General features: G+C 41.7%; 90 protein-coding genes, 1 tRNA gene and 4 pseudogenes. 57 read left to right on the forward strand and 38 right to left on the reverse strand.

Annotated elements, in window-relative coordinates; genetic code table 11:
• Positions 1–150: 150 nt before the first annotated feature.
• On the forward strand, positions 151–1029 hold the full coding sequence (gene mazG / locus C7B70_RS10660) for a nucleoside triphosphate pyrophosphohydrolase (protein WP_233220888.1): 879 nt from the start codon (positions 151–153) through the stop codon (positions 1027–1029).
• 470 nt (positions 1030–1499) lie between these two features.
• On the opposite strand, the gene C7B70_RS10665 is transcribed toward mazG, so the two are convergent.
• Entirely contained in the window at positions 1500–1841 is a 342-nt protein-coding gene (locus tag C7B70_RS10665; protein ID WP_106369107.1) for a 2Fe-2S iron-sulfur cluster-binding protein, read from the reverse strand.
• 105 nt (positions 1842–1946) lie between these two features.
• Here C7B70_RS10665 and C7B70_RS10670 point away from each other — a divergent pair, with 105 nt between their 5' ends.
• The 3 genes from C7B70_RS10670 to C7B70_RS10680 all read left to right on the forward strand — a co-directional run bounded on the left by C7B70_RS10670 (position 1947) and on the right by C7B70_RS10680 (position 5228).
• Positions 1947–2594, forward strand: a complete 648-nt coding sequence (locus C7B70_RS10670) for a DUF3386 domain-containing protein (protein ID WP_106369031.1) — start codon at positions 1947–1949, stop codon at positions 2592–2594.
• Between the two features lie 54 nt (positions 2595–2648).
• On the forward strand, positions 2649–2879 hold the full coding sequence (locus C7B70_RS10675) for a NifU family protein (protein ID WP_009631463.1): 231 nt from the start codon (positions 2649–2651) through the stop codon (positions 2877–2879).
• A 102-nt stretch (positions 2880–2981) separates the two neighbouring features.
• Complete coding sequence (locus C7B70_RS10680; RefSeq protein WP_106369032.1) at positions 2982–5228, forward strand: glycoside hydrolase; 2247 nt, start codon at positions 2982–2984, stop codon at positions 5226–5228.
• 42 nt (positions 5229–5270) lie between these two features.
• Here the strand turns inward: C7B70_RS10680 and C7B70_RS10685 are convergent, their stop codons facing one another.
• Positions 5271–7238, reverse strand: a complete 1968-nt coding sequence (locus C7B70_RS10685; protein ID WP_106369033.1) for a serine/threonine-protein kinase — start codon at positions 7236–7238, stop codon at positions 5271–5273.
• A gap of 138 nt (positions 7239–7376) precedes the next feature.
• Between C7B70_RS10685 and C7B70_RS10690 the strand changes: the two genes are divergently transcribed.
• The 4 genes from C7B70_RS10690 (at position 7377) to C7B70_RS10705 (ending at position 13133) form a co-directional block, all read left to right on the forward strand.
• Positions 7377–8243: a Tab2/Atab2 family RNA-binding protein gene (locus tag C7B70_RS10690; protein WP_106369034.1), complete on the forward strand. Its 867-nt coding sequence runs from the start codon at positions 7377–7379 to the stop codon at positions 8241–8243.
• Positions 8244–8334: 91 nt separating this feature from the next.
• A complete protein-coding gene (locus tag C7B70_RS10695; protein ID WP_106369035.1) occupies positions 8335–9651 on the forward strand; it encodes a TldD/PmbA family protein in 1317 nt (438 codons plus the stop codon).
• A 127-nt stretch (positions 9652–9778) separates the two neighbouring features.
• On the forward strand, positions 9779–10351 hold the full coding sequence (locus tag C7B70_RS10700) for a GDSL-type esterase/lipase family protein (protein ID WP_233220889.1): 573 nt from the start codon (positions 9779–9781) through the stop codon (positions 10349–10351).
• A 103-nt stretch (positions 10352–10454) separates the two neighbouring features.
• Positions 10455–13133, forward strand: a complete 2679-nt coding sequence (locus C7B70_RS10705; RefSeq protein ID WP_106369037.1) for a chloride channel protein — start codon at positions 10455–10457, stop codon at positions 13131–13133.
• A gap of 52 nt (positions 13134–13185) precedes the next feature.
• Here C7B70_RS10705 and asnS read toward each other — a convergent pair whose 3' ends face one another.
• Both asnS and C7B70_RS10715 read right to left on the reverse strand, forming a co-directional pair.
• Positions 13186–14574, reverse strand: coding sequence for an asparagine--tRNA ligase (gene asnS / locus C7B70_RS10710; protein WP_106369038.1), 1389 nt, complete (start codon positions 14572–14574; stop codon positions 13186–13188).
• A gap of 19 nt (positions 14575–14593) precedes the next feature.
• Positions 14594–14956: a DUF2203 domain-containing protein gene (locus C7B70_RS10715; protein WP_106369039.1), complete on the reverse strand. Its 363-nt coding sequence runs from the start codon at positions 14954–14956 to the stop codon at positions 14594–14596.
• 33 nt (positions 14957–14989) lie between these two features.
• Between C7B70_RS10715 and C7B70_RS10720 the strand changes: the two genes are divergently transcribed.
• On the forward strand, positions 14990–15292 hold the full coding sequence (locus C7B70_RS10720) for a DUF6439 family protein (protein ID WP_233220890.1): 303 nt from the start codon (positions 14990–14992) through the stop codon (positions 15290–15292).
• On the opposite strand, the gene C7B70_RS10725 is transcribed toward C7B70_RS10720, so the two are convergent.
• On the reverse strand, positions 15281–15712 hold the full coding sequence (locus C7B70_RS10725; protein ID WP_106369040.1) for an anti-sigma regulatory factor: 432 nt from the start codon (positions 15710–15712) through the stop codon (positions 15281–15283). The genes C7B70_RS10720 and C7B70_RS10725 overlap by 12 nt on opposite strands.
• 387 nt (positions 15713–16099) lie before the next feature.
• Positions 16100–17461, reverse strand: coding sequence for a GTP-binding protein (locus C7B70_RS10730; RefSeq protein ID WP_233220891.1), 1362 nt, complete (start codon positions 17459–17461; stop codon positions 16100–16102).
• A gap of 556 nt (positions 17462–18017) precedes the next feature.
• On the opposite strand from C7B70_RS10730, the pseudogene C7B70_RS10735 reads away from it, so the two are divergent.
• A pseudogene (locus tag C7B70_RS10735) lies at positions 18018–19198 on the forward strand (RNA-guided endonuclease InsQ/TnpB family protein).
• 55 nt (positions 19199–19253) lie between these two features.
• Here C7B70_RS10735 and C7B70_RS10740 read toward each other — a convergent pair.
• The gene (locus tag C7B70_RS10740) at positions 19254–19862 is read right to left on the reverse strand and encodes an XRE family transcriptional regulator (RefSeq protein WP_106369110.1); all 609 of its coding nucleotides are present in this window, start codon (positions 19860–19862) and stop codon (positions 19254–19256) included.
• Positions 19863–19975: 113 nt separating this feature from the next.
• Here C7B70_RS10740 and C7B70_RS10745 point away from each other — a divergent pair, with 113 nt between their 5' ends.
• The 9 genes from C7B70_RS10745 to C7B70_RS10785 all read left to right on the forward strand — a co-directional run bounded on the left by C7B70_RS10745 (position 19976) and on the right by C7B70_RS10785 (position 30019).
• Entirely contained in the window at positions 19976–21217 is a 1242-nt protein-coding gene (locus tag C7B70_RS10745; RefSeq protein WP_106369041.1) for an FAD-dependent oxidoreductase, read from the forward strand.
• Positions 21218–21475 carry a sarcosine oxidase subunit delta gene (locus tag C7B70_RS10750; RefSeq protein ID WP_106369042.1) on the forward strand — a complete coding sequence of 86 codons (258 nt, stop codon included), beginning with the start codon at positions 21218–21220 and terminating at the stop codon, positions 21473–21475.
• Positions 21472–24330 (forward strand): 2Fe-2S iron-sulfur cluster-binding protein, encoded by a 2859-nt coding sequence (locus C7B70_RS10755; protein ID WP_106369043.1) that lies wholly within the window; start codon positions 21472–21474, stop codon positions 24328–24330. Before C7B70_RS10750 ends, C7B70_RS10755 begins: the two co-directional genes overlap by 4 nt.
• The gene (locus C7B70_RS10760; RefSeq protein WP_106369044.1) at positions 24327–24917 is read left to right on the forward strand and encodes a methylglutamate dehydrogenase; all 591 of its coding nucleotides are present in this window, start codon (positions 24327–24329) and stop codon (positions 24915–24917) included. The genes C7B70_RS10755 and C7B70_RS10760 overlap by 4 nt, the downstream gene beginning before the upstream one ends.
• A gap of 51 nt (positions 24918–24968) precedes the next feature.
• The gene (gene glnT, locus C7B70_RS10765) at positions 24969–26297 is read left to right on the forward strand and encodes a type III glutamate--ammonia ligase (RefSeq protein ID WP_106369045.1); all 1329 of its coding nucleotides are present in this window, start codon (positions 24969–24971) and stop codon (positions 26295–26297) included.
• A gap of 2 nt (positions 26298–26299) precedes the next feature.
• A complete protein-coding gene (locus C7B70_RS10770; protein WP_106369046.1) occupies positions 26300–27193 on the forward strand; it encodes a class II glutamine amidotransferase in 894 nt (297 codons plus the stop codon).
• Positions 27184–27867: a protein glxC gene (locus tag C7B70_RS10775; protein ID WP_106369047.1), complete on the forward strand. Its 684-nt coding sequence runs from the start codon at positions 27184–27186 to the stop codon at positions 27865–27867. Before C7B70_RS10770 ends, C7B70_RS10775 begins: the two co-directional genes overlap by 10 nt.
• A gap of 35 nt (positions 27868–27902) precedes the next feature.
• On the forward strand, positions 27903–29240 hold the full coding sequence (locus C7B70_RS10780) for an FMN-binding glutamate synthase family protein (RefSeq protein WP_106369048.1): 1338 nt from the start codon (positions 27903–27905) through the stop codon (positions 29238–29240).
• Positions 29241–29542: 302 nt separating this feature from the next.
• Positions 29543–30019, forward strand: a complete 477-nt coding sequence (locus C7B70_RS10785; RefSeq protein WP_106369049.1) for an N-acetyltransferase — start codon at positions 29543–29545, stop codon at positions 30017–30019.
• 338 nt (positions 30020–30357) lie between these two features.
• On the opposite strand, the gene C7B70_RS10790 is transcribed toward C7B70_RS10785, so the two are convergent.
• Entirely contained in the window at positions 30358–30771 is a 414-nt protein-coding gene (locus C7B70_RS10790; protein ID WP_106369050.1) for an HNH endonuclease, read from the reverse strand.
• A 6-nt stretch (positions 30772–30777) separates the two neighbouring features.
• On the reverse strand, positions 30778–30981 hold the full coding sequence (locus tag C7B70_RS10795; protein WP_106369051.1) for a hypothetical protein: 204 nt from the start codon (positions 30979–30981) through the stop codon (positions 30778–30780).
• A gap of 566 nt (positions 30982–31547) precedes the next feature.
• Between C7B70_RS10795 and C7B70_RS10800 the strand changes: the two genes are divergently transcribed.
• The 3 genes from C7B70_RS10800 (at position 31548) to C7B70_RS10810 (ending at position 34452) form a co-directional block, all read left to right on the forward strand.
• Positions 31548–32207 (forward strand): Npun_F0813 family protein, encoded by a 660-nt coding sequence (locus tag C7B70_RS10800; protein WP_106369052.1) that lies wholly within the window; start codon positions 31548–31550, stop codon positions 32205–32207.
• A 167-nt stretch (positions 32208–32374) separates the two neighbouring features.
• Entirely contained in the window at positions 32375–33262 is an 888-nt protein-coding gene (locus C7B70_RS10805) for a hypothetical protein (protein ID WP_106369053.1), read from the forward strand.
• A gap of 14 nt (positions 33263–33276) precedes the next feature.
• Positions 33277–34452, forward strand: coding sequence for a transposase (locus C7B70_RS10810; protein WP_106369054.1), 1176 nt, complete (start codon positions 33277–33279; stop codon positions 34450–34452).
• A gap of 87 nt (positions 34453–34539) precedes the next feature.
• On the opposite strand, the gene C7B70_RS10815 is transcribed toward C7B70_RS10810, so the two are convergent.
• Positions 34540–34752, reverse strand: coding sequence for a DUF2839 domain-containing protein (locus C7B70_RS10815; RefSeq protein WP_106369111.1), 213 nt, complete (start codon positions 34750–34752; stop codon positions 34540–34542).
• A gap of 136 nt (positions 34753–34888) precedes the next feature.
• A complete protein-coding gene (locus C7B70_RS26320) occupies positions 34889–35035 on the reverse strand; it encodes a hypothetical protein (RefSeq protein ID WP_158260482.1) in 147 nt (48 codons plus the stop codon).
• An 896-nt stretch (positions 35036–35931) separates the two neighbouring features.
• On the opposite strand from C7B70_RS26320, the pseudogene C7B70_RS10820 reads away from it, so the two are divergent.
• Positions 35932–36177: pseudogene (locus tag C7B70_RS10820) on the forward strand (PleD family two-component system response regulator); the annotation flags it as partial.
• A 5-nt stretch (positions 36178–36182) separates the two neighbouring features.
• On the opposite strand, the gene C7B70_RS10825 reads toward C7B70_RS10820, so the two are convergent.
• The 3 genes from C7B70_RS10825 to cofH form a co-directional block, all read right to left on the reverse strand.
• A complete protein-coding gene (locus C7B70_RS10825) occupies positions 36183–37688 on the reverse strand; it encodes a family 10 glycosylhydrolase (RefSeq protein ID WP_106369055.1) in 1506 nt (501 codons plus the stop codon).
• A 278-nt stretch (positions 37689–37966) separates the two neighbouring features.
• Positions 37967–38368, reverse strand: a complete 402-nt coding sequence (gene psb27 / locus C7B70_RS10830; RefSeq protein WP_106369056.1) for a photosystem II protein Psb27 — start codon at positions 38366–38368, stop codon at positions 37967–37969.
• A 38-nt stretch (positions 38369–38406) separates the two neighbouring features.
• Complete coding sequence (cofH, locus tag C7B70_RS10835; RefSeq protein ID WP_106369057.1) at positions 38407–39606, reverse strand: 7,8-didemethyl-8-hydroxy-5-deazariboflavin synthase subunit CofH; 1200 nt, start codon at positions 39604–39606, stop codon at positions 38407–38409.
• A 133-nt stretch (positions 39607–39739) separates the two neighbouring features.
• Between cofH and C7B70_RS10840 the strand changes: the two genes are divergently transcribed.
• The gene (locus tag C7B70_RS10840) at positions 39740–41392 is read left to right on the forward strand and encodes a glycosyltransferase family 39 protein (RefSeq protein WP_106369058.1); all 1653 of its coding nucleotides are present in this window, start codon (positions 39740–39742) and stop codon (positions 41390–41392) included.
• 61 nt (positions 41393–41453) lie between these two features.
• Here C7B70_RS10840 and C7B70_RS10845 read toward each other — a convergent pair whose 3' ends face one another.
• Positions 41454–42074, reverse strand: coding sequence for a DUF3318 domain-containing protein (locus tag C7B70_RS10845; RefSeq protein WP_106369059.1), 621 nt, complete (start codon positions 42072–42074; stop codon positions 41454–41456).
• Between the two features lie 63 nt (positions 42075–42137).
• The gene (locus tag C7B70_RS10850; protein ID WP_106369060.1) at positions 42138–42923 is read right to left on the reverse strand and encodes a GIY-YIG nuclease family protein; all 786 of its coding nucleotides are present in this window, start codon (positions 42921–42923) and stop codon (positions 42138–42140) included.
• A gap of 158 nt (positions 42924–43081) precedes the next feature.
• Between C7B70_RS10850 and C7B70_RS10855 the strand changes: the two genes are divergently transcribed.
• The 5 genes from C7B70_RS10855 (at position 43082) to C7B70_RS10875 (ending at position 46817) form a co-directional block, all read left to right on the forward strand.
• Positions 43082–43900: a hypothetical protein gene (locus C7B70_RS10855; RefSeq protein ID WP_106369061.1), complete on the forward strand. Its 819-nt coding sequence runs from the start codon at positions 43082–43084 to the stop codon at positions 43898–43900.
• A 4-nt stretch (positions 43901–43904) separates the two neighbouring features.
• Complete coding sequence (locus C7B70_RS10860) at positions 43905–45101, forward strand: BREX system ATP-binding domain-containing protein (RefSeq protein WP_106369062.1); 1197 nt, start codon at positions 43905–43907, stop codon at positions 45099–45101.
• A 3-nt stretch (positions 45102–45104) separates the two neighbouring features.
• Positions 45105–46352: a BREX system ATP-binding domain-containing protein gene (locus tag C7B70_RS10865; protein WP_106369063.1), complete on the forward strand. Its 1248-nt coding sequence runs from the start codon at positions 45105–45107 to the stop codon at positions 46350–46352.
• 90 nt (positions 46353–46442) lie between these two features.
• Complete coding sequence (locus tag C7B70_RS10870; RefSeq protein ID WP_106369064.1) at positions 46443–46694, forward strand: hypothetical protein; 252 nt, start codon at positions 46443–46445, stop codon at positions 46692–46694.
• A gap of 49 nt (positions 46695–46743) precedes the next feature.
• A tRNA-Met gene (locus C7B70_RS10875) sits at positions 46744–46817 on the forward strand.
• 701 nt (positions 46818–47518) lie between these two features.
• On the opposite strand, the gene C7B70_RS10880 is transcribed toward C7B70_RS10875, so the two are convergent.
• Complete coding sequence (locus C7B70_RS10880) at positions 47519–49603, reverse strand: VapE domain-containing protein (RefSeq protein ID WP_106369065.1); 2085 nt, start codon at positions 49601–49603, stop codon at positions 47519–47521.
• 60 nt (positions 49604–49663) lie between these two features.
• Entirely contained in the window at positions 49664–49849 is a 186-nt protein-coding gene (locus C7B70_RS25900) for a ribbon-helix-helix domain-containing protein (protein WP_146134029.1), read from the reverse strand.
• A gap of 54 nt (positions 49850–49903) precedes the next feature.
• Here C7B70_RS25900 and C7B70_RS10885 point away from each other — a divergent pair, with 54 nt between their 5' ends.
• The 5 genes from C7B70_RS10885 to C7B70_RS10905 all read left to right on the forward strand — a co-directional run bounded on the left by C7B70_RS10885 (position 49904) and on the right by C7B70_RS10905 (position 53309).
• A complete protein-coding gene (locus tag C7B70_RS10885; RefSeq protein WP_106369066.1) occupies positions 49904–50368 on the forward strand; it encodes a hypothetical protein in 465 nt (154 codons plus the stop codon).
• A 5-nt stretch (positions 50369–50373) separates the two neighbouring features.
• Positions 50374–50583, forward strand: coding sequence for a hypothetical protein (locus C7B70_RS10890; RefSeq protein WP_106369067.1), 210 nt, complete (start codon positions 50374–50376; stop codon positions 50581–50583).
• A 77-nt stretch (positions 50584–50660) separates the two neighbouring features.
• Positions 50661–51131 (forward strand): hypothetical protein, encoded by a 471-nt coding sequence (locus C7B70_RS10895; protein WP_106369068.1) that lies wholly within the window; start codon positions 50661–50663, stop codon positions 51129–51131.
• Positions 51132–51158: 27 nt separating this feature from the next.
• Positions 51159–52289: an integrase gene (locus C7B70_RS10900; protein ID WP_106369069.1), complete on the forward strand. Its 1131-nt coding sequence runs from the start codon at positions 51159–51161 to the stop codon at positions 52287–52289.
• Between the two features lie 333 nt (positions 52290–52622).
• Entirely contained in the window at positions 52623–53309 is a 687-nt protein-coding gene (locus tag C7B70_RS10905; RefSeq protein ID WP_106369070.1) for a hypothetical protein, read from the forward strand.
• A 368-nt stretch (positions 53310–53677) separates the two neighbouring features.
• Here the strand turns inward: C7B70_RS10905 and C7B70_RS10910 are convergent, their stop codons facing one another.
• Complete coding sequence (locus C7B70_RS10910) at positions 53678–54019, reverse strand: tetratricopeptide repeat protein (protein ID WP_106369071.1); 342 nt, start codon at positions 54017–54019, stop codon at positions 53678–53680.
• Between the two features lie 13 nt (positions 54020–54032).
• Entirely contained in the window at positions 54033–56000 is a 1968-nt protein-coding gene (locus C7B70_RS10915; RefSeq protein ID WP_106369072.1) for an amylo-alpha-1,6-glucosidase, read from the reverse strand.
• A gap of 139 nt (positions 56001–56139) precedes the next feature.
• Between C7B70_RS10915 and C7B70_RS10920 the strand changes: the two genes are divergently transcribed.
• From C7B70_RS10920 to C7B70_RS10935, 4 genes are all read left to right on the forward strand, one after another.
• Positions 56140–56751 (forward strand): peroxiredoxin, encoded by a 612-nt coding sequence (locus C7B70_RS10920; RefSeq protein ID WP_106369073.1) that lies wholly within the window; start codon positions 56140–56142, stop codon positions 56749–56751.
• Positions 56752–56852: 101 nt separating this feature from the next.
• A complete protein-coding gene (locus C7B70_RS10925) occupies positions 56853–57386 on the forward strand; it encodes a redoxin domain-containing protein (RefSeq protein WP_106369074.1) in 534 nt (177 codons plus the stop codon).
• A gap of 133 nt (positions 57387–57519) precedes the next feature.
• A complete protein-coding gene (locus C7B70_RS10930) occupies positions 57520–57699 on the forward strand; it encodes a hypothetical protein (RefSeq protein ID WP_106369075.1) in 180 nt (59 codons plus the stop codon).
• A complete protein-coding gene (locus tag C7B70_RS10935; RefSeq protein WP_106369076.1) occupies positions 57696–57932 on the forward strand; it encodes a hypothetical protein in 237 nt (78 codons plus the stop codon). Before C7B70_RS10930 ends, C7B70_RS10935 begins: the two co-directional genes overlap by 4 nt.
• Before the next feature lie 61 nt (positions 57933–57993).
• Here C7B70_RS10935 and C7B70_RS10940 read toward each other — a convergent pair whose 3' ends face one another.
• Positions 57994–58986, reverse strand: coding sequence for a DnaJ C-terminal domain-containing protein (locus C7B70_RS10940; RefSeq protein WP_106369077.1), 993 nt, complete (start codon positions 58984–58986; stop codon positions 57994–57996).
• A 203-nt stretch (positions 58987–59189) separates the two neighbouring features.
• On the opposite strand from C7B70_RS10940, the gene C7B70_RS10945 reads away from it, so the two are divergent.
• From C7B70_RS10945 to C7B70_RS10960, 4 genes and pseudogenes are all read left to right on the forward strand, one after another.
• Positions 59190–59708 carry a hypothetical protein gene (locus C7B70_RS10945; RefSeq protein ID WP_106369078.1) on the forward strand — a complete coding sequence of 173 codons (519 nt, stop codon included), beginning with the start codon at positions 59190–59192 and terminating at the stop codon, positions 59706–59708.
• A gap of 22 nt (positions 59709–59730) precedes the next feature.
• Positions 59731–61155 carry a DUF2079 domain-containing protein gene (locus C7B70_RS10950; protein ID WP_106369079.1) on the forward strand — a complete coding sequence of 475 codons (1425 nt, stop codon included), beginning with the start codon at positions 59731–59733 and terminating at the stop codon, positions 61153–61155.
• A complete protein-coding gene (locus C7B70_RS10955) occupies positions 61156–62376 on the forward strand; it encodes a mannosyltransferase family protein (protein WP_106369080.1) in 1221 nt (406 codons plus the stop codon).
• 308 nt (positions 62377–62684) lie between these two features.
• A pseudogene (locus tag C7B70_RS10960) lies at positions 62685–63134 on the forward strand (DUF2996 domain-containing protein); the annotation flags it as partial.
• Here C7B70_RS10960 and C7B70_RS10965 read toward each other — a convergent pair.
• Positions 63131–63640 carry an NINE protein gene (locus C7B70_RS10965; protein ID WP_106369113.1) on the reverse strand — a complete coding sequence of 170 codons (510 nt, stop codon included), beginning with the start codon at positions 63638–63640 and terminating at the stop codon, positions 63131–63133. The pseudogene C7B70_RS10960 and the gene C7B70_RS10965 sit on opposite strands and share 4 nt — an antisense overlap.
• A 244-nt stretch (positions 63641–63884) precedes the next feature.
• On the opposite strand from C7B70_RS10965, the gene acsF reads away from it, so the two are divergent.
• Together acsF and C7B70_RS28315 are read left to right on the forward strand one after the other, a co-directional pair.
• Complete coding sequence (acsF, locus tag C7B70_RS10970) at positions 63885–64961, forward strand: magnesium-protoporphyrin IX monomethyl ester (oxidative) cyclase (protein ID WP_106369081.1); 1077 nt, start codon at positions 63885–63887, stop codon at positions 64959–64961.
• Positions 64962–65239: 278 nt separating this feature from the next.
• Positions 65240–65371: a hypothetical protein gene (locus tag C7B70_RS28315; RefSeq protein ID WP_255409327.1), complete on the forward strand. Its 132-nt coding sequence runs from the start codon at positions 65240–65242 to the stop codon at positions 65369–65371.
• 77 nt (positions 65372–65448) lie between these two features.
• Here C7B70_RS28315 and C7B70_RS10975 read toward each other — a convergent pair whose 3' ends face one another.
• The 4 genes from C7B70_RS10975 to C7B70_RS10990 form a co-directional block, all read right to left on the reverse strand.
• Complete coding sequence (locus tag C7B70_RS10975) at positions 65449–66636, reverse strand: type I restriction endonuclease (protein ID WP_106369082.1); 1188 nt, start codon at positions 66634–66636, stop codon at positions 65449–65451.
• Positions 66637–66784: 148 nt separating this feature from the next.
• Positions 66785–68338: a circadian clock protein KaiC gene (gene kaiC, locus C7B70_RS10980; protein WP_106369083.1), complete on the reverse strand. Its 1554-nt coding sequence runs from the start codon at positions 68336–68338 to the stop codon at positions 66785–66787.
• Positions 68339–68398: 60 nt separating this feature from the next.
• Entirely contained in the window at positions 68399–68716 is a 318-nt protein-coding gene (gene kaiB, locus C7B70_RS10985; protein WP_106369114.1) for a circadian clock protein KaiB, read from the reverse strand.
• Between the two features lie 23 nt (positions 68717–68739).
• Complete coding sequence (locus C7B70_RS10990; protein ID WP_106369084.1) at positions 68740–69111, reverse strand: KaiA domain-containing protein; 372 nt, start codon at positions 69109–69111, stop codon at positions 68740–68742.
• Between the two features lie 416 nt (positions 69112–69527).
• Between C7B70_RS10990 and C7B70_RS10995 the strand changes: the two genes are divergently transcribed.
• Complete coding sequence (locus C7B70_RS10995; protein WP_233220893.1) at positions 69528–72530, forward strand: hybrid sensor histidine kinase/response regulator; 3003 nt, start codon at positions 69528–69530, stop codon at positions 72528–72530.
• A 103-nt stretch (positions 72531–72633) separates the two neighbouring features.
• Here C7B70_RS10995 and C7B70_RS11000 read toward each other — a convergent pair whose 3' ends face one another.
• Positions 72634–74406, reverse strand: a complete 1773-nt coding sequence (locus C7B70_RS11000; protein ID WP_106369086.1) for a glycosyltransferase family 39 protein — start codon at positions 74404–74406, stop codon at positions 72634–72636.
• A gap of 59 nt (positions 74407–74465) precedes the next feature.
• Entirely contained in the window at positions 74466–74957 is a 492-nt protein-coding gene (locus C7B70_RS11005) for a hypothetical protein (protein WP_106369087.1), read from the reverse strand.
• A 187-nt stretch (positions 74958–75144) separates the two neighbouring features.
• On the opposite strand from C7B70_RS11005, the gene C7B70_RS11010 reads away from it, so the two are divergent.
• From C7B70_RS11010 to C7B70_RS11025, 4 genes are all read left to right on the forward strand, one after another.
• A complete protein-coding gene (locus tag C7B70_RS11010) occupies positions 75145–75474 on the forward strand; it encodes a DUF565 domain-containing protein (RefSeq protein WP_106369088.1) in 330 nt (109 codons plus the stop codon).
• Positions 75475–75596: 122 nt separating this feature from the next.
• Positions 75597–76604, forward strand: a complete 1008-nt coding sequence (trpS, locus tag C7B70_RS11015; protein ID WP_106369089.1) for a tryptophan--tRNA ligase — start codon at positions 75597–75599, stop codon at positions 76602–76604.
• A gap of 99 nt (positions 76605–76703) precedes the next feature.
• Positions 76704–77597, forward strand: a complete 894-nt coding sequence (locus tag C7B70_RS11020) for a methylenetetrahydrofolate reductase (protein WP_106369090.1) — start codon at positions 76704–76706, stop codon at positions 77595–77597.
• A 22-nt stretch (positions 77598–77619) separates the two neighbouring features.
• Positions 77620–78546: a TIGR01777 family oxidoreductase gene (locus tag C7B70_RS11025; RefSeq protein WP_106369091.1), complete on the forward strand. Its 927-nt coding sequence runs from the start codon at positions 77620–77622 to the stop codon at positions 78544–78546.
• A 50-nt stretch (positions 78547–78596) separates the two neighbouring features.
• On the opposite strand, the gene C7B70_RS11030 is transcribed toward C7B70_RS11025, so the two are convergent.
• The 3 genes from C7B70_RS11030 to C7B70_RS11040 all read right to left on the reverse strand — a co-directional run bounded on the left by C7B70_RS11030 (position 78597) and on the right by C7B70_RS11040 (position 79725).
• Entirely contained in the window at positions 78597–78866 is a 270-nt protein-coding gene (locus C7B70_RS11030) for a hypothetical protein (protein ID WP_106369092.1), read from the reverse strand.
• A gap of 8 nt (positions 78867–78874) precedes the next feature.
• Positions 78875–79297, reverse strand: a complete 423-nt coding sequence (locus C7B70_RS11035) for a hypothetical protein (protein WP_106369093.1) — start codon at positions 79295–79297, stop codon at positions 78875–78877.
• Positions 79298–79365: 68 nt separating this feature from the next.
• Positions 79366–79725, reverse strand: coding sequence for an iron-sulfur cluster assembly accessory protein (locus C7B70_RS11040; RefSeq protein WP_106369094.1), 360 nt, complete (start codon positions 79723–79725; stop codon positions 79366–79368).
• Positions 79726–80082: 357 nt separating this feature from the next.
• Here C7B70_RS11040 and C7B70_RS11045 point away from each other — a divergent pair, with 357 nt between their 5' ends.
• Complete coding sequence (locus C7B70_RS11045; RefSeq protein ID WP_106369095.1) at positions 80083–81723, forward strand: hypothetical protein; 1641 nt, start codon at positions 80083–80085, stop codon at positions 81721–81723.
• Positions 81724–81733: 10 nt separating this feature from the next.
• Here the strand turns inward: C7B70_RS11045 and C7B70_RS11050 are convergent, their stop codons facing one another.
• Positions 81734–82282, reverse strand: coding sequence for a TetR/AcrR family transcriptional regulator (locus C7B70_RS11050; protein WP_106369096.1), 549 nt, complete (start codon positions 82280–82282; stop codon positions 81734–81736).
• Between the two features lie 89 nt (positions 82283–82371).
• On the opposite strand from C7B70_RS11050, the gene C7B70_RS11055 reads away from it, so the two are divergent.
• The 5 genes from C7B70_RS11055 to C7B70_RS11075 all read left to right on the forward strand — a co-directional run bounded on the left by C7B70_RS11055 (position 82372) and on the right by C7B70_RS11075 (position 86588).
• Positions 82372–82968: a glutathione S-transferase family protein gene (locus C7B70_RS11055; RefSeq protein WP_106369097.1), complete on the forward strand. Its 597-nt coding sequence runs from the start codon at positions 82372–82374 to the stop codon at positions 82966–82968.
• Between the two features lie 33 nt (positions 82969–83001).
• Positions 83002–83910, forward strand: coding sequence for a pyridoxamine 5'-phosphate oxidase family protein (locus tag C7B70_RS11060; RefSeq protein ID WP_106369098.1), 909 nt, complete (start codon positions 83002–83004; stop codon positions 83908–83910).
• 35 nt (positions 83911–83945) lie between these two features.
• Entirely contained in the window at positions 83946–85418 is a 1473-nt protein-coding gene (zds, locus tag C7B70_RS11065) for a 9,9'-di-cis-zeta-carotene desaturase (protein ID WP_106369099.1), read from the forward strand.
• Between the two features lie 21 nt (positions 85419–85439).
• The gene (locus C7B70_RS11070; RefSeq protein ID WP_106369100.1) at positions 85440–85904 is read left to right on the forward strand and encodes an SRPBCC family protein; all 465 of its coding nucleotides are present in this window, start codon (positions 85440–85442) and stop codon (positions 85902–85904) included.
• 120 nt (positions 85905–86024) lie between these two features.
• Positions 86025–86588 carry a Uma2 family endonuclease gene (locus C7B70_RS11075; protein WP_199192192.1) on the forward strand — a complete coding sequence of 188 codons (564 nt, stop codon included), beginning with the start codon at positions 86025–86027 and terminating at the stop codon, positions 86586–86588.
• Between the two features lie 93 nt (positions 86589–86681).
• Here C7B70_RS11075 and gloB read toward each other — a convergent pair whose 3' ends face one another.
• The 5 genes from gloB to C7B70_RS11100 form a co-directional block, all read right to left on the reverse strand.
• Entirely contained in the window at positions 86682–87452 is a 771-nt protein-coding gene (gloB, locus tag C7B70_RS11080; RefSeq protein WP_106369102.1) for a hydroxyacylglutathione hydrolase, read from the reverse strand.
• 6 nt (positions 87453–87458) lie between these two features.
• A complete protein-coding gene (locus C7B70_RS11085) occupies positions 87459–87830 on the reverse strand; it encodes a hypothetical protein (protein ID WP_106369103.1) in 372 nt (123 codons plus the stop codon).
• Between the two features lie 40 nt (positions 87831–87870).
• Entirely contained in the window at positions 87871–89580 is a 1710-nt protein-coding gene (locus C7B70_RS11090; RefSeq protein WP_106369104.1) for an AarF/ABC1/UbiB kinase family protein, read from the reverse strand.
• Positions 89581–89876: 296 nt separating this feature from the next.
• Positions 89877–92465 carry a M1 family metallopeptidase gene (locus C7B70_RS11095; protein ID WP_106369105.1) on the reverse strand — a complete coding sequence of 863 codons (2589 nt, stop codon included), beginning with the start codon at positions 92463–92465 and terminating at the stop codon, positions 89877–89879.
• An 80-nt stretch (positions 92466–92545) separates the two neighbouring features.
• The gene (locus C7B70_RS11100) at positions 92546–93895 is read right to left on the reverse strand and encodes an isopeptide-forming domain-containing fimbrial protein (RefSeq protein ID WP_339376696.1); all 1350 of its coding nucleotides are present in this window, start codon (positions 93893–93895) and stop codon (positions 92546–92548) included.
• Between the two features lie 39 nt (positions 93896–93934).
• Here C7B70_RS11100 and C7B70_RS11105 point away from each other — a divergent pair.
• Positions 93935–94663, forward strand: a pseudogene (locus C7B70_RS11105) (IS1 family transposase).
• 100 nt (positions 94664–94763) lie between these two features.
• On the forward strand, positions 94764–94913 hold the full coding sequence (locus C7B70_RS26955; protein WP_199192193.1) for a hypothetical protein: 150 nt from the start codon (positions 94764–94766) through the stop codon (positions 94911–94913).
• A gap of 90 nt (positions 94914–95003) precedes the next feature.
• On the opposite strand, the gene C7B70_RS11115 is transcribed toward C7B70_RS26955, so the two are convergent.
• Positions 95004–95378, reverse strand: a 375-nt coding sequence (locus C7B70_RS11115) for a transposase (RefSeq protein ID WP_199192194.1), incomplete at its 5' end; no start/stop codon positions are given.

A 95378-nucleotide genomic window follows, 5' to 3' on the forward strand; every position in this document is an offset into this window, starting at 1 on the left:
TAGCTAGACTTGGGAGTCTTGGCTAGAATGCTTATGTACGGACTGATTACCGTGATTCAGCATTCAACGAATCGCACCCTCCTTATTCATACCGCATTAGGAATTGTTCATTGAAATTATTACCAATTACCAATTACCAATTACCCATTCATGATGTCTAACCCAAATAACTCTAAAACCGCTCTTTCGGGAAACTTGGGGGGAGCGGTTTCCCTCCCCCAAGTTTCCGCTACTCTAGACGCATTGCAACAGCTAATTGATATCGTTGCGAAACTTAGATCCCCTGATGGTGGTTGTCCTTGGGACTTGGCGCAAACTCAACAGACGCTAACACCCTATGTAATTGAGGAAGCTTACGAAGTAGTAGAAGCAATTGCTAGTGGAAACCAAAAAGAAGTCGCTGAAGAATTGGGAGATTTATTACTACAAGTTATATTACAAGCGCAAATCGCCACTGAAGAAAATAAGTTTAGTTTAAAGGAAGTTGTAGAAGGGATTAGCCAAAAACTAATTCGCCGTCATCCTCATGTATTTAGCAATGTAGAAGCAACCAGCATTGAGCAAATAAAGCAAAATTGGGAACAAATTAAAGCGGAGGAAAAAGGGGAATCTACAGCGAAAGCTAGTCAATTGAGTAGCAAACTCAGCAGCTATACGCGCACATTCCCGCCGTTACTAGCGGGGATGAAGATTTCTCAAAAGGCTGCCTTAGCTGGCTTTGAGTGGGAGAATGTAGAGGGAGTATGGGCTAAGTTTGACGAAGAACTAGGCGAATTTAAACACGCGATCGCCAATGAATCCATAGAACGACAACAAGCAGAATTGGGGGACTTGTTATTTGTTTTAATTAATTTAGCGCGGTGGTACAAAATCGATCCCAGCGTTGCATTGCAAGGAACAAACCAACGATTTATTCAACGCCTATCCCACGTTGGAACCCTTGCAGGTCGTCCGCTTACAGATTATACCCTTGAGCAATTAGAAACTATGTGGCAGCAAGCGAAAGCAACCATTGATAAAGATATTTAATAAATAAAAATCGCCTCAGCTAAGTGTTGAGACGATTTTTTGATAAATAATAGTTCTGTATAAAGCGATCGCAATAATTAACGGTAGTTTGGCGATGTCCCTAGTTAAGCAAGATTTGGCTCAGTAGATAATATTTAAGTATAAAACGATCAAGAATAATTAGCGGAAATCTGGTTGGTAGCCTAAGACGGTAGCTAGTAGAGTTACCGCAATAGTATAAACAAAACTGAAGGCGAAAAAGGTGTCAAATGGCATAGGTTTAGTTTGGGGTTAGATACTCGCAAGCCTAATAAGGCTTGCGATGTAAATTAAATCAGGAGGATAAATCTGTTTAACTAAGTTGATTTAATCATTTATATCTAGATTGATATCCAGTAAAAATACTGTTTTTTTTGATTGAATTAAAGCTATCTCCGCATTTTCTTGGTTGTTCTTTGCGAAGATGCAAAAATACGTGGTTGTATTTTAGATTAATCAAGTTGCGCCTTTGGCGGTGATACATACAACGATGATGGGTACAAAACTTGTTCTTGATGGGTTTGCAAAGTGCAATCCGATAACGGGTAAGCTACACAAGTAACGGCGTACCCGGCAGCTAATTCAGAGGGACGGAGAAATTTTTGTTCGTTTTGATCTACTTCACCGCTTAATAACTTAGCCACACAAGCGGAACACTCGCCTTGACCACAGCCAGAAGGTAAGCGAAGACCTGCTTCAACGGCGATTTCTAAAATATAGCGATCGCCTGGTACGGTAATAGTACAATCTAAGGCGCTCGCGCTATTGATTAACCTAACTTGATAAACTGTCATAGCTGTGAGGTATGCAACAAAAGACATTTTCTCAGCTTATAATCCAATACGCAAATCTTTCGTCAACATAGTTAAACTGGAAAAAGTGTTAGTAAAAAAAGCTTTATGACTCAAACGACGGCTCGTGACTTATTCAAAGCAGCTTACGAAAATCGTTACACCTGGGATGCAAACTTTCCCGGTTATAGCGCTGACGTGCAAATTAACCAAGGCGATGAAGTTTACAACGGCAAAATTCGCATTAACCGCGACCTTAGTGTAGACGTTGAAGGTATAGAAGATGAAACCGTTACTGAAAGCGTTTATACCCAACTGCGAGATATAGTCACCCACCGCAAAAGATCCCAGTTTGAACAAGCTCATGGCAAAAATGAGTTTACATTAGGCGCAAGCGATGAAAGTGGCGCAACCGAAATTTTGGTGAAAGGTGACTCAATGGGGTCTAACTACAAAATTCGCGGTACAGAAATTTGTCAAGTTAGCCGCGTTATGGGCAGAATGGCGTTTGTAATTGATACCCAAGAAAGCCTAGATACAGGTAATGGGTATGTATCGTCGCGTTACGATGTGGTTTTTCGCAATCCTCAGACTCAGGAAATTACTCGCACAATGAAGTTTAAAGATACCTTCGAGCCAGTTGGCAGTTACCATATCATGACTAATGAAGCGATTGAAATCTACGAAAACGGTACACGCACGACGACAGGGTTTAGCTTTTCTAATGTAAAATTGCTAGAACCTGCAACAGTTTAATTGGATCTAACATAGATATATAGATGCTTTGCAAGTTAATAGAGGGCTGAAATAATGGAACTGACAATCGATAATGTAGAAACAGTTTTGGACGAAATGCGCCCTTACCTCATTTCTGATGGCGGTAATGTGGAATTAGTAGAACTAGATGGGCCCATTGTTAAGTTGCGCCTTCAGGGAGCTTGTGGCTCTTGTCCTAGTTCGACAATGACATTGAGAATGGGAATTGAACGCCGTTTGCGCGAGATGATTCCAGAAATTGCCGAAGTTGAACAGATAATTTAAGGCTACTCAGTATTAGTTTTAAAGGCAAAAGGAATAATCCCTTTTGCCTTTTGCTATTTTACTTTCAAAGCGCGATCGCATAACGTTACTAATTGATTTTTTATGTCTCATCCCCTGTATGTAGCTTTTATCTGGCATCAACATCAACCTTTGTACAAAGGTCTTGATAGCAGCAACTCTGGTTCTCAACAGTATCGTTTACCTTGGGTGCGGCTGCATGGGACTAAAGATTATTTGGATTTAGTTTTACTGTTAGAGCGCTATCCTAAACTGCATCAAACCGTAAACTTAGTTCCCTCATTGATATTGCAATTAGAAGATTACATTGCGGGAACTGCTTTCGATCCTTACTTAACAGCGTGTCTGACTCCCGACGAAAAGATAACTAGGGAACAACACGAGTTTATTATCGAACACTTTTTTGATGCCAACCACCACACTTTAATTGACCCTCATCCCCGGTACGCCGAACTTTACGGACAAAGGCAAGATAAGGGTAGAAGCTGGTGCTTGGATAATTGGGAGACTCAAGACTACAGCGATTTATTAGCTTGGCATAATTTAGCTTGGATCGATCCTTTGTTTTGGGATGACCCGGAAATAGCCGATTGGTTGAAACGAGGACGTAATTTTAATTTAAGTGATCGCCAGCGCATTTATTCTAAACAACGCCAAATTCTTAGCCGCATCGTCCCGCAACATCGGCAAATGCAGGAAAATGGCCAATTAGAAGTTACAACTACGCCCTACACGCACCCGATATTGCCGTTGCTCGCTGATACAAATTCGGGTAGAGTTGCCGTACCAGGTATGGAATTGCCCAAACGTCGCTTTCAGTGGGCGGAAGATATCCCTAGACACCTAAAAAAATCTTGGGATATGTACGAGGATAGATTCGGACAAGCACCGCGCGGTTTGTGGCCCTCAGAGCAGTCTGTAAGCCCGGAAATGCTGCCCTACGTAGCCAAACAAGGTTTTAAGTGGCTTTGCTCGGATGAAGCGGTATTAGGGTGGACGCTGAAGCACTTTTTTAACCGAGATGGAGCGGGAAATCTGTTACAGCCAGAGTTGCTATATCGTCCTTATCGGTTAGAGACGACCGAAGGGGAATTAGCAATAGTATTTAGAGATCACCGTTTATCAGACTTAATTGGGTTTAGTTATAGCTCAATGCCACCAAAACGCGCCGCCGCCGACTTGGTGGGACATTTAGAAGCGATCGCAAATTCCTTAAAACAGCAACAAACAAGCGGTAGCACAGCCTTAGAGCAGCCCCATTTAGTTACCATTGCCTTAGATGGCGAAAACTGTTGGGAATTTTACCCCGAAGATGGCAAGCCATTTTTAGAGAACTTATACCAAGCTTTGAGCGACAACGAGCAAATTAAACTTGTAACTGTATCAGAGTATTTAGACCAATTCCCGGCTACAGAAACTTTGCCGAGCGATCGCCTACATAGCGGCTCTTGGGTCGATGGCAGCTTTACAACTTGGATTGGTGATCGGGCTAAAAACCGCGCTTGGGACTTGCTGACTGAAGCGAGAACGGTCTTAGCTAACCATCCTGAAGCCACCGAAGAAACAAACCCCGCCGCCTGGGAAGCCCTGTATGCCGCCGAAGGTTCTGACTGGTTTTGGTGGTTTGGTGAAGGACATTCCTCAAACCAAGATGCTATTTTTGACCAGCTATTTAGAGAGCATTTGTACAACATCTACCAAGCCCTGGATGAGCCAATCCCGTCTAGTATTCGGCATCCGGTAGAAGCCCACGAAGCAAAGCTAGATTCTCGCCCAGCAGGATTTATTCACCCCTCTATTGACGGCAAAGGCGACGAGCAAGACTGGGATCGAGCGGGGAGGTTAGAAGTAGGCGGTGCGAGAGGCACAATGCACCGTAGCAGTGCAATTCAACGTTTATGGTATGGGGTGGATCACTCTAATTTTTACTTGCGCTTAGATTTCCAAGCAGGAATTAAACCAGGGCGCGATTGTCCGCCGCAGTTAAATTTGTTGTGGTTTTATCCTGACAAAACTATGCACAATAGCCCTGCTCCGGTGGGAGATTTGCCCGACGAAGCGCCGTTAAATTATTTATTTCACCATCAGTTAGAGATTAATTTACTTACTCAAACTGTGCATTTTCAAGAAGCGGGAGACAACTATCAATGGCATCCTCGGTTTAGTCGCGCTCAAATCGGTTTAGATAAGTGTTTGGAAGTGGCGATACCTTGGGCAGATTTGCAGATTCCCCCGGATTATCCGTTGCGAATGACGCTCGTATTGGCGGAGGAAGGGCGTTTTAAAGCGTATTTGCCAGAAAATGCTCTAATTCCGATTGATGTGCCGTAGTTGCCGCTCTTACCGACCTCTTGACTCGCTCAAGAGGTCGTATTACTTTGGTACAAGCCACTTTCTAATAGTTTTATCAGCACTCGCACTAACTAGAGTTTGTCCATCAGGGCTATAGTCTACGGCAAAAACTGCGCCTTGATGTCCTTTAAAAGTATAGATGGCTTCCCCCGTGCTTAAGTCCCAGATTTTCACAGTTTTGTCATCGCTACCTGTGGCAATATGCTGATTGTTGGGGCTAAAGTCTACCCCATTGATGTCTGCCAAATGTCCTGTCAGAGTGCGGATTTCGCGCCCAGTATTGAGATTCCATAGTTTAATTGTGCGATCGTCGCTGACACTAGCTAATTGCTGATTGTTAGAGCTAATGGCGATCGCATTTACATCACTGGTATGTCCAACTAAGATATTTTGCGCCTTTAATGTCTTCAGATTCCAAATTATTACAGTTCTGTCTACACTGCCACTAACAATTTTTTTGCCATCAGAACTAATCGCAACCGCTAAAACTTCTCGTGAATGACTTTTAAAAGTATCTACTTGCCCTGTGCTTAAATTCCAGAACTTAACAGTTTTGTCATAACTACCACTAACAATTTTTGTTGCGTCAGGACTAATAGCCACACTATTTACATAGCTAGTATGCCCGGTTAAAGTCCGGTGCTGCCCTGACAAGCGCCAAAGCTTGATAGTTTTATCTCTACTACCACTTACAATTTGACTATCGGCGCTGATGGCAATATCGTAAACCCAATCGGTATGTCCTTTTAAAGTGCGAAGCAACTTTTGACTATTTAGATCCCAAATTTTTATCGTCTGATCGTCGCTACCGCTAATAATAGTTTTACCATCAGGACTCACTACAACAGTATTAACTTCCCCCCTATGACCCATAAGTGTAGAAGGCTGCTGGCTAGTCCAATACTTGTACCCGACAAATCCTAAAACTAAAAAAATCGCACTTCCCAGTAATAATTTGTAGCGCCAAGCAAAATTTGCCCTAGGATTTAGCGTAGTAACGGCGGGAAGATTTTTTTGGAGAGATCGCGCTCTAGTTTTTTGATTTCCTGTCAAACTAGGTGTATGCGATGGTAATTGCGTGGTATCAACAGCTAGAAATGCCTCAATTGTCCGTAATTCTAAAAGAACCTGCTCGACATTTTGATAGCGCTGCTGCATATCTTTTTGCAATAACCTGTCCAAAACTGCCGTAAGTTCTTGGCTTAGTTGCAAATTTAAGTGCTGCTGCCATTGTTTTACCCAACTATAGCCGTACTCTGTCCATAAACGAGAAGGAGAAATTTGAGTCAGTAAATGAAAACAAGTTACACCCAAGCTATAAAGATCGCTGGCTGGATAAGCCTCCCCTTCATTCATTTGTTCGCTAGAAGCATAACCAAAAGAGCCGATAGTTGTACCGAGGGTGGCGATCGCGCTAGTTGTAAATTGTTTGGATACACCAAAATCAATCAAAATTAAACGACGATCGCTTTGGCGGCGCATAATATTGTCGGGCTTAATATCGCGGTGAATTACTTGGCGATTATGAATAAACTGCAATACAGGTAATAAATCAGCCAACAGTTCCCAGATTTGCTGCTCGTTAAAAGCTCCTTGCAAGTCCAACTGTTGGCGCAAACTTTCCCCAACAATTAGCTGTTGAACTAAATATAAATAGTCATCTTGTTTAAAGTAGGCGTACAAAGCTGGAATTTGTGGATGTTCGCCTAATTGTTGCAACCTTTTTGCTTCTTGCTCAAATAACTGTGTTGCTTTATTTTGGGCGCTAGTACCTTGCAACTGCGGGACTAATTGTTTGACTACACACAATTCGTTAAGTTTATCTTGATCTTCAGCTAGAAAAGTCCTGCCAAAACCGCCACCACCCAAAGGGCGAATAATGTAATAGCGATCGCGCAAGGGTAATAGGTTTTTGCCACAACTGCTACAGGAATTGCGATCGCCCAAGTTTTCAGGGTGTTGGCAAGCGGGGTTGAGACAATAGCTCATAAAATCTACAATAATTCTTTACCCGTGAACTGCTAAACCTATTTTGGCTTATTGATGAACCTAAAGTGGAATTGCCCGATCAAAGAGGACGCGATCGCCTGTACGATTTACAAAGTAGCCAATTTTTGACGGCAAGGCATGGGCAGTATTTGGGAAATTGATTTTTATTCGCGTCCAGTTTTAGACTCTAACAACAAAAAACTATGGGAAGTCTTAGTTTGTGAAAGTCCTTTAACCATAGACACAGAGCTTGATTCGCTGTTTAAGTATTCTGAGTATTGCTCCAGTAGTCAAGTAAATTCTGCTTGGCTAAAGGCGGCTTTAGAATCGGCCATTGAGCAAGCGGGGACGACTCCAGTAAAGTTCCGGTTTTTTCGTATTCCCATGAATAATATGATTACTAAAGCTTGCCAAGAGTTGGGGATTCCCGCCCAGCCTAGTCGCCGGACTTTGGCACTCAATCAATGGTTGCAACAACGAAACAAAGAAGTTTACCCCCAAGAAACCGGGTATCAAGCTGCTACAAATCCCTCGGTAAGAGTGCAGATTTCTGATCCGCAACGCTTACCCGATGCTTTAATTGGGCAAAAATGGATAGTTACTAGCCTAACCGCCTCTGACTTAGCCCAAATGTCCCAATGGGATATTAGTTTTGGTGAAGCCTTCCCATTAGCGTTAAGCAACCTAACTTTAGATACTATAGTTCCTGGGATCATAATTTACTCTCCTAGAGCTATACCTTTAGCTGGGTGGATGTCAGGCTTAGAAATTGCCGCGCTCAAAGTGGATACTCGTTTAACTCCCACTAGATTAGTTTTAGAAACTGGTGCAAGCGATAGTTGGCTTTTGGCTAATATAACTAACCCCCAAACCCTACAAACAGCCCAAGAATTTGAGCAGGCAAAACAAAACGCCAACCAAGTACATTTTATAGCTGTGCAATCAAGTCCTGAATCAGAAGTTTTTGCTGGCTTTTGGCTGTTGCAAGAAATTAATCTTCCTTAAAAATTACTTTGGGATCAGGTGAATTACCACCAGAAATACTAAAACTAGCTTTTGGTATCATTCATAAATTTTCACAAGTGCAGCAAAGCGCATGGGTTCGGAAATACCACACTCGACACTTCTAGCAGAACAATTGCTAGAAATAGCAATTAAGTCTGGCGCAGAGGCGGCGGAAGTTTATCAATCAAAATCCCTTTCTCGTCCCGTGTTTTTTGAGGCGAACCGCCTTAAGCAGCTAGAGAGCGCTCAATCTGAGGGTACGGCTTTGCGATTGTGGCGAAATGGTCGTCCAGGTCTTGCGGTTGCTTACGGCTCCGTAGCGCCGCAAATTTTAGTAGAAAGGGCTTTAGCTCTTAGCCAACTTAACGAACCAGAAGCAATTGAACTTGCTACTAATTCTCAGCCAGATTATCCAAATTTAGGGCAGGATGTCGCTGTAAATCAGTTAATAGAGTGGGGTAATTGCGCGATCGCTCTGATTCACGATGCCTATCCCGAAGTGTTAGTTAGCGCTGAATGGGATAGCGATGTAGAAACTACCCGTTTAGTTAATTCCGCAGGCTTAGACTGTCACTACACCGATACAACTCTCAGCGCTGACTTAGCGGTGGAATGGATTAGAGGAGATGATTTTTTAAGCGTATTTGATGGACAAACTCAGCGCGATTGTCTTTATCCAGAAAAGATTGTTGAGCATATTTTACAGCGTTTAGCTTGGGCTAAAAAAAATACTGCCCCACCTACCGGACACGTACCAGTTTTATTTACATCCAAAGCCGCAGATATGTTGTGGAGTACGTTGCAAGCGGCAATTAATGGCAAAAGAGTTTTAGAAAAAGCTTCACCTTGGGCAGATAAATTACAGCAATTGGTAACTTCTAGTGCTTTGACTATCTTTCAGCAACCCGATAACGGCCCTTTTAGTTGCCCCTTTGACGATGAAGGTACGCCCACAAAGCCGCTAGTATTTATTCAAAACGGCGTATTACAGAATTTTGCTTGCGATCGCACAACTGGCAAATTATTAGGTACAGGATCGACAGGTAACGGTTTTCGTCCGGGTTTGGGGAGCTATCCTACTCCCGGCTTATATAACTTATTAATTCAACCGGGAAATGAATCTTTAGCACAATTGATTACTCAACTTGATGACGGGATTATTATCGATCAAATGCTGGGGGATAGTGGCAGTATTTCGGGGGATTTTTCGATTAATGTTGATTTGGGCTACCGCGTCAAAAACGGTCAGGCGATCGGGCGGGTAAAAGATACAATGGTTGCGGGTAATGCTTATACTGCTTTAAAACAATTAGTGGCGCTGGGTAATGATGCGGAGTGGAATGGCTCTTGTTATACTCCATCATTGATTGTAGAAGGATTATCGACGATTGGGCGATCAGAAAATTAAAACCTCCAAAAATAATTTTGGTTTTGCAGTTGGAAAATTATAAGCACAATAAAATCCGTTGTGATCGTAGTTTTACATCAGTTACACAACACCAACATTAGTTATGCGTAGTCTGCGTATTTGCTTTATGGGTGAATCTTTTGTTAATGGTACGGGCGATCTTGATTGTCTAGGCTGGGCGGGTAGAATCTGCGCCAATGCTTGCCGTCTTGGTCATGATATTACTTATTACAACTTAGGTGTAAGGCGAGAAACTAGCACCCAACTTAAAGAGCGCTGGTTTAGAGAAGTTTCCTATCGTTTACCTTTAGAACAGGAAGGGAGAATTATATTTTGCTTTGGTGCAAATGACACGACTATAGAAAATGGTAAAACTCGTGTTGCTTTTGAGACTTCTTTAGAAAACACGTGCAACATACTTAAGGTAGCTAAACAAATGTTTCCGGTGTTAATGGTGGGAACAGCGCCCGTAGTAGACTTAGAACAAAATCAAAGAATTGCTCGTTTATCTGTAGCTTTCGGCGCTATTTGTAATGAAATAAATGTGCCGTATTTAGATATTTTTACTCCCTTGCAAGCTTCAGAGGTGTGGATAAGCGAAGCGATCGCCAATGATGGCGCTCATCCTCGTGCTGCTGGCTACACACAGTTAGCTCAATTAGTACAAAATTGGCAACCTTGGTTATCTTGGTTTAAATGAGAACAGAATGTAGGGATTGCAACAAATCAAAGCTTATTTAAGTCACAAAGAACCATTAAAGCGTATTAGATAGCAGTTTTTATTTTCTATTTCGTTTAAAAAAATGCTACTTCCTGCTATACAACAGCGTTTGCGCCAATGGCTGCAACCAAGCCGAACAAGTGCGATCGCCTATGCGGTAATTATTGGTTTAGTTGCAGCACTAGCGGCAGTTTTTCTTAAATTTAGCTCTGGATGGCTTGGCGCTTGGCGCGTTCAATCTTCGGTTTTACAACCACCTTGGTTAGTTTTACCCCTAATTGGCGGCTCTTTTGGCTTTCTTTCTGGGTTATTAATCCAAAGGTTAGCCCCCGAAGCTGGTGGTAGCGGGATTCCTGACGTTAAAGCAAGTCTTGCCAATTTCCCAATTAAACTTTCTTGGCGCATTGGTTTAGTAAAATTGGCTAGTGCAAGCTTGGCTTTGGGTTCGGGGTTAAGTTTAGGGCGACAAGGGCCCACTGTGCATATTGGGGCGGCTTTAGCGGGGGGATTGAGTCGTTATTTGCCCATGTCTCCCGATCATCGTCGCCAGTTAATTGCTGCGGGTGCGGGGGCGGGTTTGGCGGCGGCTTTCAATGCTCCAATTACAGGAGTTTTATTTGTAGTTGAACAGTTACTTCAAGATTTATCGGGAATCACTCTAGGTACAGCGATAATTGCTTCGTTTGTGGGGGCGGTAGTTTCCCGGCTTTTGGGTGGGAGAAGTTTGCAGTTAAATCTAGAATTGACGGCAAATGTTACTAGCTTTTCGTTGGGGGAAATTCCTTTTTATATCATTTTGGGAATTTTGGCGGGTTTACTAGGCTCGTTATTTAATCAAGGAATTATTACAAGTTTAAAGCTGTACCAAAGATTGCACATTAGTTTACCCTTACGAATTGCCTTAGCTGGCTCCGTTTCGGGGATCGCTGTTTCTTTACTACCGCATGAGTTTCACGACAATACAGGCTTGCGAGAATTTATGCTCACAGGGGAAGCTCGCCCCTATGTAGCCGCGATCGCATTTGTTGCCCAATTTCTTCTTACTGTCGTGGCGGCGGGTTCTGGTGCGCCGGGAGGTGTATTTGCTCCTAGTTTAATTATGGGTTCGGCGTTGGGCTATTTGGTGGGGGTAGTGGAATACAATTTAACGGGGATGAGTCCGCCCATTACCTACGCTTTAGCGGGGATGGGCGCATTTTTTAGCGTTGTTTCCAAAGTTCCTTTAACGGCGATCGCTATTGTCTTTGAAATGACTACCGACTTTAACCTAGTTTTACCGTTAATGATTGGCTCGGTTACTTCTTATTTAATTGCCGAAAAAATTGCCCCCGGCTCTCTCTACGATAAGCTTTTAGCAATAAACGGCATTAACTTAGATTCAGCGCCGAATCAGGGCTTGTTAACGACACTAACGGCAGAAAATGTGATGCAACCGCGCGTAGAAACTTTAGGGGTGCAGATGACTCTAGATGAGGCGGTACAAGCCTTTTCTCGCTCTCACCATCGCGGCTTTCCGGTGGTAGATGAAGGGAAGTTAGTGGGGATTGTGACGCAAACAGATTTAGCTAAAATGCGCGATCGCGCCTTACCGGGAGATACTCATTTAAGCGAGATTATGACTCCAAGTCCGATAACAGTGAGTCCTAGTGCAAGTTTAAGCGATGTTTTATACTTCCTCGATCACTACAAACTTAGTAGATTGCCTGTAATCGAGCAACGAAAGCTAATTGGCATTATTACCCGCGCTGATATTATTCGCGCTGAAGCCGATAAGCTCAATGGTGAACATAGACAAGTAGGGCCACAACCAGAGCCTTCTTACACCGTTTATCAAACGCGATCGCCTGCTGTAGGACAAGGACGAATGCTCGTACCTTTAGCTAATCCCCATACCGCTAATGCTTTATTACAGTTTGCTTTAGCCATTGCGCGCGATCGTCATTACGAATTAGAGTGCGTTCACATAATTTTAGTTTCCCGCAATAGCTCTCCGGCGGAAACTGCTGTAAATACTGCTGAAAGTCGGCGATTATTGCGTCAAGCGGAGGCGGAGGCGCGTAAATTTAATATTCCTTTGCATACTCAAATTCGCGTCGCCCACGATCCCGCCTCGGCTATTTTAGAAATAATTACTGAGCGCCATATCGATCTAGTCTTAATGGGATGGAAAGGTAAAACTATTACCCCAGGGCGGATTTTTGGTAGCGTTGCTGATACTTTAATTAGACAAGCAAGCTGTGAAGTTGTGTTAGTTAAATTTGCCCAAGAATCTAATGAAAATGTTTATTTTTCGCTCCCTACCAAACGCAAATTAGCCGCACCATTGCCTTACTGTTTGCTCCCCAATACTCAATTAAATCGTTGGCTTGTACCTGTTGCGGGTGGCCCCAATTCTCAAACGGCAATTCAATTATTACCCTCGTTATTAACTCTTTCCGCTTCCCCTTCGGTGCATTTTTGTCAAGTGGTTATTCCAAATAAATCTTTGCCAAATCTTCAAGTTTTGGAACAAGCCAGACGCTCTTTAGTACGCCAACGTCACTTTAAAAGTCCTGTAACGGCTGCACCCCTTAAAGCTAATTCAGTAATTGAAGGGATAATCGAGCAAGTTAAATCAGAAAAATTTGATGTTGTAGTCTTAGGCGCAAGTAGAGAAGGATTGCTTCAACAGACAATAAATGGCAATATTCCGGTAAAAATTGCTCTTGAAGTAGATTGCACGGCGATTTTAGTCCGCAGTGCAGTTTCGGGTAATGGGTAATGGGTAATTGGTAATGGGTAATAATCCTTAGCCAATGACGAATGACCAATTCCTAAAACTCTGCGCTTAATGGAGTACGCGGAAAGGGTATAACATCGCGGATATTTGCCATCCCGGTCATAAACTGCACTAACCGCTCAAATCCTAAGCCAAAACCAGCATGGGGAACTGTACCATAACGGCGCAAATCTAAGTACCACCACAAATCCTCTGGATTTAAGCCTTGATTCCGCATTCTTTGCTCTAATACATCTAGTCGTTCTTCTCGTTGCGAACCGCCAATAATTTCGCCAATTTTGGGTGCTAAAATATCCATTGCGCTAACAGTTTTTTGATCGTCGTTCAAACGCATATAGAAAGCTTTGATCCCTACTGGGTAATCGGTAACGATCGCAGGCTTTTTAAATAACTGCTCCGCTAAATAACGTTCGTGTTCTGATTGCAAGTCTAAACCCCAACTTACAGGATACTCAAAGGTTACTGGAGCTTTTTCCAACAGGGAAACCGCCTCTGTATAAGTTAAGCGCTCAAACTCATTATCAATAATGTTTTGAGCGGTTTCAAGCACTGTTTTATCAATGCGCTCGTTGAAAAACTCCATGTCTTCCGGGCAAGTTTCCATCACATACTTAAAGACGTGCTTTAAAAATGCTTCCGCTAAATCCATATCTCCTTGCAAATTACAAAAAGCCATTTCTGGTTCCACCATCCAAAACTCTGCTAAATGTCTAGATGTGTTAGAGTTTTCGGCTCGAAAAGTTGGCGCAAAAGTATAGACATTACTAAAAGCCATTGCCATAATTTCAGCTTCTAATTGTCCGCTTACAGTTAAATAAGCGGGTTTACCAAAAAAATCTTGGCTGTAGTCTACTTCTTGCTTGTCTGTAAGCGGAACTTTTTTTAAATCTAAGCTAGTAACTGTAAATAATTCCCCAGCACCTTCGCAATCGCTGCTGGTAATAATTGGCGTGTGTACCCACAAAAAACCGCGTTGTTGGAAAAACTGGTGAATGGCGGTTGCACAGGCATTTCTGACTCGAAAAACTGCTCCAAAGGAATTAGTACGCGATCGCAAATGTCCAATAGTCCGCAAAAATTCAAAAGAATGGCGCTTTTTTTGCAAAGGGTAGATATCAACATCTGCTTCGCCGTATACGGTGGCTGCTGTCGCCTGTAACTCTATGCGTTGCCCTTTGCCTTGCGACGGGACTAATTTCCCTGTAATTTCCACTGAAGCCCCAGTATTGAGCCGCTTTAACAAGTCCTCATACTCTGGCATTTGCGAATTTAAGACTACTTGCAAATTAGCTAAAGACGAGCCATCGTTTACTTCAATAAAGGCAAATCCTTTCAAATCGCGCTTAGTGCGTACCCAGCCTTGGATAGTTAAATCTTCTTCGGGCTGACCATTTTTTAATATATCTGCAATACTTCTAGTCATCGTATATAAATAATTCGTTTTAGCTAGTACAAGACTTCAATATCCAGCCTACAACAATCCCAAGTCCTCCAAACCTTACTGCTTGCCAGAATGGTTCTTTAAACACATCTATAGTAAATAGCTGGCTTTCTAAATTAACTTCTATAGTTTCTAGTTGGGTTTTAATTTCTTTGATTTCTGCTTGCAAGTCTGGTAGCTTGTTTTTGGCTAATTGCGGTCTAATTTCTTCTAATCTGTGTTTAAGCTCTATTTTACGCTGGTGATCGCTTTCTATTTGAGCGTAACGTTGTTTAATAGCCGTTAATGCCTGTTCTACTTCGGTAATACTTGTTTCAATGTCTGCATTTGTGGTATCGGTTGATGATTCGGGCGACGGCTGCATATAATCCGTTGATACAGTAGAACTATAATCTTTATGCCCGATTTTATGCTAGAAAGTACAGATTGTGTCAAACCAGCTAATCTTGATGACCTCAGCACGCTGCAATTAGCCCAAGCTTTGATTGAGAGATTAACTATTTCTCCTAATGATTGGCATAAGTTAAAATCTAATCGCAAAGCCCGTTCTAGCGAACAAGCGGCGGCGGCAATAGTATTTTTGCTTAAAGATAGTCCTGACGAAGCTTTATCGAGACTACAACAGGCGACAGCATGGTTAGATCGCTCTATTTCTGCGCCTCCCTGTCCTAGTCATGGCTCCGTAGAGTTAACTAAATAGGGGAAACCGAAAATGTGACATTTCCTTGCACAGTCTTAATTCTGTGCCTTCTTCATTCCAATGGACTTGATCGAAAATTGTATTTAGTAAGAACATTCCGCGCCCATTTTCTGCTACATCTGGGGGTAAATAATCTGTGCGATCATCGGGGGTAAATCCACAGCCTTGATCGACAATTTCCCACCAATATACTTCGCTTACTAAGAAAAACCTGACAATTACTACTTTACCAGGATCGAGCTTATTGCCGTGTTTGGCGGCGTTAACTAAAGCTTCTTGAAGTCCTAATCTTAGTTCGTCATGCCATCTGTCTGGCACTTCCGCCAGCAATAAATCTAATATTGGACAAAGGTACAAAGTTGAAGCAAAACTAATCGTGCTGCAATTGCGTCCTACTGGACGTGGTGAAATAGTAATCACTTACAAAAACTCCGAAGCTTTTGGCTAGACATTTAATTTGCTTATTTGTTTATTCTTCACATGAGCTAGGTAGTCATGTTTTATAGGCGCGTTAGATTGTCAGTAGGGAGGTTTTACAGCGATTTTCAACTGCGCGTTAGGTTTCGCATCGGGTCGCTTACTATGTGGGCAGTCAGCTAGATTGATTGGAACTTTAATCTGCAAAAGCATAGTGCCTCAAGACGATCAGCCAGGTTTGAAAATAAATAACTATAGATTGTTAATTATCAACTCAAATTAGGCTTGTTTAACTAAATAATTGTCATTGCACTTTAATCCTAGCATCCCTGTTTCTAATCCCCAAGCGTTTCGCGGATATCTGCTTAAACACTCGCAAACAGGCGCTTGCTACTCAAAGGGCGATAATTCTTGTCGTAGGCGGTAAATAATCGTATTTGGTTCGGTACGAGCGAGGATTTCGGCAATTACGGTACTAGCGCCAAATTGTCCCCAAGTACAGCCGCGTTCTAAGTATACCTGCGCTGCTTGTCCTACGGCGTAGCAACCATAGGCGGCGATTCCGGCTTGAATTGTCGCTGCACCTGCATAAGTTGAAATATTAACGGGATTTTCACCACTAGAAAGAGCAGCGCTAGTTTTACCCAATCCCCAAAATAAACTACTACCTAATTCACCTACTAGCAAGCCACCAGAACTAAATATAATGGTTTTTAATAGCTTTGCAGCTTCGTAGCCAGTCATCGGCAAATTATATAATCGTGCTAAAGCGCGAATTAAAGCTAAATCGGTGACAAAGCCCCCTAATACATCTAATAAAGCAACTGGATTGAGTGCGATCGCTATGGCCTTATATCTGGTATATTTCCAGATTAAATCTTCGGCTTGTTGTTGGCGATCGCCTACAGTTATAGAAGCGATCTTCTCTTGGGCTTTTTGGGCTTGCACAAGGGCATTTAGCGCCAATAGGCTTTTCCCTTCTCGATTGAGAATGTTGAGAATTTTTTGTTTTAACTCATCTATTTGCGGCGCTGGTGTCTCCCATTCGTAGCCAGAAGCGCCATTAGCCCACTCTACGCGCACTTCTAGGGGGGTTGGTTCGGCAGCAACCATAACAATTTCATCGGGCAGCATTTCGCCCTTTGTTGCCCCCAATTCTTGTAAATTTTGATAAATTGCTTGTCTATCGATATCGGGGTAAAGATCAATTTTGTTGAATACTAAAATTAGCGGTTTCTGGTATTGACGCAACTTGCAAAGCGCCTGATACTCAGTTTGAGTGATATCGCCAGAAACTACAAATAAAATTAAATCGGCTTTACGGGCGACATCTTCCGCCATTTGGCTGCGCGCTTCGCCGTCAATTTCATCTAATCCTGGGGTATCTATTAGTTCTACTTGAACTTTATCATTAGCTACCCATTGCACTGACCTACACCACTGGGTTACACCATTTAAAGGGCCTGTCTGTAAAATCTTTTGTCCGAGTAAAGCATTTAAAACGGCAGATTTACCGCGACTAACTAAACCAAAAGCTGCGATCGCAATTACATTTGAGTCTAGTTTATTGACTAGCGAGTTTAAACTGTCAAATTCTGGTTTTAACTGCTTAAGTAATTGGGAGTTTGAATGCTGGTTAGGTTTACGCAGATTATTAGAGTACCAAGATAGCGCTTGGCGGATACTAGCACGAGCGCGGTTGATGTGAGATTCACCAGCAGTAGGCACAGAAGATGTTTGACGAATGCTCACAAGATAAAATATTTAGCGTATAAGTCCTGAGATTTTTATTATAAAACTCTCGCCGTTTAAGATGCGATCGCGCGTAAACTATTTAGCCGCACGTAAATAAGTTACTTATTTTGGGAATAATCTATTTAGGCGATCTCAATTAATAAATTATTTTAGCCCAAAAGGAAGTTGGTTTTGATAACCAATAGACAAATCCTAATCAACGCTTTAACCATTCATCCAAACGTACAACTATTTATTATACTGAAACTTTTTAGGTAATTTTACTCAATGATGACCTACAAGAATCACAGTTATTTTTGAGCATAATATCCATGTTCAGATATGTACAGCATCTTTTCTTATATCTACAAAATGGGTATCGGGTTTTCATCAGGATTCTCCTATCCCTTCAAAACCGCTACGCTGAGTGTAGGGAGGGATAGGAGGCAAGCTCATGAGCGTTGCGCCTCCCTTCAAAACCGACAAGCAAAGCTCTCGGAAAGAAGGGGGTGACTGGCGTTTGAGCAATTATTTTGTGCATAGGGTTTCACAGTTAATGTGTTATAATGTGAGAATGCTCAAAGCCTTCAAGTACCGTTTTTATCCCACTTCTGAACAAGAAACCTTGTTGCGGAGAACTATGGGGTGCGCTCGTTTGGTTTACAACCGAGCGTTGGCGGCAAGGACGGAGGGCTGGTACGAAAGAAGGGAAAGAATCGGTTATGCCGACACTTCTACCATGCTGACGTTTTGGAAAAAGCAGGAGGATTTGCAATTTCTGAATGAGGTTAGTTGCGTACCTTTGCAGCAAGGACTTAGGCACTTGCAAAAGGCGTTTGCTAACTTTTGGACGGGAACAGCTAAGTATCCCAACTTCAAAAAGAAGCATAACGGCGGTAGTGCAGAGTTTACCAAATCTGCTTTTAAGTGGAAGGATGGGCAAGTATTTTTGGCTAAGTGCCGAGAAGCATTGCCTATTCGTTGGAGTAGACAATTGCCTAAAGGGTGCGAACCCAGTACGATAACGGTCAAACTTGATGCTTCGGGACGTTTTCACGTTTCTTTGCTTGTAGATACATTTGTTGAACCATTGCCAAAATCCAATAAATCTATCGGTTTGGACGTGGGTATCTCTAGCTTGATTGCTACCAGCAATGGAGACAAAATTGCTAACCAAGGCACTTTAAACGGTTGAGGACTAAACTCAGACGAGTACAAAAATCGTTGTCTCGCAAGCAGAAAGGGTCTAATAATCGACACAAAGCGAGGCTCAAAGTAGCTAAAGTACACTCCCAAATAACTGATAGCAGAAAAGACTTTTTGCATAAGCTGACTACTCAACTGGTGAACGAAAACCAAACCATCGTGGTTGAGGATTTGGCGATTAAAAACATGGTTAAAAACCACAAATTGGCGCTGCATATTTCTGATGCTTCTTGGGGAGAATTGATACGTCAACTTGCTTACAAATGCGAGTGGTACGGACGTGAATTGATAAAAATTGATCGATGGTTTCCTAGTTCTAAAAGGTGCGGAAGTTGTGGGCATATTGTAGATAAAATGCCGTTGAATGTACGGGAGTGGGAGTGTCCTAGATGCTCTGTAATCCATGATCGTGATATCAACGCGAGTAAGAATATTCTGGCGGCAGGGCTTGCCGTTTCAGTCTGTGGAGCGAACATAAGACCTGATGACCAATCGGTTAAAGGGCAGTTGCGAAATACCCGAAAGGGAAAGAAACAGAAACCTAAATAGTGATGTTTAGGAATCTCTAATCTCAGGGGTAGCCGGATTAGGGAGGATGTCAAAATTAGCTTTCAATATGTGGTGCAGAATAATAAATAATTGCTAGAAAAACTATCGGCAATTCAATCAACCTCTCTGGTCCGTGCGGAATATCGCCTTGAAACGTTAGCGAGTCGCCAGGTTTTAATAGATAAGTAGATTGTCCGTGTCGATATTCAATTTTGCCTTGCAGCATATGAATAAACTCTACTCCTGGATGTTCAAAAGTTGGAAAAGCCTCCGAAGCATCGTCCATTGCAATCAAAAATGGTTCAAATAACTTAGTAGAACCGCGATCATAAGCTAATAGATGGTAGGTATGACCGCATTTAGTCCCTCTGCGTACTACTTCCATTCCTTCGCCACTTTTGACCAGTTGCGCGTCGCCTTCGGGCATATTGTAGTTGCGAAATAAAGTTGAAAGCGATACCCCTAGCGCACTGGCTAGTTTTGCTAAGGTTTCTAGACTGGTTGCAGTTTGAGCATTTTCAATTTTTGATAGCATCCCACGCGAAATGTTTGCGCGATCGCATACCTCAGCAATTGTTAACCTGTGTTTTTGCCGCAATTGCCTGATCGTATTGCCAATATAACGCTCTAAAGAACCATTATCAGTTTGTTCTGTGGATGCCATGAGTTTATTTTCTACTGCAACCATTTTGCATAATAGCAAGCATTGACAGATATAAATAAAAAGTGCATGATATTCACTAAAGTTTCTTGTAAAGAATCTTAACTGCTCTAACTATGCCGTTACGCTTATTAAAATTTGCCCTGAATAAGAAGTATCCAGAACCAAGGATGTTTCGGCAATGCGATCGCCTAAAATCGGGCTACGATGCGGTAATTATTGGCGGTGGCGGTCATGGACTGGCGGCGGCTTATTATTTGGCAAGGGATTACGGGATAACTAATGTTGCGGTTTTAGAAAAAGGCTATATCGGCGGCGGAAATACGGGACGAAATACAACAATTATTCGCTCTAACTATCTCACGCCGGAAGGAGTGAAATTTTATGATGAATCGGTGAAATTGTGGCAGGATTTGGCACAAGATTTTGACTTAAATTTGTTCTACTCTACACGCGGACATTTTACACTAGCGCATACTGACGCATCGGTAAGAACAATGCGCTGGCGGGCGGAAGTAAATAAGCATTTTGGGATTGATAGCGAGTTGGTGAGTCCCCAAGAAGTCCAAAAAGCTTGTCCGTACATGGATATTAATTGCGGCGGAAATGCCCCGGTTTTAGGTGCTTTGTTCCACGCACCAGGAAGTATAGCCCGTCATGATGCTGTGGCTTGGGGCTACGGACGCGGTGCAGACTTGCGCGGGGTAGAAATTCACCAACAAACGGAAGTATTAGGAATTGAGGTTAAAGGGGGCAAAATTACGGGGGTTAGAACCTCACGCGGTCATATTTCTACTCCAAAAGTATTGTGTGCGGTGGCGGGATCTACACCTCGGATGTTGAAAATGGTGGAAATGAAGTCGCCAATAGTTATTCATCCGTTGCAAGCAATGGTTAGCGAACCAATGAAAGCTTGGTTAGATCCAATAATAGTTTCTGGTAGCTTGCACGTCTATGTTAGTCAAACCGCTAGAGGAGAGTTAGTTATGGGTGCATCTTTAGACCCTTACGAGTTGCATTCTACGCGATCTACTTTTGATTTTACTGAAGGATTGGCGGCGCATATGCTGGAATTATTCCCGATGCTTTCCCACGTTAAAGTAGTACGCCAATGGGCGGGAATGGCAGACATGACACCGGATTTTGCGCCAATTATGGGGAAGACAGAGATTGAAGGGTTTTATTTAGATGCAGGTTGGGGAACTTGGGGTTTTAAAGCAACTCCCGTATGCGGTAAAACTATGGCTTATACTGTGGCGTGCGATCGCAATCATAATTTAATTACAGATTTTTCTCTATCTCGGTTTACAAATCATGCCTTAGTTGGGGAAAAAGGCGCAGCTTCGGTGGGACACTAAATGATTATTGTAACTTGTCCGATTAATGGTGCTAGACCTGTTTCTGAGTTTGTTTGCGGTGGTGAAGTGCGTTTAATGCCCAATCCTCAAACAACAGACGATGCAACTTGGGCGGATTATGTGTTTAATCGCAATGGAGAAGCAGGGATAAAAAAAGAATGGTGGTGTCATACTCCTAGTAATACTTGGTTTATTGCTGAACGAAATACCCAAACTGACGAAATTATCAGCACTTATTTATATCAGGGGGCTTTATGAGTAATCGATTGTCTCCTGTAAATGGAGAATGGATAAATCGCCAGCAACGAATTGATTTTACCTTTGAAGGTAGGCGCTATTGGGGCTATGAGGGGGACACGATAAGTAGTGCGTTGTGGGCATCAGGGCAACGTATACTTGGGCGTAGCTTTAAATATCATCGTCCGCGCGGCATTTTGAGCATGGCAAACCATGATATCAATGCTTTGATGCAAGATGGGCAAAAGCTGAACGTGCGTGGAGATGTCACGCCATTAACTCAGGGAATGACATTAGAAGCTGTAAATACCTTTGGTGGAGTAGAAAGCGATCGCGCCAGCATTATTAACTTCTTCTCAGCTTTTCTCCCCGTAGGATTTTACTACAAAGCTTTCCACAATAAAAAGCTATTTCCCTTTTGGGAGCGGACTATTCGTAATATTAGCGGTTTGGGAAAATTGGATGTAAATACGCCTCATATTCGTACCCCAAAGCGTTATGATTTTTGCGATGTATTGGTAATAGGTGCGGGTGTTTCGGGACTATCCGCAGGTTTAGCTGCTGCAGAATCCGGCTACGATGTAGTAATTGTTGATGAAAATGCCAACATTGGCGTAGAGACGTTGCGCTGCAACGTCTTTAATCATCCCAAAATCAGAATCTATACAGCAACCCAAGCAGCAGGATATTACGCCGATCGCCTGATACCTTTAGTTAATAGCAATTATTTGTCTAAAATGCGTGCAAAAGCAGTAATTGCAGCAACGGGCGCATACGAACAGCCAGCAGTATTTCGCAACAACGATTTGCCAGGAGTAATGTTAGCATCGGCGGCGCAAAAGTTAATTTATCGCTACGCTGTCAAGCCGATGAATCGGGCAGTAGTTTTATTAGCAAATAAGGAGGGATATCAAGCAGTTTTAGATTTAGTCGCCCATGATGTAACAGTAATGGCAATAGTGGATTTAAGAAAAGATCCGCCAGTAAATGAATTAACGGAAAAAGTGCGATCGCTCTCTATTCCCATTTACCCTGGTTATTGCATCATTGAAGCCAAACCAAACCCCGCCGGGGATGGCGTTGCAAGTGCTGTAATTTCTCCGATTGCTAATCAAGGAGTAACCGAGAAAATAGCTTGTGATGGCATTGTTATGAGTGTAGGTTGGGCATCTGCTGCAAACTTGTTGTATCAAGCAGGTACTAAAATGCGCTTTGATGACTTTTTGCAGCAGTTTGTCCCCGAAACCTTGCCGCCGGGAGTGTTTGCTTGTGGGCGGGTAAATGGGGTGTTTGATTTTGACCAAAAACTACTTGATGGGAAAAGAGCAGGGCTAGAAGCCGCTAATTACTTAGGCTTAGGCGATAAATTAGAGATTACTGTTGCTCCAGAAATTGAACCGCCTTCGTATGGGTGGGCGATCGCACCTCATCCCCAAGGTAAGGAATTTGTAGACTTTGACGAAGACTTGCAATACAAAGATTTTGTTAACGCCATTCAAGAAGGATTTGACAACATTGAACTATTAAAACGCTATACAACAGTGGGAATGGGCCCAAGTCAAGGTAAACATTCAAATATGAATGCTTTGCGAATTTTGGCGAAAATTACCGGGAAATCGCCGGGAGAAGTAGGGACAACTACCGCTAGACCTTTTTTTCATCCTGTACCGATGGCGCACTTAGCCGGAAGAGGTTTTACACCTTTTAGACAAACTCCTTTACATAGCCGTCATGAAGCTTTGGGCGCGTGCTTTATGGCGGCGGGAATGTGGAGTAGACCAGAGTATTACACTCAGCTAGGTAAAAGTAGAAAAGAGTGTATTGAGTTTGAAGTTGCAACAGTGCGCGATCGCGTTGGTATTATTGATGTTGGGACTTTAGGCAAAATTGAAATTAGAGGCGCCGAGGCGGCGAAGTTTCTAGAACGAGTTTACACCGGACGTTACAGTAATATGACTGTTGGGACAACTCGTTATGCACTGATGCTAGATGAAACGGGTGTAATCGTTGATGATGGTGTAGTTGCAAGGTTAGGAATTGAGCATTTTTACTTTACAACTACAACTTCTGGTGCAACGCAGATATATCGGGAATTGTCGCGGTTACTTATTTTGTGGCAATTAGATTGTGGGATCGTTAATTTAACAGGAGCGCGATCGGCAATTAATTTAGCGGGATGTTATGCAAGGGAAGCCTTAGCTAAATTAACTAATATCGATCTGGATAGTACGGCTTTTCCTTATTTAGCAGTCCGCGAGGCAGAAATTGCAGGCATTCCGGCTTTGTTAATGCGTGTCGGCTTTGTAGGTGAATGGGGTTATGAAATTCATGTAGCCGCCGAATTTGCCCCAGCGCTTTGGGATACGCTATTAGAAACTGGAAAAGATTATCAAATTGCAGCTTTTGGCGTAGAAGCACAAAGAGTATTGAGGTTAGAAAAAGGTCATTTAATCATCGGTCAAGATACCGATGGTTTAACAACGCCAATTGAAGCAAATCTAGAGTGGGCGGTAAAGATGGATAAACCCTTTTTTATCGGTCAGCGTAGCTTACAAATTGTAGCTAAACGTGAGGTGAAACATAAACTTATCGGCTTCAGGTTGGATGCAGACATCGTTACTCCACCGCAAGAATGCCATTTAGTCATTGATCGCAATGATATTGCTGGGCGTGTTACAAGTATTGCTTTTAGTCCAACTAGGCAACGTTACATTGGTTTAGCTTACATTACGCCAGAACTTGCAACTACAGGAGAATTTTCAATTAAGTTAAGCGATCGCACATCTATATCTGCAACTATATGTCCCACCCCATTTTACGATCCTGGTAATCTGCGCCAAAAAGCAGCAAGCCAACGTCAGGAGGTAGGCGCATGAGGACTTCTAACAGTTTTAGCACCATCGGCGATGTTAATGAAATACAAATAGTGGACAACGTAACGCAGTTAGAAATTGTCGATTTATCCTTTATTCCTCGATTTGGCGTTAAAGGTGCGGGTGCAGAAGCGTGGTTAGCTACACAATCAATAGCTGTACCTGATTTTCCGAATAGTTGGTGTTTCCTCTCAAAAGGAGGAATTATTGCCCGTTTGGGTGCAAATGAATTTTTGATTGAAGATCGGACGATCGCACCTCAGTTAACACAGGCTTGTAAGTCTCCTCCACCAAAGGTTTACCCTGTCTTGAGACAAGACTTAGCGAGCGCACTTATTGGACTCCAGGTAAACGAATTACTATTACAGACTTGCAACTTTAACTTTCAATCGCTATCAATTACCGAGAATCCAGTAATTTTAACTTCAATGGCAGGAGTAAATGTCACAGTAATTCCAGGAGTTCTTCAGGAACAACCATTTTACAGAATTTGGTGCGATTGTACCTTTGGAGTGTATTTATGGCAAACCTTAAATGCGATCGTATCTGAATTAGGCGGCGGTGCGATCGGCAACGCAACATTATTGTAGAGACGTTGCGGTGCAACGTCTTTATACATTTATAAAAAAGGAAAATAATTAATGACACCAGAACAAGCCAAACAATTTTTAGCCGAAAACAAAGTAAAGTTTGTACTGGCACAATTTGTCGATATTCACGGCGTAGCCAAAACAAAAGCATTACCAGCAGGGCATTTTGACGATATTCTCAATCCGGGGGCGGGTTTTGCAGGTTTTGCTGTATGGGGTTTAGGAATGCAGCCAAATAGCCCGGATTTTATGGCGGTAGGCGATTCAACCACACTATCTTTAGTACCTTGGATGCCCGGATTTGCCCGTGTAGTCTGTGTTGGTAATGTTAAAGGACAACCATACCCTTACGATTCCCGCTTTATATTAATGCAGCAGTTAGAAAGGCTGAAACAAAAAGGTTGGACTTTATACACAGGATTAGAACCAGAATTTTCTTTACTTTATCAAGATAAACGCGGGAATATTTACCCCTGTGATCGCACCGATAATTTAGAAAAGCCTTGCTACGATTACAAAGGACTTTCTCGCAGTCGGGCTTTTATCGAAAAATTGGTAGACTCCTTGCAAGCGGTGGAGTTTGACGTTTATCAAATTGATCACGAAGATGCTAACGGTCAGTTTGAAATTAATTATACTTATACCGATGCGTTGACATCGTGCGATCGCTACATTTTCTTTAAAATGGCGGCTTCAGAAATAGCCAAAGAAATGGGTTTAGTTTGCTCATTTATGCCTAAACCTTTCGCCAATCGTTCCGGTAACGGAATGCACATTCATATGTCAATCTCGGATGGCAAAAGTAACTTATTTGCTGATGATACCGACGAAAAAAATCTAGGATTATCAAAACTAGCCTATCATTTCATGGGCGGATTATTAGCTCACGCCCCAGCTTTGACGGCGATTTGCGCCCCAACGATTAACTCCTACAAACGTTTAGTAGTGGGGCGAAGTTTAAGCGGTGCAACTTGGGCCCCTGCTTACATAAGTTACGGAGACAACAATCGCTCTACTATGGTGCGGATTCCTGGAGGGCGCTTAGAATTACGTTTAGCTGATGGATCTTGCAACCCTTATTTAGCTACAGCAGTGGCGATCGCAGCCGGGTTAGATGGCATCGAAAAAGAGCTAGATCCAGGCGAACCTTACAACAATAATTTGTACGATCTATCCGACCGGGAACTCAGAGATAAAGGCATTCAAACTTTACCTCAAAGTCTCTCCCAAGCCCTCGACGCTTTGGAGTCGGACGAAGTAATAACAAGCGCTTTGGGAGTATTAGCCGAGGAATTTATTAGCCTCAAACGGATGGAATGGGTGGAATATATGCGCCATGTTTCCGAGTGGGAAGTAAAAAAGTATTTGGAGTTTTTCTAATTATGTGTGGAATTGTGGGATTATTGGTTAAAAAACCCCAATTACGGGAACATTTAGGCGAATTAATGATGCCGATGTTAATCGGAATGAGCGATCGCGGATCGGATTCGGCGGGACTTGCCGTATTTACAGAACCCATAGCAGAAAGGGATCGCAAGTATAGTTTGTACTCTGGAAGTGCGTTTAATTGGCAAGGATTAGCGCACAATTATCAAACACATTTTGGTATTGAGGCTAATTTATCTCTACCAGTGGGCGATCGCGCTGTCTTAACTTCTCACCTTTCCCCAGATATTGTAAAGCAGTGGATAAAACAAAATTATCCGCAGTTACATATACTTTCAACGGGACGCACCATTGATTTATACAAAGATATTGGTACACCCGCCGATGTTGCTCATCGTTACAACTTTCAATCTCTCAAAGGTTCGCATTTAGTCGGACATACGCGAATGGCGACAGAATCAGCCGTTACACCTGATCGCGCTCATCCTTTCACAGCAGGAGAAGATTTTTGTTTAGTACACAACGGATCTCTATCTAACCCTAACGAAATTCGCCGCAAACTCGAACCACGCGGGATTAAGTTTGAAACCGATAACGATACCGAAGCTGCTTGTCGGTTTTTAGAATGGCGAATGCAAGAAGGCGATGACTTAGAAGCGGCTATGAATAAAGGGTTTGAGGAATTAGACGGTTTTTATACATTTCTTATGGGTACGGCGGACAAATTGGCATTAGTGCGAGATGCTTTTGGTTGCAAACCTGCGGTTGTGGCGGAAACGGATAATTATGTAGCGATCGCCTCTGAATTTCGTTCCCTCGCTCATTTACCCGATATAAAACACGCTCATATCTACGAACCCGTACCAGAGGAGATGTATGTATGGACATAACTTTCGATCTTGCTCAAACTTCCGTGCGTGAAGTCAATCAATATCTGCATCACAACTTAGTAGACAATGCAAGTCAAGTAACAATTATTAATTCCGACGGCGCACACAACATCGCTATTGGTTTAAACACACCCGTAGACATAGAAATTATCGGACATACAGGCTATTATGCCGCCAGCATGAATAAACTAGCAAACGTAACTATTACAGGCAATGTAGGTACAGGAGTTGCCGAAAACATGATGTCTGGACGAGTCCATGTCAAAGGCTTTGCATCTGTCTCTGCGGGGGCTTCGGCGCACGGAGGGTTACTAATCATTGATGGTAATGCAGGTTTGCGCTGCGGTATTTCTCTTAAAGGTGGAGATATTATCGTTGGTGGAAATGTCGGTAGTTTTTCCGCTTTTATGGCGCAAGCTGGGCGGATTGTAGTTTGTGGCGATGCGGGAGAAGCGTTAGGAGATTCCCTTTATGAAGCCATAATTTATGTTCGAGGAAACATCAAATCATTAGGCGCAGATGCCCAAATTGAGCCGATGTCAGAAACTGATTATCAAGCGGTAGGTGAATTACTCGACAAAGCAGATTTACCCTATCACCCCAAAGAGTTCAAACGAGTTGCATCCGCAAAGCAGCTTTATCACTGGAATGCAGACGCAAAGCAAGAATACTAATTACTCCAACTTACTTATATTCGTAGCTAATTAATATGAATCCCATTCAATCTAACGAACAATCATGGGGATACGATCGCACTATCCTTAACTATATTCAAAATGCCGCCGCTCATGGACTCTACGAAATACGCGGATTAGGCGCAAAACGCAAACTACCCCATTTTGACGATTTAGTATTTTTGGGTGCATCTTTATCACGCTATCCCTTAGAAGGTTATCGAGAAAAATGTTCTACCAAAACTGTTCTAGGTACGCGCTACGCCACTAAACCAATTGAACTAGAAATTCCCATCACCATCGCCGGAATGAGTTTCGGTTCCTTATCTGCCAATGTCAAAGAAGCTTTAGGACAAGCGGCGACGCAGATGGGGACATCAACAACAACAGGCGACGGCGGCATGACCCAAGAAGAAAGAATGTCCTCAAAAACACTGATTTACCAGTGTTTGCCGTCGCGCTACGGCTTTAATCCCGACGATTTGCGATCGGCTGATGCAATTGAAATAGTCATCGGACAAGGGGCAAAACCAGGCGGTGGCGGGATGTTATTAGGACAAAAAATTAATCCGCGAGTTGCTCAAATGCGGACTTTACCCGAAGGAGTCGATCAGCGTTCTGCTTGTCGCCATCCCGATTGGACAGGTTCAGACGATTTGACAATCAAAATCCAGCAATTGCGAGAACTAACCGACTGGGAAAAGCCAATTTTTGTCAAAATTGGGGCTTCGCGGACATTTAACGATGTCAAATTAGCCGTCCACGCAGGCGCAGATGTGATTGTAGTTGATGGAATGCAAGGGGGAACTGCTGCTACTCAAACCGTATTTATCGAACACGTAGGCATCCCAACCTTAGCCGCCGTGCGTCAAGCCGTAGAAGCGCTGGAAGACTTGGACATGAAGGGAAAAGTGCAATTAATTGTCTCTGGCGGGATTCGTACCGGGGCAGATGTGGCAAAAGCGATCGCCCTGGGCGCAGATGCAGTATCAATAGGTCAAGGTATTTTAATTGCTTTGGGTTGCAATAGTGAAACCTACGTGCAACATGACACCCATTTTTCAGCAGTTGAAGATTACGCCGCCCTCGGTACTGCGCCAGGAACTTGTCACCACTGCCATACAGGGAAGTGTCCAGTGGGCGTAACTACTCAAGATCCAATCTTAGAAAAAAGGCTAGAAGTTGAAGTAGGAGCAAAAAGAGTCAAAAACTATCTGCAAACTCTAAACATGGAATTAACAACAATTGCCCGTGCCTGTGGTAAGCAAAACGTGCATCACTTGGAACGCGAAGACTTAGTTGCTTTAACTATTGAAGCGGCGGCGATAGCGAAATTGCCTTTAGCTGGGACATCCTGGATTCCTGGGGTTTAAATAAAATTTGTACTTGTCACAACAGTTGTTTAGGGCGGTTTTATATATAAAAAGTAGATACACGGAAAAATTCTGCATAATCTCCAAATATAGATGTTGTGTGGAAAATTTCTGGTTAAAATCCTCAAAAAATAACTATGATGCTTGTGTCTTGTTCTTAAGTAGAGGATCGCATGGAAAATGTCAGTACAATAAATAGTTAGCTGGCTTTGGTTACAGGTGGTGGCAGTAGTTTGAAGCTGACTCGTTGGTGTTCAAGATACTGTTGTAATATTGTGTCTTGTACGCGCACGGAGTTCGCAATGATCCGACTCATCACTCCAGATGATACAGGTGAGCTAGTTAACTTAGCTGAGTCGATCGGACTTTTCTCGCCGTATGAACTAGAAGAGTTGCACCAGATGTTGACTGATTCTTTGAGTAAAGAGGGCGGCACTCACCCGTTCTCAATTACAGACGATGATGACGGACTGGTAGGATTAGCCTACTGCGAACCGGAACGAATGACCAGTGGAACCTGGAACCTGCAATTGATTGTCGTTCATCCAACTCATCAACAGCAAGGACGGGGTGGGAAATTACTACATTTTGTAGAGGAGACTTTGACGGAGCGGGGTGCGCGAGTCTTATTAGTTGAGACGATGGGTACATCAGATTTTGAGTATGTGCGGGCATTCTACCGAAAAAACGGTTATGACGAGGAAGCACGGATACGCGAGTTCTATGCAGAAGGAGCGGACAAAATTGTTTTCCGCAAGGCACTATCTAATCAAAGGTAGTTAAATTTCACAGTTGTTCAGTCGGACTCGCGTCTACTGCCACCCAGCCAACAATCGCGCTGCACCAGAACGGATCGAAACGATCGGTTAAGTTACAAAGAATATCTGCGTCCGGTGAGCGCGAACGTTGTTAGTACAAAAAAACTTGTAGGAAAAGTCGTATAAATGAGATCGCTCTCTACTGATAGCAACCATTATGAAGCGTAGGAATCGCTAGAAAAGTTGCCCCTGGAGCGATCGCACTTCTGTAAAACCATAGACCGTTATCTGGTACAAAATTAGTAAAAAAATTGCCCTTAGTGCGATCGCGCTTTTACTTGACTTCTCACCAATGATAGTTATGGTGGGGGATGACGACCAAGCAGTTCTTCCTCTGCCCGAATTGCCAGTATAATCGCGCGATTGAATTTTAAAGCCTTGACGGTTGCACGTCCTATTGCTGTTAAACCAACGATCTCCACGCCATTCCAGCAAAAATGTTCTTTCCAAGCTTGTTGAGGTGGGTTGAAAATTGGTACAGTTTCCCTCGTTTCTGGATCTTCTACATCTTGCCTTGCCCCTTTGTAAAGCGAACAAGATACACAAGCAAGTGCTAAATTGTCTGCGGTAGTTGAACCACCTGCGACCACAGGAATTATATGGTCAATGTGAAACGTAGCGGCTTGCCCTAATTGCGATAAACCGCAATACTCACAACTGTTGGCTGCCCTTTGAATGCTCAAGCGGCGTAAAGATGCGGGGATCTTTGCCATTTATTTTTAGTTTGCCACCCTTTGCGATCGCAAGCGCAATAGGGATAGAAACTCAGCTAATTCAACTAAGCCCTCTGCCTCCTGCCTTTCCAAAAGAGTTAATGCTTCACCATCATCTTGACGATCTAGCAATAGTTGAAGACGATCCTGAACGGCTGCGGGCAATTGAAAGTAAGTCAATTCAATCGGTATTTCGATGACTTCGGGCATAGAAGAATGACAGGCAGATTTAGTAATAATGTAACCTAATGTAGTCTGGTTATGATGTGATCACGCTTTTAGTAATGTTAACCGTTGTGCAGTGCAAAATCGTAGGAAAATTTGACCCTGGCGCGATCGCACTTCTACTTGTAAGCCCAGGCACTTTTAATATTATTTCGTTGAGCATTCTAACTTAACGTGTACGGGTGACTAGGGAATCGCTCGTTGTTAAGGGTGCTAGATTCAGTTTGTAATAGAGTTATTGAATTTGCTAGAAAAAAGTCTTTGACAAAGCTCCCAATTCAAGTTCTGTGCAGCCGAGGGAGTTCTTACAGTAATTGACCCGCACCCATTGATTTTTAAAAGTTGAGCCTTTGCAGCGTTACTATAAGAGCGAGAAAAGACAGCAAAGCCCAAACATGAAATTAGCGATCGCTAAATCGTGAAGAAAGCTAAGAATTGAATTTAAACAATAAAACAGTGCTAAAAATAATTACTAAGCCATGTAAAGTCAAGATTTCGTGGTTTAGTAACTTATACTACCAGCAGGCTAGAAACCGTTAAGTATCAATCCTATGTTTATTTTGAAAAGGCAAGATGTAGAAATCTTCAACATCAAACACCCAAACCTCGACCAAATTATTCCAATTATTAATTATCAAAGGCAAACCTTTCGTTTGCTGCAAATATTTCCGCTCAATCAGGCTCAAGAGGCGTTAGCTTTATGGCGGGACTTGACCGATAACAAGGGCAAAGCCTGTATTTTGCTTGAAGAACCCGACCGCTACACACTTTGGGGGAAAATTAAACCAGAGCAGCTAAATGTCAATAATAAAGTTAGCAATCTCTCTAGTCAATCTTTGGTTAAAGGCAGCTTGTTATTATTACAATCCGTTTATGCAGAGATTGAAGACCTTTTGGGCGCTAGGCAAGCAAAATTTTTTCAAAAAGATTTGAAAGAGTTTATTAATAAAGTAGATTTAATTGAAAAATCCCCCGAAGCCGTTAATTACTTACTACAAATCGATCCGCTCAGTGCCGACCAATTACCCAATTGGCAAGAAGCCCAGTTGCTCAACCTTTTGCAAGAAACCCATCGCCTAGGAAAAAGATACTTTGGTGAATCCAACTTTACGATTAATGCCCTCGAAAGTTTAGAAGATATGTCAGAAGATGAACAATCGGGGTTTATACAGTGGCTAAATCAATCAAGCCTTGGTAAGCTGTGGCAGTAACAAAAGATTTAGGAGTGCGATCGCCCAATAACTATATAGGTTGGTAGCCAATAGGTTTGTAAAAACTTATAAGTAACTAATTCAAAAGTTTTAATAGCAAAAATATATTATGACCATAGTATTAAATCCTAGACGCGCCCTCAGCTTCTCTCTTGTTAGGAGTTTTTATGAACCGGCCCATAAATAAACTAAATAGTTCAAAATCTTGGCTATCTCTGCAAACAATTGTTTTAGCTGCTATCTCTTGGGGCTTACTGGCACTTTTATTTGCTTTATTATTTAGTGTACCCGTAGCAGAAGTTCAAGGTGTGGCTAGACGCACCCAGTGGTATGTAGTCAGTGCTTACGTATTTCAATTTGTAGCTTACTTAAGCTCCGTAGTATTGTGCTTAAGAAATGTACTCCAGCCAAATATAATTAGCGGGCGTAGCGTCTGGTTAGGGATTGGGTTTGGGCAGCTATCTTACCTAATTGGCAACTTAATTTTAGGTTATTGGGAGCTAGTCCTTCAGCAAGAAGCGACTAATGTATCGCCAGCAGATTTGTTTTTTGTAGGAGCATATTTATTTTTGGGTGGAGGCATGATTTCTGCCTTGGGTGCTAGGCGAGTGCATTTAGAACGCTGGCAATGGGGAATAGTCGCCGTAATTGCTGTAGTTGGTGTTGGTCTGGGAGTTTGGGTTTCTAGCACTACAACTACTGTACCCGTTGCAACTTCTACATTAAGTTGGTTGGTAGAGTTAGAAAAATCTTTATTGTTGTTCTACACCGTTGCTGATGTCTTGCTGTTAATTATCGCTACAATGGTACTACTAACTTTTTGGGGCGGTCGTTTCTCTCAATCGTGGAGATTGATAGCAGCAGCAGTGTTCTCGCTCTACATTGGAGATGTGTGGCTTAGTTATGCTCAAAATCACATTGAAAACTACCAAAGTGGAGCGCTGCTAGAAGTATTTTGGGTATTTAGTGGCGTGCTATTTACTATAGGCGCGGCAGTAGAGTATGAAGTATCAATTCGTTCTCGGCGAGAAAAGCGCGGACGGAAGCGGGCTTAAAATATAATTAAATTATGACTGGAAAAAAAATTTCTGAATCTATAAAAAATGAGATCATTCACTTGTATAAACATACAGGGGAAACAACTTCAACTTTAGCCGAACGCTATGGGGTGAGCAACTCAACCATTAGTCGGATGTTGAAAAGTACCTTACCCGAACAAGAGTATGAAGTATTAATTGCCTCTAAACGGGCGGCGAGAGTACCTGCAACCGACACGGTTAAACAATTAACTAACCCAAGGGAAATAGAGCCAAGTTTGGTAGTAGCCCAACCCCAAACAGAACTTAAGTTAGGGCATTTAGAGGAGAAAACTGCTACTTCTACGCCAATTATTAAACGCCGTAGCCTTAGTAGCCAACCGGAAATACCAGTAGCTATAGACGATTCGACTCGACAAAATAGACCGCCCATAGAAACAGAAGATTATGCAGAGCCTAGCGCCAAAAGCGATTATGCAGAGCTTAGCGCCAAAAGTGATTATGCAGAGCCTAGCGCCAAAAGTGATTATGCAGAGCCTAGCGTCAAAAGCGATTACGCAGAGCCTAGCGTCAAAAGCGATTACGCAGAGCCTAGCGTCAAAAGCGATCGCAACTCTACTTTAATTATCCCCAATACCGAGATCAATTTTGCGCCGCCGATTAGCAAAGTAATAGCCTCCTCCTCAGAGCAACTAGCAACCAACAACTTAAGTTTTCCGACAGAGGAAGAAACTAGCGCCATTGTCGCAGAGATGCTCACTGAGGATATGCTAGAGGAAGCTGAAGACAGCGAAGGATTGGACGACGAAGATTTGGATTACTCTGATGACGATGACGACCTTGAAGAAGAACCAACGAAGATAGTCAAAAGACCTTCCTCGTCTAATGTTTTAATTCAAGTATTGCCCCTTTCGGAGGCTAATTTACCCAAAACTTGCTATTTAGTGATTGATCGCTTATCTGAATTAATTACTCGTCCCCTCAAAGAATTTGGCGACTTAGGACAAATTCCCGCTCAAGAAACTAACCAAAAAACTTTACCAGTATTTGATAATCATCGTGTAGCTCGTCGCTTTTCTACCAAACGCGATCGCGTGATCAAAGTTCCTGATAGTAAAATGCTGCAAAAAGCGTGTCCCCATCTCCAAGCAAAGGGGATTACAAGATTATTGGTAGACGGTCAAGTTTACTCCCTTTATCCTAATTAAGCAAATTTTGCAGAGACAATAATTCTCAACTTTTTAGAGCAAGAGAGAGGTTAATTCTCCCTTGCTGCGCTTTGTGTAAATTAGTAGCTAAGTGACTTGCCACCAGCCTAAAGCTGGGCCGAGAAACAATACCGTTAGCCACCACGCAACTAATAATCCGATCCCAATCCAAGCACCACGAGTACTCCAGTCTATAAACTGTTGTGCTTTTCCCTTGCTAATTGGCAACCAAGACAAAAATCTGGTTTCTTGCCCATATTTTTCTTTTAGTGCCGTTTGCCGCCGTCTTGATTCGCCCATAACTCTAATAAAATACGCCATCTGTGCCTGATGATAGCGTCACACACAGCGCTATGGCTAGTTCGCGCAAAATAACTTGACAAGTTATTTTTATTGGGGTTGCTATCCAACTTGTAAGCTGAGGGAAAAATCAAGCTCATCTAAAAAAACTATCTAGCTTTTGCTTAGTTATTTGCATCACAATAATGTGCGCCCAATCGCCCAACACTGCTAACTGCCACTTTTCAATACTTTGCCTTGATGGCTTGGCAAACACTACAGTATTAGAAAACTGATTAAGCATACAGGGATAGTGTCTTAATTTAAGTTGGTTATAAAGATATTGAGCGTTTTGAATGCAAGTCTCAGCTTCGGATGCAAAGCCACTAGCACCTCTATTTTTTATGGCATACCACAGAATTAAACTAGAATAACCGTTTCTAGAACCGAGGATAGTTATATCTTTAGCTCCGATATATTCAATCAGCGTTACAACTTTATCTACAAACTTTTTTTAGTTAAAACGACTCCACAAGGTAGAGGTGAACCAATAAATTTAGCAGAAATTGCTACCCTATCTATAGCTTTTGTAAAGTTGATTTGGGCTGCATCCTTCTAACTGCTCAAAATGACTATAATTCATCTCTCCATTCTTTTAAAAATCGATAACTAAGTATGTGATCCGAAACAATTTTGCTGCTTTAGTAATGGAATATTGGGAGTTTTGAGCCGATATACAGTATATCTTGGGGGTAAATTTCTCTGCCTAAAAATATGCTATAAAAATCTACTTCAGTACCACCAGAAGTTACATAACCTCAAAAGCCTTAATGAGGAAATTTTGTATAAATCGGCAAAAAAAGCTAACACTTCTTGCTCAAACTTGCACGAATAAAAACCAAAACTTGGCTGAATAAATGGAGATCCTGCGTTATTTAATAGATAGTTAAAAACTTTGATAGTAAAGTATAGTTACAAGTCAAATTATAATAATAGCCTGCATAATGCTCAGTCTTTTCTTTCAAATACTCCGTGAAAACTGATAGTTCTTGCCCAATAGCGTTTGACATTATACTTATACTGACTTTTGTCAACAAATATTTGTTAGCATTCATTATCTGAACCAAAATTGAAATTTAACTTCAGGAAAACTACCGAAAAAGTAAATTTAAAAAGTTAGCAACTCACCTTTCCCGCAAACCAGATTTAATCTTTTTAGATTTGGTGATGCCTAATCTTAATGGTTATAAGATTTGCGCTCGTTTACGGAAAATTCCTGCTTTTAGCAATACACCGATTATAATTTTGACCAGCAATATTATTGATCGCGTCCGGGCTACAGTAGTCGGTTGCTTGGACTATCTGAGTAAACCTGTAAAAGCTGAGAGCGTACTATCGGTAATATCTAAGCACTTATCCTGTCCTACAGAAAATCGCCCAGAGTAAAGCTGCTAAATTCGGCGTACTTGGCAAGATTTGCGATCGCTATCTAACTTGGGTTCTTGCCAAGAAAAAGCAAAGTGACTAATACCGCGTACATTAGGCGATACATTGCGAATTGCTTGCATTTGCGCCTCTAACGATGGGCGGTTGGAAATCGGTTTTCCCCAAACTCCAGCGATCGCCGGGATCACGTTGGCATCGGGAGCTTGCTTCGTAACTTTCTGGACTAAAGCCGCAATGCAATTAGCATTACCGCAGTTAGCATAAGCCATAGAGTGCCATTCTAAAGTTTTCGGGAACCGATGCCAAGGTTGCAAGCGCGAGTCATAACCTTGACCTACGGTTTGATTGGCATCGGGGAAAAATACGGCTCCGGCTTTGATTCCTTGGCGCTGTACGGGCCAGGCGGCAACGGCTAAAAAGTCTAAAACCCCTTGAATTGCATGAGAAACGCTCAATTGCCACAACTCCCATTGCAGACGCGGCTGTCTTTGAGCGGCATTAGGTAATAAGATCGTAGTAGGCGCTGATTCTTCCTTGGGTGAGGCTACAGGGACAGCTAGTGGTGCGGGGGGGGTGCGTCCTTGCCACAGGGGTTCTCCTTCTTGGGGATATAATTGGTCTACGGCGGCAACATCGGCGACAGATATAGAGCCTTTTTTGGCATAGCGGCTAATTAGCTCTAATCCTTTAGAATTTAGCGCCCTTTTGGATAAAGCGACTTGAGCAGAATTGCCATAAATCCATAGGTCTTGAACTTTTGTAATTACAGAATCTGCGCCCAAACCTCGCGGATAACGGACATAATCAAATAACACTCCATCTGGGCGACGACGGACTACTTCGTTGACTAATTGGTAATAATCTCTTTTTGCTTGCAGGTTATAGGGATCGACAAAAACTTGACTTTCATTATCGACAAAATATAAGCTTGTTTGCCCTTTACCATTACGAGCTAGTACCGATTGGCGATCGCTTCTTTGACCGTAGGAGTAGCCAAAATTCATCATAAACATCCAAGCGTATACCTTCAAGCCCCGCTCCTGTCCTTTTTGAATAGCTTGGGCAAGCAAGTCTACTTTTTCGTTACCGGGAGTACGAACAACCGAAGGCCAAGCTGTGCGATTAGATCCCATCGGTAGCAATACTTGACCATCGGCAAAAACTTCGACATAAACTTGGTTATAGCCTCGGTTGATAATCCGATCCATAATGTCGTCTAGCTTGCCAGGTTGCAGATCGCAAGGGTACAATCGCAGCCAAATAGCCTGCACTTGAGGCCAAGTCTGATTGCGGCATTCTTGGAGTTGTCGGGCGTGTTGAGTTATTAGCCCTTGGTAGCGACTTTGAGCGTCTCTATCACCTTTTAGCGTTGCTTGAAGTAAAGTTTGTTTCTCTTGCTTTGCCGCGTCTGCCAACTGACAATAGGCAGTGGTTTGAGCCTGGGCTGGGTAGAAGCCAAAATTTGTTGCTACTAGACTACTAGCTACAATTGTAGCGATCGCCTTTGGCATTGCTGCTATAGTTTTTTTAAATTTCACAATAAAAAAGAGGTATTTAGATATTAATTTAATTAAGCTAACTTTAAGGCAAGATTGCTAATTAGACTATGCCAGCTAACTTTATTTATCAAACTTGCCCAGCAATAACAATATAAATATTTAATATTGCAAATACCTCAGAGCGCAGAATTTTACATCAGTCAGTAGTCGGGTAGACTTTGCCAGATTTTTGTCTCCTTTTTACTGACTGTTACAACTTAATTTAAGTTTCTCAAATGCTTTAACTAAGCCTAGCCACCCCTAGAAAGACTTGTTTCTACTTGCTTAAATTCTTGTTGTAGGCGTTGCTTGAGCTTTTGGGGTACAGGGCGGTTAGGATAAGAGCTATAATGCCCAGCCAAAGAATTTAATGCTGTCCGCATGGTAGTAAAAGAATTGAGGGCAGTAACGGAAGTATCTCTTTGGTAACGGGCAGAAAATTCATTAATTTTTTCCCGCGCCGCAGATTGAGACGGGGCTTTTTCTGGGTCATCGTCGGGCAAATCTAGGGCAGTTCTCAAGGTATTTACTACGCTTAAAGTATCTTGGCGATAATCTCCACTCAGGGAAGTAGAACCATTATTAGAACAGCCTGTTAAGCCTATGACTGCAACCAAAACTAAGGCAATTAGACGCGACCAGTAGCGCTTCATAAGTTTTTAAGTAAATAGACATTAAATCAACGTCTATATTATCTTGGATTGGTACTTAGGGGATCGTTTTGCTGGGTAGAAGAATCGGGAATTTTGTCACTCAAGATAGGGCGATATAAAGTATCTCTTTGCTGATAAGGGCGATTTTTTAGAGAGGAAATTGCCGCTATTAAAGTTTCTACTTCCATGCACGTACCTCCTAGAGCGCCAGCCATTGTTGTAATGTGTTCTTCCATCAACGTACCGCCGATATCGTTGCAACCGCCGTTAAGCGCCTCTATTGCCCCTGTAAGTCCTAGTTTTACCCAGCTTGGTTGATGGTTGGGAATCCAATTACCTAACATAATTCGGGCTACGGCTGTAAGTAGTAAGGCATCGTCTAATACTGGTTGATCGCGTCCAACCCGCTTGCGTAAAGGCTTGGGGGCTTCTTGACCAACAAAGGGCAGCAAAATAAATTCGCTGATAGCGCTAGGGTAGGCTTTTTCTAGGGCTGTTTTTTGCAGACTTCGTAATTTTTCTAAATGCTCTATTTGCTGGGTTGGGGTTTCTATATGCCCAGAAAGCATGGTGCTAGTTGTGGGTACGCCCAGCCGATGAGCGGTACTCACAATTTCTAGCCAAGTGGCTGTATTAGTCTTTTCTGGGCATAAAATGCGCCGTACATCATCATTTAATATTTCCGCCGCCGTACCAGGCATTGAATCTACCCCTGCGTCTTTTAGTGCTGTAATTACATAGGCGTAACTAAGATTATCTTCTTTAGCAATAAATTGAATTTCTTGCGGCGAAAAGGCGTGGAGGTGCAACTGAGGATACTTGCCTTTGATGGTTGCAACTAAACGTAAATAATAATTTAAACTTAAGCCGTTGATTTTGGCGGTGGGGTTTAATCCTCCTTGCATACAAATTTCTGTAGCATTGCGCTCTACAGCGTCGGTGGCTTTAGCTAAAATTTGTTCCCAATCTAACCAATAGGAACCCTCAGCATTGGCATCACGCCGGAAGGCGCAGAAACTACAATGTTGTTCGCAGATATTTGTATAGTTAATATTGCGGTTAATAACATAAGTAACCGTATCTCCCGCTTGCAGGTGGCGGAGTTGGTCGGCGGTATGTTTAATTGCAGACTTTATACTAGGATCGGTCTGGTTTAACAACATTACTCCTTCTTGGGCTGACAAATCGGCTCCATTTAGGGTATTTTCAAGAATTGACTCAATAGTTTTAGTCGTCACGAGGCATCCAATTAATAATTTCTGCTCTAACTTTAATTTTGTCAGAAATATTGACTGAAGGTAAAAGTTAGAAAGATACCTCTGCATTGCTAACTTAAATAAGTCAGATAATTTCCCGAAAAAATGGTAAGGCGTGAAACTTAAAACTTGTTTGCTACTGCTACTGTGGACAACTCTAGCCCTAGGTTTGCGCTTGACTCAACTTACTGCTAAATCGCCTTGGACTGATGAATTTTCAACTTTGGTGTTTAGTTTGGGTAATAGTTATCGTACCGTTTCTTTAGATCAGGCGGTTTCTCTTGACGAACTATTGCAACCACTGCAAATAAATTCTGATGCTAATGCAATTCAAGTTATTCAGAATTTACTCACCCAAAGCAACCATCCACCGCTTTACTTTATCTTGGCTCATTGGTGGATGCAATTATATGGGGGTAGCGGTTTAGTTTCTCTGTGGGTAGCTAGAAGTCTGAGCGCTATATTCGGTGCTTTGTCTATTCCGGCAATTTATTTACTGGGTGCTTTTGCTTTTCGCTCTCGGTTAGTTGGGCAAATTGCGGCGGCGATGATGGCGGTTTCTCCTTATGGCATTTTTTTAGCTCAAGAAGCTCGTCACTATACTTTAGCCATTTTGCTAGTAATTGCTTCTTTCGGTTGTTTGATAGCTGCTATACGACACACTCAAAATCAAACAAAATTACCTACTTTAACGGTTATAAGCTGGATATTAGTTAATATTTTAGGAATTGCTACTCATTACTTTTTTGTGCTAACTCTGGCGACGGAAGCTTTTGTATTGTTATGGGAATATCCCTGGAAGAAAAAAACTTTGAATGCTCCCTGGGGGCAAATTTGCGTTGTTGCAGTGGCTACGGCTATCGGGGGAATAGTTTGGCTACCCATATTTTTACAAAATAATAGTGAATTAACGCAGTGGATTGAAAATGGTGAAAGTTCGCAGGTTTTAGCGCTACTAAATCCTATTTTTCAAATTCTAGCTGCTTGGATTACAATGGTTTCTTTGCTGCCTGTAGAAGCCTCGGCGCTTCCTGTAGTCATTGCTTCAGGCTTCGTAATGATGGTTTTTTTTGTTTGGGCTATTCCCCTACTTTGGAGAGGCTTTATCGCTAATTTGCAGCAACCAAAAACTAGGGCAATTACTCAGGTATTTGCTCGAATTGTGGCAAGTGCGATCGCTATATTCTTTCTTTTCACTTATATTTTAGGTATCGATCTTACTCGTGGCGCTCGATATAATTTTATTTACTTCCCAGCCGTGATAGTTTTAGTTGCGGCTAGTTTAGCGATTTGTTGGAATCCAGCAATAAATAAGCTATCATCCGGCAAAACCGCCGTAGCTTTGATTTGGCTGATGGGCTTGCTAAGTGCCGTCACCGTGATTAATAATTTGGGCTATCAGAAGTATTATCGCCCCGATTTGTTTGTGCAGTTGGTAGAAAAAAACAGTAATTCTCTACCCGTTTTGATTGCCACAACTCATAAAACCCACGTCCAAACAGGGGAAATGATGGGGATTGCCAGAGAATTTAAACTTGAAGAAACTCCCGCAAAAGCTGAGTTTCTTTTAGCCCATCAATCTCAAAATGCTGATACTTCCGCCGCCATTTTACAAAATGCTGTAAGTCAGAAACTTTTACCTTTTGATTTATGGCTAGTTAATTTTTATGCTCCCGTAAAACTCAATCAATGCAACCCGGATACCAGCATAAGCAAAAATCAACCTGTAGACGGCTACAATTACGAGCTTTATCACTGTCAAAATTAGACAAAGTTGGGAATTGGTAATGGGTAATGGGTAATGGGTAATTGGTGATTGGAAAAAATTTTTATTTTTGCAAAAAGTCTTTTCTTTCTGATTGGGGAACACTTACAGGAGATAAACCAGAAATCGCGCGGAGATTTTGACAGCGAATCAAGTCTACAAAGTTTAAACTCGAACGCTTTTCAATCTGCGCTACAGCTTCTATTGCTGATAATAAATATCCCGCAGCCTCTGTTTCTGAATAACCGCGCCTTTGAGCTACTTTAATTGCTGCTTCGTCGGCTTCTAATTCTACTTTAGCACTGCTACTATTGCGCCAAATTTGGGCTACAGCAAAAGCACTTAATCCCACACCTATAACTACACCCACAGGATCGCTTTGCACCAATTCTACCGTCGCCCCTAATAGCCCAGCTAATCCCACGCCTTGATAAATATCGGGTTTAAACCATTTAATCCCTGTTAGCCAGCTAATATTGCTTAGTAGCAACAAATCTCGCTGTGGTTTAGATAAACGCCGCCACAGGTCAAAGTTAATATATACTTGCCGTTGTTGCTGCCAAGGACGAGGCAAAGGACTATCAATTATTTGCCTTTGCTCTGGTTTACTAACAATTTTGGTCATCATCCGCCCCGAAGCTGGCATTAAATCTAGTAGGCGGCGAATTTCAGCGTTTTGCTCCATAAAAAATAGCTTTTTGGCGATCGCAAACTAATTAATATCCCCCCACTTAACACCCTACACCTTTTAAGGCTTTGCTTCAGTAGTAAATTTTTGCAGAGCGCTGGATAGTTGGCTAATTGTTAGCGCCTGTTCAACAGTAACTTCAACGAGTCGGCTATTAGTTTCTGCCTGAGTACGCGATAATTCGCTAATAGTTTTTGCCTGTTCAACTAAAGTTTCTGTTAGTTGACAATGGACTTGCATTTGCTTTTCAAACATTAACTGTAAGGCAGCTATTTTATCCTCTAAATGATTAATTCTTTTTTCTTGCCCTAGAGTTACTTCTTTAAAATCAGATAACGACAATTTCTGCTCAAAGGGTGAATCTAACCTATTTTCAGTTTCTACTTGATTAAAAAACTCCTTTGTTTGGCTTTGTGATGTTAAAAACTTGTTTATAGGTATGACATTATTTTTAGGAGTGCGATTGCTTGCAGCAGCGCTGGCGCGATCGTTTAAGGTTAAATATTCAACTAGCTTTTTGGTGTCTTCCGCTTTTAAATAAGAGGGAATTTTGTTAAGCGGTGGATTGAAATATTCAATCAAAATTGTTTCAATTCGCCGTAATGCCAAGGAATCGCTTTCAGTAAGCCAAGCAATCCTCACATCTGCAAAAGATTTTAGTAAAGCAAGCCTATGATGCCCTCTCAAGCGTTCCCGAATATTAATCGAGCGCCCTATGTACAAAATCCTGCGGTGGGATGACAGCGCAAAATAAACTGCTGCACAGTTTGGCAGTTTACCTTTGTCAGATAAGGGGAGGCTGGGCAGAGAAGAAAAGTCAAAAGACTCTGGCGCAAGTGCGGACACTATACTTACCTCACGGGATCTTACTAGCAATATACATAGAGCAGGTTTTGAGTAACAGTGCTGAGAACCTATCTTAGTAATGCTCGACGGTTTCATTTTCAGCAGTTAAGATGTGGAGCAGTATACCAAACATTCCGCCCTTCTCAATAATTCATTATATGAATGACTCAGATCATTTGTCAGAAGAAGCTATGATCGCATCTATTGACGCAGTGCTTAAACAATTAACCATCCGTTGGACAAGTTTAAAAAAAGCAAGAATTGACTTAAATTTTAAAACAGTAACTCAAGCCCTTGAGGGGATTGATGAAAATGTTAAACAACTAGCTTTGAGTTGGGGCGAGAATCGAACAATTATTGAAACTGCTATCCAAGATCAGCGAGATTTTGTACTATCTGATGCCTACCCGCTAAAAGTAGAGAAGGCTTTGAATGATGTGGGAGTGCCGATAAGAGGTAAATTTCCCAACTATGAGTTTTCACCATTTAAGCTGACATTTTTTGTTGATAGTGATTACGTCAAGCTTGGTATGGGACGAAAAGCCCAACAAAACAAGGCTTTAGCGCCAAGTGCGATCGCCCTATGGGTAGCAAAAGAATATAAACGAGTAGCCCACAGCAAGTTTAATGCCGAACAATTTGGTAAAGAATTATTTACTGCTTATGAACTACTCAATCGAGACAATTTAACCAAAAATTTTGTAGTCTGGGGACATCCCATTGCTCTTAAGGAAATATACAAGCTATTAACTTTAAAAGATTCGGCGAAACAAGACTATCCTGAAGCACTTTTTACTTACGATTTAGCCCGACTAAAAGAGCAGTCTGACATTTCTTACAACGGTTACAGATTTGAATTTGTACCTTCCCGCAATCAATTTAGCGGTTTGCTTTTGATTGATAGCAGGGAACGGGAAAGCCGAGTTGAGAGCCTAGCTATATACGACAAGAGCGATCGCGAAATTGGAATGTCTTAGATATATGCAAATTGATGAACTAGATATTGAAGATATCCGCGCTGGTCAGCCACCATTAAACGATCAATTATTAACCACGATGACTCTAGGAGGCGAACTATGGCTAGAACGTTTTCAAGAATATTATCTTGCTAATTATATTGCCAGTGGCGGCAGTAAAGTTAAAGTTTTAGTCGGTGGTGAAGGTAGCGGCAAAACTCATTTAGTTCGTTGCATTCAACAAAATGCTAAAACTTTAGGCTATGAAACCGTATACCTTTGCGCGCGAGATCATGATGACTATCGCCTCAATAATTTACCTAGTTTGTATCGTGCTATAGTCGATCAAATTGACAAAGTAAAGCTTGTTAGAGGCTTGTGTTGCACTGTTGCCAAGCAATTAGGCTACGAAGTGGATAAATACGATGGTACAACCTTATTTTTACACCTTTTAATTGAAGACACAAAACTTCCCCGTAATGAAGCTATCCGAGAAATTGAAAAAGCAGCTTCTGAGGTTTTTGGCGATGTAGATTTTGGCTCATCTTTTACAGCCTTTGCCTATCGAATTGTTAAAAATCACATGATTAATGGCAATGAAACGGATGTTAATCTAGCTTTAAAATGGCTAAGTGGCAATAAGTTAGAGCGCCGTGAAAAGCAAGACTTACTTTTATTTGAGCAACTTCAGAAATTCAATGCTAGATATTGGTTGAATTCCCTTATCCGCCTTTTAAAAATTGCTGGGATGACGGGTTTAGTTGTAGCAATTGATAATTTGGAAGTAATGACTGAACGCTCTGAAGAAACGGGCAGATTTATTTATACGGTCAATAATATTAAAGATATTTGCGAGCTTTTTCGGCAATTAATTGATGATGCGGAATTACTCAACAACTTTCTGCTGATTCTAGCAGGGCGGCGAGAAATAATTGAGGATGAAAGGCGCGGCTTTGTTAGCTATGACGCTTTGTGGATGCGGTTACAAACGGGATTAGTGCAAAAAAAGTTTAATCGCCTTGCAGATATGGTAGATATAGATGCTCACTTAGAAGCTAATGGTCAAGATTTTCCCGATCGCGTTCAAACCCATTTACGTCAGCTATTAACAAACATGGGTGTAAACCTGCAATATATTGGTTTTCCTGACGACTTAAGCCAATATAGCGATTTACGCAAAAGAGTGATGGAAGTTGGCACAATGATCCCAAAAGTAGGTTAAGTAATGCAAAAATATGATGACCGCCGCAGGAGTGCAATTTCTGTAGTAGAGTCTTTAAGGTCTGGTATCCCAAGTCGCGCTTCTACTAGAGAACTATCAGACTTACGACCATCGCTAACGCAGCCGATTAAACAAGATTTAGCCGCACTTGCTCAAGGTAATATTCCCAAAGGTAGATTAATTTGGGGCGCTTATGGACAAGGCAAAACTCACGCCCTAACTACTATCGAACATTTAGCCCTGGATGCAGGCTTTGCAGTCAGTCGAGTTTCCCTTAGTCGTGAAGTATCGTGCCATCATCTATTTAATTTCTATGGGCGGGTGGCATCGGCGATTCGCACACCAAAGTCGCAGATCCTTGGTATTGGGCGAAGTCTTGACAAAAAAACTCCTGGAGACTTACCCGATAGTAGGATTCAAGACCATAACCGCTATATCCATCCCCTACCTGCGATTGTACTTGAAGATTACTTTTACGCTAATGGCGGCGAGGAACAAGACTTGCTTTACGGCGACTTAATGGGAACTCGGTTAGCTATGCCAGAGTTGAAACGAATCCACCGTAATTGTCGGCAAGAAACGTTACCCAAGTTTGAGGTAACTTTTGGGATTAGAAAACATGGTGCTGCTTATTTTGGGGTAATGGCAGATGTCCTTGAATGGTGTGGTTACAAAGGCTGGGTGATTTTAATTGATGAGGTGGAACTAATTGGGCGTTTAGGCAAAGTTGGGCGACTTGATGCCTATCAAAACTTAAATTGGCTGCTCAATTGGTCTAGTAATATGTCTTATCCAATCTATACAGTGGGTGTTGTGGCATTGAGTCTCAGAAACGATGTCTGGTTTAGTAGCGATCGCACTCCAAGTAATAAGAGCGATCGCACTCGTATTCCAGAGTTAGCGGCGCAAAAGTTTGGAGAAGAAGCAGAAGCAGAGATGAATAAATTTTTTGATTTAGCCATTAGCAGACAATGCCCTGCCACAGAACAACTATCTCCAGGTGAACTGAGTAAATTACTAGAAAGCTTGGTAAACCTTCATCAGATTGCTTATGATTGGAATGCCCAGCTAGACGTTGATAAATTACTTCAGCACATGGGCGTTCAACCTGTACGCACTCATATCCGTGCAGCTTTAGAAGTTTTAGATATTGAATATACTGACAAGGAAATTATTATTCCTAGGGCGACTGATTTAAAAGAAGGTTCTGTACAGGAAGAAGATGGCTTTTTGGCAGAAAATGACTCTTAATCGTAAGATTTGACAGCTTCGTTTGCCTCTTTTGATTGAGGAAAATTATAAAACCGTTTAAAGTAAAAATTAAACGCTAAATTTCAACGCATGGATGCTTTTGCGCCAACTCCGCCAGAATGGACAACTACCGCTACTCACGCTCATCAATTTTGTTGTCCTCGTTGCCAATCTTCTAGCCGAGAAGCTACACAAGTATGGCTAAATCGACGTTCTCCCGTAATGACTGACAACTACCGCCGTAAATGGCAAGAATTTTATCAATGTCAATGCGATTATGTTTGGTGGGCTTGGAGTAGCGATCGCCCACCCTCAAAATATAATAAAGAACAAAGTTTTTAGTTGTAATTAAAACAAATATATGTTACAGTAGCAAAGGTTAAAAAACCATGGCTCAGTAGCTCAGTTGGTTAGAGCGCGGGACTCATAAGCCTGAGGTCGGCGGTTCAAATCCACCCTGAGCCATTATTTCATGTATTTATATAAACGGTATAACCACGTATCCATAAGGGTTATACCGTTTAATGCTTTAAGGCTATTACAGTTAATTACCGTTGATTATTGCTAAACCAGGTCAATATATTAGTCACAATCCAGTCACATAATAAAAGCGCTGTTATTACCTACTACCTGTTAGCTATAAAAAAATAGTTTAACCCCCTAAATATGTATATAGGTTGTGACAGTATAAGTACAACTCTTACTACGTAAGCATTTTAGCTGTCACAATCCCCCTATAAAATAGGTTGTGACAGGTTGTGACAGGTTGTGACAGTATAGTTAGTTAAAATCTACAATCCTTGTTTAGTAAGGCTCGTGGCTAGTATTAACTGTACCAACCTTGTTTGTTAGAGGTTGTGACACCTGTGAAGGGCGTGGGCGATCCAATCGTGAAGTAACTACTACTATTGCCTACTACTCAACAAGTGACTAATAACTGCCAAGAATAATATGTTGTTCTAGGTAAATATAGATATAGGTTGAGCAGTAAAGGTTATAACTCTTACTACATAAGTATTTTAGCCTGCACAACCCCCCCTAAAAAGGTTGTGCAGGGGTTGTGCAGTGTAAACAATGAGAAAGCTATAACCCTTGTTTAATAACGGTTATAGCCTGCACAACCCTAGTAACGTCTGTCACAACCCTAGTAAGAAGGTTGAGCAGCTTTATTTTTTTGGTGGATACCATACACGCTTGGGTATGCCGTCAAATCGTAGCTGTTTACTTGTCCAACCCAGTTGTCTAAGACAGGTTGTAACCTTTGTTTCCTCTCTTTTAGTAACCCTTCCTAGCTCTATATGAAGGCAATCGCTTAAAATTTCTGCTGCTGTAATCGAGTACTTGCCGGCAATATATTTACCAATATCTTCTAGCCAAGGATCGTTATTTTGATATTCTTCTGTATTGGTAGCCGAAATTTGTTCGTCAATTTCAGATAGCCACCAAGTCTCACCCTTTAAGTGCGCTGTGTATGCTGCTGCAAGAAGCTGATCGCGCTCTTGGCGTAATAGTTGTAAATCAATCTTCTGTACTGGTATTACCCAAAATCGCCTATTGCCTGTTGTATCGTTTAAAAACTCATCTTGGTTAGTTGTACCGACAATAAGAGAGGGTCGGTTAAATTCCTCTACTGCACGACCGTAAGGAGGGCGTATATTATCAGTTGAACAGGATAAAAAAGCTTTAATGCTGGCAATATCACGCCTGCCAAATACTGTTTCTAATTCAGCCCATTCAATAAGCCAATGGTTATGTAGTTTAAGTCGCTCATCTTTGTCGCTAACCTGTCCTAGGGAATCATCGAACCATTCTTTACCAGCTAAGTCACTGAAAAATGTAGACTTACCTACGCCTTGCTTGCCTTGCAAAATTAGCGCAGTATCTACTTTACATCCTGGATTTATTGCCCTAGCAACCATAGCTATTAGGAATTTTCGTAAGTAGATATCACATATAGGTTTATCTGTACCTAAATAGCGAGTAGATGGTTTGTCTAGTAGTGATAGGGTACTATCCCCATACTGTTCATGTATAGATAATAGTTTTTCTACTATAGGACTGTAACTATTTTGTTCTGCTATTTCGGTTACTATATTTAAGGCATCTCCATTACTAATCTGTAATTTAAAATCTACTGCTAGCCTAAGTCTAATCCGGTCTGGATTAATTGCTTTACCATCTATTTCAACTTGTCTTTTTAAAGTGTTGTACCTTAGTCTATCTCCTAACACTTCCTCTACTTGCTGATACTGTCTAGCCAACGTTACCTTTTTATTATTGTCACCACTACCACTACTATTGTTATCATTATTATTGCCGTTATCACTATTACTACTTTCTAGTTTATTGGTTTGTTTACCACTACTAACATTAAGGCGTTTAGTTTCTATCGCTGCTAGTATTTGTTCTTTAGTTAGCTTGTAATCTTTTACCCAATCGGCAACATCTAACCCCCCCTTATTTAGTATATTTTCCCATAATGGGGAGTCTGGAAAAGCATATAACCATTTGGTACTATTAGGGAAATCTCTAGCTATATCTTCACAGTATTTTAAGCCCTCAAGGTCACGGTCTGGGCATAATACTATGTCACCAATACCCAAGTCTTCTTTATAGTTGCTGTAACCGTACTCTCTCCAACTACCCGAACCACCTATGCTTGTAGTAGCAGCAATGTTTAAGGATAATAACAGGTCTACTATACCCTCACCCTCAACAATTAGTATAGGCAGCCCAAATAGTATAGCGGCTTGATTAATTGAGTGTTGTATCTGGTATAAATGTATTTTATATCTAAGGTTTTTAGGCAGTCCTTTAACCCATTTAGTATCATCCCAATGAGATTGAAAGAATTTTTTAGTACCATCACCTTTATCAATTCTGGTTACTTTAACTGATTTTTGGTATGTATCACCAGGTAGTGGATCACCAATCTGGCGCTTGTTCGTTGGTTTTATAATTTCTGGATAATCATACTCCGTTTCACTACTAGGTCTTATCTTTTTAATGTGTCGTTCTGTCGTATCCTTTTTAACAAAGTATTGACCCCACAGCCCCGTCTTCTCAACTCCCCTATACACATAGCCAACTACATTAATATCTTGGTCAATAATGTGGGTATGGCATAAAACTAGGTCATCTTTCCACCTACAATCACTGTCCTTAGTTCTGCCACAAATAGGGCAAGCGTTGTTTCTACCTGACCTAATAAAGCTAGAATTGTTATAGCCATTGCTTATAGTTGTATTCATATGAGTTAGTAGTATGTATGTTTTAAAGCGGTTCTCCTGTCAAGAGAGCCGCTTATTTTTTTATGTGGTTTGTTCTAGTACCTCTGTACTAGAAAGGTTAATGTCATGTTTGACTAATAATTCGGCTATTGCTTGCCTTGTTAGCTGACTGGTACTGGTTTGTAGCTTATCGGCTAACCGTTGTAAGGCGTGATGATATTCTGAATTAATCTTTATTGGCGGCAATGTGCTTGTATAACGAGGCATAAATGTTATATATTAATTACATATTCGGGTGCTATAACACACTATATCCTAAATATGAGACTAAAGATAGCACTGTTGGCGGTCATGACCAGGTGGCAGATAACAGGATATAAACTAGGGCAAGCTTCAGGGTTAGACCGCTCTGTAATTTCCAAATTAATTAGGGGTGAGGTTAAAACAGCAGAATGGGAAAAAATAGAGCAGTTACTAAATGGTTTTGAAAAAATAGATCCAATGGCTAGAGATGCGTTTATGGGTGCTTTGCAACGTCCTGATAGCACCTACCCCCTGATTACAGACGCTACACTTGGCTTTACTTTGGCAAGAGAAAGCCCCGAACTTATTGCTGAAATACTGGCAATTCTTAAGGATCTCAAATTAGTAGACCTAGCAAGGGAGGAGAGACTTAAAGCCGTACTAGCAGAGGAAGACCCAGTCACAGACATACCGCCCTGTACTTTGGAAGAACATATAAGCAAGAAAATGATAATTGCCCGGTGCGATAAGGATGGGATTTAAACCTAATGAATGGTAGAAGACGTAACCCCCAAGATTGGCTTGCTACAACCGCAATGGCAGAACTATTAGGCTGTTCAATAGACCATTTATACCGACTGCGGGATATAGGAGAACTAAAAAAAGGTACTCATTGGTACTGTTTAAACGAGAAAGCAGCACGGCTTACTTACAGATGGCATAAAAAGCGAGTAGAACAGGCTTTAGGTATTAGTTAAGTTAGCTGCTTTCCACCTATACACACGGTTGATTAATTGCTATACTTCCATTTGTACACACGGTTGATTAACTGGCTATGAATGACAAAGTACGGCAAGTTTCGGAGCGTTCCCTAGAGAACTTAAAGCTAGGCGCTCGTTCCCGCAGTAAAGGCAAGGTAAGACACAACTACTTAATTATGCCTACAACAGCTAAATGGCTTAAGGATAGCGGTAACGCTAGCGAGGCAATTGATTCATTAGTAGAAGCCGCAAAGGATAATAGCCTAGTTTCCAGTCATACACACGATAGGAAAAAAGGACAGCAGGGGTTAACAATTTCCAGCTATACACACGATGGATATGAGCAGAAGATAAAAGACCTACAAATCAGTTTAGAGGAAACTTACTTAGAACTTACAAAGGTACGAGCCGCTAACAAACAACTACAGGCAAATTTAAGTAAAGCTGTAAGCATACTAACTACTACGCTTACTATGCCAGCTAATAACGCTAGTCCAATTAAAGCAGTAATTAGGGCTGCTATTGAGTTAATTAAACCTACTTAACAGCAAATACCTATCAAGAATTAAGTTATGAATCTAAGTATTTTAGGACGGGTTGAACAGGCAAACGGTAGACTTAAATCATCAAACGCTGGCATACTTATTGAACTAGCAGGTAATAGTTTACGGTTACGTGGTGTACTACCCCCTAAACCTAACTCAACTAAAAAAACACCCTACCAACAACGTATTAGTTTAAATTACTTAGGTATTAAAGCTAACCCAGCAGGTATTAAGGAGTCAGAAGCCCAAGCACGTAAGATAAGTGCTTTAATTACTTGCCGTGAGTTTGACTGGACACCTTATTTAAAAGCTACTGAAGTTAGTGTTTGCCATACAGTTAATGATTGGGTTAGTAAATTTGAAGTTGATTACTTTGCAAAGCGATCGCGTACTCCCCAATCAGAAACAACTTGGAAAGGTGACTATCTTAGAGTTTTTAGTAAGTTACCCCAAAATGAACCACTGACTGTTGAAGCATTAACTCGCGTAATACATAACACAGAACCAGATACTAGAACCAGAAAAAGGGCAGTAATAGCACTAAATGCTATAGCAAAATTTGCATCATTAGAAGTTAATTTTAAACCTTATAGCGGTACATACTCACCTAGTAAAGTACAACCGCGTAACCTACCTAATGATTTAACTATAGCTACATGGTTTACTAAAATAACTGCTTTAGATTGGCAATGGGCTTATGGGATATTAGCAACTTATGGGCTAAGGAATCATGAGTTATTTTATATAGATTTTACTGACTTTCCTATGTTGAGGGTTACTGATGGTAAAACAGGTTCTAGGCTTGTTTACCCTCTATACCCTGAATGGGCTGAAGAATGGGAATTAAATATAATCAAAATACCTAAGTGCAGTGGTAAAACTAATAGTGATTTAGGTAGTAGGGTACAACACGCTTTTAAAAGGCTAGAGATACCCTTTGCGCCTTACAACCTTAGACACGCTTGGGCAGTTCGTTCTTTAGAGTATGGGCTAGATATTTCACTTGCAGCAAAACAAATGGGTCACAGTGTGCAAGTTCACAGCGATCAGTACCATCACTGGATTGGTAAGGATGTGCATAAAAAAGCATTTAACGCACTTGCTAACCGATTGGATCGTCCTTATCCACCGCAGCTGTCACAACCCCCCTACAATTAGCTGTCACAACCCCCCTTATTTAGCTTCCAAGCCACAACTATTACAGAGTAAAGGTTACAGCCTTTTAGTGGCTATACTGTCACAACCCCGTCACAATCTATTTTTTGGGGTTGTGACAGCTATAAAGTATGCACCGTAACGATTACAGACTTCTGTCACAACCCCAAAGTAAAAAAGCACCTAAACTATAATAAATATTATTTTATTTTTATTTTTCTCAACCTCATTTTGGCGGCTACTTTGCCCAACAGAAGGTAGTAAGCCAAGCAGCATCAGGTCAACTACATACAGTAGAGATAGAGTCAATTAGAAATATTGAGCAGAGGGTAGACCATGAGCGATCGCATTATTCTAAAAGGGCATACTAAATTGCTTAAGCCAGTTATTACTCAGATAATGGCTATACATCAGCTTATAGAGTCTAAAGACATAGGTACTATATACGGTGAACCATCAAGAGAGTACCAAGTAAGAAGAAAGTTTAAACCACAAGTAGAGCTATTTTTTAAAGAAGATGAAGAAGACGTACAGGTAGGGTATACCCCAGTAGAAGGTAAGATAACTTTTAGAATAATGGGGGAAGAAACAAATACCCTTAGCAATGCAAATTTAACAACTTTAGCTAGGAAGGTTAAAGAGGTATTTGGTGTAGACAATGGGTATATATGGAGGAAGGGTAAGGAGTTATATAGTTACTCAGACTGGGATAAAGGTTATCAGCTGCAACTACTATCTAGAAGTGAATCAAACGCTAGAGAACTTATATTAAAAGTCTTATCAATACAAACAGATACTTTTGTATTAAAAAATATGCAGCTATGTAAAAATCAAGATGAGTTAATTAAATACCCCTATGAACCACCTACACAAATAATATTAGGAAAGTCTGTAAAAGTTCCCAGGTATAGACCAAACGTAGAAGTTAGATTCCAGTATGCAGCAGCACATATACATGGATTACCAAACCCTAAACTGCTGTATTCCAGAACTAGAAATAAAAAGAACGCTTTAGTTGTGTAGTTGTTCTAAACACGGGAAGGGTTCAGCCGTACCGGAAAACGCTATACAGCTTGACGAGCGCTTTTATGGGGTTAAGCTTGTGTAAGTAGCCCGTATTGTGTGTAAGAAGGTTTTTGGAATGCCAAGACGTAGCTGCTATTGCCAGGGAAATTATGAACCACAAACAGGAATCTACCCCCAGGTTTTAGTCAAACTTTAGTCATAATTTTATCAATAATTCTGCAAGCCATAACTAACAGGGGTTTGATAACTAGCTGCTTGGGACTCATAAGCCTGAGGTCGGCGGTTCAAATCCACCCTGAGCCATAAAAATTTAGACGTAAATTGAATAATAGAGTTGGGCATCATGCCCTAGTTTTCTATTAAGGTCAAGAAATTGGTGGATTGCGACAGTGTAAAAACCTCTGCTCCTTAGCTTTTTGATACCATTTCTCGGCTTTTGTGCGATCAGTAGCTATACCCCGATCCCCAATCGCGAAAATTTCTGCTAAGTTGTTCGATGCTACACCATAGCCCTGTTGGGCTGATTTCTTATACCACTTAACTGCCTCTAAAACGTCCCTTTCTAAACCCAAACCTAAGTGATACATATTTGCAACTATACATTGCGCTTCCGCATCTCCTCGCTCGGCAATTGGTTTTAATAATTTAAAGGCATCAAGATAATTTTTAGCTGCAAAAGCGGCTAAACCTGATGTTGAATTTGACATTTGATCAACTCCTTTAGAACTTGATATCGTGCCAGTGGCGGATTAATTCAGCCACAGACCAAGCTTGAGAAACCGCGCCTTGAGGAGCATGAGGCAGATCGCCATCAAAAATTTCTGATATTGAGCCAATACAACCAGAATTGTAAAAATGCTCTAATAAAGGTTGCTTGCTAATTGGGAGTGTTTCGGAGGGATAATAGCGTTGCCACGCCCGGATAAATGCACCCATTAACCACATCCACACTGTACCTTGATGATAAGAAAGATCGCGGTGTTGAGCATTTCCGGCATAGTTGCCTATATACTCTAGATCGGCAGGATCGAGGCTCCGCAAGCCATAGGGTGTAAGTAGGCGATTTTTTGCTACTTGGATAATGCTTTGTCCTTGAACTTCGCTAAATCCACAGTGATGCAGAGAAAGCGCTAAAACAGCATTAGGACGGATTTGGGCATTAGGGCGATCATCTGGCTCAATTAAATCGTATAAGTAACCACTAAGCGGATTCCAGAATTTTTGCAAAGAGGCTTTGACTTGCTGTGCTTGTCCTAGGTAATACTGAGTTTGCCTTAGATAGCGATCGCTACCAGTAATCGTGAATAAGCGCTCTGCCCAATTGCTAGACCAACATAACGCCGAATACCATAGGGCATTAATTTCTACAGGCTTACCGCGCCTCGGAGTCACTGGCTGACCGTCAATTACGGCATCCATCCACGTTAAAGCGACATCCGGCGCATCCCAACCCAGCAAGCCATCGGTCGCATCGACTTGAATATTAAATTTTGTGCCAGCCGTAAAAGCTTTATAAATTTGCCTGACAGTGGGGTATTGCTCAACTAGAAAATCCCAATCTTGAGTAGCTTCTAAATACAGTCCCAAGGCTTCGATCCACCACAGCGTTGCATCAAGACTGTTGTAATATGGTTCGTTATTGGTATCGGGAAAAGCGTTAGGAATCAAACCATCACGGCAATAAAGCCCAAATGTTTGCAATAATCCTTTGGCTAATTCAAAACGCTTGGTAGTTAAAGCAAGTCCCGGTAAAGCAATTAGTGTATCGCGTCCCCAATCGTTAAACCAATGATAGCCAGCGATCGCACTAAGTCCATTAATTGACTGACGATAAACTATAAAACTATCCCCAGCTTGTAGTAATGGCGGACACGCAGAAGTTGAAAATAATTGCTCAAATCTGCGTTGCTGGGCAACTACTGCGCTAGTAAAATCTTGGTCTTTAACTAATGAAGCGTCACGAGTACCTAAGCTTGCTTCGATAGTTAAACTTTCTCCTGGTGATAATTTTACTGTTAAATAACCTGGACTATGTAAGTCTTCGCGATCGCCTAATCCCCGTTTGGTTTCTTCAATTAGTTGATAATCCCAATTCCATAAAGGGTCTAATTGATATTCTCCTTTTGTCCATTGCAACTGCCAAAGAGTACCTATTTGTCCCGGTCGAATTGCTTGCAAATAAAGCTGATTTTGTTTTATACCTTGAGAAAACTGTAAATTGGGTTCGGCTTTTTGTTGGTGGTGAAAATTGCGATCGCCAATCATCAACCGTAACCGTAAAGTTGCGGCTTCTTTCCCTTCGTAGCGGTATTGAATCAAGATGCGATGCAAAAACTTATCTCTATGATCCCCTTCGTAGGGCATAACTATTTGTCTAGTCAATTGCCAATCATCTTCACCCCATACCCAAGTCGGAGTTGGCTCAATACTAAAAGAGTGCAACAGCTTGTAGCCTAACGGTTCTACGCTCCCACTTCCCCAAAAATTTGTCCCTAGCGCCTGCATTTCCCCACTTACTTCTAAACTTGCTTCTAAATGGGAAAACAATAAAGTGCGATCACTTGGGGGATTTAGCGCCGCTACTAGCCACCCGTGATAAGTCCGCGTCCTAGCGTCGCTGACAGTACCACTGGCAAAACTTCCTAGCCCGTTAGTTAGCAACCATTCTCTGGTATCTAAATCGCCCATTTGCTACTCAAAATCGTTATGACTATGATATATTCGTAACAGTTCGTAAACAATTATTCCATATCTGGGCAAAATCTAGCACATCATTGCCCACAGACGGATTGATCAAACATATAAGTCATCAAGGAGAACTAATTTAATGCCTTTAACTTACGCAGCCGAAGGATGCTTGAGAGTTGGTCAGACAGCGCCAGATTTTACTGCTACCGCCGTATTCGATCAAGAATTTAAGACAATTAAACTATCTGATTATCGTGGCAAATACGTCATTTTGTTCTTCTATCCCTTAGATTTTACTTTTGTTTGCCCTACAGAAATTACTGCTTTTAGCGATCGCTTCGCTGAATTTAGCAAGATTGGTACAGAAGTATTAGGAGTTTCGGTAGATAGCGAATTTTCACACCTAGCCTGGATTCAGAGCGATCGCAAATCCGGCGGTGTAGGCGACTTAACTTATCCTTTGGTTTCGGATATCAAAAAAGAAATCAGCGCCGCTTATAATGTACTCGATCCAGAAGCTGGCGTTGCTTTACGTGGTTTGTTCATTATCGACAAAGATGGCGTTATTCAACACGCTACTATCAACAACTTGTCCTTTGGGCGTAGTGTAGACGAGACGCTAAGAACACTTCAAGCAATTCAGTACGTGCAATCTCATCCTGATGAAGTTTGCCCCGCAGGTTGGCAACCCGGCGATCAAACAATGGTTCCCGACCCTATCAAGTCAAAAGTCTTTTTTGCTTCAGTGTAAGCCTTGTCAGTAAAAAACTAAACTTGAAAAGCCCCAATTGCTAAGAGATTAAATATCTACAGCTAATTGGGGCTTTGATATTTTTAAGGAGATAAATATTTATGCTGACTTCCAACGACTTTAGCGGATTATTCAACGAGCGTTTTTTCCGTAATCTTTTTCCGATTCCCGCAACCAACGATTTAACACTAGGCGAACTAGCACCGGGTTTTAGTTTGCCAGATATTACTAATAGTCGCACGATTAAATTTTCAGAATACCGAAACAAGCAGCCTGTATTACTTGCTTTTACGCGCATTTTTACCGAAAAGCAGTATTGTCCGTTTTGTTTTCCCCATATTAAAGCTTTGAACGAAAACTACGAAAAGTTTACAGCTATGGGCGTAGAGGTTTTATTAATTGCTAGTACCGATGAAGCGCAAAGCAAAAAAGTTATTAGCGATTTGAACCTAAAAATGCCATTACTGAGCGATCCTAGCTGTCGGGTGTTTCACTCTTACAAACTAGGTCAAGCCTTGGGAGCGCCTTTACCAGGGCAACTTGTCACAGATATACAAGGAAAGCTGCGTTACAAACATCTATTTTCTTTCCTTGCTCATAACGCCAGTATTGAAACCTTGCTAGAGCAATTTTAGAAATTAAATATATAAATTTTGTAGAGACGTTGCATTGCAACGTCTCTTTTATATCCCGAAGGAAAGCACAAATGGCAAAGAGCTAATAATATAGTTTTAGTGACGAAGTATTTGTAATGCACAAGGAAATAGCTTGATAAAGCCAAGTCCACAACAGCTATTAGCTTTATTTCAGGATTCAGTATTTTTAAGCGAGGCGTTAAAGAGCATTCATTTGGTACGAATTGACGAGCGCACTAATAAGGTAGTGATTTTAGCAGGCGACTCAATCCAAATAGAAATTAGCCAAAATGGGAGGAGAGAAATTCGATGACTAATTTAGGATTTTTGACGTTGGGGGACGATTCCCAAAAACGTCCAGACTTTTCTAAAATGTCTGAGACAGACTTAAGAGCTTACGTCCTTGCTCACAGAAAAGACCAATCAGCTTTTTATGCTTATGTAGATCGGATGCACGAGCGCCCACCAATTGCTGTAATTGAAGCGGAGGAGTGGAGCGAGGAACGGATGCAGGAAGCTATAGACGGAGCTAAGGGTCGTAGCTAAGAGTCCTTAGTTTGAGCAAAAAATGGACAGAGGAAGTATGTCCTTGTCCATTTTTAGTAAGTCATAACTTAACTTGCTGTAAATGACTACGTGGGTCAAAGGTACGGAGATCGCGGATTTTTTCATAATACTCGCGCTCTTGGGGGCTGATTTCTTTGGGAGATGCGATCGCAATTTTAACTAATTGATCGCTGCGTCCATCTTTAGCTAAACGCCACCCCTTACCCCGTAGTCGTAAAGATTGACCTGAGCGAATCCCCGCCGGAATATTTACTTTTACCATCCCATCAGGTGTGGGGACATCAATTGACGCGCCTAGCACTGCTTCATCAGGTGTAATTGGAACTTCGCAAGTTAGATTATCTCCCTCAAATTGAAAAAATGAATGTGGGAGGATGTCTATTTTGAGGTACAAGTCACCTCGTTGTTGGCTTAAAGGGTTAATTTGACCTTTACCGCGCACTCGTACCCGACTACCAGCTTTAACACCCGCCGGAATGCGAACTTCAATAGTTTCATTACCCAAACTCAAGCGCTTTTGTACGCCATTAAACGCCTCGCCGAAACCTAGAGAAACTGCTGCTTCAGTGTCTTGAGCCGTTTTAGCCGTAGCATTATCAAAACCCCCAAAATCCGTAGCGCCAGGAGAGGTACGATAATTGTAAGCTTGTCTATTGCTAGAACCTGCGCTACTAGGCTCGTTAAAGCGTCCTAGTAAATCGTTGATAAATTCATCAAAATTCGTATACTTACCAAATTCAACGTCGTTAAAGTCAGAGTTAGCCCTAGTATTTTTAGCAGCCCAAGGGGTTTGTCCGGCTTGCTTCCAATACTGACCAAATTGATCGTATTTTTGCCGTTTTTCCTTGTCTGACAATACCTCGTAAGCCTCGCTAACTTCCTTAAACCGGGCTTCCGCTTCTTTGTTTCCTGGATTAACATCTGGGTGATATTTACGCGCTAGTTTGCGAAAAGCTTGTTTAATTTCTTCGTTGCTGGCAGTTTTATTTAGTCCCAAAATGCCGTAATAATCTTTAAAGTCGGTTGCAGCCATCTACTAGCCTCCTAGAGTCCCCGTTATATTCTCTCTAAAATATCGATTTACTGAATAAATCTGTCAAAATCTTATAATCTTTGAGCTTAACCTATCAGACTTTAAAGCATGGTCAAGTTAAGTTATTACTCAATCAATTGCAGAAATTGCCGTCCTATTTTAAATTATGCTGGTTTTCCATCGCCTCTAATCAAAATTAAACTATGCAAACTAAAATTATTTGGCAGCAAAATAGCCAAAAAGCTGATAACACCGATAACCTAGCTTTTATTAGTCAATGGTGGTCTAGTTTAGGCAATAAGGACGTAACTTTCGCCCAGCGATTGATTCCCGCCGATGGTGCGTTAGACAAAATTAATTGGGATAAACAGCGTTTTGATGAATTTTTTACGCTTAATAATCCCCAAATTCGCGGGATTACGGTTTATTGGTGCAAACTAAATTCGGATCTCGAACGCAATACTACACCCTACCAGCTTGTACTAGATACTCGCCGTCAGCAGTTGTATATATTTCCACAATCCCAAAATCAGCTAATTATTCGCGTTGGATTACCAGAGGTTTCCTACGAAACGGTAGAAATGACTAATCCTGAAACCGAATGCCAACAACTTGATGGCAAATATCTTTTAACTTTACGCGATCCTATTGGGCATATTGAAGTCAAAGTTAACCTTAGCCCTGAAAACCTTAGCCAATTGAAACAAACTTTACTAGAATAACTACAATTTTACAGGAAACCTGATGGAGTCCAAAAATACTACGAAAGAAGCGATCGCAGTTCCCCCCATAACGCCACAGCATAAAACTTTAATGTGCGTAACTTGCGCCTCCGCCCTAATCTTGTTTGTATGCAGTGCTTCACGCCATATATTGTTTCAATCAACAGCTTTTGATTTAGCTATTTTTGACCAAGCAGTTTATTTGATTAGCCAAGGAGAAACGCCGATTTCCTCGCTGATGGGATTTCATATTTTGGGCGATCATGCAGCTTTTATTTTTTATCCCTTGGCTTTGCTATACCTGATTCACCCTAGCGTTTATTGGTTGTTTGCGGTGCAGGCGTTAGTTTTAGCATCGGGGGCTGTGTTTACTGGGTATATTGCCTTTCATCGAGGATTAAAGGCAGATATTGCGATCGCCCTTGCAGTAACTTATCTGCTATATCCCTTAGTATTTAATGTTAATTTATTTGATTTCCACCCAGAAGTTATTGCTTTACCAGCACTTTTAGGAGCAATTTTAGCAGCACAATTGGGACAAATTGGCTGGTTTTGTTGGGCTATTTTAATCGTTTTGGCGTGTAAGGAAGTCTTGTCCTTAACGGTTGTAGCGATGGGAGTTTGGCTATTAATCTGTGAAAAAAGGCGTTGGTGTGGTGCGATCGCTATTTTTGCTGGTATTAGCTGGTTTTTAATCAGCACTCAAGTTATTATTCCCTTTTTTAGTGGGAAAGAAGTCGCCGCCGTAGGACGTTATAGCTATTTGGGTAATTCTATTGGCGAAATTGCTCAAAATCTCTTATTAAATCCAGGGCTTGTTTTAGGGAAAATTTTATCTTTAGCCAATTTAGGATATTTAGTTTTGCTATTTATCCCTGTCGCTTGGGGGCTTTCCGTGTATAGCCTAAAACCTTTAATCGGCGCTATACCTTGCATTGCACTCAATATACTTACTGACTACCAGGCGCAAAAAGATTTAATTCATCAATACTCTTTGCCTGCTTTACCATTTCTGCTTTTAGCAGTCATTTCTAGTCTATCTGTAGGTAAAGCCTGGGTGCAAAACAAACGAGCAATTATTTTATGGTCGCTAGTAACATTTTTGCTACTAGCAAAGTTTACTTATTTTGGCGACAGATATCTAGAGTATGCAGATACTTGGCAAGCTACAAACCAGGCGATTTCTCAAATTCAAACTCAAGGTGGTGTAATGACAACGGCGGAAATTGCCCCACATTTAGCCCATAGACAATTAATTAAGTTTACTAATGCAGAAACTCCCTCTGTCAATCTCCAGGAGTTTGATTATTTTCTTCTCAATGTGCGTCATCCTGGATGGGCGAGTAATTCAGAGTTTGCCCAGATTTTAGTAGATAAATTGCAAAAAGCCCCAGAATTTAGCTTGAAGTACCAGCAAGATGATGTTTATCTATTTAGCAAAAAGTAGATGCAAACCTGGAAATATCGGTTATTGTTTCCACTCTGTTTATGGTTATTGAGTCGCTTAAGTATTTATATAGTAATGCTGGCGATCGCACCATTGTTACCCGCACCCCCCGGAGGAATTGCCGTTACAGTAGGCTGGGATGTCTTTGCAGCTTGGGATAGTGACTTTTATGAACGCATTGCGGTTTTTGGCCACAATACTCCCCATTCGGTGGCTTTTTTCCCTTTATTTCCGCTTCTGGTACGGGGATTAATGACTTTAGGTTTGCCCTTTGTAGTGGCAGGTACTTTAGTCAATAATTTAGCTTTTTTAGCGGCGTTAATTTTTATCCATAACTGGGTAGCAACCAGTCATAGTAAAAGTATTGCTCGTTGGACTACCGTTGTTTTAACTCTGTTTCCCCTTTCTATTTTTGGCACGGTTATTTATTCAGAGGGGTTATATTTATTGTTTAGCGCTGTAGCCTTACGCGCCTTTGAGCAAAAGCGCTATGGATGGGTTGTTTTGGGGGGATTTCTAGCTACCGCCACTCGTCCAACAGCGATCGCGCTAATTCCAACATTTTTAATTGTATCTTGGCGAGAAGGTCGAAAATTAAAGGCTTATATTGCTAGTTTAGCTACGGGTTTAGGGGTATTTTTTTATAGCCTGTATTGTCAAATTTATTTTCAAGATGCCTTGGCTTTTATTCGCGTCCAGAAAGCTTGGCAACCAGCACAGGATTTTTTTGGGCAAGATTGGCTAAAAATGCTTATGCAGGTTGCTGTAGGGACAAGAAATTGGCAGCGCGGGACAATTGTTGATGCTTGGCATCCATTAATAATTGGAGTTATTTGCGTTAGCGGCTATTTGTTGTGGAAATCTCGTTTTAAGCTACGTAGTTATGGTGTCTGCTTTTTAGGATTTGTTTTCTGGTTAGTTGCGGGGAATCCTTTAATAAATACTGCAACGGCTTTTGGGGGAATTTATTTACGATGGTATTGTCGCTCTCAACTTAGCAATACCTTAGTTACTTACGGCATTTGTAGCTATGCTGTAATTTTGAGTACGGGGCGAACAACCTCCGTCGAGCGCTATATTTATGCAATTGTTAGTGTTGCGGTTTCTCTAGGCATTGTATTATCCCGCTATCCGCGCACGGGATATATAGTTAGCGCTTTCTTCCTCCTTTTACTTATTCTCTACTCTTTACGCTTTGCTCAACACCTGTGGGTAGCTTAGAATTAACGCTTCCCTGTGTCAAAATGACTGTAAAAGTAATTCCTTTTTACACCCCCATCATGGCAGATAATACTTCAAATAATTCTCCTGAAGCCCAAGCCCCCATTGGGAAAACTGCGGGAGAAAATGCTCCACCAAGTACCGTTGAAGAACAAGCCCCTAGCATAGTTCAAGAGCATCTTCATAGTACATCTGAGGCGGAGGCTACTGATATTCCCACTGCCAATGCGCCCGATCCTACGGCGCTAGATCCCGAAGTCAATCCTAATGCGACGGGAGAAAAACCCACTACCGAAGCCTCCACCCCGGACGAATCAGCATCTAGTGCCAAACCACCAAAAAAAACCGCTCCTGCTGATAAACCCGCCGCTAAAAAAGAAAAAGCTCCAGCAGTTGAAGATAAGCCTTTTGCTGAATTTATGCAGCAATACTACTTACCAGCATTGCAAAAAGCCTTGACAACTCAGGGAGTACCCGAAGCCAATTTAGAATTTACTAAACAAAAAGTTGCGATCGCAGGTTATGATTCTAGCGATTGTTGGCAAGTAACAGGTAGTTTGTACAACGGTTTGCGTCAATTTAACGTCTATTTTCCTCAAGAAGATATCCAAGGACAAAGAGGTTTTTCCTGCAACGAAGGCTCTAAACCAAGTACCTTAGAATCGTTTTTAATTGACGAACGCAAAGTAACGCTAGATTTGCTTGTATTTGGCGTAATTCAGCGCTTAAATGGTCAAAAATGGTTAACGAGAAACTAACTCAATTCTAAAAAGTGATAAATAACCACTCCACTATCGGGGTGGTTATCAATTGCTACATACCCAGTTTTCAGCATCTCTTTTAAAGTCGTCTCTACTTCGGCAAAACTAGCCTCAGTATCCATTACAGCTTGAGTAACGGACAGAGTCCCCCCCCGATTATCTGCCGCTTTGAGCAATTTCATCATTAATTGCGATCGCGTTTGTTTAAGATTGATAACGCTAGTGGCAACTACAGCCTGGTACAAAGGTACACCAACTTCCGATACTCCTAGTCTGGCTCGAAGTTTAGTATTATGCTCGTCTACCATATTGGGAATTAGCACCAGATCGATTACTTGACCTACCCCAAATAACCCTAAAGTAAACAGCCACAAAAAGCCTGTAAAAACTTTGCCATTGTACAACCGATGTAAGCCGTGTAATTGCAGTAAGCAAGCAAGCCAGAGAATATAAGCGCTGGATACTTTAGTCTCTGGCTTTTGTGGTGGTTCGTGGTTCATCATTGGGCTACCTAAAATTAGCGCTTGATAGATATATTTTCGCGCCACTACTGACTAAGTGACAACAACTATTTGGGCATTAGTTCCGGTATCAGTTAAAGATTAGTTACAAAATTTGCCTTAATGTTGCAACTCTTAACGTAACTACTAAGAGACTTCGCCTCTAGGATTGTTAAACTAAAATCCATAAAGAGCGTAAATAAAGCATTAGCACGCTACCTTTCGTCAAAAGAGATTAAAAAAAGACATGGTAGATTCCCTTAAAAAACCGAGCTTTGAAGAAATGCGTCCGGGGGTAAAAGTCCCCTCAAAGGAAACCCTCCTCACACCTCGGTTTTACACCACCGACTTTGAAGAAATGGCGCAAATGGATCTCTCGGTAAATGAAGCCGAGCTAAGAGCGCTAGTAGAGGAATTTCGTATTGATTACAATCGCTATCACTTTACCCGCGATGCTGAGTTTGAGCAATCTTGGGAGCATATAGACGGCGAAACTCGCCAAGTATTTGTAGAATTTTTAGAACGTTCTTGTACGGCGGAGTTTTCGGGCTTTTTACTTTACAAAGAACTCAGCCGTCGCTTGAAAGACAAAAACCCCCTACTTGCAGAGTGTTTTAGCTTGATGTCGCGAGACGAAGCGCGTCATGCAGGCTTTTTAAATAAGGCGCTCTCAGACTTTAATTTGTCCTTAGACTTGGGCTTTTTAACCAAAAGTCGCAAATACACCTTTTTTAAGCCTAAGTTTATTTTCTACGCGACTTACTTATCAGAAAAAATTGGTTACTGGCGGTACATATTGATTTATCGTCACTTAGCCGCTCATCCCGAAAATCGGATTTATCCTATATTCCGCTTTTTTGAGAATTGGTGTCAAGACGAAAATCGGCATGGTGACTTTTTTGATGCCATGATGAAGTCTCAGCCGCAAATGTTGAATGATTGGAAAGCCCGGTTATGGTGTCGGTTCTTTTTGCTGTCAGTGTTTGGGACAATGTATCTCAACGACATTGGGCGCTCGAAGTTTTATGCTTCTATTGGCTTAGATGCGCGAGATTACGACAAGCAGGTAATTGAAAAAACAAACGAAACGGCGGGGCGAGTGTTTCCGATCATTTTGGATGTGAAAAACCCACAATTTTATGATCGCCTAGAGACTTGTACTCAGAATAATGATAAGTTGAGTGCGATCGCTAATTCCTCTACGCCCAAAGTATTGCAACTATTCCGAAAGCTACCTTTATACGTTTCTAATGGTTGGCAATTTGTGCGCTTATACCTAATGAAGCCAATTGATATGGTTTCTATTCAAGGTAAAGTCCAGTAAATTTTAGCAGTTTGGTATTACAGGTGGTTCTGCATCAAGCGGAGCCACTTTTTTATTGATAATCGGGTGGAAATTGTTTTAAAGTGGATGCCTTGAAGTAACAAAAGCGATCGCTCAATCAAAGAGTCCGCAATTTAGATAAAATCGTACCTAATTTCTGATTGCCTTAACTTGCTAAAAAACTCTCTATTTTTAAGGTAGCAACCATGATTGAAAACGAGCAACAGTACAGTTTTACTAAGGTTTAAGTGCAGAAATTTAAGCAAGCACTAGCAAAATTGACTGAATGTTCAGGAGAAATTAAGCAAGATAACCTACTGTTATGGGCAGTTAAAAAGTCAGCCGTGGAAAGTCAGTTAAACGATCTTCAACAGGAAATTGAGGATTATGAACTACTTAATTGCCCCTAAATACAAATAAGGGTTAAAGCAAAAATAAAATATTACTCCTTTAACCCATATCAATCTTAATAGTTGAGTTATAATTTTTAGTGTTTCGCAGCTTCTAACTCATAACACCTAAGAATAAGTGGTGCAAGATTATCTAGATCGCTTATGTCGGAAATCATTATTTTTGATGCGGTATCTCCTAGTTGAGATGGTACTTCATGTACTTGAAAGTCTGGTGTTAGTGACTGTGCCTCATCGACAAATAACCTAGTGACAAGAATTTTCTTTTGAGCAGACAAGTATAACCGTAGAAACCACCACGTAGTTTTCCCAAGATTCAATCCAGAGTAGGAGATAGTGTCTTTGTACTTTACTTCTAATTTGTAATGTGTTGATGTTTCTGCGATCGTTTTGATCTTGTCAAATGCTTTGAGTTCTTCTTCCGTCGTTACTATTTTTGAGCATTCTGATTCTTCTTCTTGCAAATTTTCCTCAACATCTTCTACTTCTGATAGTTTGGGGGTTTTGCTAATTTCAGCAGCTTGAGCCATTTCTTGATTAAGAGAACGGGTCATTAATTCTAATAAACTGCTTTGAATTGACTTTTTGACAATCGGCTCAAACTTCTCAAGAACTTTACCTGTAATTCGACCTTGAACTTCATAACTAAGAGCAACTTTGCCTAACTCTGTTACTAAAAAGCGAACAAAATCTTCAGAAGGCGAACGCAGAAGATTACCGACAAGCTGAGTCATACCTTTCACATAAACCATCTCCTCCGCTTGTCTACTAATAACGGCGGCATCAAAATGATTACGATGGAAAAACTTTAGATTCTCAATTTCTTTGGAGTTGTAATCAAGAACATTAAAGCCGAAAAAAGGCTCTTTGTCCATATGATTTTTGTCGCGTAAATCGGTGAAAAAGCGGTATTCAATACCATTGGTAACAATAGCAACTTTTGTTTTAAGCAGCCCATTAAAATAGCGACTTAGTTGCCCATCATGCGCTTCGGCTTTTTGTACACGGTCTTTTGCCTCTACGAGCATAACAATAGTGCCGTTGATAGCCAAAGCATAATCGACTTTTTCAAATTGACCTGCCTTTTTAGTTGCAAAGTCTGCCACGTATTCAGGCATAACTTCTGTAGGATCGTAAACATCATAGCCAAGAACGCTTAAAAAAGGCTGAATCAGAGCCATTTTAGTCGCTTCTTCGCCAACAACCTGTTCAACGCGCTTACGGACTTGTTCTGAAAGCTTTGCAATATCTTCTGAGAAACCCATATTTGTCCTTATATACAGCTAAAAACTATCTGTATACAAAGTGTTCCCAATAACTTGCTACTTATTACTATAGTTGCTCAAGTTTTAGCATCTGTTATTGCTACTCGGCTTGCAGCCGAGCAATTACCAAAAAATTTGACACCTAACTTTAGCCTTCAGTATCTTTAAAACTTTGTACTATCCGTGACAACTCGCTTTTTTCATCGATAGCAATTCGATTAGGAGAACCGCTAATAATGCGTTCATAATTGCGAAAAGAGTCAGTAATCTGCGGTCCATCAGCGCTAATTGTATATTCGCGGATGCCTTTATCATGCCAAGAACCCCGCATTTTAAATACATTGATTGCCCTTGACATTTCGCTGCGAATTTCTACGTATTGCAACATTAAAATAGTATCGGTAATTGTAGAAATCTGTGAATCAGTAATAGAAGTTGCTCCCATAAACTGCTCAGAGGTATTTGTAAAAAATCCGGTAATTTCTTCTTGCTTGGCGTAACCTGTCACCCCAATTACAAATTGACGAAAGGCATTGTTGCTAACTCCCCGCGCCAAAGCTGACAGTGAATCTATGGCAATTCGAGACGGCTTAAAATCAGCAATTTCTGCCTTAATAATTTGTAAATGATCTTCTAATCCTGTCGATTCGGGGTAAGCACAAATAATTTTTAGTAAGCCTTTTCGCTCCATTTCTTCAAAGTCTATTCCCCACGAATAGGCATTGCGCGACAACTGAGCGCGGGATTCTTCGTAGGCAAACATTAAAGCGCGATCGCCATTTTTGCAAGCATTTTCTACAAACTTACTCACAAGCAAGGTTTTACCCGTCCCTGTAGCTCCTGTAACTAAGATAATTGAGTCTTGAAAAAAACCGCCACCGCACATTTTGTCTAAAGTGTCTATTCCAGAAGAAACCCTAATATTAGATGACCTTTGAGTTAGTTGCATTGCACCTAAAGGAAAAATATTAAACCCTTCGTTACCAATTGTTAAAGGATACTCCCCTTTCATGTGCGTAGAACCGCGCAATTTTAAGATTTCAATCGTCCGGCGGCGACGTTCTCCTTCTAAAACATTACGAACAATAGTTACATTGTCTGATACAAATTCTTCAACTCCAAACCGTGCTACAGGCCCGTATTCTTCGGTGCGTTCTGTGGTCATAATTGTTGTTACGCCAATTTGTTTTAGACGCGCTACCAACCGAAAAATCTCTCGCCGAACTACGGAGGAAGCTTCGTATTGTTGAAATAAAGCGGTAATTGAATCTATAGAAACTCGCTTGGCTTTATACTTTGTAATCGCGTAGTGTAAGCGTTCAATTAATGCTGAAAGATCGAAGTTTCCTACCACTTCTTGTCCTTCTGGATCGGGAGAAGCATCTAAAATAAATAACTTGCCTTCATCAATGATTTTTTGTAAATCCCACCCCATACCCCAAGTGTTTTTAATAATATCTGCCGGGGTTTCTTCAAAGGTTACAAATATTCCCGGCTCGTCAAAAAAAACTATGCCATTGTAAAGGAATTGCAAAGAAAATAAAGTTTTTCCTGTGCCAGAAGTGCCGCTAACTAAGGTCGTTCTCCCCATTGGCAAACCTCCTTGACTTAACTCGTCAAAGCCTTCAATCATTGTCCGCAGTTTTTGTACGCCTTTATTAGGAAAACTGTAGGAGTCTAAAACTTGGCTATTGTCGTTCATTTTTATTAAAGCTGGATTTTAAAACTATATAATTATTATTTTGATTTAAGATAGCTGCTATTAACTATTTAGGTATTCTTCGTCTTGTAGTTCGTCATAAAACAAATTTAAGCCGACTAATACCTTTTCTCGATCAGAAAGGTCGCCAATGATCCGTCGAACTGGGAGCGGCAAAACTTTCGATAAAGTTGGGATAGCTAAAATTTTATCTTCCTCTGCTAAATGAGGGTTTTTGAGAACATCGATTACTTTGAGAATGTATACTCCTTTAAATTCTTGCTCCATGATATCTTTGAGCATTTTTAAAGCCCGAATAGAATTAGGAGTATTGCCAGCAACGTAAAGCTTGAGAATGTAAGCTTTTTTTAAAGTATTCATAAAGTAAATAAATAAGGCGAATCCTAACATTCAACAGGAGAAAATTTAAATGGATGACGGCGATACATTTCACACAAATGCGCCAAAATTTCAATTAAAGTCAGGCGGTAGTCAAGTAATATTTCTTCACTTCTTCCTTCTAATTTTAGTTGTTTGGCAAACTCATCGATCAGTTCCATATGAATTTGAATAACCTGCGGTACTGGCATATTACTGAGAAAAACTTTATCAGTAAATTGCTCAATTTCAATTTTAACGCTTGGGTTTGTAAAATAAATCAAAATGATTTGTTGATAATCTTGTTTTAATTCTTGCAAAAATTTAGTTTGCTTTTCTGGTGACATTTGCTGAAATACTGTTTGCTCCTGCCCATTATGATAGCTAAAACACTCCATGAATTTTTATTAAAACAATTAAATTTAATGAAAAGACTTAATACTTTGGTTAAAGTTGATTAACTTTCAAAAGTTAAGAAATTATTAATATATGAATTTTCAAGTTTGGGGAGATTTATATAGATAAAATACAAAGAGTTAATCAAAAAGCTGCACTACAAAAATGTGTCAATTTATAAGCAAATGGCAGGTAAAAATTAAGCTAACAAGATATCATATTTTATTATAATTGCTAAAGGCGATCGCCCTAAAAGCGGTTATAACCCCCATTAACTATAAATATCATCGCCAGGAATGAAAGCTATCATTAAAACCGTAGCCACAAGTGCCGCCCAAGGATGTAGTATTGATTACAATAGAAAGCCTGTAAACTACTTATCATTTTTAGCGATGATGCTTGGCACTACGTAATGCTAATGCCCACCCTAACACTGAAAAATTTTCTAGCGCTTGTACCTTGGTGCGAGGAAACCATAGCCATAGCAGGATTATTAGAAGTATCAGCAGCGAAAAAGAGCGATCGCATCATCGTAGTAAACGCCCAACAGCAACCGATAGGCATAATTTATACAAATTGGCTCAAACTTCACTCAGAAGATTTGTCAAAAGTTAAAAAACAGCGTTTGCTACAGTCATCGCTGCAAGACAATCCGCTTCTGATAGAACCATTAAAAATATTGCCTGGAGATTGGAGTTTAGAGCAATTCAATTTGTATCTACAACAAAACAAGTCTAGCAATGACCAATGGGCAGTAGTAGACGACAAAGCCAAATATTTAGGATTGGTAAATAGTTCGCAATTGCTACAACACTTGGCATCGTCACCGCCAGAAAACAGCTTTAATAGCCAACTACCCTTAAACTTTTTAGTTCAATTAGTAGAAAAATTGCCTTGGGCGGTAGTATTACAAACCAGTAGCGGGGATATTGTCGCCCAATCAAAGATTTGGCAAGAACAATTTGGCTTTGGTGGCGATTTTGGCTCCGTCCGGCAAGAAATCGCCGACATTTTGGCTCCCGCAAGGCCAAATCAAAGCAGAGGATATAAAAGACCTACCGACAAACAACCTAGCTTTAGTCGCTGTCAGTTGGGAACAAAACCCGGTACTTGCCTCTGTATCTGCCCAGCGCCCGATGGACGAGAGAAAGTATGGGAATTTGTCAAAATCTCTTTAAGTAACTCCCTTGAAGATTTATGGCTATTGGTAGCCAATGATATTAGCTATCAACAACAATTAGCCTCCGAACTTGCCGCAAAAAATGCGGAACTAATTGGGCTAAACCGCCTTAAAGATGAGTTTTTGGCTTGTATTAGTCACGAATTAAAAACCCCCATTACCGCCGTCATGGGGTTATCAAGCTTATTAAAAGATCAGGCAGTGGGGCAACTAAACGATCGCCAAGAGCGTTACGCGCAACTAATCCATCAAAGGAGCCGTGATTTGATGGCAGTGGTAAACGATATTTTAGACCTGACGCGGATGGAGACAGGACAGCTAGAATTGACCTTAGAACCTGTAAGGATTCGTACTGTTTGCGATCGCGCCCTCCAGCAAGTCAAAGCATTATCATCTAAAGCTAATAGCCACCTTGACACTACTCCTGAGCATCGATTTACCTTAGAAATCGAACCAAGCATAGATATCTTCATCGCTGATGAATTGCGCCTGCGCCAAATGCTCGTAAATATGCTGAGTAACGCCTACAAATTCACCGAGCCAGGGGGCGAAGTGGGCTTGCAGGTAAATCGTTGGGAAGGTTGGATTGCTTTTACCGTGTGGGATACAGGTATTGGAATTGCCGAACAGAAACAGCATTTAATCTTTCAAAAATTTCAACAACTAGAAAATCCCCTTATTCGTCAGTTTGAGGGCGCAGGGTTAGGACTTGTATTGACAAGAGCGCTGGCGCGGTTGCATGGTGGAGATGTAACTTTTTTATCTAAACAAGGAGTTGGTAGCTCTTTCACCTTGCTATTGCCTCCTAGTCCTCCCCAAAAAAGCATTGCCAAGGAAGAAACAAGCCCTAGAACTTATCCCACACCCAGACAAACGCCCACTTCACTATTGCCTACACCCCCATCTGCTCCGGTTTTCTCGCCGTTAGGTGAAGGACAGGTAACATCACAGGTTTTATTGCGCCCTAACCCGTTGATATTAGTAGTCGAGGCTGCGCCCCAATTTGTCGAAAATCTTAGCGAACAATTAAATACTTTAGGTTTTCGGGTTGTTGTTGCTCGTTCGGGAACGGAAGCTTTAGAAAAATCAAGGAGATTGCAACCTGGCGCTATATTTCTCAATCCAGTTTTACCAATGCTTTCTGGTTGGGATGTCTTAACCTTGCTTAAAACCGACGCGGCAACAGGCCAAATTCCAGTTATTGTTACGGCTACAGGCGCGGAGAGAGAGAGAGCATTTTTAAATAGTGCTGATGAATTTATTAACCTTCCCATCCACAGCCAAAAATTGCAGCAAATTCTGCATCGTTTTTACCCTACAACTCCAATCTTGCCGCCAGAAAGTACCGAGAGCGATCGCTACGATTTATTAACCGTTTTGTGGTTGGTGGTTAATCCTTTTGAGTCTTCTTTGCTAACTTCTAGTTTGTTGCAACTTCATCACCGCGTTATTGAAGCGGAAGACTTAGAGCAAGCCGAGTTGTTAGCTCGGATTTGGCAGCCTAATGTTGTTGTCATCGACGGGGCAGTTTTGCAGCCTTTAGATTACTTGCGGCAACTTAACACTTACCCTAAATTAAAACGTTTACCTTTAGTAACATTGAACGCTGACACTACTCAAGCAGCAAGTCAAGTACCGGGATTAATGGTGTTTCCTTGTTTGACTACCGACAAAGACGTAACTATAAATTCTTTGTTGGCGGGTTTACAGGTAGCGGCGGGGATTAGTTGGCAACCAAGCTTATTAATAGTTGATATTGCCAATTTGCCCGACTTGCAACCGCCGTCAGCAGTGGGAGCGAGTATTGCTACTAAAAACGAGTGGTTTCAAGCTTTGGTGCAGTATTTGCAAACGGCTGGATTTAGAACAACTATGAGTCAGTCGTGGGCGGAAGTAATGTCACAGGTGCAATCTTTGAGTGTGGATTTAATCATAATTAGCTTGGGAAATAAGCCTTTCACTCCTCAAGCAATGGAAGCACTGACTACTTTGAGCAAGCAGGCACTTCCGCCGATTTTAGTATTAGACAGGCTAAATCAAGATAATGTCAAACCCCAGTCGGTTAGACTCCGCCAACCAGTATCTAGTTATGGTTATTCCTCAGAACAATTTTCTCAAATTCAAACTATGAACTGGGAAAGTATTATAAATGCGATCGCCACTCGGATTTTGCCACCATCTTTATCGATGGAGGAATTACTAAATTACATCCATGAGGCTTTGATTGCTGGTAATGGGTAATTGGTAGTAATTGGTAATTGGTAATTGGTAATTTCAATGAACAATCCCAATGAGGAGACAGGATTGCGAAAAGAAAAAATCATCACGCTTTCAGCAACGCTACTTATTTGGCGACTCTGATTAGTCGATAAGCGCCAGCTTCCCCTAATTGCTGAGAATTGCCTGGGGGGGTTTCTAACTTAACTAGCTTTTGGGGTTGAGCTAAAACCATAGCGGAAAAGGAGGCAGATTTTGATCTGAGGAGCTTCTGCACGTAACTTATCCCCGCATTAGTTTCTTTGATATAAGTTACGGGCAAATGACTGTAAAATACGACGCTCGGCTTTTTGAAACCAATCATTACCAATTCTTCATTGGGTACACGAGCCGCCGCCGCGATCGCCGATAATTCTTTTAAGGGTACTTGTCTAGCTTCATCAATTAAAAAAGCCGTAGGCATCATCACAAAAATTGCAAAGGCGATAAAGGCGGCTAAGTTTAGTTTCAGCAACCATTGCCCTTGACGGACTAAAATTAAAGCCGCTCCCCCAATTCCAGCTATTGCCCAAATTGTCCCGCCAATAATGGGTAAGCCTGATTGTTCGACAAGTAGACGTAATTTAGGAATGGCTGGATCTACACCTACTAATCTCGGCGCTAAAAATAATCCCACAGCTAGAACTAACATTAACGCTACATTTAGCCAACGACTGATATAAAAAAATCTGCGGTATTTCCAACTTGGTTGATAAGGGATTGGTTCGCTCCAAGGCAATGCTACCAAAATAGCCGAAGCTGGCATGAGGGGCAATACGTAGCTAGGTAACTTAGTAACGGCGATGGTGAAAAAGCTAAAGATCCCTAAAAACCAAAATAAGGCAAATAAACTTAACTGATAAATGCGTTCTTGCTTTTGCCAATGCGATCGCGCTTGTAACTTTATCTTAGAAATCGCCACAGGTAAATAAACCGACCAAGGGGCAAAGCCTAGCAACACAACCACAAAGTAATAATACCAAGGAGCCGAGTGATAATTGACTACTCCTGTAAAACGTTCGAGATTGTGATAGCCAAAAAATGAATTGATGTAATTATTGCCATTGCGGGCAATAACTAGCCCAAACCAAGGCAATGCGATCGCGCTAATAATTAAGCCACCATAAACTAGGCGCATTTCTGATAAAACTTCTCGCAACTTACCCAGATAAAATAAAAACGAGCCAATAATCAGAGCAGGTAAAACAATGCCTACCGGCCCTTTAGTAAGAATTGCCGCCGCAATTAAAATATAAAACGCTAAATACCAACGCAGTTTTATTTTAGGTAAAGAACTTGCATAACCGCAAAACCAACATAGTAGCGCCGAACCCATACACCCCGTTAGCAGCATATCAGACACTCCTGTACGCGCCCAAACAATAGTTTCAGGGTTGAGTGCTATCAATGCCGCTCCTAGGCACGCACTGAGCCAATAGCGGCGATGTTCAAGCTTTACCATTGGGGCGGAAGTGTGCAACCCAAACAACCAAATAGTATAAAAACCCAAACTTACTAAACTCATTGCCGCCAGCGCCGAAGGCAGACGCACCGCCCATTCATTTACCCCGATAACACTATAAAACAGCGCTATTAACCAGTAAATCAAGGGTGGCTTATCAAAACGAGTTTCACCGTTAAAATATGGTGTGATCCAGTCTCCGGTTAGCTTCATTTGTCGGGCGGCTTCGGCAAATAACGGCTCGGTTTCATCAATAAGGCTAATACTACCCAAATGCCAAAAGAAAGCCACTAGCCCCACGAACAGCAGCCACAAAATAGCTAAAATCAGAGCTTGGCGAGGACGATTTGTAGTGTTATTTAGCCAACTAACTAGAGGACGATTTAGACGTTTAATCATTTAGTGCGTAAAAGTTTTTAGCGATCGCCCGCAGTATATCGGCGATGGATGTTGAAAAGCTATTGCAAAGTTAAGTTCCATCTTAAAAGTTTGGCATCCCAAGTAGGTGCATCGCTCTCGCCGACTACGTAAGGACCCCAATACTGCCCCGAACCATCTTGAGCAAAGGCAACTAAAACGTCTCCTTTTTCTAGCTTAAAGTTCCCTTCCGGCAAAGAAAGAACTAATCCTTCGGTACTGCCTTCAAGAGGTGCAAAGTCCCAATGAGCAGGTTCTACGGCTTTTTTACCCCTTGCCAGCAACGCCACTCTTACAGGCAAATCGGTTTGATTGCTTAATATTAACGCCCCCGGAACTCCTGCCACTTTAGCAATTGTTGCTCCCTGTTTCTTGCCTGTGGGGGTAGCCGATGGTACAGGAGATAAATCGGGCAATACTGTAGGTGGTTGCTCAATCGACACACTAAATTGCATAGCCCCCAATACCAACACTACCAACCCGAATAAAGAAGCAATCATGACGGCTGGGTACACCGACGATTTAGCCTTCATAGTTTTATAGATATCTAGTTTATTTATACGTATCATGCTTGTCAGTCTATATCTCTATTATCTATTGGTATTTTTAGAAATAACGTCTTGAGGACTACTGCCCTAGGCTAAAGCTTGTGCGATATCTTTGGTAAGGGGATATTGTCACAACGAAATCTGTCACACTGGCTTGAGGATAACTTCAGCGATGCAAAATACTCGTCTTAACAATTTGGTTACGGCTTTGGGCGGACAGGTGGGAAGCTGGATATTTAATCCTTGGCGGCGGCTGTCTATACTAACGATTAGTTTGCTGTTTGGCTTTTTTTTAGGAACAGCAGTTGCTACTACGGCGGGACAATCTGCAAATTTGGATATTGTTGCTGCGGGTATTTTAGTAGCTTTGTGCGAGATAGTAGATCGAATTTATTACCGTCGCCGCCGGGAAGGGCGAAGTTTTTGGGTAGAGTCGTTAAACGCGCTGAAAATTGGGCTGACCTACAGTTTATTTATTGAAGCCTTTAAATTGGGTTCGTAATTGGTAATTGGTGATGGGTAATTGGTAATTCCCAACGATCGCTAAAAATGTCAAACTAGATAAACTGCGATCATAAAGTAAGTATTGATATTCATGGCTCTTTGGCAATTAAACTAAATTTTATGGCAAGTCTGCGCGTTTTATCGGGAGTTCAACCCACAGGAAATCTACATTTAGGTAACTATTTTGGCGCAATTCGTAACTGGGTAGAAGGGCAAAGTCAGTATGAAAATTTCTTTTGTGTTGTCGATTTACACGCCATTACCGCGCCTCATAACCCCGCAACCTTAGCAACAGATACTTATACGATCGCAGCTTTATATTTAGCCTGTGGTATTGACTTAAGTTACTCTGATATTTTTGTTCAGTCTCACGTTAGCGCTCATAGCGAATTAACCTGGCTCTTAAACTGCATTACTCCCTTAAACTGGCTTGAAGACATGATTCAGTTTAAAGAAAAAGCTATTAAGCAAGGGGAAAATGTCAATGTGGGATTATTAGATTATCCCGTGCTGATGGCGGCAGATATTTTACTCTACCAAGCTGATAAAGTGCCTGTAGGGGAAGATCAAAAGCAACATTTAGAGCTTACCCGCGATATCGCTGCTCGGTTTAACTACTTGTTTGCGCGCGAAAAGCCCGTTTTAAAGTTGCCCGATCCTTTAATTCAGAAAGTTGGCGCAAGGGTAATGAGTCTTACTGATGGTACGCGCAAAATGTCTAAGTCTGACCCCGCCGAAGCTAGTAGAATCAATTTATTAGACACTCCTGAGCAAATTAACCAAAAAATTAAACGCTGCAAAACCGATCCAGAGCGGGGGCTAGTTTTTGACGACGAGGCGCGTCCAGAATGTCATAATCTACTAACGTTGTATATGCTTTTATCGGGCAAAACAAAACAAGCTGTAGCAGAGGAGTGTCAAGCTATGGGCTGGGGGCAATTTAAACCACTGTTAGCAGAAAGTGCGATCGCGCATTTGGAGCCAATTAGAGCCAAATATACGGCAATAATGGACGATAAAAGCTATTTAGAATCAGTATTGCGTGACGGCAGACAAAAAGCAGAAGCAGTTGCCAATGATACCCTGAGTAAAGTTAAGGCGGCTTTGGGGTATTCTGTGCCAGTGTAATTATTTAGCCTATTGTCCAACTACATCTAGAGATTTTTCATCCTGTTAGCTGTTAAAACAGATGCAATGTAGGTAACAGCCAACACTAAAAATGAGCAAATGAGTAATATATTTCGCACCGCCGTCAAAAACAATGAATTTTTAATTACCGCCGAGATTGCACCCCCTAAAGGCGGCAATCCTAGCCATATGTTGCAAATAGCACAAACTCTCAAGGGGCGAGTTCATGCTGTAAATATTACCGATGGTAGTCGGGCAGTATTGCGGATGTGTCCGGTAATTGCCTCGGTGCTGTTGCTGCAACAGGGCATAGAACCAATTTGTCAAGTAGCTTGCCGCGATCGCAATCGCATCGGGTTGCAAGCAGACTTAATGGGCGCTCATGCTCTGGGTGTTACCAATATCTTAGCTTTGACTGGCGACCCGGTAAAAGCTGGGGATCACGTAGAAGCTAAAAGTGTATTTGACCTCGAATCAGTACGATTGTTGCAATTGGTAGGCAAGCTCAATACTGGTTTTGACTACAACAATATTGCGCTTACCGATGGCGCAACGGATTTATTTGTAGGTGCGGCGGTAGATCCACAATTGCCTAGTTGGTCGAGCTTACAACGTCGTTTTGAGCGCAAGCTAGAAGCGGGGGCGCAGTTTTTTCAAAGTCAGTTAATTACAGATTTTGAGCGCCTAGAAAAATTTATGAGTCAAATTGCCGCCACTTCCAATAAGCCTATTCTGGCAGGCATCTTTTTACTTAAGTCTGCTAAAAACGCCCAATTTATCAATCGCTGCGTTCCGGGGGTGAATATTCCCCAAACTACAATTGATCGTTTGGCAAATGCTGAAGATCCACTCCAAGAAGGAATTGCGATCGCTGCCGAGCAAGTTAAGTTAGCGAGGCAAACCTGCCAAGGTATTCACATGATGGCAGTAAAACGCGAAGATTTGATCGCCCAAATATTAGACAAAGCAGAAATTGCTCCATTATCAAGTTGAATAACTATTTATTAAGGTAAACATGAAAGTAGCAATTTCTGGTGCAACGGGCTTTGTAGGTAAACGTTTAGTAGAAAGATTGCACTTGCAGGGGCATCACATACTTGTATTAACTCGTAATGTTATGGCTGCTCAAAAAAGCTTTCCTAGTTCTCAATTTCCTAACGTCGAAATAGTGGCTTACACGCCCTCTGAGTCGGGTGATTGGCAGCAGTCAATAGCAGGTTGTGACGGTGTAGTCAACCTAGCCGGAGAACCCATAGCCGAAGGACGGTGGACGGCAGCCCGCAAACAAGAAATTTTGCACAGCCGGAAACTGGGGACGCAAAAAATTGTCGAAGCGATCGCCCTAGCAAATCCCAAACCCCAAGTATTAGTCAATGCTTCAGCGATCGGCTACTACGGTACGAGCGAAAACGCAACTTTTGACGAAAAGAGCGCGGCGGGTAACGATTTTTTGGCTCAAGTTTGCTCAAATTGGGAAGCGGAGGCGCAAAAAGTTACCAGCGCCGGAGTCAGGTTAGTAATTATTCGCTTGGGCATAGTTTTAGGCAAAGGTGGGGCTTTAGATAAAATGGTGACACCGTTTAAACTGTTTGCTGGTGGCCCCATTGGTACGGGTAAGCAGTGGTTTTCGTGGATTCACCGCGACGACTTGGTAAATTTGATTATTCAAGCCCTTACCCGCCCTGATATTAGCGGCGTACTCAATGGTACTGCTCCTAACCCCGTGCGGATGAATGAGTTATCGCAAACTATGGGGCAAGTTATGAATCGTCCCTCTTGGTTGCCTGTGCCTAGTTTAGCTATAGAGGCGCTGCTTGGGGATGGTGCAATCGTGGTTTTAGAGGGGCAGCAAGTCGTCCCGCAGCGTCCTTTGGCTTACAACTTTGATTATCAATATCCTACGCTTAAAGAGGCGCTTAAAGACATCTTAGGCAACGGATAAAGTATTATTGGTGCTAAGAAGCAACCTATATTTGTTGCTTCCTAGCCAACTTACAACATTTGCCTGTTGCGGCGAAGTTGAGTAATTTTACCTGCCACGCCGCTAATAATTGTTCCTGCCATCAAAATCCCGATCGCTGGCGTAAATACTGGTGTCCACAGCTTGTACCATAGGTCTAAACCTAGGGGTAATTTGAGTGCGTGACCAATTACAGCGATCGCTAACCAAAAAAAGGCAAACAATACTAAAAAAACATCTGCCACCAAAGCTAAATTAATCCACTTGACAAAAATATTTTCTGGCTTACTTTGGTTAGTCATAAATTAACTTACACCTCAAACAGCCAATTATTTACTCTTTCTAAGCTTTTCCAATCAGGCTTTCGCGCAAACCCATCAGCAATACTTTGTTTGATTTCGGCGCGGACTTCATCATCAATCATAATTAGCTGCATCGCTAGATCGATGTGTTCGCGCACGCCCTTAGTATTATTTTCTAACATGGCTAGAGCTAAATTAACTCTTGATTGCGCGTCTTGAGGATTTAGCTTTACAGCTTTTTGGGCGGCTTTAAAGGCGGGATTGGGCTTACTATCCAACATATACAGCCAAGCCAAACAAGCCCAAGCGGCGCTACTTTTAGGAGCGCGATCGCATACTTCTTTAAAAGCTGGAATTAAGGTGGCTACTTCTTCCCCAGCTTTGTAACGTTCTAAACTTTCTTCAAATAAAGTGCCAACGGTTTCGGTCATCGTTCCTAATCAACAAGGGGATAAAAGCGAGGCAGAAGTAAATAAAATTAACTTCTGCTTTGAAGGTTCTAGACACCGAAAGACTTACCACAGCCGCAAGTTTGGGCTGCATTGGGATTAGTAAATTGAAACCCGCCCCCAATTAAAGCATTGCTGTAATCAAGCATTAAACCATAAAGGTACAACAAACTTTTGGGATCGCTGACAATTTTAAACCCATCGTAATCAAATACTTGATCTTTTTCACTGATATTACTTTCAGCTTCAAAATCCATCATGTAAGACATTCCCGAACAACCGCCTTGACGTACTCCTACACGCAAATACAAAGCATTGCCTTGTTGTTGTTGCAAGGCTTGCAAGTGTTGCAAAGCAGCTTGACTTAATTGAATTCCGCGTTGCCCAGACTGAACTGTAGAATTTGTCATAGTATAGAAACCTGCCTTAAACTTAATAGGGAAGCGATCGCAGCTTTTTAGTTTATTTTAGCGAGTTATACCGCTTTTAACTGTCCACAATCTTAGCTACTATCAATATTGAGAGCTTTAGTTACAAGCCTAGCTTCTTGCTGTATTAGTTTTAGCTATGGTAAACGAGCCTGTAATTAAAATTATTGAAGCTATCTGTCTTAGAATAGATTACTTAGCTAGAAATAGCGCAAATTGTTAAAAATCCTAACAAGTAGGCGTAGCTCTTAGTTAGAAGCGACACTTTTATTAAAAAACTTGCTGCTAAAAACTCCCTCCTAACACTTTTCCTCTCGTCTCTGGTGATTGGCTCCGTTTATGACAATGTCTTTGAATAGTGCTACCCGTCGTCGCTTACAACAATTAAACCAGATTTCTAGTGTTTGGGAGGGCGATCGCCGCCCATTTTCGCCCCCCTCCTCAGTATTGGAGCCTAATTGCCAACCCAATGGGGAGTGTATCCTTTGGGTAGACGGTTCCCAAGGCGTTGTGAGGGCAATGGATGTAGTAGCTCAAGACACAGGCCCAGAAGCCATTGTGCGGACGCTATTAAGAGCCATAGAGCATCCCAATAGCCCTGGTAAACCTGCTCGTCCCCAAAAAATTGTAGTCAGAAGCCGCGAAATTCAATTTTTCTTGCGTGGCGCTCTTCAAGAACTAGATATTGCTATTGATTACGTCCCCGAATTGCCCTTAATTGACGAACTCTACCGCAGCTTTGAAGACTCTATTGAAGCTCAAACGCCCGACTTGCCGCCACAGTATGCCCAAGCTCTCACCCAAAAAGCCTTTGAAATTTGGCATAGCGCTCCTTGGGAATTATTAGAGGAGCATCAAATTATCTCTATTGAATTAAATCAATGGGATATTGGCACTCTCTACGCTTCAGTAATGGGAATGTTGGGGATGGAGTACGGGGTTTTGTTCTATCGCTCAGAGGAGTCTTTAAAGCAATTTCGGGCAAAGGTATTGTTAGAAGAAGAATCGCCCGGAAACTTAGAGGAGGCTTTTTTACAGCAAGACTGCTTGTTTTTGACCTTTGACAGCGATGATGAGGAAGATGATGATGATGATGATGATGACGAAATTATCGATTTAGCCGATTTGCCCTTAGATGAACTTCACCCCTCTTTCGGTAATATTCACCCCTTAGAAGGCTTGCGCTCGGTGTTGTACGAAGAAGAAGCGCTGGCGATGTATGTGGCTTTAGATAGTCTCAATCGCTTTATTAAAGACGAACGCGATCGCCTATCGGTAGACCTCAGCCTGCTTAAGCATAAGTATAAGATTTCTATTCCTTCTAGCGATGCCCAAGCTAAACCAAAACCCATTGCTGTCACTGTTGCTACGATGCCAGAACTCACCGCCGAGTTAGAAGAAATGACCTTTGATGATAGCGATAGCGAGGAAATGTCAATAGTTCAGTCTTTACGAGATGACTTGATCCCCGAAGACTCGTTTTTAAGCTTGGGTGTAGTCTCGTGGGAAATGGTCGATTTTCTCCGCAAAGGCGCAATTTATCATCAAGAAGCCACACCTACCCAAGGGGGAGATGGACTACCAGTAATTTTAATTCAAACTTCCCGCCCCAAAGCAATGACAATCATTACTTCTATTCAAGAAGCGGGAGGAATCACAGGTATTGGTTTTAATCCTGGAGCCGATCCTTTGGAAGAAGAAAGTTACGATTTAGGCGTGTTAAAAACTGAAAAGGGCGAAATGTTCTTATTTGGCGAGTTTTTAGATCGAGATCCGGTTCACATCGCCGCGCGTAAAAAATGGGACGAACGGTGTAAAAAGACTCAGGGTTATTGCGGTTTAATAGTTGCAAGGGGGCTAATGGGTGCTTCGCGGGGAAAGCCACATTTAAAAGATATGATGGCGCTATTTGTGGGGCAAAGTCTCTCACCGAAAGATTTAGGTATTGGGATGCTGCAACTAATGCCACAATTTGAATAATTTAGGCTAATTAAATATTGAGCAAAGTTTCTGGTAGACGTGCAAGGACGCGCTCGAATGGTTTAGTATCTTTCAATCCTTGCGCCAAAATCAATGAACCTTGAATTTGTAAAATGGCATCTTCAGCCCTGTAATGTGCTGTTTTTTCGTCGAAGCCAGCCTCTAATAAAACCTGAGCTAAAGTATCGATCCAAAGTTTTAATGCTTGCCCAATTTGCTTGTGAAATATATCATTAGCTTCTCCTAGCACTAGCACAGCTAATATGCAAGGCTTTTGACCGCAACTGTAAAGCTCATTTACTTTTTTTGTCATTTCCCTAATTCTTAGTAACCCTGGACGCTCCCTCTCGCCCAATGGAGCAATAATATTTGTTGCCAGCCAATCGTTGGTGTAATTGAGAACTACCGCAGCAATCTCTTCTTTACCTTTAGGGAAATGATGGTAAAGACTAGCTCTACCCAAACCTGTAGCTTCGGAAAGCCGCGTTAAAGTTGCACCTTCATAACCGTATCTTTGAAATACAGTTAGGAGTTGAGCGATCGTTTCGTTTTTGACCATTTATGTAGATGTAGTAGTTCATTGCTATTTTACCGAACGTTTGATACAGTGAGTTTGTACCGAACGTTCGGTTTCACGGAGAAAAAGCAATGCTAAAACTGTACGACCTAAATTTGTCAGGAAACTGCTATAAAGTTAGGCTGATGTTGTCATTATTAGGATTAGAGCATGAGCTTGTAGCGGTTAATTTATCAGCCGGGGAACACAAATCAAGCGCGTTTCTAACATTAAACCCTCTTGGACAAGTACCAATTCTCATAGATGGCGATGTAGTTATTCGAGATTCTCAAGCGATTTTGGTATATTTGGCGCGGCGCTACGGTGGTGAAAATTGGCTACCTCTAGAAGCAGCACCAATGGCTAAAGTTGGTCAATGGTTATCGACCGCAGCAAATGAAATTCAACACAGTGTTGCCGCCGCTAGGTTGCACTTTATATTTAACGCCAAGATAGATTTAGAATTAGCCCGAAGTAGAGCTTTTAAAATCCTGCAAGTTATGGACGAACAGTTGCGAAAGCAAGACTGGTTAGAAGGAAATCGCCCAACTATTGCCGATATTGCTTGCTTTCCTTACATTGCCTTAGCCGCCGATGGCAAAATTGCCTTGGAAGATTATCCTCATGTAATTGCTTGGATTAGTCGCATCAAGCAGCTTCCCGGTTATGTAGGGATGCCAGGATTGTAAGTTATTTAGGCAAAATTATTGGGGAACTAGGCAATGATTTATCATTCGGGAGAACTTGCAGTCCAAGCGCGCTTAGGTGTTCAAGCAGAAGCCGAAAGTTTAGCAAAGGCAATCGGTGGTGCAGTTGTTAAGCCAGCAATGCAAAGTTTTTTAGCTAGTCAAAGATTAGCGATCGCCAGTACCATTGATTCAAGCAACCGCGTTTGGGCTTCTCTACTTACGGGTGAACCAGGATTTTTGCAAGCCGTAGCCGAACAAATAGTAAAAATTGCTATCGACAGCGACGAGTTAAAAGAAAATTTACGTCTTACAGATGAACTTGGTTTATTGGTAATTGATTTAGCCACCCGCAAGCGGTTGAGATTGAACGGTAAAGCTAAGTTGCAGGGCGAAAATAAGATTTATTTGCATACCCAGCAAGTATATTTTAACTGTCCTCAGTACATCCAAAAACGGGAAATTAACGCTACTCTTAATCGCGGTAAATCTAGCGTCCAAATTGGAGAAACGCTATCGCCTCAGCAGCAACAATTTATCCAACAAGCAGATACATTTTTTATTGCTAGTTGTCACCCCCAAGGCGGCGCGGATGCTTCCCATCGTGGCGGTTATCCAGGCTTTGTTAGAGTTTTGCAGAAAAACGAGTTAGTTTTTCCTGATTACGCTGGCAATAATATGTTTAATACTTTGGGCAATTTGGTAGAAAATCCGCAAGCCGGACTGTTATTTATTGATTTTGCAACTGGGGACACACTTCAGCTTACCGGGAAAGCAGCGATCACTTGGGATAGTAAAAAAGCTCTACAATTTGCTGGTGCTAACCGTTTGGTAGAGTTTCAAATTGAAAAAGTAAAGTCTCTTACGTCGGCTACTTCTTTACAATGGCAGTTTAAAGAATATTCCCCTTATTTACCTATGAAAACAAAACCGCAAACAGATTAAAATATGTAAAGAATCGAGAAGGGTTAAATAACTAGATGCGTGTGGCGATCGTCGGGGCGGGACTGGCTGGGCTGGCAACGGCTGTAGAATTAGTAGATGCGGGTGTAGAAGTAGAAATTTTTGAATCACGTCCTTTTGTGGGCGGCAAAGTTGGCAGTTGGGTAGACCCGGATGGCAATCATGTAGAGATGGGATTGCACGTCTTTTTTGGTAATTACTACAAACTTTTTGAGTTGATGAAAAAAGTGGGCGCGTTAGAAAGCCTGCTTTTAAAGCAACATACCCATAGTTTTATTAATGAAGGCGGACACATTGGCGAATTAGATTTTCGCTTTATTACGGGTGCGCCCTTCAATGGATTAAAGGCATTTTTTACTACTTCCCAGCTATCGTTACTCGATAAAGCCCTTAATGCGATCGCACTTGGTACAAGCCCCATAGTCCGAGGCTTGGTAGACTTTGAGGGGGCAATGAAAACTATCCGCAATTTGGATAAAGTTAGCTTTGCTGATTGGTTTCGCCGCCAAGGAGGAGGAAATGGCAGTCTCAAACGAATGTGGAACCCGATTGCCTACGCCCTTGGCTTTATCGACACTGAAAATATTTCTGCTCGTTGTATGCTAACAATCTTCTTGATGTTCGCCACCAAAAGCGAAGCGTCAGTATTACGAATGCTAGAAGGTTCACCCCATGAGTATTTGCTAAAGCCAATTGTGGAATATTTAGAGGCTAGAGGGGCAAAAATCCACACTCGCCGCCGCGTTAGAGAAATTCAGTACACCGGAGAAGGTGAACAAACAAAAGTTACCGGGCTAGTAATTGCTAAAGGCGAAATTGAAGAAACAGTTGTAGCTGATGCTTATTTATTTGCTTGCGATGTGCCGGGAATCCAGAAAATACTACCCCCACAATGGCGCAAATGGCCTCAATTTGACAAAATTTATAAATTAGATACTGTCCCGGTTGCTACAGTCCAACTAAGATTTGATGGTTGGGTAACAGAATTGCAAAATGTTGAAAGCCGTACGCAATTAGACCATGCCGCAGGGATAAATAACTTACTATATACAGCCGACGCGGACTTTTCTTGTTTTGCAGATTTGGCTTTAACTAGCCCTAGCAATTATTACATTCCCGGAAAAGGCTCGTTAATGCAACTGGTATTGACCCCAGGAGATCCTTTCATTAAACAAAGTAACGAAGAAATTGCCCAGCACGTCCTTAAGCAAGTCCACGCCTTATTTCCCTCATCGCGGGAATTAAATATGACTTGGTTTAGCGTAGTTAAACTCGCTCAGTCATTGTATAGAGAAGCTCCGGGAATGGACAAGTATCGTCCAGCGCAAAAAACACCTATAAGTAATTTCTTTCTGGCAGGGAGCTATACTCAGCAAGACTACATCGATAGTATGGAAGGTGCTACGCTTTCTGGTCTTCAGGCGGCTAAAGCAATTTTGGCTAGTGTAGAGGAAATAAAAAATCCTCAGCAATTATCTACGGTATCCTGAACAATAATAGAGGAAAACTAGATGGCTGATTGGTTAGAACATAGCGTACAAATTGAAGTAGATGCTCCTATAGATGTAGTTTGGCAGCTATGGGCAGATTTAGAGCAAATGCCTTTATGGATGCAATGGATTGATTCGGTAAAAGTTCTCCCAGACGATCCTCAACTATCGCGCTGGAAGCTAAAAACAGGTAGTTTAGAATTTAGTTGGCTATCGCGGATTACAAAAATTGTTCCTCACCAAATTATTGAGTGGGAATCAGTGGATGGTTTACCCAATCGGGGCGCTATTCGCTTTTATGATCGCCATAATAGTAGTATTGTCAAACTCTCTATTGCCTATGCAATTCCTGGGCTTTTGGGCAAACTAATGGACAACCTATTTTTAGGCAAAGCTGTAGAATCAAGCCTTAAGCAAAGTTTAGAGAGTTTCCGCGATTACGCCCAGCAACCAACATCTTCGCAAGTCGAAACCCAAACAAGTTGAGCCTCTAACAATCGCGATCGCATTACGACAGTGCAATTGTACTAAGTTAACCGCACCTAACACAAGAGTTGTAATTTCGTTTAGGGCGATCGCAACTATTAACTATTTGCCAGCATTGACATGATGATTCAATCTACTATAAAACTCACTCTTGAAGAATTTTTTGCTTTATCAGTAAGTGATGTAGCTTATGAATTAATTGAAGGTGAAGCAATACCAAAAATGTCGCCTAAAAGATTTCATGCTGGCGTTCAAAAAGCTCTACTAATATTAATGGATGCTTGGGCAGAAAATAAAGGCTATTTATATCCAGAATGGGCGGTACGATTAAAACGTAACAACGAAGATTGGGTTCCTGTCCCAGACATAACTTATATTTCCTACAGTCGCCTTAACGCAGATTGGCTGGAAGACGACGCTTGTCCAGTTGCACCAGAACTTGTAATTGAAATTATTTCCCCAGGGCAAACTTTTGGAGGATTAAGCCAAAAAGCCACCGATTACTTAACCGCCGGGGTTTTGCGGGTTTGGATAGTGGATTCCCAAGAGCGTAGCGTTACGGTTTTTTACCCTGATGCGCCACCACGCACTTATACAAAGCTATCGCTTATAACTGACACAATTCTAGAAGGCTTAGAACTTAATCCTCAGCAAATATTTCAATTAGCTAGGCTACCTAATTGATTAAACAAAAATGCCCTACACGAACTAGCCAAGTAAACTAACCGTCCTGAGAGTTGTTAGCTAAAAACTCGCTCAAACTTAGTTAAGTATGCGCTAAAACCTGTCTTTCATTCCTCGCAGCCGAGCAAAAGTTTGGACTGGATCGTTACTATTTACGGCGGCTTGCAATGTTGATTGGTTCCAACGCAAAAATGGATTTGTGCGCTTTTCTAACCCCAAATTAGAAGGAATAGTTGGTTCATGGCGGCTACGGGCGGATTGAACGGCGGCAAAACGAGTTTTTAAGTCGGAGTTGGTACTGTCTACAGTTAGAGCAAATTTGAGATTGTTTAAGGTGTATTCATGGGCGCACCATACCCGCGTATCATCAGGTAAAGCTTGCAACTTGCTTAAAGACTCTAACATCTGTGTTGGCGTACCTTCAAATAGTCTCCCACAACCGCCAGCAAATAAGGTATCGCCACAAAATAACTCCCCGCTTTCCGTGGCTGTGGCGGGGAAGTAGTAAGCGATATGGGCGCGGGTATGTCCGGGAACAAAAAATACAACGCCCGTGCGATCGCCAAAATTTACGTGATCGCCTCCGCTTAAAAATACTTGCTGTCCAGGTATTCTACCGCGATCTTCAACTCCCGCATAAACTACCCCGTCATTGAAATGTTTGATTAATTGCTGGTTTCCGCCTACATGGTCGTGGTGGTGATGAGTATTAAAAATTGCGACTAATTTAGCGCCTAGTTGTTGCAGTTGCTCGATTACAGGTTCCGCAATCGCCGGATCGACTACCGCCGCAGTGTTTTTTTGGCGATCATGCAGGAGAAAAATGTAATTATCTGTAAGTACGGGAATGCGAATTACGTCCATAATTACTTAGCGCCAAGAATCTAAATCTAAGGATTCAAAACCTTTCTTTTCGACAAAAGACAACATACTGCCTAGCTGATACCATACCAATAAACCAATTAGCAAAGTTAAAGGTGCAGCCGTAGCCGTTGCTAACCAACTAGGAAAACCAAATATTTCTAATCCCGCCGATAAAAAGACCAAGATTCCAACATTAATACCCAAGTAAGGAATAATTAATTGTCCGGTAGGTAATTGAGCCTTAGTTGCGGCGGCGCGGGCGCTTGACCAGTTTGCCACAATTAGTTTTAAGGTAGCCGCAAAAGCCGTACCCGCAGCTAGGGCGATCGCAAATCCGGCAAACATTAAAAAATACGGTGGTTCGGGATAATAAGACATGGTAATTTCTAGTTGGTGATTAAGGGAAGTTATTTAAGCTTTACTTACCTGATTTGCCATTAAAAGCATTAAAAACAGGTAAAATTGCGGCGGTGCGCTCTTTTGAAAAATCGCTTAAAGCACCGAGGGCTACATCAAATAGTCGATTTGGCTGTAATTCGTCTTTAATCAAATTCCACAGACTTTGGACTTCTGCTGTATGCAGGCGATCGTCTTCCGTTAAAGCAAGGAGTAATTGCTGTCTCAAATACTGTCCTTCCTCTGATAGTAAGAACTGTAAGCCCATCTGCGCTGTAGGTAATAAGTCAAAACTATTATCGGCGCGGGCGATCGCAATTAAGTCTTCTAATCTCTCCCACTGAAACTTACCATTTTTAAACAATAAATTCAGCAACCGTCGCCGTAGTGGGGGCGTTTCTCCTTTTAACAAGCGCTTGGCAATGTATGGGTAAGCAACTTCAACGATTTTGAAGTCAGGATTTAAGCTTAAAGCAATTCCTTCTTGCGTTACTAAAGAGCGAATAATTAAAGCAAACTTTGCTGGGACGCGGAAAGGATACTCATACATTAACTCCGAGAAGGAGTCTGTAATAGTTTTAAAATTGAGACTGCTAACACTTGCGCCCATCGCATTAGTAAGGACGGCTTCTAAAGCGGGTACAATCGGGCGAATATCGGTATTTGGCGCTAAAAATCCTAGCTTGACGTAATCTTCGGCTAACTCAATGTAGTCTTGATTAACTAAATGAACCAACGCATCAACCAAGGTTTCTTTCATTTCCTCAGTTAGCTGATCCATCATCCCGAAATCGATGTACGCCATCTGCCCGTCAACGGTAGCAAACAAATTACCTGGATGGGGATCGGCGTGAAAAAAGCCATACTCTAGCAACTGCTTCAGCCCAGAAGTTACCCCTATTTCGATAAGTTTATTTTGATCGAGTCCGGCTTGCTTAATGCTCTGAGTGTCGGTGAGTTTGAAGCCGTTTATCCACTCCAAAGTTAAAACGCGATCGCTAGTATAGCGCCAATAAATAGCCGGAACTTTGACGCGGGGATCGTCGCGGAAATTTGTAGCAAATTTCTCGGCGTTGCGACCTTCATTAAAGTAATCAATTTCCTCAAATAACTTTGTCCCAAACTCATCCACAATTGTTTGCAAATCGTGACCAAGATTGAGTGGAAGCCAAGGCGCAAGCCAACCCGCCGCCCAACGCATTAAATACAAGTCTAGGTTTAAAACTGGGCGTAAGTTGGGGCGCTGTACTTTTACCGCCACTTCTTCCCCACTATGCAAACGGGCTTGATATACTTGTCCCAAACTAGCGGCGGCTACAGGATTAGGGGTAATTTCGCTGTAGACTTCTTCTAGGGGGCGACCTAATTCTTTTTCTATAGTTTGAAATGCGATCGCATTACTATAAGGTGGCAATTGATCTTGCAGCTTAATTAATTCTTCTAAAAAGTCTTTTCTAATTAAGTCTGGGCGCGTTGATAGTGCTTGACCAACTTTAATAAATGTTGGCCCTAAACGAGTAATTATTTTTCGTAGTTGCGTAGCACGCAACGGCTGATTTTGTTCAGCTTTGCCCAACCACTCGTCAGATTTCATCCCCAACACAAAACCCGAAAAAAACCAAATAATAGTTAAAATCCGTCCCCATACTAGCCAAGGACGGAAACGGAAGTATTTTACAAGCGCTTCAGGATTGTAGCGCCGATTTTCTTGACCAATTTGATACTGACCCACGCCTCGATCTGCCTCTCAAACTGAGAATTGTACTTTTATTGTGGTTTTATCTAAAAATAGGTAGCTTTTTTTAATTACAGCCGCCAAAAGCAACCACTTATGTATATCTTTTTATTAATTATAGTATTTAAAAGTACAAAGTATTTATAAGAAAAGTAATAAGAGGTTTAGCTAAAGTTATAGGTGTATTTTTTTAAGTCTTAAAGGATGTTGTAAAAAGTGGATCGGTATCTTGCGATCGCGTAGATCCCCCCTTTTTTAAGGGGGGAGGAAATATAAAGTATCTTCTGAGAGTCTTAACTACTAGCTGATTTAGCCTCCAAACTTTCTAAACGGCTTAGGAGTTGCTGATTATCTTTTTTTAGTTGGTCGAGTTCTTCGCGTAATTGCTTTGTAGCTTGCACTGAACCAGCTTTTGCTTGCACTTGTTGCACGGCCTCCTCCGCCATTCGCCGCACTCTCCCATCAGGGGTTTGATTAGCTAACGCATTCAAAATCGCTGCCGCTTTGATCGTTTCCATTTGTCCTAAAGCCACAACTACCGATATTTGGGTTAAGAAAAACGTTTCTAACGATAGCCCGTCTAAACGTTCTAAAATTCGTTCCAAATTCACCGGAGTTTGACCCACAGAAACCGTCCCTAAAGCCCGAATAGCCGCCAAACGCAAAGCTTGAGGAATGCCCGGTTTAGTGTACTGCAAGATGATGTCAAGGGCTTCTGGGGAAGTTTTTAACTGACTAAGCCCAGAAATTGCCCCCGATCGCACAACTTCGTTCCAACCTGCTTTTTCTAGTACAGTATTCAGTAGCTTAATAGCTTTTTTCTCTTTAGATTCGTCATCTAAATTTACTGATGCGATCGCACCTATCGCTCTAGCCGCCGCCGCTTCAACGTAGTAGCTAGGATCGCCATCTTTAACAAAAGGTTTAATCGCTTTGTAACTGGCAGTAGTTTTAATTTGCGCCAAAGCTTCAATTACCGCCCGACGAACTAAAGCATTTTCATCTTGTAAACCCGCCACCAAACCATCAAAAGCTTGGTCTAGCTTGACTTCAGCTAAATTCTTGGCTACTTCAAGCCTCACACCCCAAAACGCATCGCTCGTCAAAGCTTTAATCAGCGCCTTGACTGCCTCTAGTCCGCCTTTAGTTGCGATCGCTTTAGCTGCATAAATCCGCGAAACGGGATCTTTGTCAAATTGCAACTGTGCTTGTAATTCTGGCAAAGCGTATTCTAAAGCAACAGTTTTTAAGTAATTATTTCCGGCATCAAAGCTAATAAAGTGGGGCTTTTCAGTTAAAGGAAAGTAAAAACTTTGTTCCCGCTCGTAAATTCGCACCGGGAAGGTTTTAAACTCTGTTGGGTTTCCTTCCTGGGTATAGCCAAAAGAAATTGGAATTTTTAGATCGAATAAATCAGTATTACTACCTTCTTTAACCTGGGTTTGGGTAACGGTAACTTTGGCTAGTTTGCTGTCATCGTCCCAAGAATAGGCAACTTTAAAATCGGGATGACCGCCGCGATAAACGTACTGATCGAACAAAAACAGTAAGTTGCGCCCAGAAGCTTTTTCAATGGCGCGTAATAAGTCGATAGTTTCTACAGTTTTGTGGGCATTATCTCGGACAAAAGTTTGAACTGCTTGCCAAAACAAATCATCGCCTAATTCGGCGCGAATCATATGGTACACACAAGAACCTTTTTCGTAGAGATGGCGATCGTATAATTCAATCGCTTCTCGGTAAATATGGGTAACAATCGGGCGACGGTAACGGCTGCTATCTTCTGCTAAATAGTTACGGGCTTGGAGTAAACGGTAATAAGCCGCTTCTTGATTTCCATATTCCTCTTGCGTCCACATAACTTCAGAGTAAGAAGCCATCCCTTCTTTAATCCAAGCGTGCGACCAATGTTTAATTACTACCAAATCGCCAAACCATTGATGAGCGAGTTCGTGAGCAACCAAACTTTCGGTATTACGATTATCTAAAGCCGCTCTTTCATCCAGCAAACAGCGATCTGTTAGCAAGGTTGTAGAAGTATTTTCCATCCCGCCAAAAATAAAATCATCAACGCAGACTTGAGCGTATTTGGGGAAAGGATATAAGTAGCCATACTTTTCGCTAAAAAACTCAATCATCCGGGGAGTTTTGCCCATGCTGCGCCGTGCGTCTTCTTCCCTGCCTTTTTCTACGTAGTAAGTTACGGGTTTTCCTTGCCATTCGTCCTCAATTTCGGCAAAATCTCCTACCGCTAACGTCATTAAATAAGTAGGATGTACTTGCTCTTGCAACCAGTGATAAATCGTCGATTTGCCATCTTCTTGAGTTTCAACCAAGCGTCCGTTAGAAATAGCTTTCATATTATTAGGTACTCGGACTCTAATTTCTGAAGTGGCTAACTGTCCTGGATAGTCAAAGCAAGGAAACCAATAGCGAGAATCTTCATCTTCTCCTTGCGTCCAAACTTGGATTGGTTTATTGGGGTAATGGTCGTCTGGAGTAATGAAGTAGAGTCCGCGTTGGGGTTTTTCTACCAAATAGGCGATCGCAATTTTTATTACTTTACCTACTTCGGTTGCTGTTTCCAAACGAATATCTAACTTAGCATCGTCATAATCAAAGCTTTGTGGTGTCCCATCAATGTCTACCGACTGGATATTGAGATTCACCGCATCTAATGATAAGCGATTAATCCCTGTGGTTATTGGTTTGAGTGTGAGTTTGCAAATCCCTGTATAGCTTTGATTGGGGATATCTAAATTGAGGTCTAAAAAAATATGCTCAACTTGTCCAGGGCGATCGGGGTTATAGTGAGGTTTTGCCCCTGGCAACTCAAAAGACTTGTGGCTTTTAGCTTCGGTATCAAAATAAGAATGAGACATAGTTAAGAGTGAGGAATAATCAGCTAAATTCTAACTTTTCCACCATAAAGCTTTTTAGTTATGCCAGAAGTAACAACCAACTAATTAATTTTGGCTTTGAAACGAATAAAACCGTAGGAATTAGCAGGCGTACCAGGCCCCGTAGCGTTGGGAATACTGCCCATATTTACCACTACTGCACCATTGCCATTGGTTGTGCCTGTACACGCACTAGGAAAACTTGAACTATAAAATTGACCGCGATCGCCATCCATCACATTAGTTGCTTTTACTGGCGTACCACCATTAGCGCTCAAAATCGCAATTCCGTAGTTAGAACCTGCTAGTCCTCCAACGTCTGCTGTAGTCAAGCTATTGTAGCCCGTACCAATGTAAGTTTGATTTGCTGGTACAAAGTCGCAAATACTGACATTATTCGCTGATGCAGCACCATTATTGAGGAAATAGATTGTATATTCTACTTCATCGCCAGGCTTTAAATTAACCGCAGGAGTAATGGTGCTGCTGTTAATTACACCGCGCAAAGATTCCTTACGGGGAAAAGTATCAGGCCAACGAATATTATCGTCATCATCAGCAGCTTTAGTTCCTACATTGTTCGGATCGCCCGGAATATTGCTCCCATCTTCGAGCCTAATTACGGGTTCGCCGTTAATTGCTGTGATGCGTTTAACTAGAAGTAGATTTGGAGGAACACCAGAGGGGGTAACGGTAGCACTACCACTATTGTTAGTTGAATTTGAATCGCTTTGGTCTAGGGCGCTTAGTTGGGCAGTATTTGTCTTTGCTCCCGATGTTGTTACAGTAGCTGTAATTGTTAAAGTAGCTGGGGTTCCAGAATTGAGGCTGGCAATGCTCCAAACTCCAGTGCCACTATTATATGTACCTGTAGATGCTGTATTGGACTGATAAGTTAACCCTGGAGGTAAGATGTCAGACAAGCCTACATTTGTAGCAGTTGTAGAAGCTGTAAGATTGGTGGCTGTAATAGTGAATGTCACACTATCACCTACGTTGGGCGTGGAATTGTTGACGGTTTTTGCTACGGCGATATCTACAGATTGATTTGGTACTGTTACACTATCTTGATCGTTCTCGCCAACTTGACCATTGCCAGGAGTTGAGTTTGGATCGCTCTGCTCTGACAATGTTACTTCAGCAGTGTTTAATGTATTGTCGGCTGTTAACCTGGTAGCAGGAATAGTTAAAGTAGCACTTGCATTAGGAGCTAGTGTACCAACGTTCCATACTAAGCTAATAGACCTTAAAAAGACATAAAATAAGAACTTGAACTGGCAAAGGGTGGAGGGGACAATGCCTGCTAAAGGATTCCTAAATTTAGAACAGAAAGAGAGATTGCAAACGCTAGTTCGCGGTAATAGTTGTCCAAGGATAAGGGAACACGCTTTAATTTTATGGTAGTGCCAAATAGGTAAGGATAAGTGTAAAGCGTATGTAGAGAGAGTTGTATGAGTGAGGGGAAGTTAAGCTGTCCAAAATGCAGGTCAGAGAGAATAGTAAAAAATGGCTTCATCCATAACGGTAGCCAAAATCATAAATGCCGAAACTGCAAAGAGCCAGTTTGTGCTAAATCCCCGTAATCGTCCCGTTACAGAAGAGAGTAAAAAGCTGATTGATAGTCTATTGCTAGAACGAAAGTCAATTGCGGCTATCTGTAGAGTTAGCGGTATCTCGCAAATGTGGATTCAAACCTACGAGTCGCGGAAAATACAGCACCGTACCTCAACAAGTTTCAGTTAGCTCAAAAAAAAAGGACACTTGACAATTTCCTGGTGATGAGATGTGGTCAAATGCGTGTAAGAAAAGCTTGAAGCAATGGATGAGCGTTAGCAATAGACGAACGAAACTAAAGAAATTGTCGGATTGTATATCGGTAGTCGTTCACGCAAGGCAGCAAAACGTTTATGGCTTTCGTTACCTGCGGTTTACAGACAATGTGCTGTTGCCTATACTGACTTAGGGCAAGCATACGGGCAAACTTTGCCTAGTACGAGGCATAAAGCGGTTGGGAAGGAAACAGGTAAAACTAATTACCCAATCGCGTTTCAACTGTACTATGCGTCAACGTATTGCTCGATTAGTCAGAAAGACTCTTTCGTTTTCAAAGAAAGAGCGAGAATCATATTGGTGCTATTTGGCTTTTTATCCACCATTACAATAAATCCTTACATATTTAGCACTACCAAGGAATTTTGTTCCATACCCTAACGGACGGTAACGGTATGCCACTTTCTTGTAGCACACGCGCGAGCCAATGGTAGTGAACGAGAACAAGTAATGCCACTTTTAGATAGCATTGTCGTCAAAATTAATCGACCTGGTAGAAATAGCAAACGGGTCAAAGTGCTGGCAGCAGATAAAGGCTATGACTCCAAGGATTTGCGTGCGGCGTTACATAAACGTGGTATTAGACCACAGTTAAGCTAATAGACATTTAGCTTGCAATAACTTGATTGCCTTTATTCTGGATACTTTTCGACCAATTAATTATTAACTCTCCTTGGTTAAGTAGCCTCCTTAAAATTTCCTGAAGTTGGTTAACCGACTCAAATAACCGATGAGCAATGAACTCTTTACGTAAAGTCTGCTGGGGGGAGTATCCCCCCAGCGAGCTTTACAGGAATGCCATACTAACTCAATTAGATTGAAGTCTGGTCTATAAGTTGGTAAGAAACAAAGCTGTATATTCGGTAGTGTTTGCTCTATTTTATCAATAATGTCTTGACGCTTGTGATAGCTGGCATTATCTAAAATTACTAAAATTATCGGACCTATCCGTTCATAAAGCTCCAACTTATTCCCTTGTTTAACCCTCTCAGCTTTAGTAAACTGATTTAGCTTCTCTAAAGACTCAAAAAAACTCTCGCCATTATTATTATCTACAAAAAAACT

Source organism: Chlorogloea sp. CCALA 695 (genome assembly GCF_003003885.1).
Classification (GTDB): Bacteria; Cyanobacteriota; Cyanobacteriia; order Cyanobacteriales; family Chroococcidiopsidaceae; genus Aliterella.

What these genes read in the sequence shown, in the direction of transcription:
- C7B70_RS10885 (WP_106369066.1), top strand. Translation starts at nt 49,904, where the DNA reads ATGAGACTAAAGATAGCACTGTTGGCGGTCATGACCAGGTGGCAGATA.
- C7B70_RS26320 (WP_158260482.1), bottom strand. Translation starts at nt 35,035, where the DNA reads ATGCTTAATCAGTTTTCTAATACTGTAGTGTTTGCCAAGCCATCAAGG.
- C7B70_RS10950 (WP_106369079.1), top strand. Translation starts at nt 59,731, where the DNA reads ATGGAGTCCAAAAATACTACGAAAGAAGCGATCGCAGTTCCCCCCATA.
- C7B70_RS11010 (WP_106369088.1), top strand. Translation starts at nt 75,145, where the DNA reads ATGCAAAATACTCGTCTTAACAATTTGGTTACGGCTTTGGGCGGACAG.
- C7B70_RS10900 (WP_106369069.1), top strand. Translation starts at nt 51,159, where the DNA reads ATGAATCTAAGTATTTTAGGACGGGTTGAACAGGCAAACGGTAGACTT.
- C7B70_RS10955 (WP_106369080.1), top strand. Translation starts at nt 61,156, where the DNA reads ATGCAAACCTGGAAATATCGGTTATTGTTTCCACTCTGTTTATGGTTA.
- C7B70_RS10705 (WP_106369037.1), top strand. Translation starts at nt 10,455, where the DNA reads ATGCTACTTCCTGCTATACAACAGCGTTTGCGCCAATGGCTGCAACCA.
- zds (WP_106369099.1), top strand. Translation starts at nt 83,946, where the DNA reads ATGCGTGTGGCGATCGTCGGGGCGGGACTGGCTGGGCTGGCAACGGCT.
- C7B70_RS10665 (WP_106369107.1), bottom strand. Translation starts at nt 1,841, where the DNA reads ATGACAGTTTATCAAGTTAGGTTAATCAATAGCGCGAGCGCCTTAGAT.
- C7B70_RS10895 (WP_106369068.1), top strand. Translation starts at nt 50,661, where the DNA reads ATGAATGACAAAGTACGGCAAGTTTCGGAGCGTTCCCTAGAGAACTTA.
- C7B70_RS10785 (WP_106369049.1), top strand. Translation starts at nt 29,543, where the DNA reads ATGATCCGACTCATCACTCCAGATGATACAGGTGAGCTAGTTAACTTA.
- psb27 (WP_106369056.1), bottom strand. Translation starts at nt 38,368, where the DNA reads ATGAAGCGCTACTGGTCGCGTCTAATTGCCTTAGTTTTGGTTGCAGTC.
- C7B70_RS10780 (WP_106369048.1), top strand. Translation starts at nt 27,903, where the DNA reads ATGAATCCCATTCAATCTAACGAACAATCATGGGGATACGATCGCACT.
- C7B70_RS10805 (WP_106369053.1), top strand. Translation starts at nt 32,375, where the DNA reads ATGAACCGGCCCATAAATAAACTAAATAGTTCAAAATCTTGGCTATCT.
- C7B70_RS11000 (WP_106369086.1), bottom strand. Translation starts at nt 74,406, where the DNA reads ATGATTAAACGTCTAAATCGTCCTCTAGTTAGTTGGCTAAATAACACT.
- C7B70_RS11020 (WP_106369090.1), top strand. Translation starts at nt 76,704, where the DNA reads ATGAGTAATATATTTCGCACCGCCGTCAAAAACAATGAATTTTTAATT.
- C7B70_RS11025 (WP_106369091.1), top strand. Translation starts at nt 77,620, where the DNA reads ATGAAAGTAGCAATTTCTGGTGCAACGGGCTTTGTAGGTAAACGTTTA.
- glnT (WP_106369045.1), top strand. Translation starts at nt 24,969, where the DNA reads ATGACACCAGAACAAGCCAAACAATTTTTAGCCGAAAACAAAGTAAAG.
- C7B70_RS10910 (WP_106369071.1), bottom strand. Translation starts at nt 54,019, where the DNA reads ATGTCAAATTCAACATCAGGTTTAGCCGCTTTTGCAGCTAAAAATTAT.
- C7B70_RS10995 (WP_233220893.1), top strand. Translation starts at nt 69,528, where the DNA reads ATGCCCACCCTAACACTGAAAAATTTTCTAGCGCTTGTACCTTGGTGC.
- C7B70_RS10870 (WP_106369064.1), top strand. Translation starts at nt 46,443, where the DNA reads ATGGATGCTTTTGCGCCAACTCCGCCAGAATGGACAACTACCGCTACT.
- C7B70_RS10935 (WP_106369076.1), top strand. Translation starts at nt 57,696, where the DNA reads ATGACTAATTTAGGATTTTTGACGTTGGGGGACGATTCCCAAAAACGT.
- kaiC (WP_106369083.1), bottom strand. Translation starts at nt 68,338, where the DNA reads ATGAACGACAATAGCCAAGTTTTAGACTCCTACAGTTTTCCTAATAAA.
- C7B70_RS10690 (WP_106369034.1), top strand. Translation starts at nt 7,377, where the DNA reads ATGGGCAGTATTTGGGAAATTGATTTTTATTCGCGTCCAGTTTTAGAC.
- C7B70_RS11045 (WP_106369095.1), top strand. Translation starts at nt 80,083, where the DNA reads ATGACAATGTCTTTGAATAGTGCTACCCGTCGTCGCTTACAACAATTA.
- C7B70_RS10695 (WP_106369035.1), top strand. Translation starts at nt 8,335, where the DNA reads ATGGGTTCGGAAATACCACACTCGACACTTCTAGCAGAACAATTGCTA.
- C7B70_RS10795 (WP_106369051.1), bottom strand. Translation starts at nt 30,981, where the DNA reads ATGCCCGAAGTCATCGAAATACCGATTGAATTGACTTACTTTCAATTG.
- C7B70_RS11085 (WP_106369103.1), bottom strand. Translation starts at nt 87,830, where the DNA reads ATGTCTTATTATCCCGAACCACCGTATTTTTTAATGTTTGCCGGATTT.
- C7B70_RS10810 (WP_106369054.1), top strand. Translation starts at nt 33,277, where the DNA reads ATGACTGGAAAAAAAATTTCTGAATCTATAAAAAATGAGATCATTCAC.
- C7B70_RS11075 (WP_199192192.1), top strand. Translation starts at nt 86,025, where the DNA reads ATGATGATTCAATCTACTATAAAACTCACTCTTGAAGAATTTTTTGCT.
- C7B70_RS10920 (WP_106369073.1), top strand. Translation starts at nt 56,140, where the DNA reads ATGCCTTTAACTTACGCAGCCGAAGGATGCTTGAGAGTTGGTCAGACA.
- C7B70_RS25900 (WP_146134029.1), bottom strand. Translation starts at nt 49,849, where the DNA reads ATGCCTCGTTATACAAGCACATTGCCGCCAATAAAGATTAATTCAGAA.
- C7B70_RS10975 (WP_106369082.1), bottom strand. Translation starts at nt 66,636, where the DNA reads ATGGGTTTCTCAGAAGATATTGCAAAGCTTTCAGAACAAGTCCGTAAG.
- asnS (WP_106369038.1), bottom strand. Translation starts at nt 14,574, where the DNA reads ATGACTAGAAGTATTGCAGATATATTAAAAAATGGTCAGCCCGAAGAA.
- C7B70_RS11095 (WP_106369105.1), bottom strand. Translation starts at nt 92,465, where the DNA reads ATGTCTCATTCTTATTTTGATACCGAAGCTAAAAGCCACAAGTCTTTT.
- C7B70_RS10680 (WP_106369032.1), top strand. Translation starts at nt 2,982, where the DNA reads ATGTCTCATCCCCTGTATGTAGCTTTTATCTGGCATCAACATCAACCT.
- kaiB (WP_106369114.1), bottom strand. Translation starts at nt 68,716, where the DNA reads ATGAATACTTTAAAAAAAGCTTACATTCTCAAGCTTTACGTTGCTGGC.
- C7B70_RS10860 (WP_106369062.1), top strand. Translation starts at nt 43,905, where the DNA reads ATGCAAATTGATGAACTAGATATTGAAGATATCCGCGCTGGTCAGCCA.
- C7B70_RS10750 (WP_106369042.1), top strand. Translation starts at nt 21,218, where the DNA reads ATGATTATTGTAACTTGTCCGATTAATGGTGCTAGACCTGTTTCTGAG.
- C7B70_RS11070 (WP_106369100.1), top strand. Translation starts at nt 85,440, where the DNA reads ATGGCTGATTGGTTAGAACATAGCGTACAAATTGAAGTAGATGCTCCT.
- C7B70_RS10945 (WP_106369078.1), top strand. Translation starts at nt 59,190, where the DNA reads ATGCAAACTAAAATTATTTGGCAGCAAAATAGCCAAAAAGCTGATAAC.
- C7B70_RS10755 (WP_106369043.1), top strand. Translation starts at nt 21,472, where the DNA reads ATGAGTAATCGATTGTCTCCTGTAAATGGAGAATGGATAAATCGCCAG.
- C7B70_RS11055 (WP_106369097.1), top strand. Translation starts at nt 82,372, where the DNA reads ATGCTAAAACTGTACGACCTAAATTTGTCAGGAAACTGCTATAAAGTT.
- C7B70_RS10675 (WP_009631463.1), top strand. Translation starts at nt 2,649, where the DNA reads ATGGAACTGACAATCGATAATGTAGAAACAGTTTTGGACGAAATGCGC.
- C7B70_RS11050 (WP_106369096.1), bottom strand. Translation starts at nt 82,282, where the DNA reads ATGGTCAAAAACGAAACGATCGCTCAACTCCTAACTGTATTTCAAAGA.
- C7B70_RS10905 (WP_106369070.1), top strand. Translation starts at nt 52,623, where the DNA reads ATGAGCGATCGCATTATTCTAAAAGGGCATACTAAATTGCTTAAGCCA.
- acsF (WP_106369081.1), top strand. Translation starts at nt 63,885, where the DNA reads ATGGTAGATTCCCTTAAAAAACCGAGCTTTGAAGAAATGCGTCCGGGG.
- C7B70_RS10915 (WP_106369072.1), bottom strand. Translation starts at nt 56,000, where the DNA reads ATGGGCGATTTAGATACCAGAGAATGGTTGCTAACTAACGGGCTAGGA.
- C7B70_RS11060 (WP_106369098.1), top strand. Translation starts at nt 83,002, where the DNA reads ATGATTTATCATTCGGGAGAACTTGCAGTCCAAGCGCGCTTAGGTGTT.
- gloB (WP_106369102.1), bottom strand. Translation starts at nt 87,452, where the DNA reads ATGGACGTAATTCGCATTCCCGTACTTACAGATAATTACATTTTTCTC.
- C7B70_RS10770 (WP_106369046.1), top strand. Translation starts at nt 26,300, where the DNA reads ATGTGTGGAATTGTGGGATTATTGGTTAAAAAACCCCAATTACGGGAA.
- C7B70_RS10670 (WP_106369031.1), top strand. Translation starts at nt 1,947, where the DNA reads ATGACTCAAACGACGGCTCGTGACTTATTCAAAGCAGCTTACGAAAAT.
- C7B70_RS10740 (WP_106369110.1), bottom strand. Translation starts at nt 19,862, where the DNA reads ATGGCATCCACAGAACAAACTGATAATGGTTCTTTAGAGCGTTATATT.
- C7B70_RS10990 (WP_106369084.1), bottom strand. Translation starts at nt 69,111, where the DNA reads ATGGAGTGTTTTAGCTATCATAATGGGCAGGAGCAAACAGTATTTCAG.
- C7B70_RS11035 (WP_106369093.1), bottom strand. Translation starts at nt 79,297, where the DNA reads ATGACCGAAACCGTTGGCACTTTATTTGAAGAAAGTTTAGAACGTTAC.
- C7B70_RS10825 (WP_106369055.1), bottom strand. Translation starts at nt 37,688, where the DNA reads ATGCCAAAGGCGATCGCTACAATTGTAGCTAGTAGTCTAGTAGCAACA.
- C7B70_RS10800 (WP_106369052.1), top strand. Translation starts at nt 31,548, where the DNA reads ATGTTTATTTTGAAAAGGCAAGATGTAGAAATCTTCAACATCAAACAC.
- C7B70_RS11030 (WP_106369092.1), bottom strand. Translation starts at nt 78,866, where the DNA reads ATGACTAACCAAAGTAAGCCAGAAAATATTTTTGTCAAGTGGATTAAT.
- C7B70_RS10700 (WP_233220889.1), top strand. Translation starts at nt 9,779, where the DNA reads ATGGGTGAATCTTTTGTTAATGGTACGGGCGATCTTGATTGTCTAGGC.
- C7B70_RS10865 (WP_106369063.1), top strand. Translation starts at nt 45,105, where the DNA reads ATGCAAAAATATGATGACCGCCGCAGGAGTGCAATTTCTGTAGTAGAG.
- C7B70_RS10685 (WP_106369033.1), bottom strand. Translation starts at nt 7,238, where the DNA reads ATGAGCTATTGTCTCAACCCCGCTTGCCAACACCCTGAAAACTTGGGC.
- C7B70_RS10715 (WP_106369039.1), bottom strand. Translation starts at nt 14,956, where the DNA reads ATGCAGCCGTCGCCCGAATCATCAACCGATACCACAAATGCAGACATT.
- C7B70_RS10775 (WP_106369047.1), top strand. Translation starts at nt 27,184, where the DNA reads ATGGACATAACTTTCGATCTTGCTCAAACTTCCGTGCGTGAAGTCAAT.
- C7B70_RS10925 (WP_106369074.1), top strand. Translation starts at nt 56,853, where the DNA reads ATGCTGACTTCCAACGACTTTAGCGGATTATTCAACGAGCGTTTTTTC.
- C7B70_RS10880 (WP_106369065.1), bottom strand. Translation starts at nt 49,603, where the DNA reads ATGAATACAACTATAAGCAATGGCTATAACAATTCTAGCTTTATTAGG.
- C7B70_RS10940 (WP_106369077.1), bottom strand. Translation starts at nt 58,986, where the DNA reads ATGGCTGCAACCGACTTTAAAGATTATTACGGCATTTTGGGACTAAAT.
- trpS (WP_106369089.1), top strand. Translation starts at nt 75,597, where the DNA reads ATGGCAAGTCTGCGCGTTTTATCGGGAGTTCAACCCACAGGAAATCTA.
- C7B70_RS26955 (WP_199192193.1), top strand. Translation starts at nt 94,764, where the DNA reads ATGCCACTTTTAGATAGCATTGTCGTCAAAATTAATCGACCTGGTAGA.
- C7B70_RS10760 (WP_106369044.1), top strand. Translation starts at nt 24,327, where the DNA reads ATGAGGACTTCTAACAGTTTTAGCACCATCGGCGATGTTAATGAAATA.
- C7B70_RS10855 (WP_106369061.1), top strand. Translation starts at nt 43,082, where the DNA reads ATGAATGACTCAGATCATTTGTCAGAAGAAGCTATGATCGCATCTATT.
- C7B70_RS10790 (WP_106369050.1), bottom strand. Translation starts at nt 30,771, where the DNA reads ATGGCAAAGATCCCCGCATCTTTACGCCGCTTGAGCATTCAAAGGGCA.
- C7B70_RS11005 (WP_106369087.1), bottom strand. Translation starts at nt 74,957, where the DNA reads ATGAAGGCTAAATCGTCGGTGTACCCAGCCGTCATGATTGCTTCTTTA.
- C7B70_RS10965 (WP_106369113.1), bottom strand. Translation starts at nt 63,640, where the DNA reads ATGATGAACCACGAACCACCACAAAAGCCAGAGACTAAAGTATCCAGC.
- mazG (WP_233220888.1), top strand. Translation starts at nt 151, where the DNA reads ATGATGTCTAACCCAAATAACTCTAAAACCGCTCTTTCGGGAAACTTG.
- C7B70_RS10720 (WP_233220890.1), top strand. Translation starts at nt 14,990, where the DNA reads ATGCCCGATTTTATGCTAGAAAGTACAGATTGTGTCAAACCAGCTAAT.
- C7B70_RS10815 (WP_106369111.1), bottom strand. Translation starts at nt 34,752, where the DNA reads ATGGGCGAATCAAGACGGCGGCAAACGGCACTAAAAGAAAAATATGGG.
- C7B70_RS11040 (WP_106369094.1), bottom strand. Translation starts at nt 79,725, where the DNA reads ATGACAAATTCTACAGTTCAGTCTGGGCAACGCGGAATTCAATTAAGT.
- C7B70_RS10890 (WP_106369067.1), top strand. Translation starts at nt 50,374, where the DNA reads ATGAATGGTAGAAGACGTAACCCCCAAGATTGGCTTGCTACAACCGCA.
- C7B70_RS10845 (WP_106369059.1), bottom strand. Translation starts at nt 42,074, where the DNA reads ATGGAGCAAAACGCTGAAATTCGCCGCCTACTAGATTTAATGCCAGCT.
- C7B70_RS10745 (WP_106369041.1), top strand. Translation starts at nt 19,976, where the DNA reads ATGCCGTTACGCTTATTAAAATTTGCCCTGAATAAGAAGTATCCAGAA.